Genomic DNA, 109565 nt, shown 5'->3' on the forward strand with positions numbered 1-109565 from the left:
CCCCCCCCCCCCCCCCCCCCCCCCCCCCCCCCCCCCCCCCCCCCCCCCCCCCCCCCCCCCCCCCCCCCCCCCCCCCCCCCCCCCCCCCCCCCCCCTCCTGCAACCCGACCACCACGACGCGCGAAAGACCTGAACACCGATGAGCGAACGAGGCGTCACCACGAACCTGCCGGTCAGCCTGTACTACGACGGCGCAAAGATGACCGAGCAGGAAGCGATCGCGGAGCTGTACAAGATGCTGCGCGAGGCGGAGCGCGCCGGCCACTTCAACCGCCTCGGCGTCGCGTTCGGCGAGGACTTCGACCCCGAGCCGTTCACCCCGACCGGCGCCGAGAGCGACGAGGACGGCGACGACTCGGACGCGGTGGAGGACGACGACGAGGACGGCGCCGACACCGGCCGCCTCGAATCCGGAAGCGCCGCATGATCGCCCTCACCCCTAGCGGCAAGCCGATCACCTGTGACGGTTGCAACGCTTTCGTCGAGGAAGTCCGCGACGACATGGTCCATCCCGCCTCGGTGGACGTGTGGGGGCCCGGCGTCGTCTACATCGTGTGCCGGCCCCTGCCGAACGGCGACCAGCCGTGCCTCACGCTCGCCCAGCTCTCCGACGACCTGTACCGCGCGGTCCGCTGCCAGAAGCCGGGCTGCGCTGGCTGCTGACCCTTCGCACCCATCAGCCCCCTACCCACAGCAGAGAGAAAGAGAGAAGACCGATGGACGAGTACCTGAACGACTTCCGGGACAAGCTGCTCAAGCTGCTGATTGATGAGATGGACGAGGTGTTCTCCGCCAGCGTCATCGAGACCGGCAAGCCGGTCATCGGCCTCGAGCTGAGCAACGGCGAGACCGTGTTCCTGGAGATCCAGCCCGCCTGATGCCGGCGCCCGCGCCGGCCGAGCCGACTGCTGGCCGCAATCCAGCAGACCAGGGCCGCCCGCCGTCCGTACCAACTCCTGGGGTACGCGGCGGGCGGCCCTTCCGCGTGTCACAGACCGGGCGGCCAGCTCGTGCCCGGCGTGGTGAACGGCGACCAGCCGCACTCGCCGCACATGACGAGCATGCCGACGCGGTGGCCGCCTTCGGCGTCGAACAGGTGGATGTCGGCGGCCGACGCGGTGTTCTGCCGGCAGACCGGGCACCACTCCTCCCGCAGCTCGCCGAGCCCGATCATGCCCTCCTCCGGGTCTGGCCCGGGCTCGGTCATGAGCGCTTGCCCAGGATCACCCGCCAGACCTGCTCGACCGGCAGCGGCGCGGGCCCGGTGGCCTCCTTCGGCGTCCACGGCACGCTGGCCCCGCCTAGCGCAACCCGCACGAACCGCTCGACCATGCCGTTGTGGGCGCATCGCGGGCAGCCGCGACGGGGCAGCCGCGGGTCCGGGTGGTCTGGGCAGTCGATGCGCTCGGCGGCGATCTCCGCAGCGATGTCCTCGCGCACGCGCTGCTCGAGGTCCTCCGATTCGCCGGCGGTCGGCCCCGCGTTCGGGATGTCGCCGGCCGGGACGAGCCATGGATGGTCGGCCCGCCGGCCGCCGCGCATCTCACCCACCGTCGGCACCTTCCTCCTCTTGGACGCGTTTGGCACGGACCTCGGCGACGCGGGCCGCCAGCCTGTCGGCGACGTCGGCTTGGTGAGAGAGCTGCACGGGCGCGCCGTTCGGGCCGGACACCTCGAGCGCCTTGCGTTGCCCCCACCGCTCGTGGCGGGTGCGGGCGAGCCACTCGAACGCCGGCTTGGCGTCGGGCGGGGTGTACTGGCGCTCCTCTATCGATCCGTCCGGTTGCCGGATGACTTCCTTGATGGACACGCCGCCGGTGGCGACCTGGACCACGACCTCGACGAACATCGCCTCGGCCTGCGCGCGGGCTCGTGTGAATGCCTGGTAGAAGTCGAGGAAGCGGGCGTCGTCGGGGTCGAGGTCGCTGGCCGCTGCGTCGGCGTCCTCGACGGCGAGGGCCTCGCCGCGCTCAAGCCATCGGTAGACGGTGGACTCGTGGACGCCGATCAGGTCGCAGGCGACGGTTAGGTAGTTGCCCTTGCGGACGTATTCGCAGAGGGCCTCCTGCAGCTCTTGGGTGAGCTTGGTGGGGCGGCCCGTCTTGGGCGGCTCATCGGTCATGCGTGGCCCCCGCAGTTGAGGTGTCGGGCGGCGGTGCCGATCATGGCGAACTCGTCGTAGGGCTGCAGCGTCTTGCTGCGGAAGATGCCGACCTGCGTTTGCCCGTCCTCGGTGTTGATTTTGGCGATGACGACGGCGTCCACGATGAAGTCGCCCTGATGGATGCAGCCCTGCACCTCGAGCTGGTCGAGGATGTGGCCGATCAGCTGCGGCTGGTGGACATGCTCGTTGCCGGCGGTGTCGCTCATGAGGTGCTCCAGGTGGCGAGGAGTTCGGCGTGCAGGACGGGGTCTTTGCGGAGCTGGCCGGTGACATGCATGGTCGTCATGCTGGCGGTGCGGGCGCAGGCCCCGCGCAAGGTCAGGCAGGTGTGGGTGGCCCGGATGAGCGCGGCCGCGCCGAGCGCGCGCAGGTGGGTGGTGATGGCGTCGACGATCTGTTGGCCGACGCGCTCTTGCACGGTGGGCCGGGCGGCGTACTCCTGCGCGAGCCTGGCTAGCTTGGACAGGCCGACGACCGGGGAGCCGAGCGCGGGCACGTAGGCGACCAGCGCGGTGCCGAAGTACGGCAGGGCGTGGTGTTCGCAGATGCCGGCGATCGAGATGCCTGGGACGGCGACCAACGCGGGCTCGAGGTTGTCGCCGTCCTCGGGTGGGAAGACGCGGGCGAGGTGCCGGGCCGGGTCCTTGCGGGCGCCAGCGGTGAGCTCCATGAGCGCGTTGAGCAGGCGGCGCGGGGTGTCGGCGGTGCCGTCTCCGTCGCAGGGGATGCCGATGCCTTGCAGGAGCTGGGCGGTGGGCTCGATGAGCGTGCGCGCGGCGGTGCGGGCGGCGGCCCGGCTGGGGTTGGTCACAAGAGCCCCGTTTCGGCCATCTCGGCGAGGTTGGCGTTGAGCTGGTCGGCTTCGGCCTGGTCCTCGGCCGGGGTGGTTTGGCCGGGCGCCAGGAAGCGGACGAACGTGCCCGCTTCGGTCGCCGGCACGAGATACGGGCAGCCGGGCACGGCGACCAGCGCGGAGAGCCGGTGCGGCAGGCCGAGCGTGAGCGCGGCCCACGCGACGACTGGCAGCGGTGACAGGTCGGCGTCGGCGTACTCGACGCGCCAGCCGGGCGGGGACGGGATGAGGCCGGTCATGCGGTGACCCCGAGGGGGCCGGAGGTGGGGTTGATCATCCAGGAGGCGGTGTTGTTCGGGGTCTCCGACACGTCCACCTGCAGGAGCATGGCGTCGGCCGGCCGGTCGATCTGCTCGAGCCAATCGTCGGCCTGGTGGGCGAGCATGGACGCGACGGCCTCCACGGTCGGCCAGGCGAATGTGGGGTAGTCGACGCCGAAGGTGAAGACGCGGCAGCCCTGGTCGCGCAGGGCGGCCACGAGCGGGTCGCCGGCGCCGAGCATGGCCGCGTGGTCGATACGGTCGTCGATCCAGTCGCGCATGAGCCGCTTGAATGCGCCGAACTCCACCAGGGTGGCGTCATCGCTGAGGAAGCGGGCGCCGACGGTGAACGAGACGCGCCAGGTATGGCCGTGCAAATTGGTGCACTTGCCGGGCAGGTGCGGGAGGCGGTGGGCGGCGTCGAACGTGTGCGCGAGGGTCGCTGTGAACAAGGTCGGTCGGTCCTAGTGCTAGGGGAAGATCACGTGAGCGGGCGGAGTGTGGCACATCCGCCCGCTTACGTCTTTCAGCCCTGCACTTGTGGTGTGACCTGCTGCAATCGGGTTGCGACGGTTTCGCACCACGCCTCTTCGGCCTCGATCGCGATGGCCTTCTGGCCGCGGAGCTTGCACGCCTCGAGGGTGGTGCCGCTGCCGGCGAACGGGTCGAGGAACACGTCGGCCGGGTCCGGCTGGATGAGGTCGAGAATCCGCGCCGGAAGGGCGACGGGCTTCTCGGCCGGGTGGCCGTGGGGCTTGCGGGTGGAGGTCTTGATGGTCCACACGTCGCCAGCCGACCGGTCGGCGATCCGGAAGTCGGGGCCGGCCATGATGGCGATCAGCTCGTGATCGGAGCGCAGGCCCCGCGGGCTGCCGGTGCGGATGGCGTCCTTGTGCCAGACGGCGACGCTGGTCATGTCGAGCTGCGCGTCGGCCGCGGCCTTCATGAGCAGCGGCAGCGTCCGCCAGTTGCAGCATGTCCAGAACGAGCCGTCGTCGGGCAGGATGCGGGCGACCTCGCGGTACCACTCGGTGAACCACCGGCTGGCGTTGATCGTGTCGGCCCAGCCCGCCGGGCGGCGGCCCCAGCTCTTGTTGGCGATGAAGAACGGCGGGTCGGTGACGACATGCCGGACGGCGCTGGCCTCGATGGTTGGCAGGATGTCGAGCGCGTCGCCCTGGTAGAGGGTGACCAGCTCGTCGGTGTAGTACGGCGTCGGCGTCACGGCTGGCTCCCCTCTCCCTCGTCGGCGAGGGCGAGCGGGCCGGCGGCGAGCCGGTCGGCGGCCACCTTGGCGTAGTGCGGCGTGAGCTCGATGCCGACGAACTGGCGGCCCTCGCGCTGGCAGGCGACGCCGGTGGAGCCGCTGCCGGTGAACGGGTCGAGCACGACGCCCCCCGGCGGCGCGACCCTGGCCAGCGTGGTGAGAAGCGGATCGACTGGCTTCTCGGTCTGGTGGACGCGCTGCGCGCCGATCGGGGCGCGGGCCTCGATCACGCCCGGCAGGTACACCTCGTACTCCTTCTGGAGGCTCCCGTTGACTCCCCAGACGACGTACTCGGCTTGATTCCAGAATCCGCCCCGGATGGGACGGGAGCGGCCGCGGGGCTTAACCCACGCGACGACTCCGCGCCAGGTCCAGCCGGCGGCCTGGATCGCGTCGCTCGTGGACGGGAGTTGCCGCCAGTCGGTGAAGACCAGGATGGAGCCGCCGGGCTTGGTCGCCTGCAGGGCCTGCGACATCCACAGCGTGGACCAGTACGTCCAGGAGCGCTGGTCGCGCATGTCGCCCGGGAAGTCGGGGTTCTCGTGCTTGATGTCACCGGCCGAGCCGGAGACGTACTTGACCCGGGTGGACTTCTTTCGTTCCGCGGTGGAGACGCCGCCGCTGCTGTAGGGCGGGTCGGCGATGACCGCGTCCAGGCTGCCGGGCGCGAGTGTGGGCAGGATGGCGAGGGTGTCGCCCTGGTAGAGGGTGGCGTCCGGGCCGGTCCAGTACGGCTCGATGGCCGCGGGCGCGGCCGCGAGGGTGGGCGCGGTCATGCCGTCACCGCTGCGGCGGCTGCGCCGGCGTCGGCCGCCGGCAGGAGGTCGGGGAGCAGGACGGGGATGAACCATCCGCGCGGCGTGGCCGCGGTGGGCGCGGTCGCGGGTGTCGGGGTCGGGTGGGCGGTTGGGGCCGACGTGGGCTGGTGGGCGTACGTTGCTGCCAGCTCGTCGTAGATGGGCGTATTCACGCCCGCACGGGTATCAGGAACGCGCGCTTACTTCTTCGGGGCGTTCTTCGGCGGCCGGCCGCGGCGCTTGACCCGGTGGCGGTCGTCGCCGGCGCAGACCGTGCACTTGCAGGGCAGGCTGGTGTCCTTGGGGGCGGCGTTGAGGTCGGGGTTGATCCGGACGCCCTTGCACGCCTGGTGGTTCCGTGTCGCGCACGCCAGCGACCATTCGGACACGTCGGTGATGCCCTCGGGCGGGTTGATGGGTGCGCGTGCCAGATCCACCTACACATGGTCGCACGGCGCGTTCGGTGGGTGGCGCACAGCGTGATGCCCCGGCCAGTCCGTGAAGGGTCCGGCCGGGGCATCGCGCTGTGGGGTTATCGGGTTCGGTCGTGCTTGGCCTCGGCGAGGTAGGCCACTGCCGCCTCGTAGGCGTCGAGGATCTCGGGCAGCGGCCGCGGCCGGCCCGGTTCGCTGCCGGACTCGGGCAGGTCGGCGCCGACCATGAAGGTGGGCGTCTCATCGTTGATGGGCGCCCGGTGGAGCCGCATGCCGGTGGTGGCCAGCCACAGCTCGAGGCGTGCGAGGAGCCCGGCGGGCATGAGGACCTGGACGACCTGCTCGTCGGGGATGGGGGTGGCGGACATGGCACTCCTTAGTTGAGGTGGGCGGGGTGGTGCTCCTCGGGCCACGTCACGAGGGCGCGCTCGATGAGGTCGGTGTGCCAGTGCTCCGCGTAGCGGGGGCAGGCCCGGCAGTCGGCGGCGGCGTGGTCGCACTCGGGCAGGCGGATGTTCTCGCGGCTGGCGTGGTAGGACCAGGCGGCGGAATCGACGGAGAACAGGCGGTCGCCGGACAGCTCGAGGCCGCGGATCTTCACGCCGAACCCGTGCAGGTTCCTCAGGCCCGCCTGGGCGAGGATGTCGAGCAGCACCGCGATGGTGACGCTGTTTTGGCGGCGGCAGATCGAGCCGACGCCGACACGGCGCTCGAGGTGGAGATCGACGCCGGCCTTGGCGTACATCTCCAGGTGGGTGCTGTAGGAGCCGAGCGTCCAGCCCTGCAGGACCGGCATCCACGGGATGGTCGGCGCCAGCTCGCGCAGCCGCAGGAAGTTGGCGACGGTCAGCTCCTGGTGCTCGCGGATGGTCTTGCCGGTCAGGCGTAGGACGTCCGGTTCGCACATCCAGTCCTGCGGCGCCGCGGCGACGAGCCCGCCGATCGTCTCCTGCCACTTCAGGACTTCGTCGGCGTACTGCTCGGCGCTGACGATCCAGCGGCCGTTCATGCGTAGGTGGGTGAAACCACCGGAATCGAGGATCCAGGGCGTGATCGCGAGGGGGAACTTCCGCTTGAGCCGTACCAGCCGGTTCCGGCTGACGAGCATGGGGAAGCGGTAGCGGCCGAGCCAGCAGGCTTCCGGGGCGCCGGTGAAGAGGACGGGGCGGCGGACGTCCGCGGCCGGGCTGGTGGGGATGGCGCTGGCGGGGACGGTGAGCAGGGGCAGGGCGCGGGCAGGGGAAGGTGCCGCCCCGGCCGGAGCCGGGGCGGTGAGGGTGGGCGTCATCAGGCGGGCAACCCCAGTCGGAGCAGGACGAGGCGCTCGTCGGGGGTGGTGCCGCCCCAGATGCCGTCGTCTGCGGGGCGGTTGCGCAGCGTGTCGTGCAGGCAGGCGTCCCGGATGGGGCAGCCGCTGCAGACGGCCTTGGCCTCGCGGACCTGGGGCAGGCAGGGGCCGTCGTAGATGACGGGGAAGAACAGCTCGGGGTCGGCGGCGCGGCAGGCGGCGCGGGTCATGTCGATCACGGCGGGCCCCTCAGGCGTTGTCGCGGACGAGGGCGAGCATGGTCGTGGCGCGCTTCTTCTCGTCGATGTGAGCGAGGGCGGCCGCGATGACGCCGTAGGTCACGTCCGGGGGCGTGGTGGCGATCGGGAGGCGGACCGGCCAGAGGGCGCGGGCCCCGTTGGTCAGTGCGGGGTAGCAGACGTTCCACTCGGTGGCCCAGGCGGCGGGCTCGTCGCTCTCGTCGACCTCGGCGATGGTGGTCTTGCCGGTGGTGACGTTGATCGCGACGTGGATGGTGTCGCGGGTGTAGACGTGCACCTCGTAGTCGTCGTCGCTGATGGTCGGGCCGGTGAAGCCGAACTCCTTGGGGAGGTCGTTGAAGTATCCGGCGTACGGGGCGTAGGTCACTGTTTCTCCTGGTCAACTTTAAAGGGGCCGCATCCCCTTAACTTGATCCTGATATTACAGCTTATTTATTGCTCAAGTCCATGGTCATGTTCCGACTTCTGGTGGAACATGCGCTCGAGCGCCGCCAGCTCGTCCCCGTCGGGGCCGGCCTGCTCGATCAGGAGGGCGAGCACGGCCATGTCCGCCGGCGGGATGCGCAGGGCCTGGTCGGCGCGGACCGCGTCCGGCAACGGCGCGAGGATCCGGTGGTAGGTCTCCAGCCGGGCCTGCAGGCGCTTGGTCTCGCGGCGCAGGTTGCGGACGTTTCGGCGGGCGTCGCACAGCATCGCCAGCACCACGATCAACGCGACGTTGACGCCGATCACGTACAGCGTGGGCACCGAGCCGCCGATCATCGCGCCCCCTCGGGTCGTGCCCAGTGGGTGGTGGTGTAGTGGCGGCGCCATGCGGCCGCGGCCGCCTGCGCGGTCGGGGCGTCGGTCCAGACCCCGCGCGTCGGGCACGGCGTGATGCGGCATCGCCAGCGCGGGCCGGTCGCCGCGGCGTGGGCGGTGCGAGTCGTGGCGCTCATGCCCCGGGTCTGTAGCGCAATCCGTGGCTTACGTCCCGCCAGGACGTAAGCCGACCGGCCCCCTACTCTGCGCGCTCGAGGGTCCCCAACCCAACCGCTCGGCCCCGTGACGGGGGCGGGCCGACGTGTGGTGGAGGGGACCCGCGCATGGGATCCGAGAACGTCTTTGTGCCCCAGGTACAGAGGTTGTGGTTGGCGCCGGTGGGCACTGTTGCCCCTGATGGGCCGACTATCGCAATGCCGACCGGATGGTACGACATCGGCCTTTTTACGCCCGATTCGCTCAATTGGGCGACGGATCCGCAGTTCGAGGAGGCCAGGGCCGCCCAGAGCAACTATCCGGTTCGCCGGTGGCAGACCGAAGACGCCGCCACGCTGGAAGTCGATTTGCTCGAGTGGAGCCTGCATTCGTTCAGGGCGGTCTACGGCGGTGGGGAGATCATCAAGGTGACGCCGACCGGCGACCCTGCTCCCCCGGCCTACTACAAGTTCACGCCGCCGGCGATCGGTAGCAGGGTCGAGGTCGCGGCATGCCTGGAGCTGGGCGACGGCACGAAGCGGCTGCGGAGGATGATCCCCCGTTGCGAGCAGGCGGAAGGCGTGGAGCAGTCGTTCGAGCGGACCGCGGCCAGCACGCTGCCGCTGCGTCTGTCGATCTTGGGCGGCGACATCGGGGCGGCCTATTACGACATGATCAGCGGAAGTTGGGGGGCGTTCGACCCGAACCCCACGCCGTAGGATTAGAACATGCGTGCGGGCCGGGCGGCTGTGGGCCGGCGCGCATCGCACCGAGAGGGGCGGGAGCTGCGTCGAGCTCCCGCCCCTCTCGCGTCCCCGGGGACGTAAGCCGGGCGCCTCGCTACCTTCCCTCGCGCATCAGCGCCTTACCAGTGGGGGGACACGGGGATGGATCTCGACGCGGCACGCAGGGCACGCGCGGAGCGCAAGGGCATCAAGCCGGAGCCGGTGACGATCGGCGGCGAGGTGATCGCCGTCCTGCCTGTGGAGATGCCGCTGGACGTGCTGGGCCCGCTCGTCCAGGACGTGAACGTGGACATCGCGCTCCTGTTCAGGAATGTGGTGGACGTGATCCGGGGTGAGAACGCCGACCAGTCCACGGCGGCTCTGCTCGACATGGCGATCGACCTGATCGTGCTCAACCCGAAGCTGCCGGCCGAGCTGCTGGAGGCGGGCAAGGAGATTCTGCGCCGGTTGCTGGGCCAGGGCGGGTACGACGCGTTCGTGGGCGAGCGTCCGTCGCGGGAGGACGTGGCGGAGCTGGTGAAGGGCCTGTTCGGGAAGTACGGGTGGAGCCTGGGGGAATCGAGCGCGTCCGAGACCTCCTCGGACGATGGGACGACCTCGACGCCGACTGGTCCCACCACTACCCCGGACTCGACCTCTACGGAGTCTGGGACCGGCCAGGAGACCCCGCTTTCATCGGGCTTCGCCGATTCCTTGCCCTCGCCGAGCGACTCGACGACGACGGGCTCCTGAACACCACGGCCGAGCAGCGGGCCGAGCCGTGGGGTAAGGCGGAGGAGCTGCTGGCCCAGCTCATCGAGACAACGAGTGTGATCGGGACGGAGAAGTTCCGCTTCGCCAAGCCGGTCAAGGTCCCGCGGCCTCGCTGGGTGACGGGTGGGGGGCAGAGGGGCATCGACCGGGCGTTCTCCGTCATGATGGCCACGTCCCGCACGATCAAGTAGCCCAGGGGGCTGCTGGCGCGTACGCGCCGGCAGCCCCCCTTTTTTGCTCGCGGAGGTCGCGATATGACGTAAGCCCCTCTTTGCGCGACCCTCCCCCGCCGGGGGTGAGTCGCGCATGGCCGACGAGGCAGATGTCGAGGGCGGGCGTATTGAGCTCGAGGTCGTTGCCGAGATACCGCGGGGGTTCGAGCAGCGGCTGCAGCGCCAGGTGGAGCGGCGGGTCCGCAACGTCGAGGCGCGGATCAGGGCGGAGATCGACGCGCGTCGGCTGGTGGCCGAGGCGCGGGCGGCCGCGGAGGCGGCCGAGCGGACGACGACCATCCGGGCCCGGGTCGACGGCAGTCGGCTGCGCCGGGATGTGGCGGCCGCGGCTGCGGCGGCGTCGGCCGGCGCGACCGTCGAGGTAACGCCGGAGGTCGATGCCGGCCGCCTGCACCGGGAGGTGCAGGCGGCGGCCGCGCGGTCGTCGGCGAAGGTGAAGGTTGATGCCGACACCACGCCGGCGGCGAACTCGGTGCGCCGGTTCACCCGGGGCGGCGGCTCGGGCGGGAGCGGGGGCGGGGGCGGGGGCGGGGGCGGGTCGGGCTGGCTGATCAAGCTCGGCGTCAAGATCGACGATGCCGTGCTCAAGCCTGCGGAGGCCAAGCTCCGCCAGCTCATCACCACGGCGACGCTGGCGGCGGCCAAGTACACGGCTCTCGGCGTGGCCGCCGGTGTGGCCGGGTCCGGGCTGCTGGCGTTGGCGGCGTCGGCCACGCAGGCGGTCGGCGTGCTCGGGCTGCTGCCCGGCATCGCCGGCGCCGCGGTGCAGGGCCTGGCCGGCCTGATGGTCGGCATGTCCGGGGTCGGCACTGCGCTGCAGGCGCTGTCGCAGCGCGACGCCGCCTCAGGCGCCTCGGCTGCCAGCGCGGCGGCCGCGCGGGAGGCGGCCGCCGAGCGGATCAAGCAGGCTGAGCGGTCGATCAGGGATGCCGCTCACGCCCGGCTTCTGGCCGACGAGCGCGTCCAGGATGCCCGCGACGGTGTGGTCGCGGCGGCCAAGGCCGTCCAGGCGGCCGAGGACCGGGTCAAGGAGGCGGTCGAACGTGTGGCCGAGGCCCGGGCCCGGGTCGCCGAGGTCGCCGCCGAGGCGGCCGAGCGGCAGCAGGCCGCGGCGCGGCAGGTGGAGATGGCCGAACGCCGGCTGGCGTCCAGTCAGAGGGCCACGCAGCGGGCCCAGGAAGATCTCAACGAGGCCCGCAAGCAGGCCAAGGAGAGGCTCGAGGATCTTGCGCTCGCGATCTCCGGCGGCGCGCTCGACGAGGAGTCCGCCCAGCTCGCGATCGAGCGCGCCAAGGAGCGGCTCGAGGCGGTCACCAAAGATCCATTCGCCTCTGACCTGGACAAACGCGAAGCCGACTTAGCGTACAGACAGGCACTTCAGCGCCTTAAAGAGGTCAAAGAGCGCAACGGCGACCTCGCTGAGGAACAGGCCGAGGCGAATGCCAAAGGAATCGAGGGCAGCGACGAGGTCACCGCGGCCAAGGAGCGCCTCGCCGACGCCATTCAAGCCGAAAAGGATGCCGAGTATGAATTAGGACAAGAACGCAAAGAACAGGCGAAAGCTGCCGCCGATGGGGCAAAATCCATCGCGGAGGCGAACAAGGCCGTCGCCGAGGCGATCAAGGGGGTTGCGTCCGCCCAGGACGACGTCAAGAGCGCCCAGAAAGCCCAGATCCAGGCCGCACGCGATCTTCGCGAGGCCCTGTGGGATCAGATGCTCGCGGCCGAGCGGCTCAAGGACGCCCAGACCGAGCTGGCCAAGGCCAAGCGCGACGCCGCCACCGCCGGCCAGACCAATGGCGGCGGTGGGGTGGACCCCGCGGCCAAGGCCCTCGCCGAGCTGTCGCCCGCGATGCGCGCATTCGTGCTCTACCTGCACGGCCAGGTGATCCCGAAACTGAAGGACGTCCGGACGGCCACGCAGGAAGCGCTGGCGCCCGGCCTGCGTGACGGCGTCGAGGCGGCCATGCCGCTGCTGGACACGGTCAAGCAGGGCCTGTCCTCGACCGGCACCGTGGTCGGCGACCTCGCCCGGGACTTCGGCGAGCTGCTCGGCAGCAAGGCCTTCAGCGGCTACGTCAGCCGGATCATGGGCCGCAACAACACCGCGATCCAGCTCTTCGGCAAGGCCGGGCTGTCCGCCTTCAAGGGGATCACCCGGATCGTCGACGTCAGCATGCCGTACGTCGTGAAATTCGCGGACAAGGTCGCCGGCCTGGCCGACCGGTTCGACAAGTGGACGAAGACGGTCCGCGACAACGGCGACCTCGACAAGTTCTTCGGCAACGCCTGGGAGGCGGCCGACAAGCTGTGGCGCATCGTCTCCAACGTCGGCGGCGCGATCATGAAGGTCGCTGGGCTCGCGTTGCCGTCCGGCAACACCCTGCTCGAGGACCTCGCCCAGGGGGCGGAGGACCTCAACAAGTGGCTCGACCGCCCCGAGGTCCAGGAGCGCTTCAAGAAGTTCTTCGACGAGCTGGTCCCGCTCCTACGCACGGCCGGCGGGCTGCTGAAGGACGTCGTGGTCTTCATCGGCGGCCTGGTGGAGAAGGTCGTGGTCGACGGCAACCTCACCGGCTTCCTCGGCTGGCTGCGCGGCGTCGTGCAGTGGCTCGACAAGATGCTCGACAACCCCGTGGTCGCGGAGATCGGCAAGTGGTTGCTGATCTTTGGGCTGGCCGCGACCGCGATCGGCATCCTGGTGAAGAAGCTCGAGGGGCTCACTTCCGGGCTCAAGCTCATGGCCAAGGCCGCCAAGGGGATCAGCAAGCTCACCGGCTTGAGCAAGCTGTTCGGCAAGGGCGGCAGCGACGACGACAGCGGCGGTGACTCGCCGCTGGGCAAGACCAAGACCGGCACCATGACGGTGCAGGCCGGAAAGGTGTATGTCAACGGCGCGACGGTGGGAAGCGGCGGCAAGAACACCTCGACTACCGGCCGGCGTCCTGGCAACCGTGGCACGCGCGACGTCGACGTGCCGGACACGAAGGGCGGCAAGCACCGGAAGACCGGCGGTAGGGGCCTTGGCGGGGCGATTTCCAGCATCATCGGCGACATCGGTCTCGACCTGCTGGCCGACATCGACTGGGGCAAAGAGCTCAAAAACAGCGGGCTGACCAGCAAGCTCGGCGGGCTACTCGGAAAGGCCAAGGGCGGCATCGTCGGTACGATCGCCGGCCTGCTGGTTGACCCGCTAGCCGACGCCTTCAAGGGGGACGCCAACAAGGGCATGACCAGCGCCATCGCAGAGGCGCTGAAGTCGGGTAGCGCGGGCGCCGGCATCGGGGCGCTGGTCGGCTCCGTAATCCCCGGCGTGGGAACGGCGATCGGCGGCGCCATCGGCGCCGGGATCGGTGCTGTGCAGGGCGGTATCGCCGGCTACATCGGGCCGCGGATGTGGGAAACGCTCAAGGGCAACCTGCTCTCGACGGCCCCCATCGAGAACATGCTCAAGACGGTGGGCACCCTCTTTGGCGGGGCTGGCGTCACCATAAACGATCTTTGGCAGCAGATCTGGCGCGGCCTGGACAACGGAACCAAGGCCGGCGCCGACGGCCTGCAGAGCCGGCTGGGCATGGTGCTCGATCTCACGAACGGGAAGTTCGTGTCACTGAGCAAGGAAGCGCCCAAAAACCTACAAACGATGTGGGCAAGCATCAAAAAGGATCTTGATGCAGGGATCTCCCCGTCGCAGGACAAGATCAACGCCTTCGTCAAGGCCGGCGGCGCCCAGTTCCTCAAGCTGGCCAAGGACGCGCCGGCCGACCTGAAGGTCGGCTGGGACCAGGCGCTCCTGGGGATGGACACGTTCACCTCGGTCGCCAGCAACAAGCTGGCCACCTTCACCAACGGCACCGGCGGCAAGTTCCTGCAGCTCAAGAAGGACGCGCCTGCCCACGTGCAGGCGATGTGGGCGGACATCCAGGCCAAGATCGCCGCCGGGACGCCCGTCAGCCAGAAAGAGATCGACGACTTCATCGCCCGCGGCGGCGGCCAATTCTTGAAGCTGCGCAAGGACGCGCCACAGCACATCCGGGATGGGCTGTCGGAGATCAACAACAACCTGACCACCGGCTTGAACACCGCGAGCCTGAAGCTGGGCGGCTTCATTCAGGACGGGCAGGGCAAATTCCTGAAACTCCGGCAGGATTCACCCAAACAGATACAAACCATGTGGGCCGACATCCAGCGCGACATCGACGCCGGCAAGCAGCCCAGCCAGCAGAAGATCGACGCCTTCATCAAGGCCGGCGGCGGCTCGTTCCTCAAGCTCAAGCAGGACGCGCCAGCCACGACCAAGAAGACCTGGGCCGACATCGCCGCCGGCGTGGACCCCGGGCTGAAGCCCGCCAAGGACAAGGTCGCGGCGGCGACCTCGGCCATGGAGAAGGCCTTCGGGACCGCGAAGAGCGGCATCGCGAAAATCTGGGATGCCCTTCCCGACTCCCTGAAGAAGCCGCTGGCATGGATCGTCAACACCGCCTACGGCAAGATCGCCGAAGTGTGGAACGCGATCGCCAAGGCGGTCAACTTCCCCCAGCTCCCGAAGCTCGGCTTCGCCAATGGCGGCGTGGTCGCCACCGGGTACGGGGTGCAGCCGGGGTACGCGCCCGGCCGGGACCGGATGCTCGCCGCCGTCAGCCCCGGGGAGGCGTGGCTGAGACCGGAGCTGGCTCGCGCGCTCGGTACCCGCTGGGTGGACGGCGCCAATCATGCCGCCCGGGCCGGCGGAGTCGCCGGCGCCGCCCGGTTCCTGGCTGGTGGTCTCGGCTTCGCCAAGGGCGGCACAGTCGGCAACAGCAAGGCCAAGGGCACTGCCGGAGGGAAGAAGGAGCAGACGCCGCTGGAGAAGCTGCTGGCCACCGTATCGGCGAGCGTCCGGAGCTTGTTCGCGAAGGGGCTGGGCGCCGGCGCCCGCAAGGTCCTGACGCCGATCAAGAACGCGATCAGCTCGGCGATCGGCACCGGCACGCAGATGCAGCAGCTTCTCGGCCGGATCCCGGCCACGCTGATCGACAAGGTCATCTCCCGGTTCGACAAGAAGGACCAGGAGTTGAACCGCGACCGCGGCGGAGTGCTGCCGCCCGGCCGGTCGAGCGTGCTCAACGCGACGGGGAAGAACGAGTGGGTGCTCACCCCGCAGGCGGTGGCCGCGCTCGGCGGGCCGCGTGCTGTGCAACGACTCAACGAGAGCGGGGTGGCCGGCATGTACCGGGCGGCCCGCTCGAGCGCGCGGCCGGTGCGGGTGGCTCGCCAGAACGGTGATGGCGCTGGGTCCAGCGTGGTGAACGTCTACCCGCAGCCCGGCCAGAGCGAGAAGGCGATCGGCAATGCTGCCGCCCGGCGGCTCGGCTCGCAGATCTCCTAACCAGGCGTCGCCGCGGTGTACCCCCACGCCGCGGCGACGCCAGCCAGCTCGGCGGGCACGACGGCAGGGGCCGGTCGGGCAGGCTGGGGTCGGCCGGTACGGATCTTGTCCAGCCAGTCTCCGACGCCGCGGACCAGGGGGCCGTGTGGGTGGCGGCCGTAGTTCAGCATGCCCGGCTCGAACGCGACGCCCAGGTGGTCGCAGAGCAGGCCGACTTGGGCGGCGGGGTCGGCGACGAGCTGCTCGTAGGTGACCGTGACGCCGGGCAGGTGCCGGCGGGCCTCCTCGACCGCGGCCATGTAGCTGGCAAGGTGACCGGCGCTCGGCTCGGCCGGCAGGCCGGTGGCTTCGCACCAGGACCGCAGGATCGCGGCCGGGTGGCGCAGGAGGAACACGAACCGGGCGTCGTGCCAGCAGTCGGCCAGCCGCGACCAGATCAGCGTGTCGGCTGGGCTTTTGATCACCAGGGTCGGCTTGCCGGCGCGGACCAGGTCGAGGTGGAGCAGCCGGTCCCACAGCAGGTGTTCGAGGGCGGCCTGGTCGTGGCCGAGCAGGCGCATGGCCACGGCGGCGGGCCCGAGCGGAACAGAGACGGTGATCTGCCCCAGATGTGTCTCATGTGGGGCGTGCAGCTGAGAGTGGCTGCCCAAGATCAGGCGCAGCAACGTGGACCCGGACCGGGGCGGCGCCAGCACGACCACGGGCGCTCTGAGCAGCCGATCAGCCGCATGCTCGGCGGCCACGGGCCCGGGTTCGGCCGACGCGCTGTTAGCGGGCTTCCCGCGTACCATCCCGGACTTGCCGGAGGAGTGATCACCCACGGGGCGGGAGGGTAGCAGTGCCGGTACAAGCAACCACGAGTCCGCCGCTGGCCGACGAGGCCAACACGTCGGTCGAGACGGCCACGTTCAACGCGCCGGCGAACTCGCTGCTGGTGGCCGCGTGGATGGGCTCGGTCAGCGGCACACTGACGATCGCGGGGGGCGATCTGACGTGGACGGCCCGCGCCACGCACACCTCGGGGCGGGCGCGTCTGTGGACTGCGCCGTGCCCTTCGGCGAAGACCGGGATGAAGGTCTCGCTGGCCATGCCCGAGTTCGGGTACGGAGGCTTCAAGGCGTGGGTGGTGACGGGCGCCAAGTTGGCTGCCCCCGTCGGGGCTTCCGGGACCAACTCCGCTGCCGCCGACCCAACGACCTTCACCGGCTACACGTCCACGACCATCGGCAGCCTCGGCTTCTGCGCCGCATACGAGAACAACCTGTCCGGCGGCGCCGGTGTCCTGCCGACCAGCGGCAGCGACCCGTCGGACGCCTTCTCCATGAAGGATGTGTACGGTTCGGCCGGGTCGGGGCTGGCGATCCGGAAGGCCGCGGCCGCGACAGCGGCTGGCCAGGCGCAGACGTTCACTGTGGACGCCCCTCCTGCCATCGAGACGCCTTCGTGGGCGTGGGCGGCCATCGAGATTGTCCCGGATGACAGCGATGTACCGACCACTCCGGGCAACTTGCGGGTGACCGCGGTGGCCGGCACTTCTCTCACCGTGGCGTGGGATCCCTCCACTGACAGTTCCGGGATCGCCGGCTACGGGATCTATCTGGACGGCGCGAAGGTGGGCGGCCTCTGACCGGGCGGCCGCCGGGGATTTCGCGCTTGCCCCGGGGGCTGGGCTGGTCATGCAGGGCGCGGTTCATGCCATGAGACTCGGGGGGCTTGAGTGGCGAACAGGATCGCGGCCACATACGGCGGCGGCAGTGCGACGGGCACGCACACCATCTCGTTCACCGCGCCCACGCCCGGCGCTCGGCTGATCGTCGTGGTGTCGTCGTGGAACACGGTCGATGCGCCGTCGGGGTGGGCTCGGGACTTCGGCGCCACTGGCTACAACTCTGTGGCGATCTTCTCCAAGATCGCGACCGGGGCCGAGCGGAATGTGAGCTTCGCCCATGGCGACACCCGCCTGCACGCGGTGGTCTACGAGCGAGACGATTGCCGGGAGTTACTGTTCACCCGCGGCGCGACCTCAGCCTCGGCGTCAGTGAGCACGGAGGCAGTGACCGTATCGGCCGGTGCCACCGGCCGCGTGTTCGGCGTGGTCAACGACCCCAACGGCGCCACGTCCGTGTCGAACTGGAATCAAGGGCTGGCCCGCCACTACGCCAAGGACGACGCCTCCAGCAGCAGCGCGTTCGCGCACGGGGCGATGCCGGCCGCCGGATCCCGGGTGTTCACGGTCTCCAACATCGCGGCCGGCAGCAGCTCGAGCGTGCTCGCGCTCGTCGGCTACGGCACCACCGACGCCGAACCTCCCACGGCGCCGGCCAGCCTGCGCGCCACGTCCGTGTCCGGCACAGCAATCAGCGTCGAATGGGATGCCTCCACCGACAACGAGGCCGTGGCCGGGTACGGCGTGTATCGCGACGGCGTCAAGATCGGCGCCGACCTGACGGAGCTGCACTACACCTTCACCGGGCTGACGGCCGGGACGACATACGCGCTGGCCGTAGATGCGGTGGACTCCTCCGGCAACCGGTCGGCACGGACGCAGATCACGGTGATAGCCGAGGTCGATGTCACCCCGCCCAGCGTGCCGGCGAATCTGCGGCTGGTCGAAGCGACCTTCAGCAGCATCGCGATGGCGTGGGACGCCTCCACCGACAACGTCGGCGTCGCCGGTTACGGCTTCTATCTCAACGGGGAGCGGCAGGGCAGCGACCAGGCCGAGCTTGCCCGGACGGTGACCCGGCTGGCGCGCGGCACCGCCTACACCGTGCAGGTGGATGCTGCGGACGCGGCCGGCAACCGATCGCCGCGGACGTTACTTGTGGTGGAGACGCTCGCCGGCGCGGACCCGTCCGAGCCGCCTGGGCTGACAGCCACACCGGGCCCGGAACAGATCACGCTCGCGTGGGGGGCATCGGAGCCGGGCGGCCTGCCCGTCGTCCGGTACGAGGTACTGCTGGACGGCGCCGTCGTGGCAGCCACAACAGCGCTCGGCCACGTCCTCGAGGACCTCGAGGCGGGCAGCACCTACCAGGTGTCGGTGCGGGCGGTGGATGCCGGCTCCGCCCGCGGGCCGGCTTCTACCATCACGGTCACCGTGCCGCCGCCAAGCTGGACAGCGCTGGCCAGCCCGACCTACCGGATCGGGCAGTGGGTCGGCAACGTCCGCGACTCTGCCGGTGTCGAGTGGATCGTCCAGGACGAGGAGGGCTGGTCGGCCGGTGCGGAGGCGATCACCCTCGGCGCCGACAACGACTCCAGCGACGGCGGGTTCAGCGGGCCGGGCAAGTACGGCGCCCGCCTCGTCACCCTGTCCGGGGTGGCGCTCGCGCCGTCGCGGGTGCAGATGCTGGCCGCGCAGGAGCGTCTGACTCAGGCGATCGGCCCGGCCGAGGCCGGCGTGCTGCGGGTCGCCGAGGCGCACATGACCCGCCAGGCGCGCATCCGGCTCGAGAACCAGGTGGAGATCACCGATCTGGGGTCGCGGGCGTTCGGCTGGACGATCGTGGTCAAGGCGTCCGACCCGAGGCGGTATGCCGTCCGCGGCGTGTACGCCGAGGTGGAGTTTGCGCCGGCGCAGACAGTCGGCAGCACCACGATCACGCTGTCCGGCGACCACCCGCAGATCCCTGCCCGGCTGCGGCTGATTGGCCCGGTCGCCGATCCGGTGATCCGGCTCGAGGAGCTGGGGCTGGAGATCCGGGCCAAGCCCGGTACCACGCTGCCGGACGCCCGCTACGAGCTGACCATCGACCTCGCCTCGCGGGTGGTGTGGTCGGTGGTTCCGCCCGAGATCTGGCCGGAGCCGCGGCCCGGGCGCGGCCTGCTCGGGGTGTTCCCTGCCCGGGCCGCGCTGCAGCGGGGCCCGAACACGATCCGGCTCAGCGGGTCGCTGGTGGCCGGCCAGGAGGACCGAGGGCCGCGCCTGGTGATCGAAACGACGGATGCATGGATCTGAACGGGGGACGGCGATGCCGACGATCGTAGAGGGGTTCGAGAGCGCCACCGCGGTGGTGCCGCGTACCGGGAACTGGGCGCGGGCCACCGACCAGAAGTTCTCCGGCTCCTGGAGCCTGAAGAGTGCGACGATCAGCGACAACGGCACAACCAGCTGCGTCATGACCGTGCCCGCCGGCGCGAAAACGATCTCGTTCCGGGTCAAGGTCTCCACCGAGGGCAGCGACGCCAACCCCTACGACCCGTTCATCTTCCTGATCGGGTCGACGGAGACATATAAGAAGGCGGGCGAGGTGGACTGGCACATGCCGGGCACCTACGCCCTGGGGAACGCCACGCAGGTCACCTTCCGGTACACGCGCGACGGCAGCCAGCCGGGTGGGTCGAACGCCGTGTGGATCGACGACGTGGTGTTCGTGGTCGATACGGGGGCGCCCACCGTGCCGGCCGGGCTGCGGGTGACCTCGTACTCGCACACCGAGATCAGCGTCGCGTGGCAGCCCAGCACCGACGACAACGCGGTGACCGGTTACGGCATCTATGTCGGCGGCGTCAAGCGAGGCGGCGACGTAACGGGCACCTTCGCCAACATCACCGGGCTGGCCGCCTCCACGTCGTACAGCATCACCGTGGACGCGGTCGATGCGGTCGGCAACCGGTCGGCGGTCAGCAGCGCGGTCGTGCAGCAAACGGCCGCGCCGCCGGCGGCCGGGGCGCTGACCCGGACGTTCCCGAACCTGACAGCCGGCCGGACGTATCTGGTCGAGGTGGACGCGGTCGACGGCACCGGCAGCCGATCGGCCCGCGCGTCGCTGCAGGTGTCCACTGACAGCGAGCCGCCCACCGTCCCGCCGAATCTCAGAGTCACCGCGGTCGCCGGGACGCAGATCTCGGTGGCATGGGACCCCAGCACCGACGCCGTGACTGGGGTGGCCGGGTACGGCGTGTACTTGGACGGCGCCCAGGCCGCGGCCACGCACCCGGGCCTGGGGTGGACGTTCAACGGGCTCACACCGGGCCAGAACTACCTGATCGAGGTGGACGCGGTCGACGGCGCCGGCCTGCGGTCGGCGCGGGCGCATCTCACCGTGCAGGCCGAGGTGGATACCTCGCCGCCCAGTGTGCCGCCCAACCTGCGGGTGGCCGGGCAGTCGCCGTACACTCTGACCATCGCGTGGGATCCGGCCAGCGACAACATCGGCGTCGCTGGATACGGCATCTATCGCGACGGCGCGAAGATCGGCAACGATCAGACCGCGCTCACCTATGCCTTCACTGGGCTGCAGCCGGAAGGCACATACCAGGTGGCGGTGGACGCGGTGGACGCCTCTGGCAACCGGTCCGGGCTGGCGCAGCTCACCCACGTGCTGCCGGCCGACCTGCCGCCGGCGCCGCCGTCGAACCTGCGCATCACCGCCGTGTCGTACACGTCCTTCGCAGTGGCCTGGGACCCCGCGGTGGATGACGTGCAGGTGACCGGGTACGACGTCACCGTCAACGGGCAGGTCGTTGCGACGAACGCCGCGGTGCTGTCGCACAGCATGGCCGGGCTGCCGGACGATACTGCGTACGTGGTGCGGGTGTGGGCGGTAGACCACATCGGGCAGCGCAGCACGGTCCCGACCGAGCTGACGGTGACCACGCTCAACGACTACGACCCGACCCCACCGGCGTTCACCGCGGCAGCCGGCGAGGATTCGATCTCGGTGGCGTGGGAGGCGAGCACCGACGACTTCGCCGTGACGGGGTACGAGATCTCGGTGGACGGGCAGGTCGTGCACTCCACCCCGGGCACCGACTACACGGTGGACGGAGTGCGCGAGCGGCAGCACCTGATCACCGGGCTGACCGCCGGCCGCACGTACGGGGTGCGAGTCACGGCGGTGGACACCATCGGGCAGCGCAGCCTGGACAACACCCAGCTCATCACCACCACGGCGTTGCCGTACTCGCCGATCGCCACGCCGGTGTACCGGCTCGCCGGTTGGGCCGGCAACGTCAGGGACTCTTGGGGGGTCGATTGGGTGGTGGCCACGGCGGAGGGCTGGTCGTCCTCGCCGCCGGTCTCCCCTGTCTCGGCTGATCGGGGCGGCGTCGACGGGGTGTGGGACGGCGCCGGCCGGTACGGTCCGCGGCCGATCGCGCTCGGCGGGGTGGCGATCGCCCCCACGCGGTCGGCGATGCTGGCAGCCAAGCAGCGGATCGCGTCGGTGATCTTCCCGCGGCAGCAGGCGATGCTGCGGGTGGAGGACGCCCGGATGACACGGCAAGCCCGGGTACGGCTGGACGGCAATATCGAGACGAGTGACCAGGGCTCGCTGGTGTTCGCCTGGCGGATTCCGTTGAAGGCCGCCGACCCACGCAGGTACGCAACCGTCGCGACCAGGGCGGCCGCGGTGGTGTCGTCGCTGCCGGGCGAGGCCTCGATGACGGTCACATTGGAGGGCACCTACCGGAAGATTCCGGCCCGCCTGCGGCTGTTCGGGCCGATCCGGGACTGGACGATCGAACATGCGGAATCCGGAACGCTGATGCGAGCGAAGCCGGGCAGCTTCGTGCCGGCTGACCCCGCGTACTCGTACCTGGTCGACCTCGGCGCCCGGCAGGTGTGGGCGCATGTCCCGCCGGAGGTCTGGCCGGTGCCGCGGCCGGGCCGCTCTGCGCTGGCGCACCGGCCCGCCTGGTGGACGCTCATCCCTGGCCCGAACACCATCACCCTGTCCGGTCAGCCGGTCGCCGGTCAGCCGGGGACGCCGCGGCTGATCTTGGAGGCGTACGACGCCTGGGCCTGACGACCCGGGGACGCAAGCGCGGCAAATCGTCATGCTCCGCCCTGCCACAGCATCAACAGCCATCGGGGGGCGGCGCATTGACGCTGGTACGGAGCCAACCTGTCGTCTACACCACGCAATCACCGAGCACGAGCCACACGCTGTCGTTCGGCTCGGTGGGGTACGGCAACAGGATCGTTTTGCTGGTCAACAGCTATGCCGGCGTGACGGGGGTCAGCGGCGGCTACGACATGCACGAGTGGACGTCCCACACGATGGGCATCCGCATGTATTCCAAGATCTCGTACGGCAGCGACTCGTCTGTCACCGTGTCGGTGTCCGACAGCACTGACCGCATCACGATCTGGATGTGGGAGTTGTCGAACGCGGACGTCTTCTACGGTTCGGATTCGGGCCTGACGTCGGGGTCTGCGTACTTTGGGGCGAGCGATCTGCCGGACGGCTGCACCAGCATCGCCGGCGTGTCGGTGTACGTGACGGGCAACGACACCAGCAACGTTTCCTGGCCGTCGGGGTATACGCACCGCGGTTTTGCGTTCCGCGACTGGAATGACGGCGCGATCAAGCGGGTGTGGAGCTCGGCGGCGACGCAGGACTTCGTCTCCGGGTCGCTGAGCTGGTCGCAAAAGCTCGTCACCGGGTTGCCCTCGGCGACGCCGAACTACGCCTGGGCCTGTGGGGTCTGGGGTCCGGAGCTCGACGAGGAGCCGCCCACGGTGCCGGGCAGCGTCCGGCTCACGGGGATGACTCCGACCTCGGTGTCGATCACGTGGGACGCCGCGACCGACGCGGGCTCGGGTGTCAGCGGCTACGGGGTGTACAGGAACGGGGTCAAGGAAGGCTCGGATCAGAGCGGCCGGACCAAGACGTTCACCGGGCTCACCTCGGGCGTTCCGTACGTGTTCGAGGTGGACGCGGTCGACTACAAGGGCAACCGCAGCGAGAAGTCCGGCCCGCTGACGATCACGCCGATCGACGATACGACGCCGCCGCAGACGCCGGTGCCGCGGGTGACCGCGCTCGGCCCGGGCACGATCACCGTGGCGTGGGACGAGCCCGCCGACGAGACCAGCATCACTGGATACGGCGTCTATCTCAACGGCACGAAACAGGGCGCGGATCAGATCGGCCGGACCCGCACGTTCAGCGGGCTCACGATCGGCGGCCTCTACACGGTGGGGGTCAACGCCGTCGACCTGCTCGGCAACCGCAGCCCCATCGGCACGAAGACGGTTAAGGCGCAGGCCGACACTGCGGCGCCTACCGCACCGGGCAGCCTGCGGGTGGTGTCGGTGTCGCAGACCTCCGTCACCGTCGCGTGGGAGGCCAGCACCGACGACAACGTCGGCGTCGCCGGCTACGGCTTGTATCTGGGGACGCGGCTGGTCACGCAGGTGCCGTCCCAGGTGTTCACCTTCACCGGGCTGTCGCCAGCGATCACCTATCCGCTCGGTGTGGACGCGGTCGATGAGCTGGGCAACCGGTCGCCGCGGGTCGTAGTGCACGCCACCACGCTCGAGGACACCAGCGGTTCAGCCCCACCGTTCGAGTATGTGTTCTACGACTGGGACACGCACAACCCGATCGACTCGTTGCCGCTGCAGGCGGTGTCGTTCGAGCTCGGGCTCGGCGGCGGCGGACAGCTCCAGGCCGAGATTCCCTTGTACGACGAGGCGTACAGCGTGGGTCGGGTGGAGGCCGCCACGCGGCCGGAGCGCACCATCGTGGTCGTCTACCGCGGGGAGCGGCCGGTGTGGATCGGCCGGCTGATCGACCCGCAGGACTACGACTCCGAAACCGGGGTGCTCCAGATCACCGCCGAGGAGATCATTGGCATCTACGGCCGCCGGTTCGTGTCCTTCACCGGGCCCCGGGCGGCGACGTTGGCGCACACCGAGATCGACTGGCTGATCGATCTCGCGTCGCAGCCGGCCGACAAGCGGTGGCTGCGCACTACCGGGGTGGCCGGCACTCTGCCCGTGGACCGGGAGTACAGGAGCGAGGACTTCTCCCGCGTGCTGGACACCATCACCGATATCGCCGGCGCTCCGGGAGGGTTCGAGTTCTGGGTCAAGCCTGATTGGGATCAGATCGCCGACCGGCCGCAGGTGGAGTTCCGCCGGGTGAACCGGGACAACCCGCCGGCCTCCGATCTCACCTTGGAGTACCCGGGCAACGTCCGTAAGTGGCGCCGCTCCACCCGGCGGGCGCTCGCCACCGTGGTGCACGGCAAGCTTGCCGTTCCCTCCGGCGGGGTGTTGCTGGCGAAGGTCACGCAGGATGACCTGCACGCCGCGGGCTGGCCACGATTGGAGGAGGCGTACCAGTTCGAGGGCTTGACGAGCCAGGCGGCGTTGCAGGCGGAGACGCAGCGCGCGGCGGACGCTTCCAAGGGGCCGCGGCAGGTGTTCGAGTTCGAGCTGTTGCCGGACTCGTCGGTCCGCTGGTGGGAGTGGGAACTGGGCTCGGACGCCCAGGTGATCATCACCGATCACCTGTATCCGGAGAGGGCTGACGGGTCGGCCGGGCTGGATCGGGCCATGAAGATCGTCAGCTTGCGGGTGGAGCCGGCCACCGACGGGGGCGAGCTGGTGACGGTGACCACGGCCGAGCTGAACACGACGGTCGACGAGTAGACAGGGGGCGGGCTGGTGTCTCGGATCAACACGGGTGACTTGCAGCAGAAGGATCTGGTGCAGTGGGTCATGGACCTGCGGGCGCGGGTCAAGGCGCTCGAGCTGAAGATCGGCGAGCGGACGGTGACGTTCTCGCCGTTGGCCACCCAGGTGTCGGGCACGTCGTTCGAGACCATCGCGTTCAGCGTGTTCCCGCGCTCGGGCTCCAGCCTGGCGGTGGACGTGACGGTGGGCGGTCCGCTGGAAGTCCAGACTGCCGTCGACGGCGTGCCGATCGGCACGGCGTCGGCGACCGCCGCCGGCACCGTCTCGGTGTCAGGGTTTCTGCCGGAGAGCTGGAACTTCGGGGATCGCCGCCGGGTGGAGGTCCGGGCCCGCCGCCCGTCGGGCAGCGGTGCCGTGACCGCGACGGCGCTGGGCGGCTGGCACCGCTGAGCAGCCACGTCGCTGTAAGCGTCGGCTCTCGCTATACCTGCCTGCGGCCCTCGGCCTGTTGCCGCGGGCAGGTTTCCCAACTCGACCCCTGGAGGGGCGAACATGACCGACATCGACATCAACCCCGGCAGCGGCGACCCGGTGACCATCAACATCAACTGCGCGTGCGAGCCCACGACCCCGCCGGCGCCAGCGGCGGCGATGACGGAGCTCGACCTGTACGGCTATGCCGCGGCCACGGTCCTGCCCCACTACTGCAACACCGCCGTCGCCGAGCTCGGCCCCTACCTCCTGGGCGCGACGGCGATCCTGCCGGCCGGCAGGTCGCTCGCGTCGGTCGGGATCGGCGTCGCCGTCCCGGCGAGCGGGGTGGCCGCCGGCGAGTGCGCGTTCGGCGTCTACATGGGCGGCATCCCGGAGCTGGTGGCCACGACCGCGCCCAAGGCGAACCTGTTCGCCTCGGCGGGCGTTCGGTGGGCGCCGCTGAAGTCGGCGATCGAGGCGTCCGATCAGGACCGGGTGGTGTGGCTGGTCGCGCAGGTGCCGGCGTACTCGATCGGTAGCCCGGCGTTCCTGTCGGCCCTTCACGCGAATGGCCCGAGCATGATCAACGCGCAGCGGTACCGCAGCGTCATCGTCGAGGGGCAGGCGGAGCTGCCGCCGATGTTCGACGCCGACGCCGTCCCGTTCACCAGCCCGCGGTACCTGCCGATGCTGGTCGGCTCGTCCGACGGAGTCATCCAGCCGTAGGTGCGAGGGGCGTCCCCGGTGATCAAGGCCGGGGACGCTACCTGCTCGAACTCCTATCGTGCCCCCTCGACAGTGGCCGAACGCGCGGGGGTGCAAGGGGATGGCCGAGGAGCAGGAGCGGCCCGGCCTGGCGGGGCAGCTAGCCGACGTCCGCCGGATCGTGGAGGTCGGGCTGACGGAGATCGGCGGCAAGCTGGCCGTGATCGCTCTGCAATTGCAGCAGGGTGAGCAGCGCCACGACGCGCTGGCCAAGACCGAGGCTGAGCATCACCGGCAGGTGATGGAGATCCTCGACGAGCACGACCGGCGTATCCAGGACGGGGACAAGGCGCGGGCCGCCGAGCAGGCCAAGGCCCAGACGGTCGCGGACGGCGCCAAGCGATTCGCAACCTGGGTGGCGATCGTGGTGTCGGTGATCGGCGTGGTGATCAGCGTACTGCTCAAGGCGTGGGGCGGCGGAGCCTGACCGGCGGCAGGACGTAAGCGGGGAAACCCGTCACCCTGCACGCGGATATCCGATCCCAACCTACGGGGGGAACCGATGGTGCATCGTCTCGACAAGGTCGTGCCGGAGGCGTGGATCCGCGCCGGCCGGAGTTTCGTGCAGAACATCCTGTCGGTCGCGGTGGTCGCGGCCGGCCCGGCAGTCGTCACAGCGGCGCAGGGCGACCCGACCGACATGGGCATGCTCGGCTTCGCCGGCGGGCAGGCCGCGCTCGCCGCGGTGCTCGCGTTCGTGCACAACCGCATCGCTCCGGTCAACGGTCCGCGTCTCGGTGAGGTCCCGGTACGAGCTGGCCGGAGCCTGTTCCAGAACGCGGTCGCCGCCGCGGTCGTGTCGGGCGCGTATGCGATCACCACGACCGGCGGGGATGACCTGAAGACGCTGGGCGTAGCGGCGCTGCAGGCGGGCGCCGCGGGTGTGATCTCGCTGGTGTACAACGTGGTCGCGCCGCGCAAGAGCGAGCCGTCGGAGACGCCGGCGGAGGCCTCGGCCAGTGGCTCGGGTCAGGGTTCGTACGGCGTCGGCGGCGGCCGCACGGGGGCCGATCCTGGGGCGGATGGTTTCGGCACCGAGTAAGCCGTGCCATCATGTGGTCTCGAAGAGGTTCGGATTTCTCCTGGATACTCTTCGGTGTGCAGGGCGCCTGCGGCGAGGGGCCGCAATCCCCGTTTGAACCAATGGCGCCCGCACACGCCGCCCAGACTTGGAAAGTGCGAAGGCCCGCGTCTCCTCGGAGATGCGGGCCTTTCCCGTGCAGGGCCGTTACAGGCCGGCGGTCACGGCCTGGGCCGGGATGGGCGCAGCTTCGCGGGGGTCGGCGTGGTCGCGATACCAGCGGTCGAGCTGGCGGGCGGTCTCGGCGGGGTCGTCGCTGCAGGAGTCGTGCAACTGGGAGACGCAGCTCGGCCGGAACGCTTCCCAGACGGCGCGCGGGTCGTCGCCGATGTCGCGCCAGTCGAGGTGCTCGTAGTTGAAGGACACCAGATCCGGGTCCATGCCCAGGGCCTTGGCGATGTCGGGCCAGTCGGCGCCATCGAGCAGGTCGGTGGTGATCGCTCGAGCGAGGAGTTCGTTGAGCTTGCGGCGGAGCTCCACGACGGAGCGGGTGAGGCCGGCGGTGCCGCGGCGGCGGTGGGCGGCGGTGGGGACGAGCATGGTGCACTCTTCGGCCAAGATCGAGGCGACGTTGGAGAAGGCGATGTGGCCAACTTGTGCGCCGGACAGGTCGTCGACGGTGAGGTGACGCTCGTCGTCGCGAGGAGGATGCTGGTCGGACATCGGGGAAGGTCTCCTTGGCATCGCGCGGTGGGGTGCTTAGCCATGTGCGGGCAGCGTGGTGGAGGTGTGCCCGTCTGGTGCAAGGTTAGAGATCTTTTCCTGCGTCCGTAAGCCTCTTGTTCGTCCCGGTTCGTGGACGATAGGCGTGAGCTGGGGTTTTGCAACCTCCAACATTACTGACATTTTTGAATCACAGCGCAGTTGACCTTGACACTCCACTCCCGCTAGCCTGCTGATAAATAAGCTGTGATATCAGGGGACGGTAAGTGTTTTCGTGCCTATGCTGCGCGTCAGCGCCACCGCCCGAACGTCGCAGAGCACCGACCGCCGACCACCGGGCGAGGGATTGCGGCCCTCTGCCGGGTGTGATTCCAGGGAGAAGAAGACGTTGACGAGCACCACCATCGAGGCGCCGGCCCCGGCTGCCAAGTGGCGGCCGGAGGGCATGCGTACCCGCCAGCCCACCGGCAAGAAGTCCTGGCCGCTGATCCTGGTCGAGGGCCCCGAGTACAGCCGGAAGACGTGGCACGCGGCCAGGCTGTCCGGCTCGCCGAGGGTCGGGGAGTCGTTCTTCCTCGACTTCAACGAGGGCCACTCCGACGAGTACGGACGGGTGCCGGGCGCACGCTACGAGATCCTCGAGCACGACGGCTCCTACACGTCGATCATGCGGCAGATCGAGAACGTCCGGCAGGTGGCCGAGCATGCGGTCGCCAACGGAGAGAAGCCCGTGTTGTTGATCATCGACAGCATGGCGGCAATCTGGCGGCTGCTGTCGATGTGGGCGAGCAACCGGGCCCGTGGCAGCAAGGTCAACCGCAAGCGGCTGGCTGAGGACCCCGACGCCGACATCGAGGTCACGCGCAATTACTGGAACGACGCCAACGACCGCCATGCGGCCTTGGTGGCGGCGCTGCGTCGCATCCCGGGCATTGTCGTGATGACCGGCAGGGGCAAGTGGGTGTCCGGGACCGACGCCTTCGGCCAGCCGACGAAGGAGAAGGAGTACACGCTCGAGACGCAAAAGCAGCTCGGCTACTCCAGCAGCGCGTGGCTGCGCCTGTCGCGGGATGCCCAGCCCCAGGTGATCGGCCTGCGGGACGCCGACCCGGCCAAGAGCATCATCGCGACCGTGGACGACCCCCAGCCCATCTTGAAGAAGGACTGGGATCTGGAGTGGTTCATTTTCGAGGTGATGGAGCTGGACCCGGCCAACACCGCGCTGCCGAACCTGATCCAGCCCAAGCCCGACCGGACGCCCGAGCAGTTCCGCGAGGAGGCGCTCAACCCGGAGACCTCGTGGGCACGACTGCGCGAGCTGTACGAGGAGTCCCGCGCGTTCCACGGGGTCCTGATCACCAACGAGAACCGCGCCGAGGAAGCGCTCGGCACCTTCATCTCCAAGCTTGCGCAGGCCCGCGCCACCTCCGACCCCGAGGTCGTCGCCCAACTCGCGCTCGACATGGCGGCCGCGAGCACGCCGAACGAACTGGCCCAGGTCGGCCAGGCCATTGCCACGGCGGTCGGCCTCGGCCAGGTCAGCGAGAAGGACCGTAAGGAGCTGCACGCCGAGTACCAGAACCGCATGAAGGAGCTGCGCGCCACGCAGCGCCAGGCCGCCGCCCAGGCCAAGCAGCAGCAGACGCAGACGCCCCCCGAGCAGAGCGCGCCCGAGGCGCAGCCGGATCAGGAGGCAGGCACATGAGCACCCCAGGCGAGACCAGCGCGGCCCCCGAGCAGGGGGCCGCGGCCCCGCCGCACGACCGCCGGGAAGTGGCGCTCGAGTACCTGCTGGCCAAGGCCGGCATCAAGCTCCTCGGCGACGCCGTCAAGACGAGCGGCGCCATCCTGCGCGCGAGCCGACAAGACGGCACACCGGTCCTGGCCGAGACCGACCGCGAGTCCGCGTTCCTGGCCGGGCTCCGGCTGGGCGCGGTCCTGATGAAGCGCGGCGCCGTCACCGTCATCCTCGACAACACCGACCCGCTGTTCGTGGCGTGGGTCAAGGACCACCCGAAGTACCACACCGAGATCCGGGAAGTCGTGGAGCCCGCGTTCGCCAAGCGGCTGAAGGACCACGCCCGCAAGGTCGGCAAGCCCATCGCGCCCACCGGCGAGATGGTGCCCGGCATGTCCATCGACGTCGGGGACCCCACCCCGACCGAGGAGCTGGTGGACGACTGGGCCGACGTGCTCGCCCACGCGATCGCCTCCGGCGCGCTCGACCCCGGCCGCCTGTTCCCTCTCCCCCCTGCCGCCCCCGCCCCTGCGCTCGAGGAAGGTCCCCAGTAATGACGCCCACCAAGCTGACCCGCCAGGAGCTGCTCGAGGACGGCTGGCGCACCCGATCAGCATGCAAGGACATGCACCCGAACGTCTTCTACCCGCCCGCACCCGACGAGCCCAAGCAGAAGCCGGCGCCCGGCCGGAAGCTGCCCGTCTACAACGAGGCCAAGGCGAAGAGGATCTGCCGCGGCTGCCCCGTGCGGACCGAGTGCGTCGACGACGCGTTGCGGCGTGGCGACATGTCCGGCATGCACGGCGGCCTGACCGAGGAGGAGAAGGTCAGCGAGCGACGCAAGCGCCAGCGCAGGGGCACTCTCTACGCGGCCTGACCTGCACGAACGTTACGGGGGCGCGGGCCGCACGGTCCGCGCCCCTTTTTAATGATCTTGGTCATTGGACGTTAGTTCGCGACTGTGCTTGTCTCCCGGCGCCTCGGCCACGCCGCCGCGCCGATCACGCGGCCGGCGACCGGTCGAGGTGCAGGAGCCCACCGACCGTACGGAGTCGCCAGTGATAACGATCATGGCCCGCCCCTCCGCCGGCACCCGCCGGCCGGGCCTCAGCAGTGAACCTAGGATCCTAGGTTTGCGGCATGCCAAAGGTGACTTCCCTGATCAAGCCAAGGTAGATTTCGGACGCCAGCAAAAAAGCGACAACGGCGGCCCTCGAACGAGGAACCGCCGTTGCTGCCGGACCGGTGCTCGCAACACCGCCCGGCGATCGCCTACCTCATCCGCTGCTAAGACACATGAGGAGGCACACGTGAGCGTATCGAACGCTGCGCGTAAGCCTGCAATCACGCACAAGCCTAGCCGTGTCGCTGCGGCCGCGCCGATGATCGGGGCGAGCCGTTGAGCGTCGAAGCGATCTCCTGGGCGCTCAACCACGCGCCCGTCGATGAGTCCTCCGCCGCGTTCGTCCTCGTCGGGCTCGCCAACCACGCGGGCCCGGACGGACGCGGCGCGTTCCCCGCTGTTCCCCGCCTCGTCGCCTACACGCGACTGGGTGAGCGCACCGTCCGCGAATACCTCGACGTGCTCGAGGACGCGGGCGTCATCACGCCGGGCGACCCCGCCGTCGTTGCCGCCTGGATCAAGCGCGGCGACCGCAGGCCCCAGGGCTGGGACCTCAACATGACGTTGACGCGGGAGAACCCGGAGCACATGGCGCGCTTCCACGCGGCCATGGACAAGCTCAAGGCCGGCCGGAAGAACCGCCGAGCGCGCGCCGAGGCCAAGAAGAACGGCGACTCCTCCACCAGCGGAAACGACAACGGGGTGCAACCGTCGCACCCCGAGGACTCCACCGGCGACGGGGTGCGACGGTCGCACCCCGATTCCGAACGGGGTGCGACCGTCGCCGGTAACGGGGTGCGACGGTCGCAGGCGCCGGGTGCGACCGTCGCACCCGAACCGTCCTTTGAGCCGTCCACTGAACCGTCCCCTACTGAACTTCCCGCCGTAGGCGGCCTACAGGTGGTGGAGGAGCCGGGCGAGGCGGTCGTTCCGACCGGAACCGAAAACCCGGCCAGCAACGAGACCCCCCACCGTCCCGACACCTCCACCGCGGAGAGCGCCACGGCTTCGCCGGGCGCCGACCGGCCGCCGGTGTCCCCGGCGCTGGCCGTGTGCCGCTCCCTGCCGCAGGTGGTGCAGGAGCGCATCAGCCAGTCCGCCTCCGGCAAGGTCCTCACGGTCGCCCAGCGCGAGCTCGCCAACCGGTCGGTGCAGGAGCTGGTCGACCGGATCGCCCGCCGGTGGGAGGGCTGGCAGCGCATGAACCCGGACGGCCGCATCTCCGACGGCGTCGCGGTGGCCATCACGCTGATCCAGCGCCGCCACTGCCCCGACGTGCACTGCGAGGACGGGCACAGCATCGACACCGGCCAGGCGTGCGCGGCCTGCGCCGACCGGCCCCGCCGCACCCCGGCGGCCGGCGACTCCCCCGGCGCCTCGGCGACGGACGGTGGGGGTTCTCGCGGTGGTACCACCCGCCCGCCGTTGCCGCGCCGCCCTGACGACGGGACGGTGGCCGAGGTGCTCGCGCGGGTGTCGTACGGGGAGGATCCGGAGCCTCGCCGGGTGCCCGCGCCGCGCGTAACGATCACGGGCGGCCCCAGCGAGGAGGCTGAGGCTCTGCTGTCCAAGATCCGCCGTCCGGCCGCCAGCGGCCGTCTGAAGGACGCGCAGGCGGCTCGTGACGCGGTTGACTGCCCGACGTGCGGCGCGGCCGCGGCTGATCCGCCTACGCGCAAGCAGGGTGAAAACTGCCGCGACGACCAGAGACAGCCGCTGCCGCTGCAGCGGCAGCACTCCGCCCGCGGGCAGGCATGGCGCGAAGCCCGGTTCAGCGCGGCCCAGGCGGACGCCCTCGAGGCGGCGGCCGCCGCGCTCGCCAGCCCGTTCGCCGAGGACGGCGAGCAGGAGCTGGCCGAGGCGGTGACGGCATGACCGCGACCGCCGGAACCCGCACGGCGCCCATGTGGCTGTGCCAGCGAAGTGGCCGGGGAAAGGGATGCGAGCAGGTGCAGCTTGAGCCGCCAGCCGCCGAGGAGCCGCCGGCCGGACCTCGGCCAGGGGTCTGGCGGTGCCTGATCGACAAGTGCCCGCTGCGCGGCCGCGTCCAGCACCCGGCTCCCGGGCAGTCCGCGGCCGACGCCTACCGCGCTCACTGGATCGACTATCACTACCAGCCGCAGGCCTCCGGGGGGATCGCATGACCACGTCCGCTACGACCGCCCGCATCTCTGTGCGCGACATCGCGAACCTGCGGCCGAGCACCACCACGAAGGAGATCGCGGCCATCATGACCGCCGGCAGCCAGGGCCTGGCCGCCGTGGTGCTCGCCGAGGCGGCGGGCCAGGCGCCGCCGTCCGCCGTCGGGATGCTGCGCAGCCCGGACTGGTGCGAGGACTGGCTGCTCACGCTGGTGGGGCTGGAGTCGTCGTTACGGGTGTCGGTCGCCCGCGCCGAGATGGAGGGCCATGCGCGTAAGGCTCGCGCGAACTGGGCCCGGGCCCGGCAGGTCGCCGACCGCATCGTCGTGGCGACCAAGGTCGTGGACAGATGCGCCGCCGTCAGATGGAAGCCGAGACGCCCCAACCGGCGCCGGCGACCGCGGCCCGCGCCGCGCAATGGGCGCTGTGCCGGATGTTCGGCCCCGAGGCCGGCCAGGAGCGGCTCAAGGTGCTCACCGCGGCTGGCCTGAGCGAGATCTGCACCCTGCCGTCGGATGAGGAGGCGTTCTTCGCGCTGGCCGCGAGGGTCGGGCTGCTCGTCCCGGTGGACGCGGCCGCCGCCGAGGAGCTGCTCGGCCTGGAGTGGGAGGACTTCGTCGACGTCGTGGCGGCCGACATCCGCGACGAGCACGGCATCGACGGCCGCCTGCGGGACCCGGTCGTCGCCTACTCGTGGGGGTGCGCGCTGGCCGAGCTGCACCGGCAGACCGCGCTGCAGCTCGGCATCAGAACCTCGGGCCCGGTCAGCGAGTTCCCGGTGCTGTCGCTCAACGTCGCCAGCATGGACGAGGAGCGGGCCTGGCGGGCGATCCGCCAGCTCCGGTTCCTCGGCGCGCTTCGGCAGGCCGCGGTCGAACAGCAGCGCCTGCAGCGCGACCTCAAGCACGTCGCCACCCAGCGGGCCAATGTGATCACCGCCGACGCCACGGCCCGCGCGGTGGACGTGCTCGTCGAGCGGCACCGCGCGCTGTACGAGTGGCTGCTGCGGGAGATGACGGTGCTGGCCGACCCGGACACGCAGCTCATGCCGGCCGACTGGCGCAAGCAGCGCGGCACGGTCGTCGCCGAGCTGGAGACCCGCCTCGCCCGGTCGTACGCGACCGCGTCCTGACTCGTTCGCCGGCGCGGCCGCGCGCCGGCGTCTTCCTGATTGGAGATCGATCGCATGACCGTTGAAGAGGTCGAGCCTGCGGAGGCCGGCGAGGAGGTTCTCCCCCACGTCCATACGTTTGAGCACGTGGTGGAGATGATCAGCGGGGAGCCGACTGCGCTGCTGTGCCCGGGCTGCAAGCGCTCCTGGCCGGTCGGTGTCCCGCCGGCGGCTGCGCCCACCGAGGAGGAGACAGCGGGGTATGTCGTGGTCAACGTCGCCGGCGACGACCCTCAGACCGCCCAGTGGATGTCGCCGGCGCGGTACGAAAGCGTCGTCCACGCCGGGGCGGAGCGGAAGTTCTGGAGTTCGGGCCGGCACCTGCAGCGCGCCCAGCTACGCCTGGCAAAGCTGGTCCTCCTCGCCGAGGAGGACCCGGGCGGTTTTTAGTGGTCGTCCCGGTTCGGGCTTATGAGAAGGGGTCGATCTCGATCTCTGGCCACAACGAGGTGAGCGGGAACGGGTTGGACGTGAGGACCGGGATGCGGCGCTGGCGCGCGGCCTGCACGACGGTCGCGGCCGTCACCCACTCCGGGGCGTACGGGCCGGCCTTGCTGAGGACCTCGGCCACGCCCGGCGCGGTGGCCGGGGTGAGGTCGTCCACGAGGGTGGTCCCCTCCATACCGAGCAGCACGTCCATCACCGGGACGGCCGCCGACGGGATCTGAGCGAGCGCCGCGGTCAGCGCGGCCGCAGTCGTGATGACCGGCACCACGTACTCGCGATGCTCGACCCTCATCCAGACAGTGGCGTCAACGTACGCGGATTGCCGCCGGGCCCAGGCAATGAGCGCGCTGGTGTCCAGCACACGACCCTGCACTCCCTGACCCCGGTCAGGCGGCGTGCGAGCGGCGGGCGGCGAATTCCTCGTCGCGCCGGCGGGCGAGCTCGAGCGCCTCAGCCGGCGGCGGACCGCCCAGGAGCGCGCGCAGCGCGTCGAGGTTGGCCAGGCGCTGCTCCTCGGGATAGGGCACGCGCTCGGGCTCCTCGAACTCCTGCGGCTGCTCGTCCATACCGTCAGATTACCCGCGATGGCCGACCGGTAGCCAGCGAAACGGTTAAGCCAGGTCGAGACGCAGCTTGGCCTGGTCCCCCGGATACACAGCCTCCCGCACCGCCACCGCCGTCCCGGTGGTGGTATCGGTCAACGCGGTGATGACGTGCAGCACTGGCGTGCCCGGGATGAGCCCGAGCGCTGCCGCCTCATTTCGGGTCGGCATCCGCGCGATCACCTGGGCGGTTTTGGACATGACCTTCAGGCCGGCGCGCTTCATCAGCTCGTCGTCGGTTTCGGCCAGCTCGTGCGGCTCGCCCAGCTCCGGCACCACGTCAACGAGACCACGCGGGTAGTACGACTTCACCAGCGGCGCCCGGGTGGAGGTGCGCCGTATGACGGGCCCCTCCCCCTCCATCAGCTCGCCGATGTGCCGTGGGGTCTGCAGGGTGGTGACCTCGACCTGATGGATCGGGTTGCCGCTGGTGCCGCCGCCGGCCGCGACGTCGACGGCGACGCGGTCGTAGGTGCGGACGTAGACGCCGCGGGCCCGCTCGGTGCGGGTCAGGCCAGCGTCATGCAGGACTCGCAGGGCGCTGCGGACGGTGGCGGGGTTGGCGTCGTCGAATTCGCGCCGCAATTCCGACTCGGACGGCAGGCGGTCGCCGGGCGCATACTCGCCGCTCTCGATCCGGGCGATGAGGGCAGCGGCGATGTCCTCGTACTTGTATCCGTCTGCCATTCCGCCCACTTCCAGTCGAAACCTCGGGATGCGCCCGTGGACGCCGGCGGCACCGGCACGGGTCGGTACTGAGGTATCGGCAATCGCGGTCATCGTCAACTACTCCCCATTGCATAGCTACTTCATATAAGTTAACTTGTACGAAGTAGTTAGCCAAGAGGGGATAGCAATGGCCCGGTTCTGGAAGGCACGCGGCGACGGGGAGTCCTCCACTCCTCCGGCGGAGGCGGTGCACGTCAACGGACAGCACGGCACCGTCGAGGCCCGCGACGGCGACTGGGTGACCGTCCAGCTCGCCGACGGCGCCATCACCAACGTGCTCGCCAGCCGCGCCCCCAAGTGCACGTGCGCCGGAGGTGGCAGCAAATGACGGTGGCCCTCGCAATCGTCGCGGCGATCTTCCTGCCGCCCAGCGTGATCTTCTACGCCCGGCGCGACCCCGCCCTCTACCACCGAACCCTCCACCAGCGCTGGCAGGAACGGCCCCGCCCCGCCTCCCGGCGCACGGTCCGAGCCGGCCTGCTGCGCCTGATGGTCGTGATCCTCAAGGCGATCGGCTGGGCAGCCCTGTTGACCGCATGGATCGCCGCCGGCTTCGCGCTCGCCGCCGCCGAGCTCAGCGCCGAGACGGTCAAGGCCCTCGCCTACGCGCTCGCTGTCCTGTTCGCCAGCGTGTTCTACGCCGTGGACGGCCTCATCAAGCACACCAAGCACCTGCTGCAGGCGACGCCGCCCGCCTGGCCCCGCCAGCACGGCGCCACCTCGACCCCGCCAGCGCTCCCCCGACCCGCCTAGGAGCCCCTCCATGCCCACCATCGACATCGGCTTTCTGACCTTCCCCGTCCCGGCGCTGATCGCCGTGATCGGGATCATCGCGGCGGTCATCATCGCCTCCCGGCTCAACCGCCCCCGGATCATCGACCGCCGTCCCGACACCCCCCGCACCGACAAGCAGAAGGACTAATGCCATGGGCATCTTCTACGGCCGGAACGCCAACGACCGCTCCAACCGGGCCTCCGCCTGGCTCGCCGCCAAGATCACCCGCAAGGGCGGCCGCAACTCCACCGGCGCCAGCACCTTGCTCGACATGATGTCCGGCCGCACCGCCCCCGGCGAGCTGCGCGGCGAGGAAGCCGAGCAGGCCGCCCAGTCCCTGCGCGGCGCCGCCAACCGCATGCGGGGTGACGCCCGAACCCTCACGCTCAAGATCGCTGACGACGCCGAGGCCGCCTCCAACTCCGGCGGCCGCTGGACCCTCAGCGGCTGACGCCCCCGCCCGACCGCACCCAGGAAAGGAAGCCCCCGTGTTCGGCAAGCGCCCCGCCGCCCTCCCCCCGGGACAGGCCGCCGCCGTGCCGCAGCCCGTCCAAGAGAGCAAGCCCGACCCGATCGCGCGGTTCCTCCGCTTCCTGGCCAAGCTCGTCTTCTACCACCTCATCTGGCGGTGGCTCCGCACGCTCGGCCTGTGGGAGGCCCGCCGCATGTGGCGGCACAGGGACTTTCACATCCCCTGGTGGAGTGCCTGCGGCCTCTACCCCTACGCCGCCGTCGCCCAGCTCGTCGGCATCCCCTGGTGGATCAACGCCACGTTGACCGCGGCCGCGGTCGCGCTCTCCTTCCTGTACTTGTCCCGCACCAACGTGCTGCCCGTCTCCGCTCGCGCCGGCGCCGCCACCATGGGCGCGGCCGGGCTGTGGATCATCACCGCCACGGCGGTCGGCGTGCTGCACCTGGTCTCCTACGCCACGTGGGCCGTCGGCGTGCTCGCGCTGGCCATCGTGTGGGGCAGCAACGCCGACGCCCGGCAGTGGCGCAGGCTCCGGCTCCGCGTCCGTGTCATCGCCCAGACGCTGCCGGTCGTGCTCGCCGAGCTGGGCTTCGTCGGCGTGGTCGTTGTCGGCCGCCCCACCGTGAGCGGCACCGGCCGCGTGGAGGTCCCGCTGCGCCTGCCGGTCAACGTCACCCGGGAGAAGCTCGACAAGCCCGCCACCCGCACCGAGATCGCCTCCGGCATGCACTGGCCCGCGGGCAGCGTCCGCGAGATCATCCAGGACCCCGCCCACAGCAGCAGCGCCCGCGTCCTGCTCATCTGGCAGGAGCGCACGATCGCCGCCCGCGTCGTGAAGTTTGCACCGCCCAAGATCCCCACCTCCATGCTGGAAGTGGCCTGGATCGGTAAGAACGACGACGACGTCGACGTCTACGTCGCCCACTACGTGCCCGGCCACGGCAGCACACGCGGCATCTACGGCGGCGAGTCCGGCTCCGCCAAGTCCAACCTGCTGCGCCTGGAAGCGTGGATGCGCGTCCACTGCGGCGACGTGCTCCTGTGGTGCATCGACCTCAAGAACGACGGCCTGACGTACGCGGCTTTGATGCCGCGCCTGGACCGACCGATCGCCACCAACTGGGAGGCCGCGACCCGCATCCTCGAGGACGCGGCCGCCGCCATCCCGCTGCGTGGCCGTCTCCTCCGGCCCGAGGACAATCAGGTCCTGCCCCTCAACAAGAACCGGCCCGCGATCCTGGTGATCGGCGACGAAGTCTCGATGCTGCTCGGCCGCAAGGCGGCCAACGCGCGCCCGATCGATGCGGCCAAGAGGATCGGCCAGCAGGGACGCGCCCTCGGCATCGGCATGGAGCTCGCGTCCCAGTACCTGTCTCAGTCCAGCCTGGACCCGGACCTGCTGCCGCACCTCCCGCGCCGCTACGCCGGACGCACCGCCAAGCCGGCCGACTCCCAGCAGATCTTGAAGGGCTGGAACCGGCTGGACACCACCACGTTGCCGACCGGCACGTTCTACTTCCAGCAGTCCGGCAGCAACGCCACCACCCTGCTGTACACGCCCCAGGTCACCGACCAGATGCTGGCCGAGGCCGCCGTCAAGACCGCCCACCTCGCGCCAGAGCTGGAGGAGTCCACCGCGGCCGCGCTCCCGCACTATGCCGACCGGTGGCTCGACTGCCCGGACCACCTGCTCGAGTTCTGCACCGAGGAGCAGAAGCTCCTGGTCTACGAGGCCCGCGCCCGGGCCAAGACCGCCGAGCTGCAGAAGACCGAGGCCCGCGGCGCGAAGGTGGCCGCCGCCGACAGCGCACCGCTGCGCCTGGTGGTGTCCGAGCCCATCGAGGCCCCGGACGACCTGCAGGCGCTCCTGTCGGAGATCGGCGACGAGCACCTGCAGGCGCTGGTGAAGGTGCACCTCTCCCCCGGCCTGGTGACCACGGCCGCCTCCAACGCCGCGGTCGCGCCGCATCGCCGCCGCGCGTGGGCGAGCGCGCGCCGCGGCGCCTGGCGCAATAGGGGATTGCTCGCGCAGCCGGCGAAAGGGAAGTGGCGTCGAGCCGTGGGGGAGCGCGACCTCATTCGAGGCGCCCTGGAGACCGAGGAGGAGATCCGGGCCGGACGGCTGGACGGGGGAGACGGACCCGACACAGACCCGGACGACACCTACGCCCACCAGGGGATACACCCCGACCCGCCCGGCCCCGACCAGGGAGATTCCCAGATCGGGACCGGGTGGGGGAGTGGTCCCGGGGGAGGGGCCCCGGCCCCGGTAAGCGGGGAGGTCCACACACAGTGATCTGCTCCTCCCGACCGGCGCCCCCGCCCCCACCCCCGTCTCCTACACGCGCACGCGCACGCGCGTAGGGGGGTGGACGTCCAAACCGCCCCCTCCTGGACATCGCCGTAGACATCCCATGGACATCCGCCTGAACATCCGGAAGTGACTGACAGTGACGAACTTTGAGTGGTTGACGAGCCTGGTAGGCGCCGCCGCGCCGCCGTACTGGGCGGCGGGCGGCGCCGCCGCCACCTTGCTGACCATGGCCCTGATCTGCGGATTCAGGCGGCTGTTCTTCCCCAAGCGGCGCACCGAGCGCCCCCGCCGGTCCCTGGCCAACGCCGTGACCTGGATTTGTGCCGCCGCCGCGGTGGTGATCTCCGGCCAGGGCGTGTTCGAGGTCATCCACGTCGCTGCCCCGGACGTACCGTGGCTGCCGTGGCTGGGCGTGTTCCTGCTGGAAGGGCCGCTCCTGGCCTTTGCCCTGCGCGCGAAAGAGGCTGTTGACCAGGAGAAAGACCCGGCCGGCGCCATCCGTATGACGTGGGTGCTGGCCGGCATGTCCGCGGCGATCTCCGCCACGTCCACGATGTCCACGGGCAGCGCCAGCGTGTTCCTGCTCAGGGCGATCACCCCGATCGTGGGCGTGATCCTCTGGCACCACGCCCTGTCGATCGAGCAGGAGCGCAGCGGCGCGACCAAGTCCCAGTCGCGGTGGAAGTGGACGCCGGAGTACCTGCTCACCAGGCTCGGCCTCGTCACAGCGAAGGAGGCGCAGACCGCCGACGCCGAGGTCCACATGCGGTTGACCAAGGTTGCCGACTGGGTGATCCGGTACGCCCGCGCGGTCGAGCGGAACACCACCCGGAACGCCGAGCGGAACAGCACCCGGAACACCCGGTGGAGCAGCTTCTGCCGGGTGCGGCTGGAACGCATCTACCGCGCCGCGGAACGCGACTTGAACCTCACCCAGAACGCGGACAGGCGCGCCCTGCTGGAACAGATCATCATGTCCCGCAGCGACGCCGTCCTCCTCACGACCCTCGCGGGCGTCACCCGCGCCGACCTGGGGCTCTCCGAAACGGAACAGCCCGCGGAACGGCCGGCGCGGAACACCCGCATCGTGTTCCACAAGCCGGTGGAACAGCCGGTGCGGAACACCCGCATCCTGTTCCACAAGCAAGTCGTGGAACAGCCCGTGGAACGCCCCTCGCGGGGCACCCGGATCGTGTTCCGCAAGCCGGTGGAACACCCCACTGGAACGGGCCGGAACACCTCTCGAAAGGAGGCTCAGAAGACCGGCGGAACGGCCGGGCGGAACGGCCGGAACGGCAGCAGCGGAACGCCTGAGCGGAACGGTGGAACGCCCGACCGGAACACCGGGGCGGGCGAACGGAACGGCGATGGCAAGCCCACCCGAGAGGAGATCTTCGACGCCATTCGCGCCGCCATGAAGCCGAGCGGAGAGGTGCCCATCCGGCCCCTCGCTACCCAGCTCGGTATCCCGCAGGCGACGTTGCACCGGCACGTCACCAAGTACCGCGAGGAGCACGGGCCCGCCACGCCCTCCCAGGGGGTGATCCCCCCTCCCCGCGCCAACGGCCACCCGCTCTCCACCGTGGGGAGCGGTGATACCAACTAGCCCAACCGGAAGGGGCGGCAGCCAAGGACAACGGCTGCCGCCCCTTCGTCGTGTCTCAGGCCGCCCGCGGCTGGCGGAAGCTCCGCGTGGTGTCCACGCCGGCGGCCGCGAGCGCGTCCTTCACCCGCCGCGGCCCCGCCCTCAGATGACGAGCGACCGCGCGCACCGACTTCAGCCGCTGGTACAGCTCCACCAACTCCGGGCTCTCTGGCAGCTCCGCCAGCCCCCGGCCGTACCCCATGTCGCGTAGGATCGCCCGCACGTGGCCGATGCTTCCGCCCACCAGGACCGCGATCGCGTCGCTCGGCCAGCCCTGATCGGCCAGGCCGGCGATCTGGTCCCAATCCAGACTGCGCGGGCCGCCCCGCTCGCGCGGCGGCTCTCCGGCCTCCTCCGCCACGCTCTTGATGGTGCGGCCGCACACCCGCAGGGAGCGCATCATGTCCTCGATCGGCATGCCGGACCGGTAGGCGGCCAAGATCTGTGCCCGCCGCTGCGGACTCAGCAACGACGCGGTCGACCCGCGCGGCCGGCGCGGCACGTTCGCCGCGACCAGCGCCCGGTGCACGGCCGCGTGCGACACCTTCAACTCGGCGGCGACCTGGCGGACGGTCAGCCCGCTCGCGTACAGCCGCACGGCCTCCGCCCGGCGATCTTCAGTGGTCTGTGGGGAATCACTCACGCGCGCACCATGGCGAATCGCCAGGCTAACGTCCCCCCGGGGACGCAACCGGCGGCCGCGGCTACCGTGCCTGGGCATGGCTCGTGTGAAGATCCGCGGCGATCTGGCCGCCGCCCTGGCGGCCGGGCCGGTGCGCCGCGCCGTCGACCGCGTCACCGACCGCGCCGAGCAGGAGGTGCGCGAGCATGCGCCCGAGGCGAAGGTCTGGAAGACGGTAGGGGACGAGGCCGTACGGCCGGCGCACCGTCACGCTGACGGGCAGGCGATCCCCGCCAATATCCCGTTCCGGCTGAAGCGGGACGAGGACGAGAGCAAGGCCCAGGGCTGGGACGTGGCCGCCGAGCCGCTCGATCCCAGCCTGCCGTTGCACCAGCGGATCCACTGCCGGTGCGAGATGGTCCGCCAGCCGGGCGCGATCGCCGCGGCGGTCTCCCGCACCAGCGTTCAGATTGGCCGCGCCCGGGTCAGCGCGCGGGTGACGGTGGAGTGGCCGCGCATCGCCGAGTCGGAGTTCGCCGAGCAGGGCGGCGGCTGGCTCGCCACCGCCGCGCGAGCAGCCGTCACCGGCCGCCGCTGACCCCAACCACAGGGACGTAAGCCACGCAGCGCGGCACCATACACCCCGAAGATCTCGACTATCCCGGGGAGACACCCATGTCCGATCGCGTCAAGTTCCGGCTCGCGCACCCGCTCGGCACCGACGACGCCAGAGAGCTCGGCCTCGCCGAGCGACCGTACGCCACGAACACGGAGCTGACCCTGCCCCGCGCGTACGCAGAGCGGCTGGCCAGCTCCGGGTACGTCGCCGGCGCGGACCCGCAGAACCGCGAGACGTACGCCACGGCGATGCGGCCCGTCGTCAACGCCGACAAGCCGCCCATCGCCGAGACGCCCGAGACGCTGGCGGCCGCGCCGGCGAGCAAGCCCAAGCCGGCCAAGACCGGCGCCGGCGAGTAGCCCGATGGCCGCCCTCGCCGATGCTGACGCCGTTCCGCCGGTGATCGCCTACCTGGCGGCGCACCCGGCGGTGACGGCCGCGCTGGGCGGCCCCGGCCGGGTCGGCGGCGACAACGCGCCGCCGTACCCGCGGCTGCGCATCGCGGACATGCCCGGCGGAAGCGAGAACCTCCGTACGAAGGTGGTCGGCCAGCGCATTCAGATCGAGGCGCTTGGCATGCTCGACGGGCCGACGATCGGCAAGGAGGCGCTGCGGCGCATCCTGTACACCGTGCTCGACGCGCTCGCCCAGCTCCCGGAGGCGCCGGCCGGGACCGGCCGAGCGGTCGTCAGCGATGTGGGCTCCGCCGTCGCGGGTGGGTACGTGCCACTTGCGGACGGCCGGCCCCGCTACGTGGCCACGCTCACGGTCACCGTGCGGCCGGGGCCAGGGTAGTCACAGGAGCGTCATCTGCCCCATGGCGGCCATCTGCTCCGCCTCGGCGACGAAGCGGCGAATGCGCCGGCAAGTGCGGCACTCGCGGTGGCCCGGCCGGTCGGCCCGCATCTGAAGGTTGCCGCCGTTCAGGGGGTGACCCCGCCAGCAGTGGGTTTTGCGGGCATTGACCGCGGTCGGGCTTCCGGACCGAAGGTTGTTCTCCCGCCCGGTCGTGGCATACCAGTGGGCGGGGTTCGCGCAGGCCCGATGCGGGCATGCGTCGCCGAGCTGGCAGAGCTCGTGATGGTGGCACAGGTGGTCAACCTGCCAGCCGTCCGGGATGGGCCCGTGGATGGTCGGGTACAGCACGCGGTGCAGAAGCTCCGGCCGCCCGGCCACCGTAATGACGGCATAGCCGCGCTTATTGGTGCGTCCATCCCATGGCCAGCAGGCGCCTAGCTGAGGGGCGTGCTCAGGGACGGGCCCGGACATGTTGACGCGCGATAGCCAGCGCCGCCCCAAGCTGGGCGGGACGACCGGAAGGTCAGGAGATACCGCGAGCGCCATTCCCATGCCTCCCCTGATGAGTCCGAGACGTTAAGCCTGCCGGTGTTCCTCATACGGAAGATCGCCATCGTACGCGCTCGCGTCCGCACATAGCGGGATCGACACGTTCTCGAATTCTCGAATTCTCGGAGTCATGCTTTCTCGGAGTCTCGAAGCGAGTCGGCCGGGACATCTCGGCGGTGATACTCCGTTCTTTTCCCGTGTGGATACCAGACGGGGGAGGGCCATCGGCGATACGATCAGCGACCGCAACCATCTACCGCCAAGTAGCCAGGAGTATCGCCATGCCCGCGATCGTGGCATCGATCGTCAGTTTGAAGGGCGGGGTCGGCAAGACCACGACCACCGCTAATATCGCCGCCGTCGCGGCTGACACCTACGGCCTCCGCGTGATGATCGGCGACGCCGACCCCCAGGGCCACCTGAGCGATTGGTTCGGCATCAAGCGCAGCCCCGGGATGGGCTTCGCTGAGCTGCTCAACCCGCCGGACTCCGGGCGGATCGACGTTCGCGCCGCGCTGCAGCAGCCCGACCCCGAGGTCCCCTTGTGGGTTCTGCCCACCTCCTACCTCGAAATGGAGGACGTGGAGGTGAAGCTCAGCACGGTGCCGGAGCTGGGCGGAATCTGGTCGATGAGCCGCGCCATCCAGCCGTTGCTCAACGACTTCGACCTCATCCTCCTAGACACGCGCCCGACTCTGGGCAACCTAACCTCGGCCGCCGTGTGCGCAAGCAATGTGGTGCTGCCGATCACGGAACCGCGGCTGCCGTCGCTGCAGTCCACGCTGGCGGCCGTGGCCAAGGCGGAGAGGATCCGCGAAAAGCAGAACGCATCACTTGTCGTCGGGGGGTGGCTCCTCAACAAGTGGGGCGACCATGAGGAAGCCGACAAGGTGAAGGGCGAGCTCCAACGACGCGAGGTGCCGGTCTTCCAACCGGCGATCTACACCGGCGAGTACATCCCCAAGGCGTACATCTGGGGCAACCCGGCAGTGTGGCAGTTCCCCAACAACCGCGGCGCCCACCAGGACTACAAGCCCCTCGTGGGCGGCATCCTCACCTCCTTTGGGCTGGTGGCTGCGTGATGGCCGACACGAAAAGCGAAGAGCGCAACGGCCGCCGGCGGCGCGGCCAGCGTGACGTGGCCGCGGACACCGACCAGACCGTGCGGCACGCTGTCCAGGGTCTCCAGGCGCCACCACCGCTCAACATCCGGCCTGTGACGCCCCCCGAGGACGTGAGCGCTGCACCCGCCCCGCTGGCCGCACCGCCTGATGTCCCCCGGTCGGCGTCGCCGCCTGCAACCGAGGCGGAGGCCTCGACGGCCCTCGCCGAGGCGCCGTCGGTGCCCAGCCAATCGGCAGCGCCAGAGCTGGTGACGCCAGCGGTCAAGGACACCGAGTCCTCCCCGGCCGCGCCCGCGGTCGAGGCCGCGCCCGCAACGCCGGCGATCGAGGACATCGAGAACACTCCGGCGGATGAAGATCCCTCAGCCGCGAAGGACAAGGCTACTGTTCCCGCGGTCAAGGACGCGGCGGCTCCTCCTACCAAACGGGCACGACGGCGCACGCCCACCCTCGGGCCGACGAGCCTGCGCAACCGGGAACCGCGGACCAAGCACACCATCACCATCTTGCGAGACACGGCCCTGCGGATCCTCAAACTGCAGTACGTCGAGACGATGAACGCCGGCAGCGAGCAGCCGAAGTGGCCGCACATCGACGCGGCCCTCGCCAGGCTCCACCCCGACCAGCTCAAGACGACGGAGCTGGGCCTAAGCGAATGGGTCCTCAAGGCCGACAAGCTCATGGAGGAGCACAACAGCGACGACTTCGTGTCCGAGGGCGCCCTCATGAGGGTGTCCACCAAGGAAGCGGTGCGGACGCTCCGGGTCCGGATCAAGATGCTGGGCGCCGCCCACGTCGGCGCCCAGTGGGTCGTGACCGCCGCGCTCGAGGATTACCTCGACCAGATCGGCGCCCCGACGCTCGACGAGAACGACCCGATGTAGCCAGCGGCCGGGGCGGGCCAGCCGCCCGCCCCGGCCGGGAATTGTCAGTCGGCCACCTCACACTCATGGACATGAGCGCAACCGCCACCCGCCGCCGGAAGTCGCCGGCCGCGCCGCCGCCTCGGGTCCCCGTGCCCGTTGACGAGCACATGCACCTGCTCGGCGAGCGGGTCGTGCTCCGTACCCGGCGCGGCTGGCGCCAGCACCTGCGCGCCGTGTCCAACGTCCACGAGGACGACGACGGCCGCATGGTGATCAACGTGCTGGACGAGGGCGAGTGGTACCTCCTCGCCCGCGCCGGCCGGTTCTCCGACGGCACCACGCACAGCATGATCGAGACCCACCCGGCCGGCCGGGTGTGGGTCGAGGTTCTTCAGCCGGAGTTCAGCGAGGCCACGACCCTGACGTAGGAGAGCGACGCATCGAACTGGCTCGGCCGGTGCGACGCCTCGGTGACCGTCCACACGCGACCGGTGCCCGCCTCGACCACGTGTACGCCGGCGGACAGCGGCCAGAACGCCGGGTCCAACCCGAGCACCCACGGCCCCGGGCCGGTCTCCGGATTGTCGTCGGCGTCCGGCTCGTCCACGATGCGGCCGGGCAGCGGCCCCTCGAGCGGCCCCAGCCCGGTCATGACCCGAGTGCCGTGCCCGTCCACGCCGACCTGCGGCCGGCGGACGCCGAACTCCCGGTCCGCGGCTACAACAGCCACGCCGCCCCCGTCTGCGCCGGATGCGGCCCGATCCCCGGCCGCTGTGACACCACGACGCGCTGCCACTGCTCGAGCGTGTCCAGGGTCGGCGACGCCCCCGCGGCCCCCGACCCGGACGCTGCCCCCGAGGTCTCGTACTCCACGCCCTGACCCTCGACGTTGACACGCGTGATAATCCGCGCGCCGGCGGCGTTCTGCGCCAGCCGGCGCACCGGCTTGGAGGTGACCGCTGCGGCGATCACGTACCGCATGAGCGCCTGCCCGTACACCAGGTCCTGCTCCGGATCCAGGCCGGCCCGGTAGGTGATCGTCCAGCCGCCGGTGGGCGCCCCGCTCACCTGGTCCACCTCCGGCACGGCCGACAGGACCTCCAGGACTGGGTCTTGATCGAGCAGCCAGCCGTCCGGGCCGGCGGCCACGCCGCGCTGGGTGAACGTCGCCGGCACCGCGGGCCGGCCGAGGTAGGCGACCACCTCGCGGTAGCCGTCGGCGATCGCCTCCTCCACCGCCGGGAGGGCGTCCTCGCTGAGCGGGAGGGGCAGGCCCGCGTGTATTGCGACCTGCTCAGGCGTCACCGTTGTCACCTGGCGCTCCTTTCTGCTGCTGGGGGAAGGGGTGGGTTCCGGCAGAGGGGGCCGTCGTCCCCGCTCACATCGCCGCGGCGCAAGGGTCCCCCTCCTTACCGCCGGCGGCGATGCTCGTCGAGGCGAACGCCCTCTCTGCTCGGAACCGGTCTGACCGCGGCCCAAGCTCGGGTGCCCGGCCGGTCGTGCCTCCCCCCCACCAGGGCACCACCGGCTCACCAAGCTCAGGCCGCGGAGCTTTAGTCCGCGGGCTTCGCCGCGGTCGCGGCCTCGCGCTGGGCGCGCAGGTCCGTCTGAACCTTCGCGGCGTGGTCGCGCGGGAGCGACCAGCCAGCGGGGAACAGGAGCTGCTCCGTGGGCCGTAGTGCGCCGGGCAGGAAGTGCCGGCGGATGATCGGCTTCGCCACGTTCACGTATGTGAAGTGGGCGCCTGGGTCCGTGAACAGCTCGTCAGGGTCGGCTGGGGTGCCATCCGGCCACACCAGGTCCACGAACTCGCTGCCCGGAGTGGCGATCATGTTGATCTGCACGGGCGGGCCCGTCGGCTCCGGCGGCGCGAGCGGCGCGGACGGCGGTTCGAGCGGCGCCGCCTGGGCGGTCGTGGTCGCGCCCGGCGCGAGCTTCTCAGGGTCGAGCGGAGCCGTCGGCGCGGCCGCCGTGGCGTCGTCGGGGTCGAGCGGCGTGAGCGGCGCGGCCGGGGCCGGCGTCGGGGTCGCGTCCGATGCGGCGCCAGTGTCCGCCGGGCCGCCCTCGCCGGTGGTGTCGGTGGTCTGCGCCGCCGGGTCGGCGGCCGCCGTACGGGTCTTGCGAGGCGCCACGAGGCACCGCCTTCCGATGATCGCGGTCTGTGCGGACGACGTAAGCAGGTTTCTCTGCTTACGTCCCTGGCGCCCGGCGGCAACGCATCCCTGGTCGAGGCGGCCAACCCCTCCTCAACGCAATAAATCTCCTGTAATATTTGGGCATTAGATGGGGATGCGGCCCCATCGAATTGAGTTCCAGGAGAAACAACCCCAATGCGCCTCACCCACGAGCAGCAGGAAGTCGTCGACGCGGCCCGCGCGGGAAAGTCGATCACCGTCCAGGCCGGTGCCGGTGCCGGTAAGTCGGCCACCCTCAACGAGGTCGCCAAGGCTCTGCGCGGCCGGAGGATCCTCTGCGTCGTCTACAACAAGAGCGTCCGGCTCGAGCTGATGAACAAGATGCCGCGTGGCGTGGCCTGCCACACCAACCACAGCTACGCGCGGCAGATCATCCGTAACCACTGGTCCGGGCACCTCGACCGGATGGACGGCAACCGCCAGAGCAGCCAGCAGCAGGCCAACATCCTGCGCCTGACCGGCCCCGAGCGGATCAACGCCAACGTCGTCCTCACCCCCGCCCAGCGCGCCCGTCTGGCCATGGGCGCCATCAACAACTGGTGCAAGTCCGCCGACCTGGAGCCGCTGCCCGAGCACATCGCCCCGCCCAAGAGCATCACCGACCCCGATGACGTGCTCCGTCTGCGCGAGGTGATCATGCCGGTCGTCGAGGCGGCCCGCGCCGACATCCGCGCCAAGAACGGCGAGCTCCGCTGGCAGCACGACTACTACCTGAAGATGGCGCAGCTCCTGGTCACTCGCTACGGCCTGACCCTGCCGTTCGACCTGATCATGGTGGACGAGTGCCAGGACACCAACCCGGCCGCCGCCAGCCTGTACCTGGACACCCAGACCTCCGCCCAGCGGATCATCGTCGGCGACAGCGCCCAGGCCATCAACGGCTGGAACGGCAGCGTCGACATCTTGCGCACCTTCGCCAGCGACGTGCTGCTCTTCCTCACCAAGAGCTTCAGATTCGGGCCCGAGATCGCGGCCGAGGCGAACAAATGGCTCAGCCTGCTCGGCGCCCGGCTGCGCCTGGAGGGCCACACGCCGATCCACTCCACCATCGGCGACGTACCCAGCCCCGACGCCATCCTCTGCAGGACGAACGCCGCCGCCATGGGCGAAGTCCTCGCCGCGCTCAAGGCCAACCGCACCCCGGCCCTCGTCGGCGGCGGCGGCGAGATCGAGCGCCTCTCCGAAGCCGCCATCCTCCTGCAGGCGGGCCAGCCCACCGATCACCCCGACCTAATGGCCTTCCCCTCGTGGGCCATGGTCGAGGACTACGCCGAGAACGACCCGCTCGGCCAGGACCTCAAGACCTTCGTGGACCTGGTCAACGCCTACGGCGCCCAGGAGATCCACCGGGCGGCCCGCCAGATCAAAAAGGCCGAGCACGCCCGCCCCGGCGACACGATCATCTCCACCGCACACAAGTCCAAGGGCCTGGAGTGGAACTTCGTCCGCGTCGCCGGTGACTTCCGCCAGCCCAACGACAACGCCCTCCTGACCGGCCAGCCGCCCGTCAACGACGAGGAGCTCATGCTCAACTACGTCACGGTCACCCGCGCAAAGACGCGGCTGGAGCGCGGCTCGCTCGACTGGATCGACTCCTACGCCTCCCGCCGCCCGCGCACCTCCCGCCGCCTGGCCTCCGTCGCCTGACCCTCCACCACCCCACCGCCCCCGGGCCGACCCCGGGGGCGGCCCCCACAGGAGCACCTCACAGCATGCTGAACACCACGATCACCGACCTGGAGAAGCGGCGCCTGCGCCTGGCGGCCGCGCTCGAGGTCGCCAACCGCGACAGCAGCTACGCCGGCGAACGCGACACGGCGCACATGCTGGCTGCCAGGCTCCGCACCCGTATCTACCAGATCGAACGCGACCTGCCGACCGGCGCGGGCCACGTCGTCATCCCGGCCCGGGCCGGGTTCGGCAAGGTCCGCCTCGAGCTGACGTGTGACCTGATCCTCCGGCTCGGCGGCTGGGTGTCTGTTCTCGCGCGCCAGGTCACCTTCAAGCACGGCGACGCCGTGCTCACCTGGACCGCCCGCGCCGACCGGGTCGCCCGCATCGAGGCCCTCGTGCCGGAGTTCCTCGACGACATCGACACCGCCGCGCTCGAGGCTGCCCGCGGCCACCGTGCCTACCTGCGCAGCCTGCCGGAGACGGACCACGACCCGGCCTGGCGGGACTCGCTCGTCCGCTCCTACCGCCGCGATTTCCTACGCCACTACGGCGCGGCCCTGATTCACCACATCGTGACCGGCAAGCGCACCGAGGCTGCCGGGACCGTGCGCGGCCGGTCGGCGTTCCATGACGCCCTCACCGCGGCGGCGACCGCCGACACCACCCGCTACCAGCTCGACGGCTCGCGCCGCGTCATCGCCCTGCCCGCCGCCCCTCACCACCGGAGAAGCGCGTGATCATCCCCAAGCGGACGGACATCTGCATCCCCGCCGGCCACCAGTTCCGGGTGTGCAGCGACCACACCAGCAGGCCGCCCCGCCCGATCGGGCTGCAGTGCACGTGCTGCGAGTCCTGGTGGCCGCTGCGCATCAGCAGCGTGGAAGTCGTCTTCAACGACCAGCCCCGCGTTGGCCACACCCCCGACGAGCGGCGGCCCGACCACACCCGGTGCGGCCGCCCTCTCACGCCCGGCACCTGGACCACGGAGGAGGGGACGGATCTCGGCTGCGGCGGCTGCATGGCGCTCCCCGCCAGCGGCCAGCCCGCCGAGCAGGGCCAGCTCGATCTGTGGGCCGACCTCGACTAACCCCCGCCGCGGGGGGGGGGGGCCCCCCCCCCGGGGCGCCCCCCCCCCCCCCCCCCCCCCCCCCGCCCGCCCCCCCCCCCCCCCCCCCCCCCCCCCCCCCCCCCCCCCCCCCCACCCCCGTTCAGGAGGACCTCATGGCCACCGCCCGCAAGACCACCACCAAGTCCCGCGCCAGCCGCCCGCGGAGCGCCGCCACGCGCACGAGCAAGCCCGCCGCCGGCCGTACGGCCGCACGCCACGCCAAGCGGCTGCTCGGCTGGACCGCCCACACCGTCAAGAACCTCGACCCCGACCTACGCCGCGACGGCCTGGCGGTGATCTGCGCCGCGCTCACGCTCATCATGGCGCCGATCGTGTGGGGCATCGCCGACGGCCGCATGGCCGCCGCCGTCGACGCCGTCGCCGTCGCCCTGTTGGGCGATCTGACCTGGGCGTTGCCGTTCGGGACGCTCGGGCTCGGCTGGCGGCTGCTGCGTCCGCCCCCGGGCGGCAAGCTCGGTTGGACGTTAAGCGGCTGGGTTGCCATCCTCCTCGGCGTGCTCGGCATCGTCCACCTCCTCCACGGCGTGCCCGACGCGCTCGCCGGCGACGGTGGCGGGCTGCTCGGGTGGATCACCGCGGCGCCGCTGGCCGCCCTCCTGCCTACCGGGTGGGGCATCGCCGTCCTTGTCCTGGTCGTGGGGGTGGGCATTCTGCTGGCCACGCGCACGCCGCTGCGCGAGGCGTGGCCGCGTTTGCGCGCGGGGGCCTCGGCCGTGCGCCGGGCGATCCCGGCCCGGCCGCGCCGCACCGCGGCCGCCGACGACGAGGGCGCCGACGTGCAGCCCGTCGCGGCCCAGCCCGCGGCGGCGGCATCCGAGCCGCAGCGTCCGCTGGCAGCCGCCCCGGCGCAACCCGCCGAACCCGCGCCCACCGGCCAGACCCCGGCGCCGACAGCAGAGCCCACGCCTGCGGCCGTCGCGCCCCCGGCCGCCACGGCGGCGGGCGACAGCGCGGCCGAGCCTGCCGAGGAACCGGTGGCCGCCCGGCCGCAGGCGATCCCGCTGCCGCCGGCGGCGGCCCGCCTGCCCGACCCGGCCACGCTGACCGCGGGCCCCGCCCCCAAGCCGCACACCAAGGCCAACACCACCGTGGTGGCCGCGCTCGGCAGCGTGCTCGAGCAGTTCAACGTCAACGCGCAGGTGGTCGGCTTCACCCGGGGCCCGACGGTGACCCGCTACGAGATCGAGCTGGGGCCCGGCGTGAAGGTGGAGAAGGTCACGGCGCTCACGAAGAACATCGCCTACGCCGTCAAGTCCGCCGACGTGCGGATCCTGTCGCCGGTCCCCGGCAAATCCGTGATCGGCGTGGAGATCCCGAACACCGACAAGGACCTGGTGTCCCTGGGCGACGTGCTGCGCTCCCAGGTGGCGCAGGCGGACCACCACCCGATGATTGTGGGGCTGGGCAAGGACGTCGAGGGCCGCACCATCCTCGCGAACCTCGCCAAGATGCCCCACCTGCTCATCGCGGGCGCCACCGGCGCCGGTAAGTCGGTCTGCGTCAACGGGCTGATCACCAGCATCCTGATGCGGGCCACGCCCGACGAGGTGCGCATGGTGCTGGTGGACCCGAAGCGGGTCGAGCTCAGCGTGTACGAGGGCATCCCCCACCTGATCACGCCGATCATCACCAGCCCGAAGAAGGCCGCAGAAGCCCTCGAATGGGTCGTGGGCGAGATGGACCGGCGCTACGACGACCTGGCGGCGTCGGGGTTCAGGCACGTCGACGAGTTCAACAAGGCCGTGCGGGCGGGCAAGCTGCAGCCGCCGCCCGGGAGCGAGCGGGTCTACCAGCCGTACCCGTACCTGCTGGTGATCGTGGACGAGCTGGCCGACCTCATGATGGTGGCCCCGCGCGACGTCGAGGACTCGATCGTGCGCATCACGCAGCTCGCCCGCGCGGCCGGCATCCACCTCGTGATCGCCACCCAGCGGCCCTCCGTCGACGTCGTCACCGGCCTGATCAAGGCGAACGTGCCGTCCAGGCTCGCGTTCGCCGTGTCGAGCCTGACCGACTCGCGGGTCATCCTCGACCAGCCGGGCGCCGACAAGCTCACCGGGCAGGGTGATGCGCTGTTCCTGCCGATGGGCGCCAGCACGGCGATCCGCATTCAGAACGCGTTCGTCTCGGAGAAGGAGATCGGGGAGGTGGTCGCTCACTGGGCGACTCAGCCCGCAGCCGCCGTGTTGCCCGAGCTCGCGCCCGAGGCCGCGGCCAAGCCCGCGCTGCTCGAGGAGGTCGGTGACGACCTCGACCTGTTGCGCCAGGCCGCCGAGCTGGTCGCGACCACGGGGTTCGGCTCGACGTCGATGCTGCAGCGCAAGCTGCGGGTCGGGTTCGCCAAGGCCGGGCGGCTGATGGACCTGCTGGAGACCATGCGCATCGTCGGCCCCAGCCAGGGGTCTAAGGCGCGCGAGGTCCTCGTGGGCGCCGACGGACTGCCCGCGCTGCTCGCTGAGCTGCTCGGCGACTCCGCCGGCGACGAAGAGGAGGCGTAAGACGGTGGCGACCCTGCTGGCGGTCTTCGGGCCCGGCGGCCGCGTCCAACGGTGCGACGCTGGCTGCTACAACGCCCGGGGCAAGGACTGCGACTGCATCTGCGAGGGCGGCAACCATGGCCGGGGCCTGCAGTACGCCCTCGTCTTGAGCCGGGAGCAGTACCAGCGGTGGATCGCCCGCGCCCGCGAGAAAGACCCCGAGATCGAGCACATCGAGATCGGCATGGAAGTCCAAGCAATCCCACTGTTCGACGAGGTGGTACCTGCATGACCCCGACCCCGTATTGGACCGATGGCACCGTCACCCTCTACCTCGGCGACTGCCGCGAGGTCCTGCCCGGCCTGACGGAGCAGCCGGTGGCGTGCGTGGCCGACCCACCGTATGGGGAGACCATCGCCGACTGGGACGTGTGGCCCGACGGGTGGGTGGCCGCGGTGGGTGACGTGCTGCCCGCCTCAGCCAGCTTGTGGTGTTTCGGCAGCGCGCGCATGTTCCTCGACCGCGCGTATGAGTTCGCCGGCTGGAAGTACGGCCAGGAGGCGTTATGGGTCAAGCACAACGGCAGCGGCCCCACCAGCCGCGATCGGCTCGTCCGGGTGCATGAGTGGGCCTACCAGTGGTACCGCGGCCGGTGGACCGACCTGCACCACGAGTGGGAGCGCGAGCGCGTGACCGCCAACCGCGGCACCGCGCGCAAGCCCGCCCGGGCGGCCGCGCACCAGCGCGAGGGCCGGCAGAACGCCTGGGCCGACGACGGCACCCGCCAGCCGCGCTCCGTCGCCCACGTGATCCACGCGCCCTCCGTACGGGGCAAGGGCCGCCACCCTGACGAGAAGCCCCTCGCTGTCGTCTCTGCCCTCGTCCGCGAGTCCACGCCGCCCGGCGCCCTCGTGTTGGACCCGTTCGCCGGCTCCGGCACCACTCTGGTCGCCGCGCGGCTGCTCGGCCGGCGCGCGATCGGGATCGAGAGCGACGAACGGTTCGCCGAGATCATTGTCCAGCGGCTGGAACAGGCCACGCTTCTCGACCGCGACGCGCAGCCCGCCGGCACCACCACCGCGGTGCAAGCCGCGCTCCTGGAAGAGCCCGCCTGACGCGCCCGGCCGCGCCACTGCCTACGCGCTGGCGCGGCCCTCCGGCCGGTGCCACTTCCGCCCGTCCCAGGAGTAGTCGAGCGCCCCGAGCACCCGCGCCACCTGCCGCGGTGTGCATCCGACCGCCGCGGCGGTCTCCTTCGTGCTCTCCCCCTGGTCGATCAGGCGGGCGATCTCGTCCCAGTTCGTCTCGCGCGGCGCGCCGCTCGGCCGGCGCTGCACGCCGGCGTCCTCGGCCAGCCGCGCCACGGTGGACTTCGCAACCGCGTACGTCGCGCAGATGTCCAGCACGGACCAGCCAGCCACGTACGCGGCCACGATCTCATCAGAGGTGTCGCGCGTCGAGGTGATCCGTCCCCGCAGCCTCACCCCGGCCCGGCGGAACCGCCTGTACAGCAGCGACACCGAGCAGCCGTGCTCCTTGGCGATCTCCCGCACGGACATGCCGGCCGTGTACTGCTCGGCCATGGTCTCCAGGTCGAGCCACATCGGCGGCGGTCCCGACCGGCGCTGCGAGCTGGCCGCCTGGGCGGGCCTGATGCGGTCTGTGGACCGGTCGGCCAGCAGGATCCGGATGTAGGCCGGGCTCGACCCGACGGCCGCCGCGATCTCCTTCGCAGACTTGCCGCGCGCCGCCAGGGCCTTGATACGCCGGTGAGGAAGACGCCGCCTCGCGCCGGGTCCGCGTGGAGGCGCGCCAGCGGCCGCGGCCACCCGCCGCGCCGTGGTGACCGACACCCCGAACTTGTCGGCGATCTCGTCCATCGGCGTCTCGGCCCGGTACGCGGCCACGAGTGCCTTGCGCTGCGCCGGCGTCAACCGCGCGGGGCCGCCCACGCGGAGAGGCTTCTGGATCGCGCCTGCCGCCACCAACCGCTGGAAGATCGCCTTCTGCGAGCAGCGGTGCGTTCGGGCGAGGTCACGGATGGACGTCCCGGCGGCGAACGCGCCGGCCACGTCATCAGAGGTGTGTGCGCGGGCCCCATCATCGGGGCTGTTCGCGTTGGCCACGTCATCAGGAAGGAGATCCAACACGGCGCGCAGTATGGCGACCGATCACGTTAACGTCTTTTGGGTGGCCAGCAGATCGCGAGCGTCATTCCTGCCTGCGGTCTCGGCCGAGGCGACGTCCCCGTCACTCACGGCCTCCTCGTCGCTCGCGGGCTTCTCGTCGTCGGCGGCGGCCGCGCCGGCGGGCACCGGAAGCTCACCGGCCTGGCCGTCGAGCTCGTCAACGTAGCCCACGCGGAGCCGGCGGACGAAGAACGTCATAGTCACCTCGACCGCGGACTCCCTCAGCCCGTCGATGTCCATGCCGATCACGGTGCCCTGCGGCACGTACAGCGGCTGGCCGTCCACGTAGACCTGGGTCGGCACGGCGATGGTGGCCGGTCCCTCCCGCCGCCCGTCAGCGGGCGTGGGGGAGAGAGCCACGATGTCGATGGTGGCGGCGTGCGCGCGGAGCTTCACAGTGCTGGTCACGCCGGGCATGATGACGACCCGCGACGCTTACGTCTCGCGGCGGCCGCCGTCGTACGGCACCGCGAACCCCGCCTGCAGGAGCGCATCGTTCAGTGTCTGCCCGTCGTGCTCCACGCTGGCCAGGAGCCGCCCGTACTTCTCCCGCTTGTCCCGCGTCGTACGCACCACGAGGCTGCCCTGCCGCGCGGCGACCCAGGTCTGCGCCCACGCCGCGGCGTTCACCCCGGCCGCGGTCTTCAGCTCGGGAGCGTTCAGCCCGGCCAGGCGGAGCTTCACGTCCAGCCACAGCCCGTAGCCGAGGTGCAGGTGGGTCTCCAGGGTGTCGCCGTCGATGACCCGCGTGTTGCCGGCCTGGTAGGCGTACGACGGCTCGGTGGTGTCCGCGATCGTCGCCGCGTACCGGCCGCGCCGGCGCGCGTCGTCGAGCCGGACGAACACCAGGCCGTGCCGTTCCTCGGCCCACTCGCGTACGGCGGCGATGCCGGGCTTCCGGGGGAGGGCGACGTCGAGGAGCACCTGCGAGCGCAGCCCGAACCCGAAGTCCAGCACGCCGGTCACGCCGGCGCGGGAGACGCGCACCTGCTGCAGCCCGTGCACGGTCAGGTCGGCGCCCGAGGGCGGGGCGGCCGACGCCGTCCCGCCCTCCAGGCTCAGACCTGTGATCATGCGGCGAAGCTGCCGTAGACGAAGCTCTCCGGGCGGTCCACGGCCAGGCCGACCCGCTCGCTGGCCTTGATCGTGCAGACGTTCTCCTCAAAGTTCACGGCGTTTTCCGTGCTCACCTGGACGGAGACCGACTCCCTATCGAAAAGCTTCGCACCCAGGCCGAAGCTGCCGAGCAGGTACTGGCCCTCCAGCATGGCCGGGGTGTCGATCACCGACAGCCTCCACACCCGCTTCTCAGCGCCCACGGCGACGGACACGGCGACCCTGTAAGCGCCGTTGCCGTCTTCCTCGAGCTCGATCTCCTCGAAATCGTTCGGATGGAGAACAATGCCCGTCGGATCGTAGTAGGCCAGAATTGCCCTGGTCATGGCCTTGCGGATCTGCCTGGTGGGCTTGTGGCCATTCTCGCCGTTGTAGAGCTGGATGCCGGGGGTGTTGACGACGCCCAGGAGGTTCTCGCCCTGGCCGTTGCCGAACAGCACCTGGTAGTCCTCGGTGAGCTTGACCCCGTCCACCATGTCGCGGTCGATGATCCCGCGCAGCCGCGCCTCGTCACTGAGCGTGTTGTTGTGCACGTACTCGAGGTGGCTGATGGTCGCGATCGCGGCCGTGTACGGGGTGAACTCCAGGCGCGAGCGCGGGGCGCGGCCGAACACGTCGGTCGGGCCACCCGTGGCCGGGCCGCCGCCGGCGGCGGTCCGCTCGGGGACCGGGGTCGCGTTGTTAATAAATCCCGTTTGCCGGATTCCGTGCAAAATATTTGCAGTTGTCCGTTCTGCCGGGAAAAGGTCGCGCACCCTGTTGGGCCTGCGCTGCCGCTCGGTGATGCCGACGTCCTCGGCGTGGCCGAACGCCGGCCCGGTGTGGGTGCCCCCGGAAAGCGTGAAGATGTCCTTGGTGCCGAGCGCCGCGAAGCTGTAGATGCCCTGCTCGACCTTCATCGAGCCGCGCGGAGCCTCGAAGCCCTCAGCGCGCATCTTGGCGTACATGTCGCTCTCGAAGAACGCCTGCGACAGGCTCTTGGCCTCCGGGCGGCCCTGCTCGGCGGCGAGCATGCCGGCGACCGGCGTGGAAGCCGGGGAGTCCAGGTACTCGTTGAAGCCGAGGCGCTTCATCTCTCCGTTGAGCAGCTCCTGGATCTCGTTGCCGCGCTCGATCGCGGCGAGATAGTCCTTCTTCTGCGCCGGGTCGATGACGAACTTGCCCGGCTCCTCTTCCTTGAAGCTGGCGCCGATGCGGTCCACCTCGTCAGCGGCGGCCTTCAGAGCGGTCTTGAGTTCGCGCACACGCGCGTCTTCCTTGACTGGCATTTCTGCCGTCCCCCTGTGCTGATCGTGCGTTCGGATTGCGATCCGCACGCCCGGTCAGCACCGGGACGCCCCGTGATCAGTCGGGCACGCTAGGACTTTTCCTTCCTTACGTCCCGCCGAGCCCGCTAGGGTGATCGTTTGCCGTGGTCGGGGGACCTGGAACGATCCCATGAAGGGGGACAGTTGCCCGCTCGTCGTGCCACTCTGCTGCTGTTATCTGCGGTCATCCTCACCGGTTGTTCCACCAGCGGCGACGCGGAGTCGCCGCCCGACGCCGCGGCGGCCGCCGAGGCCTCCACGGCCCCGAGCAAGGCGCCGGCCACCTCCCTGGAGTGGGGCGCCACAGCCACGGGGCAGGGGGAGCAGGGCCAGCCCCTGAAGATCACGCCAGTCGGCGTCTACCACCACAAAGGCGACCAGAAAATCGGCCTCGCCCAGAACGGGCTGTTCGTCGCCGTCGCCGTCAAGGTCGCCGCCACCGACGGCGCCGACCACATCCCGCCGCCCGCCAGCGGAAACGGATTCTTCTGGAAGGGCGACGGCGAGACGATCACCCCAGCGGCCGGCGCCGACCCGCCCTGGGTGGGCCGGGTCAACGTGCCGCTCGCCGACCAAGACCTCCAGCCCGGCGAGTCCGCCAACTACGTGATCACGTTCGACGCGCTCGGCCGCGCCGGCACGCTGGTCTACCTCTCCCCGGACGGCTCCCAGTACCAGTGGAAGCTGCCGTCCAAGTCAGGCGGGCAGGGCCTGCGCCGCGTCACCGCCGCCCTGGACGCCCTGGGCATCCAGCACTAGCTGGTCACAGGGCGACGCGGCCCGCCTGCATGTCGGCCAGCCGCTGCTCCAGCCGGGCGTTGGTCTCCCGCTCGCGCAGGAACTCCTCACGGGCGACGCCCGGCCGCGCCGCGCGCAGCCGGGTCACCTCCGCCTGCAGGTCGGCGTTCTCCGCAACCAGCCGGTCGGCGTCCAGCCCGCGTAGGCGTGTCTCGAGCCGATGGCTGTGCTCGCGCACGTTGCTCAGCTCCCGGCTCAGCTCGATGGCGTGCTCCCACGCCTCGTCATTCTCCCGTTTGGCCGCGGCCAGCTCCCGCTGTAGTCGCCTGATCAGCCGGCCTCGCTCGCGCAGCCTCTTGAGCATCAGCTTCACGCCAGCACCACCGCCGCGGCGGCAAGGAGGTCCTGCGCCGCCTTGATCTCCGACGGGCTGATCTCCTCCCGCAACTCCTCACCGGCGGCGGGCTGTTCCTTAAGATCGTTCGGCATGGCGCTGGGCGCCGTGCTGTCGGGCATGATCGACGGCGGCGGCGGAAGCTGCTCGTCCTCGTTGACCCGCGGCTTGGCGGGCTCGTCGTCCATGCCGATGCCGGCGGCAGCGAGCACCTCGCGCAGGATGCTGGCCGCGGTGCGCAGCTTGCGCGCGTTCGCGTCCGACAGCACTTTTCCGGCCTTGACCTCCCAGCCGTCGCCGGCGACCAGTGCGGCGTTCTCGGGCAGCGTCTTCTCTTCCGCGGCCGCGCTCGTCGGCGCCTGTGGTGCGGGCTCCTCAGCCGGTGCAACGGGCTGCTCGTCCCCGCCAGCGCCGAGCGGGAATGCCTCCAGCTCGTCCTCCACCGCAACGACGACGTCGCCGAACGACACGTCGACCGGCGCGTACGGGGCGGGGAGCGCCTCCCCGGGCTCGGCATACCGCAGGGTGACGTGTGGGGTGTAGCCGTGCGTCGTCGCGTACGGGACGCCCGCCGCGGTGAGCGCGTCGGCCACGCGCTGGCGCAGCACCTCCAGGCCGGGCACGTCCACCGGGATGTAGATGGGCACGCCGTCGTCGCCCTCGGGGAACGCTCCGATTCCGCCGATCCTGCCCTGCAGCGGGACGCCGCTGGCGGCCACGGCCTGCACGGCGGCCCGGGCCATCTCCAGCGTCTCGTCGGGGACGCCGGCACCGAGGTAGACGAGCGTGATGTGCAGCTCGGCCAGGTCCAGCCCGCCAGGGACGGCGAGCTGCTCCGCCTGGTCGACGGGGATCATCAGAGCGACCATGGACTGCGGCTCGCCCGGCTCGTCGTCCTCGTCGTCCTGGCCGTCGTCGACCTCATCGTCCGTCAGCGCCGGCGGCGCTTCCGTGGGATTGCCGGAGGCCTCGGCGGCGGCGTCGGCCGCCAGGTCGGCCCACTCCTCACCCCACCCGGTCTCCTCCTCTTCCAGCACCCCGTCGGCCGGGGCGGCGGGGCGGTCGGCCTTGACCGACAGCGTGGACGACAGCGAGGCTGCGCCGAAAAGCACCTGGCTGTACTCCCACAAGTCGAGGTCGGAGATGTAGCGAACGCCGCCGCGCTTCTTCGCGCCGCCGTCCGGGATGGTGTAGCCGATGCTCCATTCGCACTCGTTCGACGCGCTGAAGAACTTGACGTCCTCGTAGGCGGACTGGCCGTGCGGGGTGGCGAGGTTGAACCGGGCCCGCACCCATAGCGCGCCGGCGTCGGCCGGCCACGGCTGGCCGGTCTTGGTGAACTGCGGCAGCCGGGGGTCGCCGGGCAGCAGCTCCTCGATCGCCTCGGTCCGGGCGACCCAGACGTCGGTCTTGTGGGAGAAGATCCCCTTCGGCCGCCGCAGCGCGAGCGTGCGCCGGTAGGCGCCCGGGACGATCACGTCGCCGACGTTGTCCACGATGCCGGTGATGGACACCAGCGCCTCGACGACGCCCTCGTCGCCAGTGGTGATGCCGGTTACTGACGCGGCCGCCTTGTATTCCAGCGCCGGCGCGGACGATTTCACGGTCACAGCGAGCCTCCCCCGAACGGTCGAGCGGAGGATGCCAGGCAGCCGTCTTTACGTCCCTGCGCGTGACGAGGCCCCGCCCAGGTGCTCTGTGCGGGGCCGTCGGATGCCGCCAGGGTCAGGCGTAGGTGAAAGCGGTGTTCTTCGTGGCGGTGCCTGCGTCGGTCGTGACCGCCACGGCGACCGCGCCAGCAGCGTGGGCCGGCGTGGTGCACCGGATGGTGGTGGCGTCGACGACCGTGACGGCGGTGGCGTTGCTGCCGCCCACGGACACGGTGGTGCCGGGCGTGAAGTTCTTACCCTTGAGCGTGATGGCGGTTCCGCCGGCAACCGCGCCGGTCGCCGGGCTGACGCTGGTGATCTCCGCGGCGGGGAACATGGCGTCGAGCTGCGACTGGCGGATCAGCTCGCCGGCCCGGAACTTGCGGCGGCGCCCGATAGGCGGGAACGCCGTGCCGTCCGGGCAGAAGCCCTCCGCGAGGTCCTCGGTCACCTGGACCACCGGGTCGGTCACGGGCACGGCCGTCACCTTGGTGGCGGCCGTGGCCTTGGTCAGTTGGGTGCCGTCGGCGGCGTGAAGCGTCATCGGTTGTTCCCCCTGGTTGGAGCGGCCAGCAGGGGGCGGGAGCGGTCGGGTGCCAGCACCACGTCGGGCTTGTCGTCCAGGCCGAGCGCCTCGATGATGACCGCCGCGGCGAGGATGCCGCACAGGATGCCGAGCATGAGCCCGATCTGCCACCATGCCACCTGCTTGTTCACGCTGGGCATGATGGCCAGATTCGCGGCTTACGTCCCGCACGGCTGGCAGCGCTAGTGGACGCTGCCCTCGGGCGCGCCGCCGAACAGGTCGGGCACGTCCCCGGCCACGTTGGTGACGTCGGTGAGCGCGTACAGCGCGCACAGCACGGAGCTGGCGTCGTCCGGGTCGAGCGGCATGGTCGGCCCGGTCGGCGTGGCCGACAGTTCCTCGCCGCGGTTGAACTCCAGCAGTGCGAGCACGTCGGGGCTGCCGGTCAGCGTGCGGCCGGTGTCGTCGGCCGGGTCGTGGCGGAGCTGGTAGGCGATCCCGTCGCGGGTGTATCCGGATACCTCGATCACAGGTGTCTCCCTCATGGGTTGGTGTGGGCGTTGCGCCCAGAGCGGGTCGCCTCCCTTCACGGAGGAGAACGTCCCGCTCTGGGCGATCGTTCCGCCGGCTACAGGATGGCCATCACGCCGAGCAGCCAGTGCCGCAGGTCGTCGTCGAGGTAGGACGAGCCGCCGAGGAGGCTTTCCACCGTGGTGGTGAACACCTCGAAGTGCTTGCCGTCGTTGTATTCCTTGCCGGTGTAGTGCTCGGGGAAGTCGTCCTTGTAGCCCGTCTCTTTGGTGCCCTTGTAGATCTCGGTGAGCTGCTCCCGCTGACGGGAGCCGATCTCACCGGTCGAGGTTCGCGACCACAGCAGCGCCCATTGAGCCTCCCACAGGCCGGGCACGGCCCGCTCCATGCCGTGCCCCATCTCGTGGACGGCGACGTTGCCGAGCGTGCCGCCGTCGCGGGTCCGCTCCGACTGCTCTGACAGCGCGATCCGCCGGTAATAGTCGTTGTAGTGGCCGCGTGCGACCTTCTCCAGTGACCAGCCCTGGCGGCCGCCGCGGTCGCGGAACGCCTCCAGCCACTGGGTGGGGTAGGCGTCCTCGGCGAACCGCATCGCCTGCAGTAGCGAGCTGCGGTCGGTGTACGGCTGGCCGGTGGCCGGGTTCTTCCACCCGATGCGGACGCCGCCCACCCCGTCCGGCCTGATCTCGCGCAGCAGCTCGATTGCGGCGTCGCGGTCGGCCTGGCCGAGGTCCTTGCGGATCAGTGCCAGCCGGGCGCGGACCCGGTGGGTGCGGCCGCCATCGCTGTACCAGCCGATCCGCGTCCTGGCGGCGTCGTTGGCGTCCCCATCGATCCGCTGCACGAGCCTGCGCAGCCGGAGGGCCTCGGCCTCGTTGCCGTTCTTGCGGGCCTGGGTGATGGCCCGCTTGAGCGCGGTCAGCGAGCTGAACCCGTGGGCGCGCAGGATCGCCTTCATCTCCTCCTTCACCGCGGCGTCGAACGTGCGCTTGTGCTCGCGGATCTTCTCCTCCAGCTCCGCCAGCTCCCGCTTCAGGTCCTTTTCTTCCTGGTCGAGCGGCCCGAGGATCGCGGCGCGCCTGGCCTGGAAGCGGTCGTCCAGCTCGCGGCCGGCGGCCCGCACGAGCGCCAGGTGCGCCATGGCGTGCTCGCCGGGTCCGCCGTCGGCGGCCTCGTCGCGTACGAACGCGTCGACCTGCTCGATGTCGGGGACGCGGCCGGCTTCCAGGTCGGCGAACGTGGTCGGTTTGAAGATCGACCGCTGCAGCCGCCGCTTGCCGAATGCCTCCCCGCCGCCTAGCGCGGTCCGGTACGCGTCCATGCGCGCGGCCAGATCGGTCCCGGTCTCCTCCACGCCGGGGACGCTCAGCTCGCCGCCGCCGTTGCTGTCGTCGCGTCCGCGGCCGCCGAGGCTGTCGCGGAGTTCGGCGAGCGTGGTGGACGCCGTCCGGAACAGGTTCCGGTCCGTGGGCGGGTCGGTGTAGTGCTGGTCCAGGACTCGCCGCCAGGCCCTCCGCTCGGTCTCCGCCCCGGTTGGGGTGGCCTGTCGCAGCGACTCAATTATGCGGTCCTTGGCGGCGGTGTGCAGGTCGGCGAACACCTGCAGCAGCCGCTCCTTGGCCTGGCCCTGCGCCTGGTCGGAAACCTCGAGGGCGTTGGTGATACGGCCGGCGCGCACCAGGTCCTGGAGCGCGGGGTTGGCGATCCGCTTGCGGTGCGCGGCCTCGATCCGGTCGATGATGGACTCGAGCGTGTCGCCGACGCTGATCCCGCCGACGTCCTGCGAGTACTCCTTGTAGGCGTCGCGGGCTGACTGCATGAACTGGTCGCTGATCGTGCGGGCGCGCTTGTCCCTCTCCTGACGTTGCTGGGCGGCCAGGATGTGGCGGGCGTAGGTGGTGTCGGCGTCCGACAGCCTCGTCAGCGTGCCGCCGGTGTTGACGCTCGTGGCGGTGATCTGCCCGTTCAGCTCCCGCAGCCACAGCGCCTGTCCGGTGACGGCGCCGTCGTCACCGACAATCGGGGTGATCGCCTCCACGTTGCCCGTGACGGGGTAGCCGCCGATGCTGTCCGTACGGACCAGATCGCCGACGCGCACCTCGTCCGGGCCGATCTCGGCCGGGTCCTCGTCGGGCAGCAACCCGTCCCACGCCTGGTCGGCCGACGCCGGGCCGCGGCCGCTGCGGATGACGCTCGGCCGGGCCTCCCAGTCGTAGAACTCTTCCCCCCAGGTGTTGCCGTCCGCGTCGCGCACCTGGGCACGCCCGGTGCGGTTGTACCAGTCGTACTCCGCCGACACCACCTCGAGGTCGTCGCCGTCGAGTTGGATGCGGTCGCCGGCGCGGAGCTGGCTGGGGTGGATGTGCTCGCGCCCGCCCGGGCCCGGGTCGGGCTTGTCGTCGGGCAGGTCCGGCAGCAGCCACAGATCGGTGCGGCCGGTGATGACGCGGGTTTCGCGGCTGCCGTCGTCGTGTTCGATCTCGACCTCGACCAGGCGGCCGCGCATCATCGTGCGCGCCGTCCGGACGGTGACGAGCTGGGGCTGGCCGTCCGGCCCGGGCACGGCGATGGTGTCGCCGGGGGTGAGGTTGGCGGCGCGGGTGCGTTCCGGTGCGGCCCGGTTCTCTGGCGGCTCGGGTGCGGGCAGGCCGCGCGCCTCGGCGCCGGCGGCGGCCAGGCGGTGCGCGGCGCGCTGCAGGGCGCGCCGGCGGGCGGGCTTGACCGCGGGATCGTCGGCGGCCGCGCGTACGGCGTTGGCCAGCGCGTCCGCCTGGTCGGCCGACAGCGGCATCCGGTGCCGGAGCCGGAGCGCGGCCTCGCGCACCGTGTCGTCCTCGCTGGTGTCGAGGCCGAGCGCGACGAGGTTCTGCCGCTGGTAGGTGTAGAGCACCGGCCGCGCGGCCGGGACGTCGCGGGGGAGCGGGTCCGGGCGGGGCGGCTCCGGCGGCTGCCCGTCGTCGCCGGTGGTGTCGTCCTCGACGCGGGAGTCGGGGCCGTCGAGGCGGCGCATCTCCCGGTCGTCGCGGGCCCGGAACAGGTCGGTGCGGCCGTCGTCGTAGCGGACGGTCACCCACCGGCCGTCCGATTCGTCGGTGATGTTGGTGACCGTGGCCGGCGCGTGCGGGCCGCCGCGCTCCTGCATGAGCACCCGGTCGCCGGACTTGAGCGTGGTGGACGGAACCGGGGTGATGGTGACGGGGGCGGGCGCCTGCCCGCCGCCGGCGGCGAGCCGGTTGACACTCTCCCCAGTGCGGGTGGCGATCGTCGTCCGCCGGTCGTCGCCGTCGCGCACGGTCAGGAACACGAACTCGCCCGCGCGGGTCACCTGCTCCACGTCGCCCTCGGGGAGCCGATCCCCAACGGCAATCTCGTCCACGGCCGGCCGCTCCCATGACGGGTCCGGCGTGCCGGCGGCGTGGTAGAGGCCGGCGTCCGCCGGCAGCCGCAGCCAGCCCGCGGGAAGGTCCCCGCTGCGGCCGTCAACGCTCTCCCACCGGCCGCCGTCCAGCAAGAGATCATGACCGCCCCACCCCTGGTTGACGGCGTTGTGGTCGCGTACGCGGCCGTGCACGGTCACCCGGTCGGCCGGGCCGAGCCCGAGCTTGGCGAGCGCAGGATGGTCGCCGCGCAGCGGGATCGCGACCTGGCTGCCGATGCTCGCCTCGCCGGGGACGCCCCAGCGGCCGCCGTCCGGCACCGGCTGCCCCGTACGCCCGTGTGCGGGCCCGTCGGTGGGCAGGGTGTCGAGCCGTACGGGCCGGGACCGCTGCCCGAGCTCGAACCCACCGGCGGTGCCGATCTGGTCGCCGGTGCGGGTGTCGTGCACGGTGACCTGCTCGAGCCGGACCCGGCCGCCGCCCTCGGTGGGGGTGGCGGCGACGCGGCCGCGCACGATCACCCCTTCGGCGACGCGGCCGTTCTGGCGCACCTGCAGGAGCTGCTCGCGGTCGCTCGTGGTGAGCTCGACCCAGTCGCCCTCGCGCAGGCCAGCGGCCTGTGTGGTGACGCCGTAGCGTTCGCCGGCGCCGTCGCGGGCGATCAGGTCGCCGCCGCGGACGACGGCGTGGTTGCGGGTGACGGTGAGGGTTTGCCCGGTATGCAGGTGCAAGGTGCGGGTGCCGTCGTCGTTGTCGGTGATGGCGTCGACCAGCTCCGGCGCCGAGTCGCGTTCGCGGCCGCCGGGGAACACGCTGTCGCCCACCTGGACCTGCCAGGCGCGTACGTAGCCGCCGTTCGTGGCCGGGTCGAGGGCGGGCTTGTCGGCCTCGGCGGCGGGGTTGACGTTGCCGGCGTCATCGAACAGCCCCTCGCCCAGATCAGTGGGCTCGTCGCGGGTCTGGTCGCGGTCGGGCCGCTGCTCCCACTCGGCGGCCAGGCGGCGGTGCCGGGCCTGCAGCTCGTCGAACTCCCCGCTGCCGGGGCGTTCGCCGGCGTCCCAGCGGACGCGCAGCTGTTCGCCGAGCCGGTTGATCTCGCCGTCGAGCTCGGGCGTGCTGTAGTCGCCGGGTTCGAGGTCGGCCAGCCGCTCATCGCCGGGGGAGGGGGCGTCCACCCAGCGTTCGCCGACGAGCGGGGTGCTGGTCTCGCGGTCTCGCTCGCGGTGGGTGATCTTCCAGGTGTCGCCGTCGCGGGTGAGCTTGCCGACCAGGAGGCGGCCGGTGGTGTCGTTGTGCACGACCAAGCGGCCCTCGAGGTCCTCGCTCGGCTGGACGGGGTTGACGAACCCGGTCCGGGAGCCGGGCAGCGGGTCGCCCTCGGAGTCGTAGCCGCGCCGGGCCAGCTCCGCCACGAGGTCCTCGGCGAGGTCCGGGTCCCGCCACGTGGACGTTCCCTGACTGAGCTTGATCAGCTCGGCGTCCGACAGGTTCGGCAGGTTGGCGCGCCGCTCACGCTGCTCGCTGGTGGTGGGCCGGTGGTCGGCTTCGCGCATCCAGTCGCCCAGCTCGTAGTGAGCGGACTGCAACCATTCGCCGGCGCCGCTGTCGCCGTCGGCGTCGAGCTGGGCGATCCGCGCGGTGACGGCGTCGTCCAGCTCTGCCCAAGCCGCTTCCACATCCTCGGTGCGGGAGTCGGGGTTGTCGAGCAGCGCGCGCAGCCGCCCGGTCTGCTCGCCGAACCCGGGGTCCACGTCGGCGAGAGCGGCCTGGATGTCATCGCGGCTCATGTCCTGGACCGGCCGCTGAGTGCGGCGCCGCTGTGTCTCGGACAGTGCGCGGGCCAGCATCGGCGGGTCCTCGCCGTCGCGGTCGCGCATCGCCAGCAGCCCGTCGGTGACGCCGCGAAGCTGCTCGTCCGACAAGCCCTGCACGATGTTGTCGGCGTACTCCTCGCCCTGCAGCCGGATGACGCGGTCGCGGCCGTCGAGGTACTCACGGCTCGGCCCGAGGTAGCCGCGCCGGCGCGCCTCGAGGTCGAGGACGACCAGCCGGGCCGCCAGGTCGCGGCCCTCCCCGGGCTGCAGGTCGCGCAGCGCCAACCAAGCGGTGGTGGCGAACCGGTCGAGGTCTGCCGGGTCGGCGCCGTCGAGCTCGGCGCCAAGCGAGGCCACCCGGCCGGGGTCAGGGTCGTGCTTGGCCGCTTCGCCGGCGGCCACGGGGTTGAGCCGGAAGACGCCGGCGGCGCGGTCGGCGCGGCCGGCTGTGCTGATCTGCTCCTCTTCGGGCCGGTCGGTGGCGGCGGTGGAGCGGCGGTAGACCGGGCCGCGCACGGTCAGCAGCACGCCTCCACCGCCGTACCCGTCGCTGCGGAACGTCCCGGACCTGGACCCGTCGGGGGTGTGCCAGGTCGCGGATGCCAGCCGGAGATCATCGCCGCGCTTGTGGATGACGTAGCCCTCGTTGGCGGCCACCATGCCGCGCACGATGATCGGGGTTCCGTCCGGGACCGGCTGCCCGTCGTCGGCCAGCAGGTTGTAGGAGTTGACCACGCTGCCGTAGCGGTCGGCGGACGAGGCGGACGCGGTGGTGGCCTGGGCCTCGATCTCGTCGCCGCGCGTCACCTGCTCGGTGGAGCCGCGGATGAACCCTCGCGCGTCGGTGTCCTCGTCGAGGACCGGCCCGATCGGCGCGTTGTCGGGCGGCCCGTCCAGCCGCACCACCTTGCGCGGCAGCGTCACGGGCCCGCTCGGGCTGCGGGTCAGGGCGATCTCCCGCCCGGTGCCGCGGTCGTGGACGGTCACCTGCCGCAGATCCGGCCGGCGCGGCGGGTCGCCGTCGCCGGCGGCGCTGCCCCGGATCAGCACGCCGAAGGGCCGGTCCGTCAGCCCGTACTCGCGCAGGACGTTCGGGTCGGTTTCGACGTACTCCACCCAGTCGCCCGTGCGCAGGAAGCTGGCCAGCGTGGTCACGCCGCGCCGGTTGCCTGCGGCGTCATACACGCGGGCGTCGGGCGCGAGCTCGAGCAGCTCGTTGCGGTCGGCGCGGAACGGAGGCCGGTTCTCGAAGTGCAGCAGAAAGCCGCCGTCGCCCTGGTCCTCGACCTTGCTCACCAGGCCCGAGGAGCGCGCATCCGAGAAGTACACGGTCATCCCGGCCTGGATCTGGTCGGCGTACGCCTTACCCTCGGGCGCCTCGCCGCGGTTCGGGTCGATGGCGCGTTTCATGTGCTCGCGCGCGGCCAGAGTGTCCTTGCCATTGGTGGCGTCCCACTCGCCCTTCACCCGAAGGATCGCCGCGGCGATGTTCTCCCCGCGGTCGGACCGCCACGACGGCAGCCACTTCGGCAGGTCGGGGTCGGCCCAGTTGATCTGCTCACCGTCGGCGCCGACGATCGCCTCGTACCGGGCGGCCAGCTCGGCGGCCGGTTTGGCGCCGCCCCACTCGGAGTCCGCGCCCGGCAGCAGCAGACCGCTGCGGGCGTGGGTGATGTACCACTCGCGCTGGTTGGTCTTGGCGAGCAGGAGCCCGCCCTCGCCAGTCAGCTTGAGCGACGGGTCCTCGGCGAACTTCTCCAGGAACCCGCGGCGTTCGGCCGCCGTCTCAGGGTCGGCGGCCATCTGGCGCAGGTGCACGCGCGCCTCGTCGAGGCTGGCGAACGCGCCCTCCCGGAGCGGGCCCGGCGCCGGGCGCGGCTGCGGCTTGGGCTTGCGGGGCGGCCGACGCACCGGCTTGGGCTTCGGGTTCGGTTTCTCCCCGTCTCCGCTGGTCTCGCTGCCCGCGCGGCCGGCGGCCACCTTGGCGCGGATCGCCGCCCAGTCGCGGGCGTTCGGCGCGAGCCGGGCGGCCTCGTCGAGGTCGGCCAACGCGCCGTCAACGTCGCCCGCCTTGTACTTCGCTGACGCCTGCCGGGACCGCTCGGCCGCCTGCTCGTGCTCGGAGAGGACCTGCCGGACGGCGTCCTGGTGCGGCTTCCACGTGTCGCGGTTGCCGTCGGACTCCCACCGCCGGTTGCGGCTGCGCGAGGCCAGGTTGGTGGCGAGGTTATGCAGGCCGCCTGTGCGCAGCGCCCGGTAGCGGGCGGCGAGGTCCTCGACGGTGGGCAGCTCCCGGTTGTACGGGTCGTCGGCGGGCCGGCCGGTCTGGTCGTGCAGCCCGGCCCGGCGCAGGTCCTCCTTCGCGGCCGACCACTCCGTGGCGCCGGTCGGGTCGGGGTCAAGGCCGTGTTGACGCCGCCACCGCGCGGTCAGGATGCTGAGCTGGGTGGTGAAGGTGTAGCCCTCGTTGGAGCGCCAGTCGAGGATGTCGCGGGCGCTGACGAGCTCCCACGGCGTCGTGCCGTCGCCAGCGACCATGCCGGCTTCCCACGCCGTGGCGAGCGACCGCGCCTCTTCCTTGTCGAGGTCGGCGGTGAACGGCGGCAGGCCGCGGCCGATCCGGGCGATGTTGACCCGCCAGTCGTCCACCTCCGGGTCGGGGTCTCCGCGGTACACCACGAGCTTGCCGCCGGGGGTGACCCACAGGTCGGGGTCGTCGGCCATGGCGGCGAGCCCGCGGTAGGTGTCCTCGACGCGGGCCGTGTACGACTCGTCGGTGTCCGGGCGGAACGCCGGTGTCGCGCTGTCGGAGCGGATGAGGCCCTGCCCGTCTACCTTCCGTACGGGCATCGCGTCGGCGGGCCGGCCGCGCAGATACGCGCGGGCGGCGTCCACGTCGGCCAGGCCGCCGTCCGGCCACGTCGCGCCGGCGGGGGTGCTGTCGCCTGCGTCCCGCTCCGGCTCCGGGTTCGGCTGGGGCTCGGGTTGTTCGCGTTCGGCGCCGTCGCCACTGCCGTCGTTGTCCGGCGCCGGTTCGAGGCGCGTTACGGCGGAGGCGTTGGTGTTCACCCGGCTGCCGGACCCGTCCAGCTCGACGACGAGCGCGCCGTCATCGCCGGTGTCCGCGACGGTGCCCTCGGCGCCGTTGGCCAGCCGTACCCTGTCGCCCTTCCGAGGGCCCGCGGACGCCTCGCCGCTGGCGGTGTCGCCTGCGCTGGTGTCTCCGTCGTCCTGGCGGGCGTCGTCGCGGGCGGGCTTGGTCAGGCCCGAGCTGGCGAGCCGGTTGTCCAGCCGCAGCCGCAGGGTGGCGATCGCGGTGGCCACGTCCTCACTGCCGGCGGCGGCCTGGCTCTCCTCCAGGTCTTCCAGTGCCGCGTCGATGTCGCCCCACGCGCGTTCGGCGTCCTCGCGGTTCTGGGTGGCGCTCATGTCGGCGAACAGGCCGCGCAGCCGGTCGGCCGCGTTGTCGTCGAACGGGGCGATCGCCGCGGCGATCTCGTCGCCGTCCACCCAGTTCAGGTTCTCCGCCGCGGGCGGCCGGGTGGTCTGCTCGGATTCGTTGTCGTCGAACCTGAGCGCGTTGTCCAGAAGGTTGCGGGCGCGCTCGTCGGCGTCGCCGCGGTTGATGGCGTCGACGAGCTGCTGCAGGTCCTCGGTCGGTAGCACGCGGGCGCGGTCGTCGGGGCTGGTGTGGATGTCCTCGGTGCCGTTCGCGCTCTCCAGCCGTACGACGTACTCGCCGTCTTCGCCGGGCCCGTGGGAGACGACGAACCCGATACGGGCCACGTCGTTGCCGTCGGCGTCCTGGCCGTAGACGAGCGCGGCGTCCCGCTCTCGCAGCTCCTGCACCGGGGTGCGGGTGTCCTTGCCGTCGGGGGTGTAGTCGGTGGCGGCGCGGCTGGGACGCTCCACCTTCTGCGGCGCCGGGCGCGCGTCCGCCCGGCCGGTGGGCGCCTTGCCGCCGGGGCTGCGCTCGACGGTGAGGTAGTTGCGGTGGACGCGCTGCAGCGACCCGTCCGCGAGGCGGACCTCGAGGCGGCCGCCGCCGACGTTGCGCACCACGGTGCCGCGGCCGCCGCCCCACACCCGGACCTCGGCGCCGGTCTCGATCCATCGGCCGCGCCGGTCTCTCGGATGATCGTCGGTGTTCCAGACGGCGCGGCGCGCCTTGGTCTCCACATTGGCCGTGATGGTCACCCTGCGCCCCCGCTTCGCTCACCCCTGGTGTCGAGGCGGCATGGTGCAGGTTTCACCCGTTTACGTCCTGGCCGGGTGTTTCGCTACCCGAGGCGGACCCGGCCGCGGCCGCACACCTCGCACCGCTGGACACGTACGCGGCCGATCTGTTCCGTTGTCACCCAGCGGGGGCGGTGCCAGCGGCCGCGCCGGTGCAGCCCGATCACAGGCCGGGCAGGATCAGCCAGCGCAGCCGGCACCGGCATCCGCCCGCCTCCTCGAACGACGCGGCCAGATCACGTGGCCAGCGCAGCAGGTGGTCGCCGACCGGGAACGCGCCGCCGGCGGGCTGGCTCTGCCCCGCGACCGCCCGGTGGGTGTGTCGCTCCATCTGGTCGTCGCCGGCGTGCCAGGTCGCGACGGCGAGCCCGGTCTTGCCGGCGAGCTCGAGCGCGGCTGCGGTCTCCGCGGCGTGGGTGATGGCGCCGGCGGCCGCCGTGGCGGCGCCGACCGCCCACTTCTCGTGCCCGGGCAGGGTGGCCCGAATGCCGCCGGTGATGGCACCCATGTCGGCGCCCATCGCGTCGGTGGTGCGGATCCACGTGGCCAACTGAGCCGCGGAGTGGGCGATTCCCTGGGCGAGCCACGCCACGACCTCGGAGGCCACGGCCGGCGGCGCCGCGGTCGCGCCGACCGTAGCGGCCAGCGCCTCGGCGGCCGCGGCCGCGCCGCCATCGGCGACAGGGGCGAGCGCGGTGGCCGCCTCTTCATGCCACTGGGCGGGGTCCACGATGCGGGCCACGTCCAGCGGCGCGTCACCAACCCGCGTATCGACCTCGAACTCCGGCTCCCAGTGCCTGGTCCCCTTGCGTAGTTTCGGGCTCGCGGCGCGGGCGACCGTGCGTTCGATCAGGCGCCGCGAGAGCTGCGTGAGGGCTTGCGCGAGGTCGGTCTCGAGCTGGTCGATGGGATCGGGCACCGCCTCGACGACCGCTGTGGGCAACGCCGACCGTGGAATGAACGGGACCGCCGCCGGCACGGGTTCGGCCAGCGGCAGCTCCTTGGTCTGGCGCTCGTCGAGGAGTCCCTGCAGCCGCGCCAGCGCGGCACCGGCGTCTGCCTGGCCGCCCGAGTTCGGCGGCGGCGTCTCCCCGCTGTCCGCTTCCTCGCCCATCGCGGTCGGCTCGTCCTCACCGGGCTCTGGCGGCACCTGCTCGCCGGGCTGCTCGCCGCCGGCGGCAGGGTCGGGCTCGGGGCTGGCCAGGCCGAGCGCGATCGCATCCTCTTCCTTTGTCGGGATCGGAGTCTTGCCCTGGGCCACGTACAGCGCCCGCGTATGCGGGAGATCGATCTCCTCGTAGTCGGCCCGCACCCGGTACTCATCCAGCGAGATCAACCCGGCCGCGGCCTCCTCGCGCGCCTCGGCCCGGCGCGCTGCCGCCACCCGGCGCAGCGCCTCCACGCCGCTCACGTCGAACTCCCCGACAAGCCCGTCGTCGGAGTCCTGGTCGAACCCCGACGCGATGATCGACAAGTGGGGCGGCATCGTGATCGTCCAGAACTGGAACAATTCGGCGTCGGCGTTGTCGTACGTGCGGCCGGAAGCCTGGCCCAACACGGTCTCGCCGACGCCGAACGCTGCCAGCACCTCTTCTTTCGCCCGGGCCGAGGCCTCCCCGTACGACATGTCCCTCGGGTTGGCGCCCAGGTCCTGCACGCTGATCTTGCCGTTGATCACGCTGACCTTGCCGGCCTCGAGCGGGCCCCTGCCGAATCGGGCCTCGATCCGGTCGGCCTCCGGCTGCGATAGGCGCCCCTCGACCCCGACGACGGTCGCGGGGCGGCCGTCGTTCCGCAGGAACACCACGTTGTACAGGCGGCTGAGGTAATCGAGATCCACGCTCAAGCCAGCGGCCTCGAGGGGTGTCATGCCCCGGAATGGGTCCAGCGGGTGAACCTTGCGGAACCATCGGACTCGCTCGGGGTCGATGCCGACGCGGCGGCCGTCCGGCGCGATCGTTTCGAAGCGGTCGAGCAGGTCAGCGCCTTTGCCCGGCACCGGCCGGGTACGGCCCGGCGGCAAGAGATCCAGCCGGATCGGCGTCCCCCGGTTGGAGTTGGTGACCTCCACGAACGCACCCGCCGGCGACAACAGGACCTGGGCTGAGAGGCGCTCGCGGAACTCCCGCCCAGTCTCGAGCGGGTTCGCGCGGCCGTCGTTGAGCAGGTGCACCAGCGGGTGATCGTCCACGACGTCGTCGCCGTCGCGGAGCTGGAAGTCCAGCCGGGCCTGGTGGCTCGCGATCGCGTCCACGCTTTTGAACACCCAGACCGTCTTCTCGTACCCCTCAGCGACGGCTCTTTCGACGGGCCAGGCGCGGCGCATGGCGTCGCTGGTGGGCGTCCAGTACGCGGTGGGCGCGGCCCATGTGCCCCATCCCTTGCGTTCCATCAGCCCGCGCAGGCTCGGGAACAGTGCGCGGCGGCGTGCCACTTACCGGCCTCCCTCGCGCTCGTCGCCGACGCTGGCGGGGGAGGAGGCCAGCAGCCATCCGGCGCCGAGCAGCCACGCGCCCACGACGGCGAAGCCCGCGGCCGGGTGGATCATGAACGCGGCCAGGCACGTCAGCACGGCGCCGAGCACCATGAACGTCCCGCCGATCAGGTCGCGCAGTTGCCGACCGGTCAGCCGCTGCCGGTAGATGTCGTCGTTCACGAGAAAGGCCCCTCCCTTGCCCGCCAGCGGTGGTCTGGCTGACGGGCACGGTAGGGGCCTAGCGTGTTTACGTCCTGAGCGCTACGACAGCCCGGAGATGCGTGATGCCTGCATGAGCGCTATGTCCTCGCGTGGCAGCGCCGGCGGCGCTAGGTGGCGCTTGCCGGGCTTGCTGGTGCAGGGCTCCGCCGTTCCGGAGTCGGGCGGGTAGAACACCCCACACGTCCGGCAGCGGATCGCAACGACATCGATCTCCATCACGGCCAGCTCATCCCGGTCGTCGTCCCAGCCCGGCGTGCCCTCGTAGTCGTCGGGAAGTGTGACGAACGGCGTCTGATGCGCGATGCGAGCGTGTGCAGGCGACGGCGCGGGAAGCCACAGCTCGTAGACCCACTCGTGGCCAAGCCCTGCCAGCACGGCGGCATCGATGTCGCCGTCGGCCCGGCCCAGAGATGGCGGCCTCGGAAGCGGCGCGACCGGCAGGCCCTGCTCGATGCGCTCGACGGCCGCACTAGCGTCAAGGTCGCCCTGCTGCGCCGCGATCCCGGCCGCGCTCTTGCTGGCCTCAGGTATGCCCCTCAGCTTCCGATCGCTCTTGCCGCCGCGTAAGAACGCGGGATTGGAGTCGGCCACGCATTCCTCGAATACGACCATGCCGTACGGCCGACGGCATTTGATGCAGACGTGAGTCTGAATCTGCATCACAATCCCAAGCCCCCAGTCGATCGTTTCGCGATACTCCTCGGGCAGCACGAGGCAAGGATTCTGGTGAACGGCGTGAACATGCGCTACTGACAGCGCTGGCAGCCAGACCGCGTAGTACCACACGTGACCTGGCGGGAAATCGGGCATGCATCTCCTCCCCCTCTGAGGCGGGTGCACGCCAGCCGCGGAGGCGCCTGCGTGTTGACCGGAGTGTCAACCCGTTACGGGCCGGCGGATCCGGTGCACGCGGGGAGCGGTGCGACCAGAGTGCTCGATAGCGGCGGGAAGCGTGTATGGCCTTGTCAGGGGCCGGTCAGCCAAACTAACGATCACTGCGTGTCCGGTAAAGCACCTTCCGGTGCATACGTTTTTCCACTGTGGAAATTCACCAAAGGTAACAATTTCGGATGGTCGGTAAACCTACACAAGGAGTCGCGCTGCGTCGTCGTCCACTGCCGGTTCGTAAGGAGCCAGGAGAACCGCCTCGCCGCGGTCCGGTGAGGACAAGCCGCGCTTCTTCATGGATTCTTTGCTCTCCACGACGGACCAACCATTTGAGTTCATACTCAGTTTCGGCGCCGAGAGCTGCACTTGTGTCAGCTCGTCCACACGCAGCCGGACCCGGGACCGATTGCGGTCGTCCGGCCGCACCAACCACCGGCCCGCCAGCCACATCTCATCCCTCTTCCTCCAAGGCCTCATCGACTCCTCGTCCGGCTCGCGACCCGTGGACTCCGACACGATCACCGGCACGATCTCGGCGCCATGAACGCCTTCCTCCCCCCACGCCTTAATTTGCCCCGCGGGCCCCCAGCCCCAGCCGAGCGCGTCGATCTTCACCCGGACGCGCGCCTTCGTGCCAAGCCGCTTGGCGAGGGCCTCGGCGCGGCGGATGTGCTCCAAGATGATCCCGGAGACCTTGACGGGGTCGCCGTTCTCCGGCCCACTGCTCGCGTGCTCGATCGTGATCAAATCACCGACGATACGGGAGATGGCCAACTCGTCACCTCCGCCTGCGGCGACGTCGACGCCCAATCTGACCCACGCGCCGGGGTGGACCTTCCACTCGGCCGTCTCATCGGGCAGGCCGAGGTCGCACAGCCGGATCCCGGTCTCGGGTTCCTCCTGCTCGACGGCGAGCTCCACCCAGTCGCTCGGGATGGTGGCGTTCGCGACACCCTTGGGGAATTTCGCCAGCACCTTGGCTCGGACGTAGTTCGACCGGGCGCCGTGAACGCGGATCGTCCGCTCGATCCACGCGCGGTCGACCATGTGGACGGCCGGCGAATGCTTCGCGCCCGGGCACGACTGGCAGGTGCCAAACCGCTCACCCGTCAGATTGGGGGTGTCCCAGGCGCTGATCGGGATGGTCGCCACGTCCTGGTCCTTGCACAGCCCCTCGAACCATGTGCTGGGCTCATCAGTCGGCGGGTTCCCGATAGCGATCATCCTGCTGTCTTCGCCGACCATCAGACCGGACAGGTTGCGCCCGATGGTGTGAGCAATACCGCCCGCTTCCTCGACGACCAGGAGCAAGTGCTGACCGTGAATACCCTGCACTGCCGCCTCGTTGTACGGGGCGGCAGCGATCCCATAGGCGACCCGGGTCATCAGCCCGGCCTCGTCGGGCAGCTTGTACTGCGCGGTGTCAATCTCACCCGGCAAGTTGCCGCGGGTGTGCGCGGCCCGGACCTCTCGCCAGAGCTGGTGGGTCACCTGGCGCCACAGCGGCGCAAGAGTGACGGTGACGCCGGTGCCGACCGGGTGCACGAGGGAATGCCAGAGCACGAGCTGGCCGCAACTGAAGGTCTTGCTCGACCCGAAGCACGAGGGCACCGCGACGAGCTTGTGGTCCACGAGCGCCTGCATGAACTTCCGCGGCACCGACCACGCCACGCTGCCCAGGACCTGCTCACAGAACCCGATCGGGTCGTCGACCCACAACGCGTAACTGCTGCCGGCCACCTCGTACGCCGCGGCGTAGACGTGCCGAGCGTCATCCGGAGTGAGATCCCACAAGACCAGGCGCCGCTCGTCCGGCCTCAGCTCCATCAGGTCGGTGAACATCCTGCGAGCGATCAGCGACTTCTTGTCCCCGGCCGGGGCCTGGGCAGGCGTCAGCATCGGCGCCGTCCCCGCCCAGCACCGACCACCCGCTGTCCCGCCCCCGAGATCACGGGGGCATGGTTGGACGAAGCTCGGCTAACGTCCAACCAGGTCGGCCCGCAAACGAGAAATGGGCCCCGGCGCGATTGTCGATCGCGCCGGAGCCCCTTATGGCCGGACCGGTCAGGAGTCCATGTCGGCTCTCATCGCCCGGTAGGCCGTCACCTCGAACAGCCGGTGTCCGCGGTCGGACACCCGGTGCGGCGGAAGCACCGCTTTCTTCCTCTCCAGCGCGTTCTTGATCTGCCTCTTCACCTTCTCCCGTGGTAGGCCGAGCTCCCCGGCGAGCTCGGCCACCGCGGCGAAGCGCAGCTCGCCGGCAGCAAGGGCGGCCTGCCATGCCGGCCACCACGACCGGTAAGCCGCCACCTCGAACATGCGCTCGCCGTCGTGCTCGACGTGCGGGGGCAGCACGAGGCCGTGCTCGTCCGCGGCCGCCAGGCCCGCCACCATGTCCGCCTCGGGGACCTCGAGCAGGCGGGCCATCTCTGCCGCCGATGCCAGCTCGCTGTTGCGAGTCCGCGCCCGGCTCTCCTCCCACCAGGCCACGAACGCCTGCTGGTCGTACAGCCGCCACCGTGGGCCCTGCCGGTGACGGGGCAGCTCGATACCGCGCTCCTCCGCCTCCCGGACCCATCCCCGCACGATGTGCTCAGCCTCGCCAAGCTGCTCGGCCAGCTCTCCCAGCGTCCGTTCCTGCATGTCGTTGGCTGGCAGGCGGCCGCGCTTGATCATCCACTGGTGGAAGGTGTCCACCTTGTACGCGCGGCGGCCGCGGCTGCTCTGCCGGTGCTCGGGCAGCGAGCGTGTGTTCTTCACCGACGACAGCACCTGCAGCAGGGGCATGAGCGGGACGCGGAAGTGGTAGGCGAGCGCGGTCACGCCGGCCCATCCTTCGGCGATGTCGGCCTGTTCCCGCATGCGGGCCGTCCACCAGGTGCGGAACGCGCCCGGCTCGAATCGGCGCTCCTCCCCGGCTCCTTCGTGCTCGGGCAGGTCTCCGATCTCCTCCGCGATGGCCATGATCCGAGCCGTCCACCAGGTGCGGAATGCGGACGGGTCGAGCGCGCGTACGTGCTCGACCTCGTCGTGCTCAGGCAGGTCTGCGTCTCCGGGGAGCGCGCCGGCCTCCTCCGCGACGGCGACGGCCGGCTCCATGTCCTCCCGCGACACCTCGATCGTCTCGGCCAGGGTGTACGCGGGCAGCCACCCGAATCGGTGCTCTTCCCACCAACTCCTGAACGCGGCGGCGTCGAACAGGTCGGCGGCGTGGTCGGGCAGCTCCATTCCCTCGGCACGCGCCTGCGCGATCACGTGCTCCACATCGCTGGTCTGCACGCCCAGCATCTCGGCAAGTCCCTGCGGCGAGCGCCGGCGCGCCTTCAAGTCAGCGGCAACCTGCTGCTGGGTGAGTCCGGTCAACTTCGCGATCTCAGCGGGAGCGAGGGGCCTGTCCCCAACCTGACCGAGGAGCATCTTGCTGACGCCGTCGCGGCGCTCGTCCAGGGCTTTCGCGTGCTGCTCGAGAATGGTGCGCAGCGTCTCGGTGTGCTGGTCAACAAGCTGCTCGGCCTGGGCCTTGCTCATCGCCGGGAGGGTGTCGTCAACCGGGGCCCCGGGGAGGATCTCCTGATCGCCCGAGATGGCAGACACGTCCATCTTGTCCCACGTCTCCGCCGGGTCGGCCTCGTACCGGCGTACGAGGACGATGCCGGCAAGATTGCGCTTGTGGATCGCTGCCCGGCGGTCTTCGTTCCAGAGTTTGACGGCGCGCCGGTGCGCTGCTCGCACCCGGTCAGCAGTGGCCTGTAGCGTAGAGGTCTCGGACATGGCGGTGGGGCGACCTTCCTGGTGAGTCTCCTCCCAAAGCCGGAGGCGAGGCCCCATCTGGGGCTCATGGTCTGATATTACAGGCTATTTATCCGAATGGCTATCGTTACGATCACACGTTGCTGTCGTCCGGCGCCGCCACGGTGTCGCTGAGGTCCGTCACGTACAGCACGAGCCGCCCCTTCGGGTGAACGTCACCAATTCGCATATCCGGGCCTTCGAGGCGTTCGCTGTTGTCATCGGGCAGCATGCCCGCGTCGATCATCCCGTCGACGACGGCTTTGAAGCTCGGATACCAGTTGGCGGGGTCACGCCGCGGATGCGGGGTCGGCGGCTCGTACACGCCTACGACGGACGCCTTCTGCATGGCGGGGATCTTCGCGGCCTTGGTCTGCCAGTACGCGGTCCGGCGCAGGGCCTTCGTCTTCCGTGACAGGGTGCCCCAGTGCCCGCGGTCGTTCTCGTTACGCAGTGCCATTCCGGCTGGCATCTGCAGGACGTACGTTCGCGCCTGGCCGCTGTCGGCCGCCTCGGTGTTCTCCGTGATCTCCGTCATGGTTCCTCCTCGGTTGGTGGGCTCGCGGGCGGCGTGGCCTGTCCCAGCGCCGCCCGCGAGCCAGTCAGTGGGCGTCGGCGGTAACGGGCTCGCCGTCGGCGGGCGGCACGGCCGGGGCGGTGCGGCGCTCCAGAGCCAGCCACCACCGCATGGCCACGCCCGCGAGCGTGAGCAGCTCGCGGTGGATCCGATCGGGAGTGTCCTCGGCGAGTACCGCGTACACGCGCTCGAGGAGGAGTTGCTTCCACGTGATCTGGCCCCTGGCGGCGGCCACCGCCACCTCTCTCTTCCAGCCGCGGGCGAGGTCCTCGTACACCGCGCGGTCGGTGCCGTCGGGGTGGTCGTTCCGTTCGTCCCGAACGCCGTCCTGGAAGCGGAGCTCGTGGCGGAGCGCCAGCTCGTACGCCGTCAGGAAGTCGGCCTCGCCGGCGGGCTTGGTCGCATCAGTCGGCGTTGGCAGGTAGCCGCTGGGCTCGAACCCGCCATCGTGCACGGGCTCGAGCACGCCGGCGAGCGCGTCGCGGACGTTGACCCACTTCCAGTGGTCTGCGTTGGCCGCTTCCGGGCCGTCGTATTCGTCGATCAGGTCCCCGGCCCGGGCGATGCGGCCCACCAGGGTGGCCAGGTCCTGCAGGAGGGTGGAGGGCATGTCGATCTCCTGCCACTCCTTCGCCTGGGCGATGATCGGCGCGGGGTCGATGCCCCAGTTCGCCAGCCAGGCGTACGCGCGTTCGGACCATTCGCCGCACATGGCCTGCCACAGCTCGTTGGCGATCGCGTCGGCCTGGTCGGGCAGGCGCTGGTGGAGAGCGCGCAGCAGGTGGGCGATGCTGTACATTCCGCTCGCCGCGCTGATCTGGGTGTTCCAGCGGTGGTAGGACGCGCGGGGAGCGCCGTTCGGCGGGAACGTCTTCGACAGTTGGGCGTAGGCGCGCAGCGCGGAGGCCGCGTACGCCTTGGCCATCTGCAGGGCGGCGACCTTCTCGGAGGCGTCCAGCTCGGGCACGCGGGCGCGTACGTCGAACATGGGCGGCGTCTCGTCGGCCGGGGTGAGCAGGTCGGGGCCGCCGTGGGCCGCCAGCAGCCGCAGCGCGTCGCGGCCGCCGTTGTTGCGCCGGATCTGCCGGTTGACGTGGCCGGCGAGGTCGCGGTGTTCGCTAGTCGAGCAGCCGCCGTTGAGCAGGCCGACGAGGCAGGACACGTCATGCGTGCCCTCGGCGACGAGGACGACGACCGGTTCGCCCGTCTCGGTGTCGTACACGCGGGTCTTGAGCATGCTGTTCCTCACGGAGAAGACAAGGGGGACAAGTCCCCGGCCTCAGCGAGCCCGGGGGGCGTTCGTGATGCGCGGCGGTCAGTCGCCGTCCAGCAGGTCGTCGAGGTCGTCGATGTCGCCGCAAGGGCCATCGAGGTCCACGTCCACGTCCCATCCGCCGTGGTGACCGCTGCGGAACTTGGTCTTGGTCGGCTTCGACGTCGGCCGCCGGGGTGCGGAGGTGGGGCGCTTCGGCGTGCTCGTCTTCTGCGACGTGCGCGGCCGCCCCGTGGCCGCCGCGGCGGAGTCGTGCCGGGCCGAGGCGCACGCCGGCTGCGGCGTGGTGGCGGCTGCGCACGCCACGACGGCCGCGGCGACGAGTACCAGCACGGCGGCGGCGATGGTCGCGGCGACGGCGGGCTTGCGGGTGTAGGTGGCCACCGTGGGGCTCCTCACGATCCGGCCGGGGAGAGCGCGGCCACCACGTGGGCGGCCGCCTTGGTGATGGCCTGGTCGACCTGGTCGATGTAGGCACGGCCGGCGATCAGCGTCGGGTCGTCCTGGTGGCCGTCGGGGTACGGCACGGAGATCGCGGCACCGGGGATGCGCGGCGCGACGAACAGGTGGTTGGCGGGGCCGCCGAGCGGGATGACCGTGATCCCGTACTGGGAGGGGTGGAGCTGGATCGTGTACGCCTGCCCGTGCCGGGGGTAGTGGAGGGCCCAAGCCCAGTTGGTGCCCACGGTGCGCCCCTCTGCGCCGACCACCTCGATCGGGTGGACATCACGCAGGTCGGCCGCGTGGCGGGCGACGGACTGGCCGAGGTAGCGCCAGAAGCGGGGGCCCGGGTCGTCGCTGTCGTGGAACAGCGCCGAGTCTCGGGGCTGCAGGTCGTAGTCGGCGATCGCGGCGAAGTCGGAAGCGGGGGTGGTCACAGGGTCTCCCTGGCGGTGTCGTCCTGGGTGGCGGGCAGTCCGGCCGCGTGGCGGACGAGGTCACGGACCTCGCGCAGGACGGCGTACCGGGTGTCGGGGTCGTCGGGCATGGAGTGGGCGGCCAGCAGCGTGTCGAGCCGGCGGGCGAGGTGGTGTTCGCCGTGGGCCAGACCGAGCCGGTAGGCGCAACCGCTGTGGGTGCGCTCGCAGCCGTGCCAGTGCGGGCCGCCGCGCTCGAGGGCGGGGTCGTCCGGGGGTGTGAAGTCGAGGCGGGGGTCGGCCGCAGTGGTCTTCATGCGGCCCGCCCGGTCATCTGCTGGAGGGCGAGGTTTCGGGTCTTGCGGTAGCGGCGGGCCGCCGTCGCGCAGGCCGGGTCGATCTCCTCGCCGTTGCGCTGGTGCCGCTGCCATGCCGCGTAGGAGCCGCAGTTCGGCACGCGGGGCGGCCGGCGCATCTCGGCGTTGAGGGTGGCCAGGTTGCGGGCCGCCTGCTCGGGGGTGATCGGGGGGAGAGGCTCCAGCGGGGTCGGGCGGACCGGCACGAGCTCGCGCAGCAGCGTTGCCTCGAGGAGGCGTCGTTCCTCCGCAATCAGGCATTCGGAACAGGGGTGCTCATCGGCGGCCTGGTGGAGCTTGAGGCCGAGGAACGTGCCGCAGCCGTTCCTGTAGGTCGTCGGTACGGCAGGCATGAAGATCCCTTTCTCCTGGAATCAGCTATCAGACAGGGCCGCATCTCTGTCTGATAGCCAGATATTACAGGATATTTATTTACCGATCTATGCCGGGGGTGGACTTGCGCCGCGGACGGTCCGACGCCGGCAGCGCGAGAGGTAAGCACATTGCGGCGCTTACGTCTCGGCGGCCGTCAGGGGCCTTCTGCGATCCCGTTGACGCCACCATTGAGAGAGGCCGACAATCGAACTCATAGCCGTATACGACGGGGCATTTAGGCAGGAGGTGGTGAGATCGTGCGTAGATGCGTACGCGCGGTCGAGTGGCAGGAGGACGGTCGCTACGAGTGCCGCAACTGCGGCCGCCGGCTTGCAACCAACGACGCCGGCGCGCTCGAGCAGCCGGTGCGCCACGCTGGCGAACCGCGCCGGTCCCTCACGCCCGCGGCCGCCGACGCCGCGGCATTCGCCCGCGCGATCGACCTCGGCGAGCACGCCGCCGCCCAGCTCCCCGACATCTCCTCCCGCGACGAGATCGTCCGCGCCGTCGTCGAGGACCTGTACCGGGCGGGCATGCTTCGCCGAACCCCGGCCCGCTCGACCACCGCGGCGTAACCCGCGTACGCGGCCGCCGAGCTTACGGCGCCTCCGCTATGAGCGCCTCCATCCGCTCGAGCGCGGCCGCCGCGGCGTCGGGCAACACGCACCGCCGCAGCAGCGGCTCGTCGGCGGTCTCCCGCTCAACCTCCCGGATCGCGGCCACCACCCGGCGAGCGCCAGCGAGCACGTCGGCGTCACCCCACAGGTAATGCACGGTGCCGAAGTCGGCCAGCGCCACGGTGACGCGCATATCCCAGGTAGCCGACAGGATGTCCCGCCGGTGGCAGAGCAGGATCTCGGCCAGGCCGCGCAGGTGGTTGGCGTGTTCGTCCAGCCAGGCGCGCTGCGTCGGCCGCGGCCGCGCCTGCTCGGGCCGGCACGCCTCCAACCTGGCCACGTCCCGCTGCCGGCGCTCCCACCGCTGCTGCACGGCCTGCTTGGACGTGCCGCCCGCCGCCCGGCCGAGCGTCTCCCACGAGATCGGCCGCGCCCGGTTCCGGGCCAGCGACAGGGCGAGCGACTCGTACCAGTCCCACACCTGGCGGCCGCGCGGCACGAGCGCCACGGACGCGATGATCACCTCGTCCGGCGGCGCCGGGTCGGCCAGCACCGCGAGCACCGCCTGCTCAGGCGGCAGCGTGACGCCCTCGCGCTCCCACAGCTCCCGGTCGACTCCGGTCGCGTACCGGGCCGTGATCAGCCGGGCCGCCACGTCCGGGTCGGCCGGGTCGTCCACCTCGAACAGCCCGCGCTGCTGGTTGGCTCGCTCGGTCGCCTCTGACGACATGCCGCCACGGTACGACGGCCCACCGACAGATCAGAAAAGCCGCGCCAGCTCTGGCGGGCCGTGCGGTTCGGATTCCATCCAGGGCGGCGGCCCGAGCGCCGCCAGCTCGTCGCCCGGGATCGACCAGTCCTCCGTGTCGAACTCAGGTGCGAAGTTCGCCTCGATGATCCCCAGGAACGTCCGCCATATGGCCCGCTCGTCCCGGTAGTGGGCGACGAGCTGGGCGATCCGCTCGTACACGCCGAGCCGGTCGGCCACGTCGTACGGGTCGGCCGGCCCGCGCACCCACCCGCCCGGGATGCGCTCGGCCAGGCCCTCCTCAGCCAGCCGGTGCAGCGCGGTCTTGGCGGCCGTCGAGGACACCCCGACCAGGCCGGGCACGTCGGTCGTCCGTACGGGGCTGTCGGTGAGCTGCTCGTAGATCAGCGCGGCCGGGCCGCCCAGCTCGCGGAAACAGGGGTGGATGCCGCCGAGCCGGCCGGGCTGCCAGCGCCGCCACGCGGCCGCCTCGGCGTACGCGAGCGGGATCACCAACTGGTAGATGTCAGGCCAGTCGCCGTGGTGGGCCTCCACAAGGTCGATGAACGCGCCGGGCTCGTCTCTCAGCTCCTTCAGGGCCTTGGCGACGGTCGAGTGGTCGAGGCAGGCGAGCAGGCCGAGCTCCCTCGTCCCGAACGCGATCACCATGCTGCCCTTGAGTTGGGCGGCCTTCAGCATCGCGCGGAGCACCCGGCGTTTGGTGATCCCGGCCGGTCCGGGCCACCTGTAGCGTTCGGCTGCGCGGAAAGCGGAGTTCCAGCGGCGGGTTTGCCGGAGCGCCTCTTCTCGATTACTGGAAGAGTGGGGAGAGGTCGGAGCTTTGACCGCGACCGGCACCCCCTCTACAGACACCTGCCACCCCCGCCCGTGAGTTCTCTCCCTTGTGTGGATCTCACGGCCGGACTCGCGTTCGAGAACCCAGAGCGCCGCTTTCTCCCAGTCCGCCTGTATTGCCTGGGTGTGTTGGAGATCATCGACATACCGGGCGTAGAAGCCGGCTAGGCCGGGCCAGTAGCCGCTTCGGAGGCGTTCGGCCACGTCCTTGAGGCGCCACCCGCAGGAGAACGCGCCGGCGATGACCGCCTGCCGGGCCTCGCTGTCGGACCGGTAAAGGCCGGGCCCGACGCCGGTCGGGTAGATGCCGGTGCGGGCGATCGCCTCGAGGCGTGGGGAGAGTGCGGGGAGCACGCCGCCCGGGCGCCGCCACACGCGGGCGCCGTCCTCGTCCACGAGGGCGGCGGCCCACTCCGCGGCCGCCGTGGGGCTACTTTGCGGCTGGTCGCACAGACCGGAGCCGGATGCCGGGGGAGAGGCGGCCGCGTGCTCGAGCTCCTCCAGTTCCGGGGCGAGCGCGTCCGTCAGCCGGTCCCACACCTCCGCGCTGAGCGGGTTGGACAGCACCCAGTCCACGTACGCCGGGTCGTCAGCGAGCCGGCGAAAGCCGCCGCCTCCAACCCATGCGCCCGGCGGGACGATCAGCCCGTCGGTGATGCCGAGCATCGGCCCGGGGTCGTACGTCACGTACCGGCGGGCGAGCGCTTGGGCGATGCGCGCCATGTCGCCGAAGTACATGCGGGCTGCGAACAGCATGTACAGGTGGCGGCCGCCAGTCGCCGGCGACACGTCCGTGAAGCATTCGCCCCCGATGGCCGCGACCAGCGCGGCGAGGTCGGCCGTCTCCCGCTCGGCCAGCGCCACCGGGTCGGCGGCGCCGGCGGCCGCGGCCCGCTTGGGGTCCATGTCGCCCACGAGCAGGTGGGTCATGCCCTCGCCGTACACGTACAGCGCGGCCTGGTACGGCGGCAACCGTACGTTCAGCGCGACCTCGTGGCGGCCAGCGAACCCGGCCCGAGCGTTCTTACCCGAGCGGGCGATGCGGACCTTGCCACGCGCGCCTAGCCGCGGGGCGCACAGAGCCCACGTGGCCGCCGCCGTCAATAGGCCGTGCCTGGATTCGGCCCCTCTTGGGCCGGGTATGAGGTTATGCAGTGCAGCTATGCCGGAATCACCCGAATAGGACACGCCGTTCTCGGGCATGAGTGGCAGAGCTGGGGGCCCGTTGATACTCTGGCTCCTAGCTACTGGTCCGGCTCCTGTGGGCATGCGAACGCCCCGGCAGGGCCGGCGGTTTTTTCGAGGGTCTTCGCGCGGTGTACTTGGCGGTAGAACGCGCGGAGGCCCTCGTGGCTTTTTCCTGGCACCGTTCCCCGGTGCCTACGTCTCCCCTTCCGAGGCGTACCCGTCTACACGGCTACGCGGCGGCAGTATCGGCGAGTGGCAGCATCTCCCGGCCGCGGAGGTACGGCGGCGGGACCATCGCCCCCTGCATCAAGGCGATCAGATAGGCAGTGGCTTCGTCCGCGTCCTTGAACCCGAACTCCTTCCACTTGCCGTGCACGAGGCTGACCGTGAAGTCCACGTAGGCGCCGAAGTCCTCGAAACCGAGCACCTGCCATGCCTTGCTCGCCTTGTCGTACACGTCTGCGTTCCGGAAGCGGATGCTATGACGCTTGCCACCCTTGGGAGCTGGTCCCGATTTCAAACGTCCACTCATGGGCGCAGACACTACCCTGAATCAGAATCAGAGTTATTGAAGTGGCCGGGCGTGTCGCCGATCGTTGCCAACCGTTGATCCAACATCCCAACTATGCCCAGTCGGTGCCGACGGCTATGGTTCCCGCCATGACTACCGCCAGACCTCCCAGGCCGAAGCCTGATTCGTTCAAGCGTCTTCTGGCGCACATGCTGCCTCCGCCGACGAGCCCGGCCGAGGAGCGAGTCCGCCAGACGTACCTGGACGACGTGGCCCGCATCATCCGCAACGAGATCGCGGACGGCGGCCACATGAACCGCGCCACCGCGCTGCGCATCGCCAGTGGCATCCTGGCTTCCCTCGCTGAGCACATAGGCGCGGTGCCGCCCGTCCTGCCGCTCTCGGCGCAGGGCAGCTTGACCTTGACCGGCTCTGCCTCCATCACCGTGGTGACGCCGCGCACCGTCGAGGCCACGGCCACGGTCTACACACCGACCGTCGCCATCCTCGACGAGAGCGGCCACGCGGAAGACACGCTCACGGTGGAGAAGCTCCCGGCCGAGGGGCTGAGCCACAAGCAGAAGCTCCTGCTGATCCGGATCCAGATCTTCGTGGTCGTGTTCGTGGCGTTGTCGGGCATCGTCTCCGCCAACGAGGACCTCGCCGACAAGCTCGGCCCGTACCTGGGCGGATCCGCCCTGGGCATTGCGTTGCTGTGCTCCCGTCAGGTTGGCCGCGCGTACGACAAGAAGTACGGCCCCGGCGACGACAACGCCGACGCCTGATCAGCCCTCGGCCGGCTCGCCCCACACGAGCTGGAAGCGGTCGCCGCGCACCAGCCGCCGGTGCCGGCCCTTCCCCGGCGGGGTGACCTCCGCAATCGGGACCCCCTCGGGCATGTCGTCCAGCTTGCGCCGCTCCTCCGGGGACGGCATGCGCAACACCACGACCGAGCCCGGCTCCACCTCGTACGACTCGCGCGGCCCGCCGGCCACGATGCTGCCCTTGCCCTTCACGGTCACGATGAGGCCCTCATTGCGCAGCACCCGGATGGCCTGCCGGACGGCCATCTGTCCGATGCCGTGGATCTGCACCAGCCGTGCCTCGCTCGGCAGTTTGTCGCCGGGCTTGATCCGTTTCGCCTGGATATCGGCGCGCACGAGGTCGGCCAGTTGCTTGTGCACTGGTCGGTCGGCGCCGAAATCGATCACGCCGCCTATGCTCCTGGGACCCCCGTATCCCCTGCACTTGTGACCCTAGGCTCCTAGGCAATACGCTGGGCGAACGTTTACCGCCGCGCGTATTCACGACCAGGCTCACACTCTGGTGCCTCGGCGGGCCGACGAAGGGCGGCCGGGAGAACTGCACGGTGGGGTGCAACCTCCCGGCCCCCCGTGATGGCACACAGACGCTCCCGTCAGTCCATGTGAAGCCCGCCGTGGCGGCTGCCCGGGGCCGTGATTCTTTTGTCTCAAGGCCCTGACTGGTAACGGATACGCGCCTAGCCTGATAACAGAGACCAGGAGGTGGAGTGCATGGCCAGCACCGTCAGTACCTCGGGGGCAAGCGAGGCAGGGATTGGCGAGCAAGTTCGCCAGCTACGTGTGCTGAGTGGCATGACTCAGGAGGAGCTCGCGGAGCAAAGCGGTGTCAGCGTCTCCGTGGTCCGCAAGGTGGAGCAGGGCGGAACAGCGCGCATGGAGACCTACCACGCGCTGGCTCGCGTCCTGAACGTGGTGACCATGACGTTCGTCCGATCCGGAGCGCCTGAGCCGGAGCTCGACAGCACCAGCGAACTGGTCCTCGCCCCCATGCGCGAGGCCATCGCGCCGGCGATCGACCTGTCAGGGACCCGTTTGTTCGGGAGTGCAGACTCCGAGCATCTCTCTCTGCCCCGCTTGGAGAGCGCGATCGGGAACCTCGGCGTCCATTACCACAGCAACCACTATGACGAGGTTGCCACCCTTCTCCCGCCTCTGATTCTCTCCGCGCGCTATCACGCCGACAACGTGCCGGACACGGAGAAGGAGAAAGCCATCCGGCTGAGGTCAGATGCGCTGAACCTGGCAGCGCGCTACCTCATCCAAGTACGCGCGCATGACCTGGCGCTGACTGCCGTCCAAGAGGCCCAACGCGACGCACTCGCGATCGGCGACATGGCCCTCGCCGCCGCGGCGGTCACCGTACAAGCCTGGGCGATGATGCGGCAGGGACGTCTCTCCGAGGTGACACGGCTCTGCGCCGCGGCGGCCGACGCCGTCGAGCCACGCATGTCCACCGCCACCATCGCTGAGCTCGACGCCTGGGGCTGGCTGCTGGCACGCGCGTCGGCAGCTTCGGCACGAGACAACCAACCGGACCGCGCGGACGAGTTCGCCAACCTCGCGATCCTGGCGGGCACCCGGATGGGGCACGAGCACAGCCGTCCATCAGGAGGGTCCTCATTCGGTCCGTTGACCGCGGCGCTGATGCGGCCGGAGAACGCGATGATCGCCGGCAACCCTGGGAGAGCCGTCGAGCTCTACCGGCAGCTTCCGCGCGATGTGGGGCGGACTGACTCCAGCACCTGGAACAGGGCCCTGCTGGACTGTGCACGCGCGCATCTACACGTCGGCGAAGCCGATCAGGCGACCCAGATCATGACGCGGCTGCGTCTGAGCGCACCGGCGTGGCTGCGTTACCAGCAACTCGGCAAGGACACCGCGAGGGAACTCGTCACCGGCACCACCAAGCGGAAACTGACTCCTGACCAGCGGGCACTCGTCGAGTTCTTCGACCTCGCCGACTGACTACCACGGAACGTGGTAGTTCCTCAGCTCGCGATCATAAACCGCTGCGTTACGTCGCTGGTACGCAATGTTGCCTGCTCATAGCGTCTAGGCGTGGACGAACACCTACCCCCCATAGGTTGCGCTCCATCCGCGGCCGAAGTCTTGCAGGGCGATTTCCCTAACTGGGACTTGTGGCGCGACAGGCTGTCCGGCGGGCGCCACGGTGACTGGTGTGCTCGCCGCGTCGGCGACCAGGAGAGCGACCCGCTGCGCCACGAAACCGTGGAAGGGTTGCGCGACCTGCTGGAGGCTCAGTGACCAGCCTCCCGGCGCTGGTGACGCCTCGGCACGCCCAACGGATCTGCGCGGGCATCGACAGCCGGACTGCGCCGTGGCCCTGCCCTCAATGCTCTGTCTTGCACGGAGGAACCATGCTCATCAACAGCGCCGACGCCGCCACCGACGCTGCGGGAATAGATTTCGTCGAACGTTACCAGCCGCGCGTGCCCCACTGGTGGCTGATGTACTCCCGCCACAAGCGCAGTCTCGTCGCGTTCTACCAGGGGTATTACCCCCCGCCCGGCCTCGTTGTCGAGGCCAAGTACCCCGACGAGCTGCTCCAGCGCATGAGCCTCGAAGGACGCGCGCTCTGGCGGTCGCCGACCAGCCAGGCAGCCCGGTCGTCCACCCTCGTTGAGAATCCTCCCGGGCCTGGCAGGGGCACCGGGCGATGAAGCGAGACGTGGCCAGGCAGGCGGCCGCCCCGCTGGGGTGGACAGCAAGGCCACGTCCCGGCGCGCCGGCGGGCAGACCTCTTGCCCACCGTGCCGCGCGCTGCGGCGCAGGCAGACCGATCAATGATCACACTCAGGATGCCTGCGCCGCTCAGACCCGCAGCCCGCGGCAGAGATGTGCGCTGTCGGGGCTGCGGTTCCAACCTCCCGGCCGCTGCCTTCCCCAGGGCGGCGTCAGGGAGATCGTGGGGGAAGACGGAGGAGCACAGCCGCGCCGTTTTCCCTCGCTGTGGGCTACGACCCCTGCTGCCCCTGGCCCGCAGCACGCCCGCCCCGGAGCCCCCGCCCGGGGCGTCGAGGGCCGTGGGGTGGCGTTGTCTCTACGCGCCACCCCACGGCCCGTCCCGCCGGCAACCACCCACAAGCAACACGGTGATCCCATGAACCCCACCGCAGTCGCCCACCGGCGACTTTCAGCTCTCCGCCAGTCCAATCCGGCCTATGAGTTCGTCCGCGGAAGAGACGAGGCCGGCCAGGAGTGCTGGCAGGCGAGCTTGCGCGTGGAGATCACCCCGTCCATGAGGGAGGCCGGGCTCAAGGAGGTGGTGCAGCGGGCGGACTACGTCTCATTCCTCGACGCGTTCGGCCGTCAAACAGCGATCTTGTACCGCTTCCGCGGCAGCTATCTGGCTCCCCGCCGCCGCGCCCGCGCGATCTGAGCGAGAGGATCCCGGATGGATCTCGTCATCCTCGTCCATGGCAACCCGTGGAGTCCTGACCTGCCCGGCGACGCGGCTCTCCGCCCAGGACTCGTCCGAGCGTTCGCCCTTGTGCGCCGAGCCGCGCAACGGGTGATCCGGGCCAGCAGATCAGACCGGGTCGGTTGGATACCAGTAGCTCAGCTTCCACTGGTAGGTCGGCAAGACGTAGAGATTGACCTTCACCGGCTGGCCGTCACGGGTCAGTCCCATGTGGAAGATCTCGTAGACCCGCTGGTCGGGCGTCATGCGCAGGAAGTGTGCTTCTTCGTCCGTGGGCGGCCGGACCTCAATGTCTTCTCGGATGCTGGCCTGGGCATAGCCGAGTTCGGCCAGGCGGCTGCTGATCCCGCCCACACCCGAGTCGCGTTCTGCCATCGGAGTGCCCTCCGCGATCGAGCGGGGGAGGTAGGTAGTGACGATCTGGATGGGCACCTCCTCGGCGTACATGCGCCGGGCGCGGATGATGACGCTGTCGCTGTCGGGGTCAACGCCCAGAACCTCGGCGACTTCGGTGGGCGGCCGACCGGGGCCGATGGTGGTCTGGTTGTCCAGGGTGTAGCCGAGTTGTTCAAGTTCCGCGGCCAACGAGCCGCGGGCGCCGCCGCGTTCTCGGTGGGCGCGGCTGTGCCGGACGGCTGCATTGCGCAAGATGGGCGGCAGCTTGTGGACGTAGGTGCCGACGCCCATATGCACGTAGACGAGCCCTTCGCTTTTCAAGATCTTCAGGGCCTTGTTGACCGTGGCCCGGTGGACGCCGAGCTCGTCAGCGAGGGCGTCTTCGTTGGGCAGCAGCGAGCCGCGCGGATAGGTGCCGTCGTGGATGGATTGGCGGATGGTGTCGGCCACCTGGCGGTAGCTTGCCGTGCTCGTCACGGTCTCACCCTACCGATAGTACGTACTACTTACTCGTTGCCCTCTCAGGCTAGAAGAACTATGAAGTATGTAGTACATGCTTTACAGCGACTCATGACGAGATGCCGAGCGTGGATGCCTTTCAAACGCGCCAGCGCCCCCAGCACATGCCAGGCCGCCGGCCATCCCGCAGATACCGAAGCTCCGCCCCTGGTGGCGGGACAAGGCGGCTCCGCAGTACGTGCGGGCCGCCGCTAGCAAGACCCTGGGCCGGAGTGGTCTGGGGAGGTCCAACGGTGGAGGACGTCATGTCATCCAGCACCAGCACGCGAACGCGCGCACACGAGTTCGACCTGGACGCCCGCACAGTGGAGGTGGCCGACCCCGGCGGGCTGATCAACGTCACCGACGACGGCTGCACCAGCACCTGCGGAGCCTGCGTCACGGACGGCGGCTCCTGATCTAAGACCAGCACCCTCATGCACCACGGTGCCGCCGGCCACGAACGTTTCGCGGCCAGCGGCACCGCCCGCCCACTACTTCGCGGAGATACCGTGCGTTCCCAGGCTCACCCCCCAGGGTTCCGGTTCACCGGAGCGGCGCTCATCCGCGCGGTGGCCCACGTCGAGGTCGACCTGCCGCCGTGGCCGGACCTGACCGATTCCTCGCCCGAATCGGCCGTGGGCTGGCTGTCCTGGCTGCGTGAAGTCTGGAAGGTGGTCGACGTCGTCGAAGCGGTACAGCATGCCTCCCCGGTGCTGGCCCGTCAGGTGCAGGAGGTGTGCGGCGGGCGCGACGCCGACATACGGGAGATGCGGCGCGCGGTGTTGGCCGTGGCCCGCTATCTGCTGCGCATGACCGGCCGAGCGATGCCCTTCGGTCTTCTCGCCGGAGTGGCTCCGGCCAGCTTCGCCGCACAGCCAGCATCGCGCTGGGAGAGCACGCATCAGGTCGTCGCGGCTGCGGAGGCGGGCTGGCTGGCCGAGGTCATCACCCTGTTGGAGAACAGCCGTGCCCTGCTGGCCCGGCTGCCCGTGGTCGCCAACAACACCGCGGCGGCGCGGGGAGACCGGCTGATCGTGCCCTACCAGCCGCAGGCACGCGAGAAGGGAACAGCGGCAGTGGAGGTGTCGCTGCGCTACACCACGGCGGTGCGCACCGTCATACAGGCAGCCCGTACGCCGATCCTCTTGGGTGAGCTGGCCACCAAGCTACGGGCGGAGTTCCCCGACACGCCCCCGAGCGTGATCACGGGGATGCTCGAGGGGCTGGTTGCTCGCCGCGCGCTGATCACCAGCTTGCACGCGCCCGCCACCGAGCCGGACGCGCTCGGCCACCTGGTGCGCGAGCTGGAGACCGCCAGCGCCCTGTCGGTGGCCTCGATCGCCGCCACGGCCGGCGCGCTGCAGGAGATCCACGCCCGGATCGAGCAGCACAACCGCACGCCAGCCCTGCAGGGCCGCACGCTGCGCGCCGAGCTGGCCGAGCAGATGCGGGGACTGGCACCGGCCAAGCGACACCCGCTGGCGCTTGATCTACGGCTGGACGGCGACGCGGTCCTGCCGGAACAAGTCGCCCAGGAGGTTGAGCGGGCCGCGCTGTTGCTGACCCGGTTGAGCGCCTACCCCGTGGGCACGCCCGCCTGGCGGGCCTACCATCAACGCTTCTACGAGCGGTACGGCATCGGGTCGCTGGTGCCGGTGCTGGACGTCGTCGCCGACAGCGGCATCGGCTGGCCGGACGGATACCCCGGCACGGTGACGCCCGAGCGGCGCTCGCCGCTGTCGCGCCGCGACGAACGTCTGCTCGAGCTCGCCCAGGCCGCGGCCTTGGACGACTGTGACGAGATCGTCGTGGACGAGGCGCTCATCGCGGATTTGACGCTGGGCTCCGAACGGCTACGCCCGCCGTCCCACCTGGAGGTGGGGGCGCGCGTGCACGCCGCCCACGAGGAGGCGCTCGACCGCGGAGACTTCACGGTGCACGTGGTGACCGTCGCCCGGGCCGCTGGCGTCCTAACTGGCCGATTCCTGCACGCACTGCAGCCAGCCGATCGTGCCCGCCTGGCGGCCGCGCTGACGGACCTGCCGGGCGCCGACGAGCACACGGTGCCGGCGCAGTTGTCCTTCCCACCGCTGGACCCGGCCACCACGCACGTGACCCGCGCCCCACATACCTGGCCCATCCTGATCAGCCTCGGCGAGCACCGCGACCCGGACGGCTGGGAGGTGCTCGGTGTGGAGGACCTGTTCGTCGGCTGCGACGGCCGCCGCCTGTACCTGGCCGCACCCCGCCTGGGCAAACGGCTGGAGGCCGCCGCGCTCAACGCGCTGAACCTACGCGCCCACACGCCGCCGCTGGCCCGGTTCCTGACCGAACTGAGCCGCGCCCACACCGCTCAAGTCGGCATGTTCTCCTGGGGAGCCGCCGAGCACCTGCCGTACCTGCCCCGAGTCCGTTACGGCCGCACCGTCTTGGCCCCGGCCCGGTGGCGGCTCCACACCACCGAACTGCCCGGCCGTACAGAGCCGTGGGCGGTGTGGGACGACGCGTTGACCGGCTGGCGGTCCTGCCGCCGCCTGCCCCGCCGGGTACACCTGATCCAGGGCGATCGCCTGCTGCCGCTCGACCTCGACCACACCGGGCACCGGGTGCTGCTGCGCACCCATCTGGACCACGAGAGCCACGCCGTGCTCGCCGAAGCGCCGACGCCGCAGGATCTCGGCTGGTGCGCCGGCCGACCCCACGAGCTCGTCGTGCCGGTAGCCGCCGCCGAACCGCCGCCGTGGCCGCCCGTCCCCGCGCCGACCCATGCTCGGATCGTCGGCCGCGACCGCGGCAACCCGCCGGCACGCTCGCCCGTGCTGCTCGCGCACCTGTACGGGAACCTGCATCGCCAGGACGTCGTGCTCGCCGGGTATCTGCCCGACTTGCTCGACCGGCTCGGCCACCCCCGCTGGTGGTTCATGCGCTACCGCGACCCCGACCACCACCTGCGCCTGCGCCTGGTACTTCCGGATCCGTCCGCGTTCGGCGAGACGGCCCTGACGGTGAGCACCTGGGCCGACGAACTGCGCCAGGCCGGCCTGCTGCGCGAGCTCGTGCTGCCCACCTCCTACCCGGAGACTGGCCGGTGGGGTGGCGGGCCCGCGATGGCCGCAGCCGAGGCGGTGTTCGCCGCCGACTCCACCGCGGTGCTCGACCAACTGCGGCTGGCGGACCGGCCCCACCGGCAGGCGCTCGTGGCCGTGAACACCGCGGCGGTCGCCACCGCGTTCACCGGCAGCACGTCGGCGGGCATGCGGTGGCTGATCGACCACATCCCCGCCGCAGCTCCGCACCCGATGCCTCGCGCGATCTTCACCGAGGCGGTCCGCATCGCCGACCCGCGCGACGATTGGGCCGCGCTGCGCGCCCGGGACGGCGGGGAGGCGATCGTCGCCTCCTGGCAGCCACGCGAGCAGGCCCTGGCCGACTACCGCGCCCACTTCCCCAGTCCCGCCACCGAGGGGATCGCCTTCGACGACGTGCTCGGCTCGCTGCTGCACGTTCACTTCGTCCGCGCCTGCGGCATCGACTTCGACGACGAGGCCATCGCGCTGTACCTGGCGCGCTGCGCCGCGCTGACATGGCGAGCCCGCATCGGAGCCCGGTCGTGACCGGCTCACATCCGGCCGCCGAGCTCGCGGTCGCGGTCGCCGACCGGCTGGCCACCCCGAGCGCCGCACCTGCCGCGCTGGCCTCCCAGCCGTGGTGGCGGCAGTCGCTGGCCCACGGCGCCCCCGGCATCGCCCTGCTGCACATCGAACTGGCCGCGGCCGGGCTGCGCGGATGGCAGCGCGTCCACGAGTGGCTGTCCTTCATCACCAGCGCGCCGCTCACCTCCGGCCCGGACAGCCACCTGTTCTACGGCGCGCCCGCCGGCGCCCACGCCATCGCCTGCGCCGCCGTCCAGGCGCCCGGCTCCTACCAGCAGGCGCTGGACAGCCTGGACGCGACGATCGCCGCCGACGTCCGCCGCCGCGTCGAGGACGCCCACGCCCGCATCGACGCCGGGCACCTACCCGCCGTGGCCGAGTACGACGTGATCCGCGGTCTTACCGGGCTCGGCGCCTACCTCCTGCGCCGCGACCCGGACGGCGAAGCCCTGCGTGCGGTGCTGGAGTACCTGGTGCGACTCACCGAACCGGTGAAGGATCACGGGGAGACGCTGCCCGGCTGGTGGAGCCCGTCCAGCCCGGACGGCCGCCCGCACCCGGACTTTCCCGGCGGGCACGCCAACTTCGGCCTCGCTCACGGCATCGCCGGACCGCTCGCCCTGCTGGGGCTCGCCGCCCGACGCGGCATCACCACACCCGGACAGCTCAAGGCGATGCTGCGCATCCTGGAGTGGCTCGACCAGTGGCGCAACGACACCGGCACCGGCCCCCGCTGGCCGTACTGGATCAACCGGAACCACCTGCGCGCCGGACACCGAGAACTGCACGGCCCACAGCGGCCAGGGTGGTGCTACGGCACCACCGGACTGGCCCGCGCCCAACAGCTCGCCGCACTGGCCATGGGCGACACCCCACGCCTGAACATGGCCGGGCACGCCGTCGCCCAAGCGCTGGCCGACCCCGCGCAACGCGCCGCGACCGCCGATGTGTCGCTGTGCCACGGCCATGCAGGGATGGCCCACCTGACCACCCGGGTGATCGCTAACGCCTACCCGGCCACTGCCACCCACCTGCGCACCCTCACGCCCGTCCTGCTGGAGGAGGTCCTGCCACCCCGAACGGAACCCCAGGACGTGGTGACTGCGCTGCTCGGCGGCACAGCCGGGCCCGCGCTGCTGGAAGGAGCCGCCGGAGTCGCCCTTGCCATACTCGCGCCTGCCGCCGGCACGCTGCCCCATTCCGGCTGGGACACCTGTCTTCTCATCACTTGACAAAGGACCATCGACCGATGCCGACCCCCACCTGGCGCCAGTACAACATCAAATTTCCCGATCGCCAGACCGCCGAGCAGGTAGCCGCCCGCGCCCTGCTGCCCGTACTCACCGCGCTTCAGGACGAAGGGAGCGCCCAGGGCTGGTGGTATGTCCGAAAGGAGCGGTGGAAGCTGCGCGTGCGAGCCGCCAGTGCCCCAGCCGCCGTGAACGAACTACTCGACACGCTGGCCGGACAAGGGCAGATCGAGGGTTGGGCGCACGGCCGCTACGAGCCGGAACTCCACGCGTTCGGCGGCTGGGCGGGGATGGAAGCCGCCCACACCCTGTTCCACCACGACAGCCGCTACCTGCTCACCCGCGCGGCGGAGCCCGACCCGCCGCGGCTGGGCATGCGCGAAACCAGCGTCGTGCTCTGCGGTGCGTTGCTGCGAGCAGCCTCGCTCGACTGGTACGAGCAAGGCGACGTGTGGGCCAAAGTCGCCGCGCTCCGCCCCGCCAGGTCGGAGATCATCCCAGCCGAGCGGGCCGCCGAACTAGCGGCGGCGATGGAGCGGCTCATGACCGCCGACACCCGGCGCCTGTGCGACCCGGCCCGCGGCGGAGCTCTCGCCGGCTACGGCGAGTGGATCGCCGCGTTCGAGCGGACTGGGCAAGCTCTGGCCGAACTGGCAGCCGAAGGGAAACTGACGCGCGGGCTGCGGTCGGTGCTCGCCCACCACATCATCTTCCACGCCAACCGCGCCGGCCTGCCGATCGAGGACCAGGCTGTGCTGGCCGCGCTGGCGGTGGACACCGTGTTCCACCGAGGCGACGACTTCGTGTCATCGCCTCCCACCACCCATCCGATAACTAAGGTGAATCCAGTGACTACTATCAGCGATGACCGGTCGGCTGCCTCCGCCGACCACCTCCGCGACGAGCTGACCCGCCGGCTCCTCGACCACAAGGTGATCCGCACCGCCGCCGTCGAAGCCGCCTTCCGCCGCACCCCGCGTCACCTGTTCCTGCCCGGCGTCCCCCTCGACCAGGCGTACGCCGACACCCCCGTATACATCAAGCAGGACAACGCCGGCGTCAACATCTCCGCCGCCTCCCAGCCGTGGACCGTCGCCACGATGCTCGAGCAGCTTGCCCCCCAACCCGGCGACCGCATCATGGAGGCCGGCGCGGGCACCGGCTACAACGCTGCTCTCATGGCCGCCATCGTCGGCGAGCGCGGCTACGTCACCACCATCGACGTGGACATCGACCTCGTCACCGGCGCCCGTGAGCACCTCGCCGCCGCAGGCATCAGCAACGTCGAGGTCGTCCTCGGCGACGGCGCGCTCGGCCACCCCGACTGCGCCCCCTACGAGCGCATCATCGCCACCGTGGGCGCCTACGAGATCCCGGACGCATGGAGGGACCAGCTCGCCCCCGGCGGCCGACTGGTCGCACCGGTGCGGCTGCGCGGCACCAGTTCCCGCAGCATCGTCTTCGAGCGCAACGACCACGGCTGGCACAGCCTCGACAGCAAGCAGACCGTGTTCATGCCGCTGCGCGGGATCGGCGACGATGCCCGCCGCTACATCCACCTCACCCCCGAGCAGGACGTCACCCTGCAAGCCCACAGGGACCAGGCCGTCGAACCGGCCGGGCTGGACGGCGTGCTGACCAGCGAACGGCGCGAGGACTGGACCGGCGTCCTCTTCCCCGCTGACGTGTCGCTGGAGTGGCTGGACCTGTGGCTGTGCCTGCGCCTGGACAACGCCCTCATGCGGATGAACACCTCGCCCGAAGCGAAGGAGCGTGGCGTGGTCACGCCCATGTTCCCGTGGGGGTCCATGGCGACCGTCAACGATCGTGACCTCGTCTATCTCACCATCCGGCCCGCGCAACCCGAGGAAGGCGGTCGCAAGCTGTATGAGCTCGGCGTCGTCGGCCACGGCCCGTCTCCCGCCAAGCTCATGGACCAGGTGGCGGAGGAGATCTGCCGGTGGGATAGCGAATACCGGGACGTGACCGCCCGATTCGAGATCCCCGACGACCCCGCCTCCGGCGACAACCCAGGGGCCGGCCGGTTCGTCCTCGACCGCGACCACCACCAGATCATCGTCATCTGGGAATAGCCGGCATGGACCCCACCGGGCCAATCGCTCGCCGCTTCCCCCTCGTCGCGCGCCCCCGCCCAGGGTGCCCGCCGCTCGACGACCGCATCGGCGCGCTGCGCGCCCTGGCTGACCAGGCCGCACGAACGGGGGACCAGACATCCGCGTCCGCCGTCTGGAACCAAGCCGCGCTGTTGGCCTCCGACGTGGGGTTACCGGACCTGGCCAGGCACATGTGCCATCGCCACGCCGCCACGTACCTGCGCGCCCGCCCTCTGGGCGCGCAGGCCGCGCGCCGCGCTCTCGAACCCGTCGTCAACCTGGCACGGCTGGCGATCCGAGACGGCGAGCACGATGCCGGCCATCAGCTCCTGACCGACCTGTTCGACGCCATCGCATCACAGCAGGACACGGTCATCGACGGCCTGGCTATCCCGGCAACGAACCTGACCGCGACCGCCGACGACCGAAGAAGCGTGGCGGAGTGGCTGTGGAGCGTGCTCCTCGCGGACGGCACACGCGCGCTGACCAGCGCAGGCCGGTGGAAGGACGCGCACGAGCACCTGCGCCGCCAGCGCGGCATCGGCCAACGCCTACTGGATGGCCGACAGGTGGCCATCCTCGCGCGCTGCGTCGCAGGCGACACGGACGTGGCCATGACACTGCTTGAGCAGAGCGACGCATCGGAGCCGTGGGAGAAAGCCGTCGCGGCCTGCCTGACCGTGCTCTGCCTCCAGCAGGCCGGAAGCCCGGTCGGCGCCGCCGTCCAGACAATGCGGGACCGGCATCTGGAACTCACTCCGGTGCCGGGGCTGCTGGTCTTCCGCGTGCGGCTCGGCCTGACCGTTCTCGACCTGGAAGACGCCGACCAGCCCGAACGCTCGCACGTAGCCGCCAGCCTGGCACGGGAGGTGATCCAGGCGGCAGACGGCTACGTCGCCCGAGACATCCTCGCCCACGAGCCTTGTCTCAGCCTGATCAGTGAGCAGGAGGCGGCCGCGCTGACCTCCATCGTGCACCTGTCGGGCCTCGGGCTCGGCACCCTGCCCACCCCCCTCAGGACCGACTTATGCGAAGCGACGCGCACAAGCGCGGAAACCATCGGCCAGACCCTCGAGAGGTAGCAACCCGAGAACTGCCCGAAGTCGGAGGACGGGCACCACGGCGCCGCCCTACCGCGGGAGCCGTCACATCGGCGTGGTCTGGAGGTAAGAGCCCGCCTTGACCGTGAACGTGTCCCCCTGCTGCGCCAACACGATGTCATCCACATAGACGGTGTTCCCGGCCGCGGCGCCGTTGTTCGCGGTCTCCAGGCCGACCTGAGCGTAGATCTGGGTGGTCCGGGCCGGCGCGATCCCGGTTACCGCCCGCCGTGTCCACACGCCCGCCGGAAGAGCGCTGTATGCCGCCTGGATGCCAAGGGATTCACCGTTGTCGTCCATGAAGTCGATCTCCAGGCCAGCCCAGGGCAGACCGGTCGGCGAGTACATCCACGCCTCGCAACTCCACGTCGTGGCCGGAGACGCGCCCTCATACACGTACAGGACTGCGCGTTCGTCGCCGACCGCGACGATCTTCCCGGACAGGGAGCCGGAGTGCACGTAGTCGGTGTTCGACTCGTCCACGTCGGCGCCGCTCATGGACCAGTTGTCGGAGGTGCCGTCGAAGTCGTGCCAAGCGCGAGGCGTTTCAACCTGCCCGAGGAGGGTGACCTGGCCCGGCTCGGGCATCAGGACCAGGAGCTCGGCCACCACGTATTGCCTTTCGGTCGCGTCGTCTCCTCCTCGTACCCCGTTGATCAGGTTGCCCCAGGCCTCGCTGAACCACAAGCCGCCGTAGACGCTCCCTGCAACGGTCTCCGCCTGGTCCACCTTGAGGATGCGGCCGGATGCCGGCCCGTCGAAGCCGTAGCTGGTGAACGCCCACCTGCCCAGCGAGGTCGTCATGGTGAAGACGCCGGAGACACGATGCACGCCGGACGGCAGATCGAGCTGAAGCCCCGACACCGCGGCCCAGTCGGGCCGGGCGGCGTGCAACGTGACGTCTTGAGCCAATGACACCCGGTGCGCGGACGGGACGACCGACGTAACGCCAGCGGCGGAACGCGTCTGGAGCCGCCCGTCCAGCCCGGCGGCGACGGCCACGTACCCAGCCGGGGGAGTGGCAGGCGAGGCGGGGAGCTGCGGTATGTGGAGGGGGTTGAGGTGGCGCATCAGGACTTCACCGTGATCCGTAGCGTGTTGGCGGCCACGGGAACGGCCGCGCGTACTGCGACGGTGTTGGCGTCGATGGTCTTGGCGTCGAGGCGGACGAACTCCCCGGTGGCCAGGTCCCGGAACGTGGGCTCGGCGATGTCCACGGTGTTCAGGCTGTGGGTGATGTTGGCCCACGTCCCCGCGGTAAGCGCGGGCAAGTCCGCCGAGTAGGTGCCGCCGACTCCGAGCGCGGCTCGTGCTGCCGCCGCGGTGGTGGCGCCCGTACCTCCCTTCGTGATGGGGACCAGGCCGACCGCGAGCGAGTCGGGGTTGACGACGATCGACCCGTCCGCGGCCACCACATCCAGCAGGGCGCCGTTCTGGACGAGGCCCGCGCCAGCGCCGCCGCCTCCACCATCGCCGGCGAACTGCGCCCAGGCGATCGCCGTGCTGCCGACCGTGATGGGCGCGTTCGTCGAGATCGCCCACCCGGTCTCAGCGAGCGTGGCGCCCTCACTGACGAAGACGAACGTGTTCGGCGCCATGGCGTCGCCGGTGCGCGACCAAGCGCTGGCGGCCGCGGTGTAGAGCCCGTTCTGCGTGGCGTCCGTCTGCGCCTTGACGAGCACCCGGTCACCCGCCTGCAGCGCCACCCCGTCCACCGTCAGCAGCCCGGTCAATGCGATGTTGACCAGCGTGCCGGCGCGCACGGCGGGCTTCACGCTGATGCCGGCGGCCGCGGCCTGCACGTCGGCGAGGCGGGCGCCATCGTTGGGGTTGACGGGCGCTCCGACGTTGGTCCATCGTTGGCCGCCCGCGTTCAGAGCAGCGGTAGGGGCGGCGAACTCGTCGAGGCGGAACGCCTTCACCGTCGTGGCCAGGTCACTGATCGTGGCGGCGGATTGGGTGCCGGTGTGGTTGGACCTGGCGAGTGGGTTCGTGGCCAGCTTGGACAAGCTGATGTTCGCGCCTGCGGCGATCTTCGCGTCAGTGACGGCGGCGTCGGCGACGTCGTCGAACGCCATCCACGCGCCGCCGGCGGTGCGCCACTTCGCGCGGCCGGTGCCGGTGTCGCCCCACAGCTCGAACGTCACCGCGGCGGCGGGCTCGGTCCCGGACGACGGCAGGACGAATCCGGTCGGCGGGATCTTGTTGAAGTGGTGCTGGTTGAACCAGTTCGGCACGGTGCCCCCTAGGTGAGTCGGAGCGTGCCGGACATCGGCACCGCCCACGTGACGCGCACGACGTTGTCGGCCGGGTAGGACGGATCGCCCTCCACCCGCTGCCCGTCGCTCGTGAAACAGGTGACGTGAGGTTGGCGGGCGAGCGTGTGTTCCGTCTCCCACACCAGCGCCGGCACGGCGAACACGACCTCGGTCTGGTAGGCGCCGCCCTCGGGACCGGCCGGGCCCTGCTCACCGCGCGGGCCGGGCGTGCCGGGCGAGCCTTGGATGCCAGGCACGGCCAGGGCGACGCTCACCGCGGTGGTGACCTCCGCCACCTCGACCGCGACGCCGCCCGACTCCTCGACAGTGACTATGACGCCGTCGCCGGCGAGCTCCGACACCTCCACGCCCGGCTCGCTCATCGCGTAACCTCCGGCGACACCCTGACGGCGCCTTTCAGCAGCCGGAGCGGCGCGCCGCCGGCGTCGACGACTTCCAGGTCCCACACCCCGGTCCGCCACGCCCACGCGGCCGACGCCTCGCCGGGGATGCGCAGGGCGATGACTCCGCCGGCCGGGTTGGTGATGGCGAGATTGGGCGCCAGGTCGTGCAGGAGCGGCGCGTTCCGTGAATGGTTGGGCCGGATCTGCGCCCTCACGTGGCAGCCGGTCAGGTCGAGCGGCACCCGCTCGGGGGTCTGGTCGGTCAACGTCAGCACCCGGTCGTAGTCGGTGCCCGCCTCGATGAGCAGGTCGTAGAGTCCCGCGGCCATGGCGGGCAAGATAGCCGCGGCCGCGCCTTACGTCCCTGCTCGCGGCCTGATGGAACAGGGGAGGGCCCGAACCCCCCTCTGCCGGGGTTCGGGCCCTCTAGATCGAATTGTGCCGGTCTACCAGCCGCCGAGATGCCGCATACCGCCCATGTGCCGCATGCCGCCCGTGGAGTGGCGGACGCCGCCGCCCACGCTGGGCGCCCAGCCGCCCGAGTCGCTCGCGGCCCAGCCGCCGGTGTCACCGTGTCTCGTCATGGTGGCGAGCCTCCCAGCCTGCGCGGGCCGGCGGCAACCCCCCGCGAGCCCACCCACCCGGTGATCACTGACGGTAGGTGCAGCCCCCGCGATTCCCGGCACCCCGCTACGGAACGTCACCGGCCGGGGATGGACGCGGAGAGAACCTGCAGGCGTGCCGACCACCAGCCGCCGGGGTTGCTATCCGCCTTGACCGCCTGGCCCGTGAGCACCACGGGCACGTCGGCGCTGCCCGGCGGCGGGGGCAGCGTGACGACCCATTCCTCCCGCCTGCTGACGGGGCGGGGGTACGACCACGTGTCGTCGGCTGGCATCGCTGTGGTCGCTTCCAGCTCGACGTATACGGACGGGTCTGACATGAACAGGGGCCGCGACAGGTCATCGTGCTCGGGCTCATGGCGGACCACCGTGGCGCGTACCTCGTGGACCGTGCTGCCGGGCCACGCGCGGTGCAGCTTGGCCGCCCCGTCGTAGACGACGCGGGCGCCGTCACCCCGCAGATACCCCTCATGCCCGGACAAGGGCCCGGCAGCCTGGAGGCCTTGAGCGGCGGCCTCGGCCCGGGCCTCGTCCCGCGCGGTCAAGGCGCCGCGCATCAGGTTGCCCAGGTCTCGTACGCCGCGGGCGCCGGTCGGGTAGTCGATGCCGTGGGCGTGGAGCGCGTCGTTGACGGCCTCCAGCTCGTCGCGGAGCTGCTGCAGCTCGTTCTCGACAGCGGCCGGCGTCTGCATGCGAGCCACCAGGAGCACGAACGCGGGCCGGTGCTCGTGGGCGATGCCGAGCAACGTCGCGGCTTGGTCGGCGGTGATCTGGTGGGTCACGGGGTCACCTCGTACACTTCGGCCGCTGCGCGGTCGGCGTTGATCTCTACGCGGCCTGTCGCCCTGGCGGTGAGCACTGACACCTGGCCGGAGATGCGCGACGGGTCGAGGCCGTGGACGACGGGCAGAGAGATATAGCTCGGGTCGGTGATCGGCTCGCGACGTTCCCAGCGGCCCGCACGGTCGGGATGGAGCAGCCCGGGCGGCAGACTCGGGGCCGGCCGCAACACGAGGAACGGCGTCGCGCCGGGGATCGCCTGCAGGGTGAACCCGTACACCATGCCCCAGCCGTCCTCGTCGTGGGCGGCCTGGGCCGGGTACTCGAACGGCCCGGCGAGGTCCTCGGCGCCGAGCACCGCCAGGAAGTGCGGCCTGCCCAGGCTTGCGGCGAGCCGCTTCTTCGCGGTCGCGACGGTCCTGTCCCGCAGCCCGTACCGGAGCTCGAGCGCGGACATGTAGGCGTAGCCGTGCACGTGGACGGCGGTGCCGGCGGGCAGCAGGTGCGCGCGGATCGCCTCCAGTCCTCTGGCGCGGTCCGGGCTGTCGGTGGGGGTGTACTCGCCGAGCACCGGGGTCGGGTCCTCGATCATGAGGCGCACCCCGTACACGGTCGCCCAGTGGCCAGGCATCGGAGGGGGAAGCGTGGGGGGCAGCGCCCCGCAGCCGATGATGCCGTCGCGTTCCGATTGTTCGCGGAGCTGCTCGTAGTAGGCGCGCAGGTCGTTCGCCTGCTCGGCGGTGATGACCTGCTCGACGGCCTCGCCGGTCGTCCCGCTCCACAGCAGGAGGGCGGCCGAGCGGCGTTCGCGTACCTCCTGCAGGACGGGGTGCTCGTGCAGCGGCCCCATGATGCGGCGCGTCGCCTCGGCCACGAACTCGTCGACGGGCATCACCTCCACCATGCCGTCGAGCAGGTTGCGGAGCTGGTCCTGGCGGGAGGTCATGCGCGCCTCCGGCGTTCACGGCGGCGCCGACGACGGGCCCGCAAATGGTAGCCGTGCTTTCCTGACCGAGTGGGCCACCGCGAGCAGTCATCCCGCCGCCAACCGGGGCACTCCTCCTCCAGGCTGCGCTCTGGGTGACAGTGCACGCACCACGTGTCCTTGCAGGTCAGACACCAAGGGCCGTTGTGGAACTCCCAGTCGTTGGCGACGGCGAACAGGTCGACCTCGCCGTCCTCGTCGAGCTTGAACTGGTGCTTCATGCCGACCACCTCTCGTCCCACCCCGGAACACCCTTGTGCCACTCGGCCATGACGCGCAGCGTCTTGCAGGGCCAGCCGTCCCCGCCGCATTCACGGCACTGCTGTGCCGTCACCGGTGCCGCGCCTGCGTTGCCGGCGAGCACCACCACCTCGACCCGGGCGTGCAGGTCGAACAGATCCTTGTGCAGGGGAGCATACGGCTCACGCACCCCGAGGTCCCAGGCGAGCGACCCGCCAAACCAGCGGGCGAACCTCTCGGCGAGGTCGGCCTGGGCGGGGTCGAGCGGGGGCGTCTCGTAGATCACGCCCCAGCGGCCGCAGTTCCGGCAATCCCCGCTGGCCGGCCAGTCCGGTGCCGGCGTGGGGTTCGTCCCGTCGGGTTCGATCGGCAGTTCGCCCGGCCGAGTCATGACGGGGCAGAATTCCCCAGGGCCATGCTGCACGAATCCGCTCACAGGCCGCCCCCGACGACGCGGATGTCCTCGGAGACGGGCTGGGCGGTCTCGGCGGTGTGGTCGTGCGCTCGGTGGCGGGCGGCGTTCCGGGCCACCGCGCCAGCGATGCGGCGGCTCGACTCGGCGGCCGCGGCCGAGAGCATGGCGAGGTTCTCGGACGCGGCCGCGCCAGCGGCGGAGACGGACGCGGCGAGGGCGTGCCGTCGGGCCCGCCGGCAGTACAAGACGGACAGGGCCAGCGCCAGCGCGCTGAACGCGAACACCAGCCAGGGAAGGAACGGGGGCATATGGGGGCCTCTCCAGTAGGGGAGAGGGAAGGTAGACGATCCCGCCGCTTACGTCTTGGCGTATCTCTCGATAAGAACCAAGCCGGGAACGACGGCGGAAAGCACTACTACGACAACCAGAAGCACTGTGGAAGAGAAGAAGTCGGAGTCCGAGTCACCGTTAAGAAGTGCGATGGGAAGCCAACAGTTAGGAGATGGTTTCCCAAGAGGTTTTCCTGCGATGTAAGCACAACTACGATCCGGCGAGTACAGTGCTAAGTACATGCAGATTTCAGTCCATGGGAATCTCGCGAAGACTCCCTGGTCAGACATGTAGAAGGGGCCCCGTACCGCCGCCGGTTAGCGACACGATACGAGGCCCGGGACTGGTCCTCCCTTCACGAGGTGGGGGCCATCAGGCCGGGGGCTGGGTCAGGAGCTGGTACCTCCTGGGTCAGCCGCCGAGCCTGAAGAAGATCGTCACCGCGAGGTTGAACGCCGTCATGGCGAGCTCCTGCGGTTCGGGCCATCTCCGGCTCCGCCACCACTGCTTGAACCTGTTGTCCTTCTTATTCACGGCCGATTTGCGCCTTTCCTCGGTGCGGCCGGCCCCTGATGGCCGGTCGACTCTGCAGTGGCCGGCCGACCTGCCGGGGTAAAGAAGCTATCTACAACCATAAACAACACTCACGGGCCGTGCGCGCAGAACTTCATATGCCGCCTAACCCCGGTTTGACCTGCTGGAACGAAATGCCTGTACGTTCTGTGGTGCATAGGTCATGGTGAGGGACTTTTGATCTAGGAGCGGGCAGACACCCAGCACCCCAATGTGATGTGCGTCACGCTACGAAAAAAATCGTGGGGATCCTCCGGGCGGCCAGATCCGTCCACCGGCGGGGCAGCCGGCGATTCAAGCCACCTGGCTTGATTTCTAGCCAGATGGCTTAATCTCAAGCCACTTGGCTAGCTCATCTGGCACGCTGTCACCTATGGCAGGCACGGCGCCCATCTACCTGCGCATCACCACCGGGCTGCGCGACCGGCTCGTCGCCCACACCGCGGCGGAAGTCGCGCGCCGCGAGGAGCTGCTGCAGGACCCGCGCTGGGAGATCACCCGGGACATGCCCGCCCGCAAGCGGGCCGCGATCAGGGGCGCCGCCCGGGCGTACGTCGCCGGCCTCCGCGAGCGCGGCGAGCTGCTCGACACCCAGGACGTGTTCATGACGCACGCCGTACAGGCGGAGCTGCGCCAGCGCGGCTGGGACCACGACTGGCCGCCCATCCCGGACAACGCGCCGCGGTCGGGCCGGTGGCCCGGATCGCTTGATCGAGGATGGGCAGAGAAGCTCACCCTGTCGTTGCCCACCGCGCTGGCCGAACGGGCGCGAGCGGCGTGCTTCCACACCAGCGCCGACGCGATCGACAAGCTCCGGGCCTGGCGCGACCGGCACCCCGAGGTGGTGACCGAGGCGACCGCGCCGACCGCGTACCAGGAGTACATGGAGCTGGCGCGGCAGGTGACCACGACGGGCGACCTGTGGCGGGCCGCGCTCGACAACGCCCTGCCCGCCCTCCCCGCCGGCGACGAATAGATCGCCGCCGGCCGGGCGGTGCGCGCTGCGGGTGCACTACACCCTTAGGCCCACCAGGGCCCATCTCCCGCGAGACTGCCCGCGAGGTGACGAGCCGCGCGCCCGACCGCCACTGCCACCACGCTACTCCCTCGCCGACAGCCCGGCCATTCATCCGGCGCGCTATTACAAGCCACCTGGCTTGAAATCCCCTGGTCAGAGCCACTTTTCGGAGTTGCGGACGGCGGCGCGACGGCGTACGGTCGGGGCCTGACCGATCCCCGCGACGGAGAGATCACGATGCCCGAAAGCACCCCACCCGCCTCACCTGGTGTCGGCGCGCGGCGCGCCGCCGACATCCTCAACGCGGCGTTCCCCGACCTCACCGTCGGCCGGAACACCGTGATCGAACTCGCGCGCCAGGGCCTCATCGCCGAGGCCGGCACGTACAAGGGCCACCAGCTCTACGACGAGGCAGCCATCGCCGGGTTCACCGACCGGGCCGCGCTCGAACGCGCCTTCCACAACGGCGGGCTCCGCACGAGTGACGAGGCGGCCGCGTACCTGCGGGTCCGCCGCAGCGACTTCGACCACCTCGTGCACGCCCAGTGGTTGGAGCCCTCCGGCTGGGCGTACGGCCCATACCAGCGGCGCCGTGACTCGCCGTGCGTCGCGCTCTACCGGACCGGCGACCTCGACGTGCTGCTCGGCCACCCCGGCATCGACTGGGACCAGGTCCGCGCCACACCCGCGGGCCGACCGTCCGCGCTCGCCACGCTCACCAGGAAGGCAGCCCGCTGATGGTCCAGTTCCGTGCGATGGACGACAACGCCGACGATGTGGCCGACGTACTCGCCGTTGCGCTCCCGTGGCTCCAGGCGTGCCCCGACCTCGTCCTCAGTGGCACCCGCGAGCTCGGACACCGCGGCGGCGGCGGCCGCGTCGTGTGGGAGGTCCTCCTCGCCCCGGCCGCCCGGCAACGCGCCCAGGCAGAGCGAGTCAAGGCCGACCGCGTCGATGAGCCCGCCCCACAACCGCGCCGGCGAGCGATCGAACCGCCACGGCGCCGGCACCTCACCTGATCCGGCCTCGATGCAGCACCTCACTACGACATGATGGGCCGCATGCCGAAGAATCCTCCGCCCGAACACTGCCCGGCGGTCCGCATTCTCACCGAGAGAGGTAAAGCCGACCTGTACGTGGACGGCATCCTCACCGGTCACCGGATTTCCGAGGAAGCCAAGAATCTCGCCTGGGAGATCCTGAGACAGGTGATCCCCGAGGGCACTGAGGTGTCCATCGGCATCAACGGTTTCGCGGCCTTTGGCATAACCCTGCAGCAAGCGGAGGCGCTGGCCCCGCGGCTGACGCAGGTCTGGCGTGCCGACTCTGGTCTGGGACCGGCGCCTGCCCTCCTCACGCCATGACCCGACGCGCCGTACGACGATCGCTGCGGCCTTCGGCCGGAAGGAAAGACGACTCGCTCGAGGGTTGCCTCGCGCGTGCGCGCGTAGATGCCTCGCAAAAGGCGCCCCATGGGGCCTATGGCCGGTGGTCGAGGTGGAGGAGTCCCGGGGGTAGCGGGGGCGGAGTGATGCCGCGGGCTCGCATGTTGTCGCGCTGGTCGGCGATGCGTTCGGCGGCGTGTTCGGCTTCGCGGGTGTGGAGGTGGGCGGCTTCGCTCCAGGCTTTCGCGTGGGGTCCGTCTCCGGCGCGCTCGTGGGATGCCGCGGCTGCGCGGGTGCGTGATGTCCACTGGTCGAGGAGTCGCTGGTGCTCGCGTAACAGGCGTAACTCCGCGCGGGCGGCGGCGCCGGCGTCTTGCGGGTCGGTGGGGAGTGGTGCGCTGCCGTCGATCCACGCCGCCGCGGTGTGCGGGTCGGTCTCTACCCCGGGGACGATCTCGACCGCGCTGTCGGTGCGGCCGACGGGGGCGAGCAGGAGGAGCGGGGGCGTGTCGAGGGCATGGGCGAGCACGAGCAGCTCGGGCACGGTGAGGAGGTTGCCGTGCCCGGACTCCAGCTTGGCCAGCTTGGGCCGGGTTATGGGAACGCCCATCTCGGCGCAGCGGTTGGCCACGGTCTGCACGCTGAGGTTCTGGCGCTCGCGGTGGTGCCGGACATTCGCGGCGATCTGGCGCGTGCAGGTGACCGACCATTCGTTCGAGCTGGAGTGCTTTCCTGGCACGGCTGGCGGGTCCTTCCGGGCGTTGAGGGGACGGGCCGGAAGGACCCAACGCTAGACGATCTTGATGTGGGGCACAACAGGTTCTGACCGGCGCTCGTCCCCGGCCGGCGTTGGGATGGTGTCGCCGGCGGGCGGGCGGACCCGTAGCTGCAGCGTGAGTTCGTAGCCGCTCCGGTGGCCGAACCCGGTGGGCTTGGTGACGTGGGCGATGATGTAGTCCGGCTGGACAGCGTGCTGGAAGCCGCGCTCCTCGACGATGCTGATCGTGTGCTCGGCCAGCTCGACCAGGCCACGCCGGGCCGCGGCCGCGCCCTGTTCCTCGTCGCTACGGCGTGCCCATGTTCGGCTGGTGACCTCGACACCGCCATAGCCGAACCGGGACTCCCAGGTCCCGAACCGGGACTCCCAGGTCACGTTGGTTAGGTCCGCGTTCTCGAGCGCGCGTACGAGGTCCGGGATGCCTGGGGGCGACCAGGAGAGGTCGGTGCTCATGAGGTGGATTCTCCTCCCTCGGCGCGGCCGGCGGCGACCGCGCAGGTAAGCCCCGGCCAGCGTGGTGCTGGCCGGGGCGCGGCGGGTCAGACGGGCTCTTGCCACGGGCGGCGGGTGATGGTGCAGGAGTCGAGGAGCGCTGCGGCGGCCTGAGCGGCGGTCGGATACGGGTCGGCGCTACCGGATGCGGCCTTGAGAATCCAGGCAAGCCGGGTGGCGCTGGCCTGCTGCGTCGTGTTGCGCTCGACGACGTTCCAGCCTGCGCGGATGCGGGTGATGGCCTCACTCGGATTCCAGATCAGGGAGCCGAAGGGGACCTTGAGCCACGCTTCCAGCTCGGCCACCGACGGCGAAGCGGGGCGGGTGACGTCGAACCGTTCGGCGAGAGTCTCCCAAGTTGGGGTGCCGGTGAGGTCCCAAGACGGGTCAAAGGGCCGGCGGCGCGCGGCGATCCAGGTGCGTTGGCGTTCGGCCCATTCGGCGGCCA

124 protein-coding genes (1 of these 124 running past the window's edge) are annotated in these 109565 nt (G+C 70.8%); 57 read left to right on the top strand and 67 right to left on the bottom strand.

Annotation, left to right across the window (positions count from 1 at the left end; translation table 11 throughout):
• Positions 1 to 139: 139 nt before the first annotated feature.
• The 3 genes from ACIHFD_RS49065 to ACIHFD_RS49075 are packed head-to-tail and all read left to right on the top strand — an operon-like array spanning position 140 to position 878.
• Positions 140 to 427 carry a hypothetical protein gene (locus ACIHFD_RS49065; protein WP_397372732.1) on the top strand — a complete coding sequence of 96 codons (288 nt, stop codon included), beginning with the start codon at positions 140 to 142 and terminating at the stop codon, positions 425 to 427.
• Positions 424 to 663 (top strand): hypothetical protein, encoded by a 240-nt coding sequence (locus tag ACIHFD_RS49070; protein WP_397372733.1) that lies wholly within the window; start codon positions 424 to 426, stop codon positions 661 to 663. Before ACIHFD_RS49065 ends, ACIHFD_RS49070 begins: the two co-directional genes overlap by 4 nt.
• 53 nt (positions 664 to 716) lie before the next feature.
• Positions 717 to 878: a hypothetical protein gene (locus ACIHFD_RS49075; RefSeq protein WP_397372734.1), complete on the top strand. Its 162-nt coding sequence runs from the start codon at positions 717 to 719 to the stop codon at positions 876 to 878.
• A 110-nt stretch (positions 879 to 988) separates the two neighbouring features.
• Here ACIHFD_RS49075 and ACIHFD_RS49080 read toward each other — a convergent pair whose 3' ends face one another.
• The 17 genes from ACIHFD_RS49080 to ACIHFD_RS49160 all read right to left on the bottom strand — a co-directional run bounded on the left by ACIHFD_RS49080 (position 989) and on the right by ACIHFD_RS49160 (position 8261).
• On the bottom strand, positions 989 to 1207 hold the full coding sequence (locus ACIHFD_RS49080; protein ID WP_397372735.1) for a hypothetical protein: 219 nt from the start codon (positions 1205 to 1207) through the stop codon (positions 989 to 991).
• Positions 1204 to 1551 carry a hypothetical protein gene (locus ACIHFD_RS49085; protein WP_397372736.1) on the bottom strand — a complete coding sequence of 116 codons (348 nt, stop codon included), beginning with the start codon at positions 1549 to 1551 and terminating at the stop codon, positions 1204 to 1206. The genes ACIHFD_RS49080 and ACIHFD_RS49085 overlap by 4 nt, the downstream gene beginning before the upstream one ends.
• The gene (locus tag ACIHFD_RS49090) at positions 1544 to 2122 is read right to left on the bottom strand and encodes a hypothetical protein (RefSeq protein ID WP_397372737.1); all 579 of its coding nucleotides are present in this window, start codon (positions 2120 to 2122) and stop codon (positions 1544 to 1546) included. Before ACIHFD_RS49090 ends, ACIHFD_RS49085 begins: the two co-directional genes overlap by 8 nt.
• Positions 2119 to 2370: a hypothetical protein gene (locus ACIHFD_RS49095; protein ID WP_397372738.1), complete on the bottom strand. Its 252-nt coding sequence runs from the start codon at positions 2368 to 2370 to the stop codon at positions 2119 to 2121. Before ACIHFD_RS49095 ends, ACIHFD_RS49090 begins: the two co-directional genes overlap by 4 nt.
• Positions 2367 to 2975 (bottom strand): GTP cyclohydrolase I, encoded by a 609-nt coding sequence (gene folE, locus ACIHFD_RS49100; RefSeq protein ID WP_397372739.1) that lies wholly within the window; start codon positions 2973 to 2975, stop codon positions 2367 to 2369. The genes ACIHFD_RS49095 and folE overlap by 4 nt, the downstream gene beginning before the upstream one ends.
• Positions 2972 to 3256 (bottom strand): hypothetical protein, encoded by a 285-nt coding sequence (locus ACIHFD_RS49105; protein WP_397372740.1) that lies wholly within the window; start codon positions 3254 to 3256, stop codon positions 2972 to 2974. The genes folE and ACIHFD_RS49105 overlap by 4 nt, the downstream gene beginning before the upstream one ends.
• Entirely contained in the window at positions 3253 to 3729 is a 477-nt protein-coding gene (locus tag ACIHFD_RS49110) for a 6-pyruvoyl trahydropterin synthase family protein (RefSeq protein WP_397372741.1), read from the bottom strand. The genes ACIHFD_RS49105 and ACIHFD_RS49110 overlap by 4 nt, the downstream gene beginning before the upstream one ends.
• A gap of 74 nt (positions 3730 to 3803) precedes the next feature.
• A complete protein-coding gene (locus tag ACIHFD_RS49115) occupies positions 3804 to 4502 on the bottom strand; it encodes a DNA-methyltransferase (RefSeq protein ID WP_397372742.1) in 699 nt (232 codons plus the stop codon).
• Positions 4499 to 5320 carry a DNA-methyltransferase gene (locus ACIHFD_RS49120; protein WP_397372743.1) on the bottom strand — a complete coding sequence of 274 codons (822 nt, stop codon included), beginning with the start codon at positions 5318 to 5320 and terminating at the stop codon, positions 4499 to 4501. The genes ACIHFD_RS49115 and ACIHFD_RS49120 overlap by 4 nt, the downstream gene beginning before the upstream one ends.
• Positions 5317 to 5514: a hypothetical protein gene (locus ACIHFD_RS49125; RefSeq protein ID WP_397372744.1), complete on the bottom strand. Its 198-nt coding sequence runs from the start codon at positions 5512 to 5514 to the stop codon at positions 5317 to 5319. Before ACIHFD_RS49125 ends, ACIHFD_RS49120 begins: the two co-directional genes overlap by 4 nt.
• A 27-nt stretch (positions 5515 to 5541) precedes the next feature.
• Positions 5542 to 5778: a hypothetical protein gene (locus ACIHFD_RS49130; RefSeq protein WP_397372745.1), complete on the bottom strand. Its 237-nt coding sequence runs from the start codon at positions 5776 to 5778 to the stop codon at positions 5542 to 5544.
• A 95-nt stretch (positions 5779 to 5873) separates the two neighbouring features.
• Positions 5874 to 6143, bottom strand: coding sequence for a hypothetical protein (locus tag ACIHFD_RS49135; protein WP_397372746.1), 270 nt, complete (start codon positions 6141 to 6143; stop codon positions 5874 to 5876).
• An 8-nt stretch (positions 6144 to 6151) separates the two neighbouring features.
• Entirely contained in the window at positions 6152 to 7063 is a 912-nt protein-coding gene (locus ACIHFD_RS49140; protein ID WP_397372747.1) for a hypothetical protein, read from the bottom strand.
• Positions 7063 to 7293: a WhiB family transcriptional regulator gene (locus ACIHFD_RS49145; RefSeq protein WP_397372891.1), complete on the bottom strand. Its 231-nt coding sequence runs from the start codon at positions 7291 to 7293 to the stop codon at positions 7063 to 7065. The genes ACIHFD_RS49140 and ACIHFD_RS49145 overlap by 1 nt, the downstream gene beginning before the upstream one ends.
• A gap of 19 nt (positions 7294 to 7312) precedes the next feature.
• Positions 7313 to 7690 carry a hypothetical protein gene (locus tag ACIHFD_RS49150; protein WP_397372748.1) on the bottom strand — a complete coding sequence of 126 codons (378 nt, stop codon included), beginning with the start codon at positions 7688 to 7690 and terminating at the stop codon, positions 7313 to 7315.
• Between the two features lie 65 nt (positions 7691 to 7755).
• Positions 7756 to 8085, bottom strand: coding sequence for a hypothetical protein (locus tag ACIHFD_RS49155; RefSeq protein ID WP_397372749.1), 330 nt, complete (start codon positions 8083 to 8085; stop codon positions 7756 to 7758).
• Complete coding sequence (locus tag ACIHFD_RS49160; RefSeq protein WP_397372750.1) at positions 8082 to 8261, bottom strand: hypothetical protein; 180 nt, start codon at positions 8259 to 8261, stop codon at positions 8082 to 8084. The genes ACIHFD_RS49155 and ACIHFD_RS49160 overlap by 4 nt, the downstream gene beginning before the upstream one ends.
• Before the next feature lie 237 nt (positions 8262 to 8498).
• Between ACIHFD_RS49160 and ACIHFD_RS49165 the strand changes: the two genes are divergently transcribed.
• The 4 genes from ACIHFD_RS49165 (at position 8499) to ACIHFD_RS49180 (ending at position 15380) form a co-directional block, all read left to right on the top strand.
• Positions 8499 to 8999, top strand: a complete 501-nt coding sequence (locus tag ACIHFD_RS49165; protein ID WP_397372751.1) for a hypothetical protein — start codon at positions 8499 to 8501, stop codon at positions 8997 to 8999.
• A 168-nt stretch (positions 9000 to 9167) separates the two neighbouring features.
• Positions 9168 to 9758, top strand: coding sequence for a hypothetical protein (locus ACIHFD_RS49170; protein WP_397372752.1), 591 nt, complete (start codon positions 9168 to 9170; stop codon positions 9756 to 9758).
• A gap of 77 nt (positions 9759 to 9835) precedes the next feature.
• A complete protein-coding gene (locus ACIHFD_RS49175; RefSeq protein ID WP_397372753.1) occupies positions 9836 to 9970 on the top strand; it encodes a hypothetical protein in 135 nt (44 codons plus the stop codon).
• Between the two features lie 115 nt (positions 9971 to 10085).
• Positions 10086 to 15380, top strand: a complete 5295-nt coding sequence (locus ACIHFD_RS49180; RefSeq protein ID WP_397372754.1) for a hypothetical protein — start codon at positions 10086 to 10088, stop codon at positions 15378 to 15380.
• Here ACIHFD_RS49180 and ACIHFD_RS49185 read toward each other — a convergent pair.
• Positions 15377 to 16201 carry a sulfotransferase family protein gene (locus tag ACIHFD_RS49185; RefSeq protein ID WP_397372755.1) on the bottom strand — a complete coding sequence of 275 codons (825 nt, stop codon included), beginning with the start codon at positions 16199 to 16201 and terminating at the stop codon, positions 15377 to 15379. The two genes, ACIHFD_RS49180 and ACIHFD_RS49185, sit on opposite strands and share 4 nt — an antisense overlap.
• A gap of 17 nt (positions 16202 to 16218) precedes the next feature.
• On the opposite strand from ACIHFD_RS49185, the gene ACIHFD_RS49190 reads away from it, so the two are divergent.
• The 8 genes from ACIHFD_RS49190 (at position 16219) to ACIHFD_RS49225 (ending at position 27034) form a co-directional block, all read left to right on the top strand.
• Positions 16219 to 17007: a hypothetical protein gene (locus ACIHFD_RS49190; RefSeq protein WP_397372756.1), complete on the top strand. Its 789-nt coding sequence runs from the start codon at positions 16219 to 16221 to the stop codon at positions 17005 to 17007.
• Positions 17008 to 17097: 90 nt separating this feature from the next.
• Complete coding sequence (locus ACIHFD_RS49195; RefSeq protein WP_397372757.1) at positions 17098 to 19341, top strand: fibronectin type III domain-containing protein; 2244 nt, start codon at positions 17098 to 17100, stop codon at positions 19339 to 19341.
• A 13-nt stretch (positions 19342 to 19354) separates the two neighbouring features.
• On the top strand, positions 19355 to 22132 hold the full coding sequence (locus tag ACIHFD_RS49200) for a fibronectin type III domain-containing protein (protein WP_397372758.1): 2778 nt from the start codon (positions 19355 to 19357) through the stop codon (positions 22130 to 22132).
• Positions 22133 to 22209: 77 nt separating this feature from the next.
• Positions 22210 to 24768, top strand: coding sequence for a fibronectin type III domain-containing protein (locus ACIHFD_RS49205; protein ID WP_397372759.1), 2559 nt, complete (start codon positions 22210 to 22212; stop codon positions 24766 to 24768).
• A 15-nt stretch (positions 24769 to 24783) separates the two neighbouring features.
• The gene (locus ACIHFD_RS49210) at positions 24784 to 25203 is read left to right on the top strand and encodes a hypothetical protein (protein WP_397372760.1); all 420 of its coding nucleotides are present in this window, start codon (positions 24784 to 24786) and stop codon (positions 25201 to 25203) included.
• Positions 25204 to 25305: 102 nt separating this feature from the next.
• A complete protein-coding gene (locus ACIHFD_RS49215) occupies positions 25306 to 25953 on the top strand; it encodes a hypothetical protein (RefSeq protein WP_397372761.1) in 648 nt (215 codons plus the stop codon).
• A gap of 100 nt (positions 25954 to 26053) precedes the next feature.
• The gene (locus ACIHFD_RS49220; RefSeq protein ID WP_397372762.1) at positions 26054 to 26419 is read left to right on the top strand and encodes a hypothetical protein; all 366 of its coding nucleotides are present in this window, start codon (positions 26054 to 26056) and stop codon (positions 26417 to 26419) included.
• Positions 26420 to 26494: 75 nt separating this feature from the next.
• Positions 26495 to 27034 carry a hypothetical protein gene (locus ACIHFD_RS49225; protein ID WP_397372763.1) on the top strand — a complete coding sequence of 180 codons (540 nt, stop codon included), beginning with the start codon at positions 26495 to 26497 and terminating at the stop codon, positions 27032 to 27034.
• Positions 27035 to 27220: 186 nt separating this feature from the next.
• Here ACIHFD_RS49225 and ACIHFD_RS49230 read toward each other — a convergent pair whose 3' ends face one another.
• Entirely contained in the window at positions 27221 to 27736 is a 516-nt protein-coding gene (locus ACIHFD_RS49230; protein WP_397372764.1) for a hypothetical protein, read from the bottom strand.
• Positions 27737 to 28124: 388 nt separating this feature from the next.
• On the opposite strand from ACIHFD_RS49230, the gene ACIHFD_RS49235 reads away from it, so the two are divergent.
• The 8 genes from ACIHFD_RS49235 (at position 28125) to ACIHFD_RS49270 (ending at position 34299) form a co-directional block, all read left to right on the top strand.
• The gene (locus ACIHFD_RS49235; RefSeq protein WP_397372765.1) at positions 28125 to 29441 is read left to right on the top strand and encodes a hypothetical protein; all 1317 of its coding nucleotides are present in this window, start codon (positions 28125 to 28127) and stop codon (positions 29439 to 29441) included.
• Positions 29438 to 30028 carry a hypothetical protein gene (locus tag ACIHFD_RS49240; RefSeq protein WP_397372766.1) on the top strand — a complete coding sequence of 197 codons (591 nt, stop codon included), beginning with the start codon at positions 29438 to 29440 and terminating at the stop codon, positions 30026 to 30028. Before ACIHFD_RS49235 ends, ACIHFD_RS49240 begins: the two co-directional genes overlap by 4 nt.
• Positions 30028 to 30351 carry a WhiB family transcriptional regulator gene (locus ACIHFD_RS49245; RefSeq protein WP_397372767.1) on the top strand — a complete coding sequence of 108 codons (324 nt, stop codon included), beginning with the start codon at positions 30028 to 30030 and terminating at the stop codon, positions 30349 to 30351. The genes ACIHFD_RS49240 and ACIHFD_RS49245 overlap by 1 nt, the downstream gene beginning before the upstream one ends.
• Positions 30352 to 30873: 522 nt before the next feature.
• Positions 30874 to 32472 (top strand): helix-turn-helix domain-containing protein, encoded by a 1599-nt coding sequence (locus ACIHFD_RS49250; protein WP_397372768.1) that lies wholly within the window; start codon positions 30874 to 30876, stop codon positions 32470 to 32472.
• Between the two features lie 74 nt (positions 32473 to 32546).
• Positions 32547 to 32741 (top strand): hypothetical protein, encoded by a 195-nt coding sequence (locus ACIHFD_RS49255; protein ID WP_397372769.1) that lies wholly within the window; start codon positions 32547 to 32549, stop codon positions 32739 to 32741.
• Positions 32738 to 33229, top strand: a complete 492-nt coding sequence (locus ACIHFD_RS49260) for a hypothetical protein (RefSeq protein WP_397372770.1) — start codon at positions 32738 to 32740, stop codon at positions 33227 to 33229. Before ACIHFD_RS49255 ends, ACIHFD_RS49260 begins: the two co-directional genes overlap by 4 nt.
• The gene (locus ACIHFD_RS49265; protein WP_397372771.1) at positions 33172 to 33870 is read left to right on the top strand and encodes a hypothetical protein; all 699 of its coding nucleotides are present in this window, start codon (positions 33172 to 33174) and stop codon (positions 33868 to 33870) included. The genes ACIHFD_RS49260 and ACIHFD_RS49265 overlap by 58 nt, the downstream gene beginning before the upstream one ends.
• Positions 33871 to 33924: 54 nt before the next feature.
• Positions 33925 to 34299, top strand: coding sequence for a hypothetical protein (locus ACIHFD_RS49270; RefSeq protein ID WP_397372772.1), 375 nt, complete (start codon positions 33925 to 33927; stop codon positions 34297 to 34299).
• A gap of 19 nt (positions 34300 to 34318) precedes the next feature.
• On the opposite strand, the gene ACIHFD_RS49275 is transcribed toward ACIHFD_RS49270, so the two are convergent.
• The 3 genes from ACIHFD_RS49275 to ACIHFD_RS49285 all read right to left on the bottom strand — a co-directional run bounded on the left by ACIHFD_RS49275 (position 34319) and on the right by ACIHFD_RS49285 (position 35738).
• Entirely contained in the window at positions 34319 to 34648 is a 330-nt protein-coding gene (locus tag ACIHFD_RS49275; protein WP_397372773.1) for a hypothetical protein, read from the bottom strand.
• 94 nt (positions 34649 to 34742) lie between these two features.
• A complete protein-coding gene (locus ACIHFD_RS49280) occupies positions 34743 to 34922 on the bottom strand; it encodes a hypothetical protein (protein ID WP_397372892.1) in 180 nt (59 codons plus the stop codon).
• A 45-nt stretch (positions 34923 to 34967) separates the two neighbouring features.
• Entirely contained in the window at positions 34968 to 35738 is a 771-nt protein-coding gene (locus ACIHFD_RS49285) for a GntR family transcriptional regulator (protein WP_397372774.1), read from the bottom strand.
• Positions 35739 to 35814: 76 nt separating this feature from the next.
• Here ACIHFD_RS49285 and ACIHFD_RS49290 point away from each other — a divergent pair, with 76 nt between their 5' ends.
• The 6 genes from ACIHFD_RS49290 (at position 35815) to ACIHFD_RS49315 (ending at position 40854) form a co-directional block, all read left to right on the top strand.
• Positions 35815 to 36015 carry a hypothetical protein gene (locus ACIHFD_RS49290; protein WP_397372775.1) on the top strand — a complete coding sequence of 67 codons (201 nt, stop codon included), beginning with the start codon at positions 35815 to 35817 and terminating at the stop codon, positions 36013 to 36015.
• On the top strand, positions 36012 to 36440 hold the full coding sequence (locus ACIHFD_RS49295) for a hypothetical protein (RefSeq protein ID WP_397372776.1): 429 nt from the start codon (positions 36012 to 36014) through the stop codon (positions 36438 to 36440). Before ACIHFD_RS49290 ends, ACIHFD_RS49295 begins: the two co-directional genes overlap by 4 nt.
• A gap of 10 nt (positions 36441 to 36450) precedes the next feature.
• Positions 36451 to 36609 carry a hypothetical protein gene (locus tag ACIHFD_RS49300; protein ID WP_397372777.1) on the top strand — a complete coding sequence of 53 codons (159 nt, stop codon included), beginning with the start codon at positions 36451 to 36453 and terminating at the stop codon, positions 36607 to 36609.
• Positions 36610 to 36613: 4 nt separating this feature from the next.
• Positions 36614 to 36913: a hypothetical protein gene (locus ACIHFD_RS49305; protein ID WP_397372778.1), complete on the top strand. Its 300-nt coding sequence runs from the start codon at positions 36614 to 36616 to the stop codon at positions 36911 to 36913.
• A gap of 37 nt (positions 36914 to 36950) precedes the next feature.
• Complete coding sequence (locus ACIHFD_RS49310; protein ID WP_397372779.1) at positions 36951 to 39230, top strand: hypothetical protein; 2280 nt, start codon at positions 36951 to 36953, stop codon at positions 39228 to 39230.
• 172 nt (positions 39231 to 39402) lie between these two features.
• Complete coding sequence (locus ACIHFD_RS49315; RefSeq protein ID WP_397372780.1) at positions 39403 to 40854, top strand: hypothetical protein; 1452 nt, start codon at positions 39403 to 39405, stop codon at positions 40852 to 40854.
• A 55-nt stretch (positions 40855 to 40909) separates the two neighbouring features.
• Here the strand turns inward: ACIHFD_RS49315 and ACIHFD_RS49320 are convergent, their stop codons facing one another.
• Positions 40910 to 41536 (bottom strand): helix-turn-helix domain-containing protein, encoded by a 627-nt coding sequence (locus ACIHFD_RS49320; protein ID WP_397372781.1) that lies wholly within the window; start codon positions 41534 to 41536, stop codon positions 40910 to 40912.
• Positions 41537 to 41612: 76 nt separating this feature from the next.
• Here ACIHFD_RS49320 and ACIHFD_RS49325 point away from each other — a divergent pair, with 76 nt between their 5' ends.
• From ACIHFD_RS49325 to ACIHFD_RS49335, 3 genes are all read left to right on the top strand, one after another.
• Positions 41613 to 42113, top strand: a complete 501-nt coding sequence (locus tag ACIHFD_RS49325) for a hypothetical protein (RefSeq protein ID WP_397372782.1) — start codon at positions 41613 to 41615, stop codon at positions 42111 to 42113.
• Between the two features lie 77 nt (positions 42114 to 42190).
• A complete protein-coding gene (locus ACIHFD_RS49330) occupies positions 42191 to 42493 on the top strand; it encodes a hypothetical protein (protein ID WP_397372783.1) in 303 nt (100 codons plus the stop codon).
• Between the two features lie 4 nt (positions 42494 to 42497).
• Entirely contained in the window at positions 42498 to 42929 is a 432-nt protein-coding gene (locus ACIHFD_RS49335; protein ID WP_397372784.1) for a hypothetical protein, read from the top strand.
• Here the strand turns inward: ACIHFD_RS49335 and ACIHFD_RS49340 are convergent, their stop codons facing one another.
• Positions 42930 to 43478: a hypothetical protein gene (locus ACIHFD_RS49340; RefSeq protein ID WP_397372785.1), complete on the bottom strand. Its 549-nt coding sequence runs from the start codon at positions 43476 to 43478 to the stop codon at positions 42930 to 42932.
• 284 nt (positions 43479 to 43762) lie between these two features.
• Here ACIHFD_RS49340 and ACIHFD_RS49345 point away from each other — a divergent pair, with 284 nt between their 5' ends.
• The 3 genes from ACIHFD_RS49345 to ACIHFD_RS49355 all read left to right on the top strand — a co-directional run bounded on the left by ACIHFD_RS49345 (position 43763) and on the right by ACIHFD_RS49355 (position 45899).
• Complete coding sequence (locus ACIHFD_RS49345) at positions 43763 to 44563, top strand: ParA family protein (protein WP_397372786.1); 801 nt, start codon at positions 43763 to 43765, stop codon at positions 44561 to 44563.
• On the top strand, positions 44563 to 45489 hold the full coding sequence (locus ACIHFD_RS49350) for a hypothetical protein (protein WP_397372787.1): 927 nt from the start codon (positions 44563 to 44565) through the stop codon (positions 45487 to 45489). The genes ACIHFD_RS49345 and ACIHFD_RS49350 overlap by 1 nt, the downstream gene beginning before the upstream one ends.
• A 71-nt stretch (positions 45490 to 45560) precedes the next feature.
• Positions 45561 to 45899 carry a hypothetical protein gene (locus tag ACIHFD_RS49355; RefSeq protein WP_397372788.1) on the top strand — a complete coding sequence of 113 codons (339 nt, stop codon included), beginning with the start codon at positions 45561 to 45563 and terminating at the stop codon, positions 45897 to 45899.
• Here the strand turns inward: ACIHFD_RS49355 and ACIHFD_RS49360 are convergent.
• The 3 genes from ACIHFD_RS49360 to ACIHFD_RS49370 all read right to left on the bottom strand — a co-directional run bounded on the left by ACIHFD_RS49360 (position 45863) and on the right by ACIHFD_RS49370 (position 47603).
• The gene (locus tag ACIHFD_RS49360) at positions 45863 to 46201 is read right to left on the bottom strand and encodes a hypothetical protein (protein WP_397372789.1); all 339 of its coding nucleotides are present in this window, start codon (positions 46199 to 46201) and stop codon (positions 45863 to 45865) included. The genes ACIHFD_RS49355 and ACIHFD_RS49360 overlap by 37 nt on opposite strands.
• Positions 46189 to 46785 (bottom strand): hypothetical protein, encoded by a 597-nt coding sequence (locus ACIHFD_RS49365; RefSeq protein WP_397372790.1) that lies wholly within the window; start codon positions 46783 to 46785, stop codon positions 46189 to 46191. Before ACIHFD_RS49365 ends, ACIHFD_RS49360 begins: the two co-directional genes overlap by 13 nt.
• Before the next feature lie 239 nt (positions 46786 to 47024).
• On the bottom strand, positions 47025 to 47603 hold the full coding sequence (locus tag ACIHFD_RS49370) for a hypothetical protein (RefSeq protein WP_397372791.1): 579 nt from the start codon (positions 47601 to 47603) through the stop codon (positions 47025 to 47027).
• 198 nt (positions 47604 to 47801) lie between these two features.
• Between ACIHFD_RS49370 and ACIHFD_RS49375 the strand changes: the two genes are divergently transcribed.
• The 6 genes from ACIHFD_RS49375 to ACIHFD_RS49400 all read left to right on the top strand — a co-directional run bounded on the left by ACIHFD_RS49375 (position 47802) and on the right by ACIHFD_RS49400 (position 54062).
• Entirely contained in the window at positions 47802 to 49313 is a 1512-nt protein-coding gene (locus ACIHFD_RS49375; protein ID WP_397372792.1) for a UvrD-helicase domain-containing protein, read from the top strand.
• A 65-nt stretch (positions 49314 to 49378) separates the two neighbouring features.
• Positions 49379 to 50077, top strand: a complete 699-nt coding sequence (locus ACIHFD_RS49380) for a hypothetical protein (protein WP_397372793.1) — start codon at positions 49379 to 49381, stop codon at positions 50075 to 50077.
• Positions 50074 to 50427 carry a hypothetical protein gene (locus tag ACIHFD_RS49385; RefSeq protein WP_397372794.1) on the top strand — a complete coding sequence of 118 codons (354 nt, stop codon included), beginning with the start codon at positions 50074 to 50076 and terminating at the stop codon, positions 50425 to 50427. Before ACIHFD_RS49380 ends, ACIHFD_RS49385 begins: the two co-directional genes overlap by 4 nt.
• 134 nt (positions 50428 to 50561) lie before the next feature.
• Positions 50562 to 52967 (top strand): DNA translocase FtsK, encoded by a 2406-nt coding sequence (locus tag ACIHFD_RS49390; RefSeq protein WP_397372795.1) that lies wholly within the window; start codon positions 50562 to 50564, stop codon positions 52965 to 52967.
• A gap of 4 nt (positions 52968 to 52971) precedes the next feature.
• Positions 52972 to 53238, top strand: a complete 267-nt coding sequence (locus tag ACIHFD_RS49395) for a hypothetical protein (RefSeq protein ID WP_397372796.1) — start codon at positions 52972 to 52974, stop codon at positions 53236 to 53238.
• A complete protein-coding gene (locus ACIHFD_RS49400; RefSeq protein WP_397372797.1) occupies positions 53235 to 54062 on the top strand; it encodes a DNA-methyltransferase in 828 nt (275 codons plus the stop codon). The genes ACIHFD_RS49395 and ACIHFD_RS49400 overlap by 4 nt, the downstream gene beginning before the upstream one ends.
• A 21-nt stretch (positions 54063 to 54083) precedes the next feature.
• On the opposite strand, the gene ACIHFD_RS49405 is transcribed toward ACIHFD_RS49400, so the two are convergent.
• Genes ACIHFD_RS49405 through ACIHFD_RS49420 form a run of 4 tightly spaced genes read right to left on the bottom strand, consistent with a single transcriptional unit; the run spans position 54084 to position 57496 of the window.
• Positions 54084 to 55097 carry a hypothetical protein gene (locus ACIHFD_RS49405; RefSeq protein ID WP_397372798.1) on the bottom strand — a complete coding sequence of 338 codons (1014 nt, stop codon included), beginning with the start codon at positions 55095 to 55097 and terminating at the stop codon, positions 54084 to 54086.
• A 21-nt stretch (positions 55098 to 55118) separates the two neighbouring features.
• A complete protein-coding gene (locus tag ACIHFD_RS49410; protein ID WP_397372799.1) occupies positions 55119 to 55544 on the bottom strand; it encodes a hypothetical protein in 426 nt (141 codons plus the stop codon).
• 27 nt (positions 55545 to 55571) lie between these two features.
• Entirely contained in the window at positions 55572 to 56210 is a 639-nt protein-coding gene (locus tag ACIHFD_RS49415) for a thermonuclease family protein (protein ID WP_397372800.1), read from the bottom strand.
• Positions 56207 to 57496, bottom strand: a complete 1290-nt coding sequence (locus tag ACIHFD_RS49420; RefSeq protein WP_397372801.1) for a phage major capsid protein — start codon at positions 57494 to 57496, stop codon at positions 56207 to 56209. The genes ACIHFD_RS49415 and ACIHFD_RS49420 overlap by 4 nt, the downstream gene beginning before the upstream one ends.
• Before the next feature lie 207 nt (positions 57497 to 57703).
• Between ACIHFD_RS49420 and ACIHFD_RS49425 the strand changes: the two genes are divergently transcribed.
• Positions 57704 to 58318: a hypothetical protein gene (locus tag ACIHFD_RS49425; protein WP_397372802.1), complete on the top strand. Its 615-nt coding sequence runs from the start codon at positions 57704 to 57706 to the stop codon at positions 58316 to 58318.
• A gap of 4 nt (positions 58319 to 58322) precedes the next feature.
• Here ACIHFD_RS49425 and ACIHFD_RS49430 read toward each other — a convergent pair whose 3' ends face one another.
• The 17 genes from ACIHFD_RS49430 to ACIHFD_RS49510 all read right to left on the bottom strand — a co-directional run bounded on the left by ACIHFD_RS49430 (position 58323) and on the right by ACIHFD_RS49510 (position 81615).
• The gene (locus tag ACIHFD_RS49430; RefSeq protein WP_397372803.1) at positions 58323 to 58670 is read right to left on the bottom strand and encodes a hypothetical protein; all 348 of its coding nucleotides are present in this window, start codon (positions 58668 to 58670) and stop codon (positions 58323 to 58325) included.
• A complete protein-coding gene (locus ACIHFD_RS49435) occupies positions 58667 to 60301 on the bottom strand; it encodes a 2'-5' RNA ligase family protein (RefSeq protein WP_397372804.1) in 1635 nt (544 codons plus the stop codon). The genes ACIHFD_RS49430 and ACIHFD_RS49435 overlap by 4 nt, the downstream gene beginning before the upstream one ends.
• Before the next feature lie 115 nt (positions 60302 to 60416).
• Entirely contained in the window at positions 60417 to 60884 is a 468-nt protein-coding gene (locus ACIHFD_RS49440) for an IPT/TIG domain-containing protein (RefSeq protein ID WP_397372805.1), read from the bottom strand.
• Complete coding sequence (locus ACIHFD_RS49445) at positions 60881 to 61057, bottom strand: hypothetical protein (RefSeq protein ID WP_397372806.1); 177 nt, start codon at positions 61055 to 61057, stop codon at positions 60881 to 60883. The genes ACIHFD_RS49440 and ACIHFD_RS49445 overlap by 4 nt, the downstream gene beginning before the upstream one ends.
• Before the next feature lie 51 nt (positions 61058 to 61108).
• On the bottom strand, positions 61109 to 61396 hold the full coding sequence (locus ACIHFD_RS49450) for a hypothetical protein (protein ID WP_397372807.1): 288 nt from the start codon (positions 61394 to 61396) through the stop codon (positions 61109 to 61111).
• A gap of 98 nt (positions 61397 to 61494) precedes the next feature.
• The gene (locus ACIHFD_RS49455; protein ID WP_397372808.1) at positions 61495 to 70785 is read right to left on the bottom strand and encodes a hypothetical protein; all 9291 of its coding nucleotides are present in this window, start codon (positions 70783 to 70785) and stop codon (positions 61495 to 61497) included.
• Between the two features lie 202 nt (positions 70786 to 70987).
• Entirely contained in the window at positions 70988 to 73258 is a 2271-nt protein-coding gene (locus ACIHFD_RS49460; protein WP_397372809.1) for a phage portal protein, read from the bottom strand.
• Complete coding sequence (locus ACIHFD_RS49465; protein WP_397372810.1) at positions 73259 to 73480, bottom strand: hypothetical protein; 222 nt, start codon at positions 73478 to 73480, stop codon at positions 73259 to 73261.
• 81 nt (positions 73481 to 73561) lie between these two features.
• On the bottom strand, positions 73562 to 74332 hold the full coding sequence (locus tag ACIHFD_RS49470) for a hypothetical protein (protein ID WP_397372811.1): 771 nt from the start codon (positions 74330 to 74332) through the stop codon (positions 73562 to 73564).
• Between the two features lie 273 nt (positions 74333 to 74605).
• Positions 74606 to 76309 carry a hypothetical protein gene (locus tag ACIHFD_RS49475; RefSeq protein ID WP_397372812.1) on the bottom strand — a complete coding sequence of 568 codons (1704 nt, stop codon included), beginning with the start codon at positions 76307 to 76309 and terminating at the stop codon, positions 74606 to 74608.
• Positions 76310 to 76474: 165 nt separating this feature from the next.
• Entirely contained in the window at positions 76475 to 78181 is a 1707-nt protein-coding gene (locus tag ACIHFD_RS49480) for a hypothetical protein (protein ID WP_397372813.1), read from the bottom strand.
• A 112-nt stretch (positions 78182 to 78293) separates the two neighbouring features.
• Positions 78294 to 78737, bottom strand: coding sequence for a hypothetical protein (locus tag ACIHFD_RS49485; RefSeq protein ID WP_397372814.1), 444 nt, complete (start codon positions 78735 to 78737; stop codon positions 78294 to 78296).
• Positions 78738 to 78801: 64 nt separating this feature from the next.
• Positions 78802 to 80013 carry a hypothetical protein gene (locus tag ACIHFD_RS49490; RefSeq protein ID WP_397372815.1) on the bottom strand — a complete coding sequence of 404 codons (1212 nt, stop codon included), beginning with the start codon at positions 80011 to 80013 and terminating at the stop codon, positions 78802 to 78804.
• A 78-nt stretch (positions 80014 to 80091) separates the two neighbouring features.
• On the bottom strand, positions 80092 to 80433 hold the full coding sequence (locus ACIHFD_RS49495) for a hypothetical protein (RefSeq protein WP_397372816.1): 342 nt from the start codon (positions 80431 to 80433) through the stop codon (positions 80092 to 80094).
• 11 nt (positions 80434 to 80444) lie between these two features.
• Positions 80445 to 80927, bottom strand: a complete 483-nt coding sequence (locus ACIHFD_RS49500; protein WP_397372817.1) for a hypothetical protein — start codon at positions 80925 to 80927, stop codon at positions 80445 to 80447.
• Positions 80924 to 81223 carry a hypothetical protein gene (locus ACIHFD_RS49505; protein WP_397372818.1) on the bottom strand — a complete coding sequence of 100 codons (300 nt, stop codon included), beginning with the start codon at positions 81221 to 81223 and terminating at the stop codon, positions 80924 to 80926. The genes ACIHFD_RS49500 and ACIHFD_RS49505 overlap by 4 nt, the downstream gene beginning before the upstream one ends.
• Entirely contained in the window at positions 81220 to 81615 is a 396-nt protein-coding gene (locus tag ACIHFD_RS49510) for a hypothetical protein (protein WP_397372819.1), read from the bottom strand. The genes ACIHFD_RS49505 and ACIHFD_RS49510 overlap by 4 nt, the downstream gene beginning before the upstream one ends.
• A gap of 279 nt (positions 81616 to 81894) precedes the next feature.
• Here ACIHFD_RS49510 and ACIHFD_RS49515 point away from each other — a divergent pair, with 279 nt between their 5' ends.
• The gene (locus ACIHFD_RS49515) at positions 81895 to 82212 is read left to right on the top strand and encodes a hypothetical protein (RefSeq protein ID WP_397372820.1); all 318 of its coding nucleotides are present in this window, start codon (positions 81895 to 81897) and stop codon (positions 82210 to 82212) included.
• A 22-nt stretch (positions 82213 to 82234) separates the two neighbouring features.
• Here ACIHFD_RS49515 and ACIHFD_RS49520 read toward each other — a convergent pair whose 3' ends face one another.
• From ACIHFD_RS49520 to ACIHFD_RS49530, 3 genes are all read right to left on the bottom strand, one after another.
• Complete coding sequence (locus ACIHFD_RS49520; RefSeq protein WP_397372821.1) at positions 82235 to 82984, bottom strand: hypothetical protein; 750 nt, start codon at positions 82982 to 82984, stop codon at positions 82235 to 82237.
• Between the two features lie 30 nt (positions 82985 to 83014).
• Complete coding sequence (locus ACIHFD_RS49525) at positions 83015 to 84961, bottom strand: hypothetical protein (RefSeq protein ID WP_397372822.1); 1947 nt, start codon at positions 84959 to 84961, stop codon at positions 83015 to 83017.
• Between the two features lie 313 nt (positions 84962 to 85274).
• Positions 85275 to 85502, bottom strand: coding sequence for a hypothetical protein (locus ACIHFD_RS49530; RefSeq protein ID WP_397372823.1), 228 nt, complete (start codon positions 85500 to 85502; stop codon positions 85275 to 85277).
• A gap of 263 nt (positions 85503 to 85765) precedes the next feature.
• On the opposite strand from ACIHFD_RS49530, the gene ACIHFD_RS49535 reads away from it, so the two are divergent.
• Complete coding sequence (locus ACIHFD_RS49535) at positions 85766 to 86341, top strand: hypothetical protein (RefSeq protein WP_397372824.1); 576 nt, start codon at positions 85766 to 85768, stop codon at positions 86339 to 86341.
• Here the strand turns inward: ACIHFD_RS49535 and ACIHFD_RS49540 are convergent, their stop codons facing one another.
• Positions 86342 to 86767 carry a GntR family transcriptional regulator gene (locus tag ACIHFD_RS49540; protein ID WP_397372825.1) on the bottom strand — a complete coding sequence of 142 codons (426 nt, stop codon included), beginning with the start codon at positions 86765 to 86767 and terminating at the stop codon, positions 86342 to 86344.
• A gap of 324 nt (positions 86768 to 87091) precedes the next feature.
• Here ACIHFD_RS49540 and ACIHFD_RS49545 point away from each other — a divergent pair, with 324 nt between their 5' ends.
• From ACIHFD_RS49545 to ACIHFD_RS49560, 4 genes are all read left to right on the top strand, one after another.
• Positions 87092 to 88345: a helix-turn-helix domain-containing protein gene (locus ACIHFD_RS49545; protein ID WP_397372826.1), complete on the top strand. Its 1254-nt coding sequence runs from the start codon at positions 87092 to 87094 to the stop codon at positions 88343 to 88345.
• A gap of 171 nt (positions 88346 to 88516) precedes the next feature.
• On the top strand, positions 88517 to 88645 hold the full coding sequence (locus ACIHFD_RS49550) for a hypothetical protein (protein ID WP_397372827.1): 129 nt from the start codon (positions 88517 to 88519) through the stop codon (positions 88643 to 88645).
• Positions 88646 to 88758: 113 nt separating this feature from the next.
• Positions 88759 to 89061 carry a hypothetical protein gene (locus ACIHFD_RS49555; RefSeq protein ID WP_397372828.1) on the top strand — a complete coding sequence of 101 codons (303 nt, stop codon included), beginning with the start codon at positions 88759 to 88761 and terminating at the stop codon, positions 89059 to 89061.
• Positions 89062 to 89501: 440 nt separating this feature from the next.
• Entirely contained in the window at positions 89502 to 89780 is a 279-nt protein-coding gene (locus ACIHFD_RS49560) for a hypothetical protein (protein WP_397372829.1), read from the top strand.
• Positions 89781 to 89930: 150 nt separating this feature from the next.
• Here the strand turns inward: ACIHFD_RS49560 and ACIHFD_RS49565 are convergent, their stop codons facing one another.
• The gene (locus ACIHFD_RS49565; RefSeq protein WP_397372830.1) at positions 89931 to 90695 is read right to left on the bottom strand and encodes a GntR family transcriptional regulator; all 765 of its coding nucleotides are present in this window, start codon (positions 90693 to 90695) and stop codon (positions 89931 to 89933) included.
• A 287-nt stretch (positions 90696 to 90982) separates the two neighbouring features.
• Between ACIHFD_RS49565 and fxlA the strand changes: the two genes are divergently transcribed.
• The 5 genes from fxlA to ACIHFD_RS49590 all read left to right on the top strand — a co-directional run bounded on the left by fxlA (position 90983) and on the right by ACIHFD_RS49590 (position 98818).
• Positions 90983 to 91135 carry an FxLD family lanthipeptide gene (gene fxlA, locus ACIHFD_RS49570; RefSeq protein WP_397372831.1) on the top strand — a complete coding sequence of 51 codons (153 nt, stop codon included), beginning with the start codon at positions 90983 to 90985 and terminating at the stop codon, positions 91133 to 91135.
• A gap of 153 nt (positions 91136 to 91288) precedes the next feature.
• Positions 91289 to 94333: a lantibiotic dehydratase gene (locus ACIHFD_RS49575; protein ID WP_397372832.1), complete on the top strand. Its 3045-nt coding sequence runs from the start codon at positions 91289 to 91291 to the stop codon at positions 94331 to 94333.
• The gene (locus ACIHFD_RS49580) at positions 94330 to 95604 is read left to right on the top strand and encodes a lanthionine synthetase C family protein (protein ID WP_397372833.1); all 1275 of its coding nucleotides are present in this window, start codon (positions 94330 to 94332) and stop codon (positions 95602 to 95604) included. Before ACIHFD_RS49575 ends, ACIHFD_RS49580 begins: the two co-directional genes overlap by 4 nt.
• Before the next feature lie 17 nt (positions 95605 to 95621).
• Entirely contained in the window at positions 95622 to 97715 is a 2094-nt protein-coding gene (gene fxlM / locus ACIHFD_RS49585; protein ID WP_397372834.1) for a methyltransferase, FxLD system, read from the top strand.
• Between the two features lie 5 nt (positions 97716 to 97720).
• Positions 97721 to 98818 carry a hypothetical protein gene (locus tag ACIHFD_RS49590; protein ID WP_397372835.1) on the top strand — a complete coding sequence of 366 codons (1098 nt, stop codon included), beginning with the start codon at positions 97721 to 97723 and terminating at the stop codon, positions 98816 to 98818.
• Between the two features lie 63 nt (positions 98819 to 98881).
• Here the strand turns inward: ACIHFD_RS49590 and ACIHFD_RS49595 are convergent, their stop codons facing one another.
• The 11 genes from ACIHFD_RS49595 to ACIHFD_RS49645 all read right to left on the bottom strand — a co-directional run bounded on the left by ACIHFD_RS49595 (position 98882) and on the right by ACIHFD_RS49645 (position 105405).
• Positions 98882 to 99907: a hypothetical protein gene (locus ACIHFD_RS49595; protein WP_397372836.1), complete on the bottom strand. Its 1026-nt coding sequence runs from the start codon at positions 99905 to 99907 to the stop codon at positions 98882 to 98884.
• The gene (locus ACIHFD_RS49600; RefSeq protein WP_397372837.1) at positions 99907 to 101073 is read right to left on the bottom strand and encodes a hypothetical protein; all 1167 of its coding nucleotides are present in this window, start codon (positions 101071 to 101073) and stop codon (positions 99907 to 99909) included. The genes ACIHFD_RS49595 and ACIHFD_RS49600 overlap by 1 nt, the downstream gene beginning before the upstream one ends.
• Before the next feature lie 8 nt (positions 101074 to 101081).
• Positions 101082 to 101477: a hypothetical protein gene (locus ACIHFD_RS49605; RefSeq protein WP_397372838.1), complete on the bottom strand. Its 396-nt coding sequence runs from the start codon at positions 101475 to 101477 to the stop codon at positions 101082 to 101084.
• Complete coding sequence (locus ACIHFD_RS49610; RefSeq protein WP_397372839.1) at positions 101474 to 101827, bottom strand: hypothetical protein; 354 nt, start codon at positions 101825 to 101827, stop codon at positions 101474 to 101476. The genes ACIHFD_RS49605 and ACIHFD_RS49610 overlap by 4 nt, the downstream gene beginning before the upstream one ends.
• A 117-nt stretch (positions 101828 to 101944) precedes the next feature.
• A complete protein-coding gene (locus tag ACIHFD_RS49615; protein WP_397372840.1) occupies positions 101945 to 102082 on the bottom strand; it encodes a hypothetical protein in 138 nt (45 codons plus the stop codon).
• Between the two features lie 116 nt (positions 102083 to 102198).
• Positions 102199 to 102903 (bottom strand): hypothetical protein, encoded by a 705-nt coding sequence (locus ACIHFD_RS49620; RefSeq protein ID WP_397372841.1) that lies wholly within the window; start codon positions 102901 to 102903, stop codon positions 102199 to 102201.
• Positions 102900 to 103847 carry a hypothetical protein gene (locus ACIHFD_RS49625; protein ID WP_397372842.1) on the bottom strand — a complete coding sequence of 316 codons (948 nt, stop codon included), beginning with the start codon at positions 103845 to 103847 and terminating at the stop codon, positions 102900 to 102902. Before ACIHFD_RS49625 ends, ACIHFD_RS49620 begins: the two co-directional genes overlap by 4 nt.
• The gene (locus tag ACIHFD_RS49630; protein ID WP_397372843.1) at positions 103844 to 104107 is read right to left on the bottom strand and encodes a hypothetical protein; all 264 of its coding nucleotides are present in this window, start codon (positions 104105 to 104107) and stop codon (positions 103844 to 103846) included. The genes ACIHFD_RS49625 and ACIHFD_RS49630 overlap by 4 nt, the downstream gene beginning before the upstream one ends.
• Positions 104104 to 104562, bottom strand: coding sequence for a hypothetical protein (locus ACIHFD_RS49635; RefSeq protein ID WP_397372844.1), 459 nt, complete (start codon positions 104560 to 104562; stop codon positions 104104 to 104106). The genes ACIHFD_RS49630 and ACIHFD_RS49635 overlap by 4 nt, the downstream gene beginning before the upstream one ends.
• Positions 104559 to 104849 (bottom strand): hypothetical protein, encoded by a 291-nt coding sequence (locus ACIHFD_RS49640; RefSeq protein ID WP_397372845.1) that lies wholly within the window; start codon positions 104847 to 104849, stop codon positions 104559 to 104561. Before ACIHFD_RS49640 ends, ACIHFD_RS49635 begins: the two co-directional genes overlap by 4 nt.
• Before the next feature lie 433 nt (positions 104850 to 105282).
• Positions 105283 to 105405: a hypothetical protein gene (locus tag ACIHFD_RS49645; RefSeq protein ID WP_397372846.1), complete on the bottom strand. Its 123-nt coding sequence runs from the start codon at positions 105403 to 105405 to the stop codon at positions 105283 to 105285.
• A 412-nt stretch (positions 105406 to 105817) separates the two neighbouring features.
• Here ACIHFD_RS49645 and ACIHFD_RS49650 point away from each other — a divergent pair, with 412 nt between their 5' ends.
• From ACIHFD_RS49650 to ACIHFD_RS49665, 4 genes are all read left to right on the top strand, one after another.
• Complete coding sequence (locus ACIHFD_RS49650; RefSeq protein ID WP_397372847.1) at positions 105818 to 106420, top strand: hypothetical protein; 603 nt, start codon at positions 105818 to 105820, stop codon at positions 106418 to 106420.
• A gap of 279 nt (positions 106421 to 106699) precedes the next feature.
• Complete coding sequence (locus ACIHFD_RS49655; RefSeq protein ID WP_397372848.1) at positions 106700 to 107200, top strand: hypothetical protein; 501 nt, start codon at positions 106700 to 106702, stop codon at positions 107198 to 107200.
• Positions 107200 to 107481, top strand: a complete 282-nt coding sequence (locus ACIHFD_RS49660) for a hypothetical protein (protein ID WP_397372849.1) — start codon at positions 107200 to 107202, stop codon at positions 107479 to 107481. Before ACIHFD_RS49655 ends, ACIHFD_RS49660 begins: the two co-directional genes overlap by 1 nt.
• A gap of 42 nt (positions 107482 to 107523) precedes the next feature.
• Positions 107524 to 107826 carry a hypothetical protein gene (locus tag ACIHFD_RS49665; RefSeq protein WP_397372850.1) on the top strand — a complete coding sequence of 101 codons (303 nt, stop codon included), beginning with the start codon at positions 107524 to 107526 and terminating at the stop codon, positions 107824 to 107826.
• Between the two features lie 115 nt (positions 107827 to 107941).
• Here ACIHFD_RS49665 and ACIHFD_RS49670 read toward each other — a convergent pair whose 3' ends face one another.
• The 3 genes from ACIHFD_RS49670 to ACIHFD_RS49680 form a co-directional block, all read right to left on the bottom strand.
• On the bottom strand, positions 107942 to 108586 hold the full coding sequence (locus tag ACIHFD_RS49670; protein WP_397372851.1) for a helix-turn-helix domain-containing protein: 645 nt from the start codon (positions 108584 to 108586) through the stop codon (positions 107942 to 107944).
• 51 nt (positions 108587 to 108637) lie between these two features.
• Positions 108638 to 109078 (bottom strand): hypothetical protein, encoded by a 441-nt coding sequence (locus ACIHFD_RS49675; protein ID WP_397372852.1) that lies wholly within the window; start codon positions 109076 to 109078, stop codon positions 108638 to 108640.
• Positions 109079 to 109164: 86 nt separating this feature from the next.
• Positions 109165 to 109565: the 3' portion of a hypothetical protein gene (locus ACIHFD_RS49680; protein ID WP_397372853.1), read on the bottom strand. The gene runs 271 nt beyond the window's last position; only the last 401 of its 672 coding nucleotides appear in the window; the start codon falls outside the window, past its right edge — the gene reads right to left on this strand; the stop codon is at positions 109165 to 109167.

Source organism: Nonomuraea sp. NPDC051941 (assembly GCF_044593615.1).

Coding starts and splice junctions, on each gene's coding strand:
- ACIHFD_RS49415 (WP_397372800.1), bottom strand. CDS start 56,210: ATGATCACAGGTCTGAGCCTGGAGGGCGGGACGGCGTCGGCCGCCCCG.
- ACIHFD_RS49630 (WP_397372843.1), bottom strand. CDS start 104,107: ATGAAGCACCAGTTCAAGCTCGACGAGGACGGCGAGGTCGACCTGTTC.
- ACIHFD_RS49400 (WP_397372797.1), top strand. CDS start 53,235: ATGACCCCGACCCCGTATTGGACCGATGGCACCGTCACCCTCTACCTC.
- ACIHFD_RS49675 (WP_397372852.1), bottom strand. CDS start 109,078: ATGAGCACCGACCTCTCCTGGTCGCCCCCAGGCATCCCGGACCTCGTA.
- ACIHFD_RS49545 (WP_397372826.1), top strand. CDS start 87,092: ATGGCCAGCACCGTCAGTACCTCGGGGGCAAGCGAGGCAGGGATTGGC.
- ACIHFD_RS49375 (WP_397372792.1), top strand. CDS start 47,802: ATGCGCCTCACCCACGAGCAGCAGGAAGTCGTCGACGCGGCCCGCGCG.
- ACIHFD_RS49240 (WP_397372766.1), top strand. CDS start 29,438: ATGAGCACCCCAGGCGAGACCAGCGCGGCCCCCGAGCAGGGGGCCGCG.
- ACIHFD_RS49340 (WP_397372785.1), bottom strand. CDS start 43,478: ATGGCGCTCGCGGTATCTCCTGACCTTCCGGTCGTCCCGCCCAGCTTG.
- ACIHFD_RS49615 (WP_397372840.1), bottom strand. CDS start 102,082: ATGACGAGACACGGTGACACCGGCGGCTGGGCCGCGAGCGACTCGGGC.
- ACIHFD_RS49470 (WP_397372811.1), bottom strand. CDS start 74,332: ATGCCCGATTTCCCGCCAGGTCACGTGTGGTACTACGCGGTCTGGCTG.
- ACIHFD_RS49300 (WP_397372777.1), top strand. CDS start 36,451: ATGCCCACCATCGACATCGGCTTTCTGACCTTCCCCGTCCCGGCGCTG.
- ACIHFD_RS49625 (WP_397372842.1), bottom strand. CDS start 103,847: ATGACCTCCCGCCAGGACCAGCTCCGCAACCTGCTCGACGGCATGGTG.
- ACIHFD_RS49305 (WP_397372778.1), top strand. CDS start 36,614: ATGGGCATCTTCTACGGCCGGAACGCCAACGACCGCTCCAACCGGGCC.
- ACIHFD_RS49090 (WP_397372737.1), bottom strand. CDS start 2,122: ATGACCGATGAGCCGCCCAAGACGGGCCGCCCCACCAAGCTCACCCAA.
- ACIHFD_RS49345 (WP_397372786.1), top strand. CDS start 43,763: ATGCCCGCGATCGTGGCATCGATCGTCAGTTTGAAGGGCGGGGTCGGC.
- ACIHFD_RS49120 (WP_397372743.1), bottom strand. CDS start 5,320: ATGACCGCGCCCACCCTCGCGGCCGCGCCCGCGGCCATCGAGCCGTAC.
- fxlA (WP_397372831.1), top strand. CDS start 90,983: ATGTCATCCAGCACCAGCACGCGAACGCGCGCACACGAGTTCGACCTG.
- ACIHFD_RS49220 (WP_397372762.1), top strand. CDS start 26,054: ATGGCCGAGGAGCAGGAGCGGCCCGGCCTGGCGGGGCAGCTAGCCGAC.
- ACIHFD_RS49260 (WP_397372770.1), top strand. CDS start 32,738: ATGACCACGTCCGCTACGACCGCCCGCATCTCTGTGCGCGACATCGCG.
- ACIHFD_RS49490 (WP_397372815.1), bottom strand. CDS start 80,013: ATGCTCAAGACCCGCGTGTACGACACCGAGACGGGCGAACCGGTCGTC.
- ACIHFD_RS49485 (WP_397372814.1), bottom strand. CDS start 78,737: ATGACGGAGATCACGGAGAACACCGAGGCGGCCGACAGCGGCCAGGCG.
- ACIHFD_RS49480 (WP_397372813.1), bottom strand. CDS start 78,181: ATGTCCGAGACCTCTACGCTACAGGCCACTGCTGACCGGGTGCGAGCA.
- ACIHFD_RS49660 (WP_397372849.1), top strand. CDS start 107,200: ATGGTCCAGTTCCGTGCGATGGACGACAACGCCGACGATGTGGCCGAC.
- ACIHFD_RS49355 (WP_397372788.1), top strand. CDS start 45,561: ATGAGCGCAACCGCCACCCGCCGCCGGAAGTCGCCGGCCGCGCCGCCG.
- ACIHFD_RS49230 (WP_397372764.1), bottom strand. CDS start 27,736: ATGTCCGACCAGCATCCTCCTCGCGACGACGAGCGTCACCTCACCGTC.
- ACIHFD_RS49215 (WP_397372761.1), top strand. CDS start 25,306: ATGACCGACATCGACATCAACCCCGGCAGCGGCGACCCGGTGACCATC.
- ACIHFD_RS49390 (WP_397372795.1), top strand. CDS start 50,562: ATGGCCACCGCCCGCAAGACCACCACCAAGTCCCGCGCCAGCCGCCCG.
- ACIHFD_RS49285 (WP_397372774.1), bottom strand. CDS start 35,738: ATGACCGCGATTGCCGATACCTCAGTACCGACCCGTGCCGGTGCCGCC.
- ACIHFD_RS49650 (WP_397372847.1), top strand. CDS start 105,818: ATGGCAGGCACGGCGCCCATCTACCTGCGCATCACCACCGGGCTGCGC.
- ACIHFD_RS49665 (WP_397372850.1), top strand. CDS start 107,524: ATGCCGAAGAATCCTCCGCCCGAACACTGCCCGGCGGTCCGCATTCTC.
- ACIHFD_RS49350 (WP_397372787.1), top strand. CDS start 44,563: ATGGCCGACACGAAAAGCGAAGAGCGCAACGGCCGCCGGCGGCGCGGC.
- ACIHFD_RS49640 (WP_397372845.1), bottom strand. CDS start 104,849: ATGCCCCCGTTCCTTCCCTGGCTGGTGTTCGCGTTCAGCGCGCTGGCG.
- ACIHFD_RS49165 (WP_397372751.1), top strand. CDS start 8,499: ATGCCGACCGGATGGTACGACATCGGCCTTTTTACGCCCGATTCGCTC.
- ACIHFD_RS49595 (WP_397372836.1), bottom strand. CDS start 99,907: ATGCGCCACCTCAACCCCCTCCACATACCGCAGCTCCCCGCCTCGCCT.
- ACIHFD_RS49560 (WP_397372829.1), top strand. CDS start 89,502: ATGAACCCCACCGCAGTCGCCCACCGGCGACTTTCAGCTCTCCGCCAG.
- ACIHFD_RS49610 (WP_397372839.1), bottom strand. CDS start 101,827: ATGGCCGCGGGACTCTACGACCTGCTCATCGAGGCGGGCACCGACTAC.
- ACIHFD_RS49330 (WP_397372783.1), top strand. CDS start 42,191: ATGTCCGATCGCGTCAAGTTCCGGCTCGCGCACCCGCTCGGCACCGAC.
- ACIHFD_RS49265 (WP_397372771.1), top strand. CDS start 33,172: ATGTTCGGCCCCGAGGCCGGCCAGGAGCGGCTCAAGGTGCTCACCGCG.
- ACIHFD_RS49275 (WP_397372773.1), bottom strand. CDS start 34,648: ATGAGGGTCGAGCATCGCGAGTACGTGGTGCCGGTCATCACGACTGCG.
- ACIHFD_RS49475 (WP_397372812.1), bottom strand. CDS start 76,309: ATGCTGACGCCTGCCCAGGCCCCGGCCGGGGACAAGAAGTCGCTGATC.
- ACIHFD_RS49075 (WP_397372734.1), top strand. CDS start 717: ATGGACGAGTACCTGAACGACTTCCGGGACAAGCTGCTCAAGCTGCTG.
- ACIHFD_RS49590 (WP_397372835.1), top strand. CDS start 97,721: ATGGACCCCACCGGGCCAATCGCTCGCCGCTTCCCCCTCGTCGCGCGC.
- ACIHFD_RS49555 (WP_397372828.1), top strand. CDS start 88,759: ATGCTCATCAACAGCGCCGACGCCGCCACCGACGCTGCGGGAATAGAT.
- ACIHFD_RS49325 (WP_397372782.1), top strand. CDS start 41,613: ATGGCTCGTGTGAAGATCCGCGGCGATCTGGCCGCCGCCCTGGCGGCC.
- ACIHFD_RS49135 (WP_397372746.1), bottom strand. CDS start 6,143: ATGTCCGCCACCCCCATCCCCGACGAGCAGGTCGTCCAGGTCCTCATG.
- ACIHFD_RS49145 (WP_397372891.1), bottom strand. CDS start 7,293: ATGACCCGCGCCGCCTGCCGCGCCGCCGACCCCGAGCTGTTCTTCCCC.
- ACIHFD_RS49200 (WP_397372758.1), top strand. CDS start 19,355: ATGCCGACGATCGTAGAGGGGTTCGAGAGCGCCACCGCGGTGGTGCCG.
- ACIHFD_RS49170 (WP_397372752.1), top strand. CDS start 9,168: ATGGATCTCGACGCGGCACGCAGGGCACGCGCGGAGCGCAAGGGCATC.
- fxlM (WP_397372834.1), top strand. CDS start 95,622: ATGCCGACCCCCACCTGGCGCCAGTACAACATCAAATTTCCCGATCGC.
- ACIHFD_RS49605 (WP_397372838.1), bottom strand. CDS start 101,477: ATGAGCGAGCCGGGCGTGGAGGTGTCGGAGCTCGCCGGCGACGGCGTC.
- ACIHFD_RS49440 (WP_397372805.1), bottom strand. CDS start 60,884: ATGACGCTTCACGCCGCCGACGGCACCCAACTGACCAAGGCCACGGCC.
- ACIHFD_RS49160 (WP_397372750.1), bottom strand. CDS start 8,261: ATGAGCGCCACGACTCGCACCGCCCACGCCGCGGCGACCGGCCCGCGC.
- ACIHFD_RS49655 (WP_397372848.1), top strand. CDS start 106,700: ATGCCCGAAAGCACCCCACCCGCCTCACCTGGTGTCGGCGCGCGGCGC.
- ACIHFD_RS49065 (WP_397372732.1), top strand. CDS start 140: ATGAGCGAACGAGGCGTCACCACGAACCTGCCGGTCAGCCTGTACTAC.
- ACIHFD_RS49140 (WP_397372747.1), bottom strand. CDS start 7,063: ATGACGCCCACCCTCACCGCCCCGGCTCCGGCCGGGGCGGCACCTTCC.
- ACIHFD_RS49295 (WP_397372776.1), top strand. CDS start 36,012: ATGACGGTGGCCCTCGCAATCGTCGCGGCGATCTTCCTGCCGCCCAGC.
- ACIHFD_RS49095 (WP_397372738.1), bottom strand. CDS start 2,370: ATGAGCGACACCGCCGGCAACGAGCATGTCCACCAGCCGCAGCTGATC.
- ACIHFD_RS49510 (WP_397372819.1), bottom strand. CDS start 81,615: ATGCCTGCCGTACCGACGACCTACAGGAACGGCTGCGGCACGTTCCTC.
- ACIHFD_RS49505 (WP_397372818.1), bottom strand. CDS start 81,223: ATGAAGACCACTGCGGCCGACCCCCGCCTCGACTTCACACCCCCGGAC.
- ACIHFD_RS49335 (WP_397372784.1), top strand. CDS start 42,498: ATGGCCGCCCTCGCCGATGCTGACGCCGTTCCGCCGGTGATCGCCTAC.
- ACIHFD_RS49070 (WP_397372733.1), top strand. CDS start 424: ATGATCGCCCTCACCCCTAGCGGCAAGCCGATCACCTGTGACGGTTGC.
- ACIHFD_RS49105 (WP_397372740.1), bottom strand. CDS start 3,256: ATGACCGGCCTCATCCCGTCCCCGCCCGGCTGGCGCGTCGAGTACGCC.
- ACIHFD_RS49225 (WP_397372763.1), top strand. CDS start 26,495: ATGGTGCATCGTCTCGACAAGGTCGTGCCGGAGGCGTGGATCCGCGCC.
- ACIHFD_RS49535 (WP_397372824.1), top strand. CDS start 85,766: ATGCTGCCTCCGCCGACGAGCCCGGCCGAGGAGCGAGTCCGCCAGACG.
- ACIHFD_RS49180 (WP_397372754.1), top strand. CDS start 10,086: ATGGCCGACGAGGCAGATGTCGAGGGCGGGCGTATTGAGCTCGAGGTC.
- ACIHFD_RS49270 (WP_397372772.1), top strand. CDS start 33,925: ATGACCGTTGAAGAGGTCGAGCCTGCGGAGGCCGGCGAGGAGGTTCTC.
- ACIHFD_RS49245 (WP_397372767.1), top strand. CDS start 30,028: ATGACGCCCACCAAGCTGACCCGCCAGGAGCTGCTCGAGGACGGCTGG.
- ACIHFD_RS49380 (WP_397372793.1), top strand. CDS start 49,379: ATGCTGAACACCACGATCACCGACCTGGAGAAGCGGCGCCTGCGCCTG.
- ACIHFD_RS49080 (WP_397372735.1), bottom strand. CDS start 1,207: ATGACCGAGCCCGGGCCAGACCCGGAGGAGGGCATGATCGGGCTCGGC.
- ACIHFD_RS49280 (WP_397372892.1), bottom strand. CDS start 34,922: ATGGACGAGCAGCCGCAGGAGTTCGAGGAGCCCGAGCGCGTGCCCTAT.
- ACIHFD_RS49520 (WP_397372821.1), bottom strand. CDS start 82,984: ATGTCGTCAGAGGCGACCGAGCGAGCCAACCAGCAGCGCGGGCTGTTC.
- ACIHFD_RS49290 (WP_397372775.1), top strand. CDS start 35,815: ATGGCCCGGTTCTGGAAGGCACGCGGCGACGGGGAGTCCTCCACTCCT.
- ACIHFD_RS49155 (WP_397372749.1), bottom strand. CDS start 8,085: ATGATCGGCGGCTCGGTGCCCACGCTGTACGTGATCGGCGTCAACGTC.